The sequence below is a fragment of the Luteimonas pelagia genome (genome assembly GCF_054776035.1).
Genome location: NZ_BAAHCG010000003.1, coordinates 500,008 through 614,830, shown reverse-complemented (window position 1 = coordinate 614,830; position 114,823 = coordinate 500,008). Strand labels below are relative to the sequence as shown.

Here is a 114,823-nt window from a genome sequence, read left to right as displayed (position 1 = left end):
TGTTCTGGCTGCTGCTGGCCCTGGTGGGCGCCCTGCTCGCCCAGGTCCTGCTGCAGGATCCGGGCAGCGTCGTCGTCGATTTCCGTGGCTGGCGCTACTCGACGACCGTCGCCTTCGCGCTTGTCGCCCTGCTGGCCGGCCTGGCCGCGCTCTGGCTGGTCTGGACGGTGCTGCGGCTGCCGTTCCGCGCCTGGCACGGGCATCGCGACCGGCAGACCCGCGCCCGCCTGGTCGAGGGCCTGTCGCTGTACCGGCAGGGCCACTGGGCGCGCGCGGAGAAGCAGCTCGCGCTGGCGGCCGCGGACGATCCGGATGCCGAGCCCATCGCCCGCGCCGCGGCGGTCCGCGCGGCCGATGCACGCGGCGACGCGAACGCGGCGCGCCAGCACCTGGACGGCTACGGCGACCGCCACCCGACGTTGCGCGCGCTGGTCGCCGCCGAGCGCGCCCTGGCGCAGGGCCGGCCCACCGACGCACTGGTCGCGCTCGACGCGCCCGCCGCGCAGCCGCTGCCGCCGCGCGGCCTGGCCCTGCGCGCCGAGGCGCTGGCGAGCTCGGGCCTGGCCGGCCAGGCCTATGGCCTGCTCGGTCCGATGCGCCAGGCGCAGGCGTTGCCGCCCGAGCGGCTCGACGAACTCGAGGAACGCTGGGCCGCCGCCACCCTGCGCGAAGCCGCCGACGCGAACGTGTTGGCCGACCGCTGGGAAAGCCTGTCCAAGCCGATGCGCAGCGAAGCGGAGGTGGTCGCCGCGTACGCCGAGCGTGCCGCCGCGCTGCGCTGGGACGAAGCCGCCCTCAAGAGCATCGAACAGGCGCTCGACACCCGATGGGACGAGTCGCTGGCCGCGTTGTACGGCCGGCTGCCGGTCGAGCGCTTCGACGCGCGTCGCGCGCACGCCGAGCGCTGGCTCGCCGCGCACCCCGCCAGCCCCGCGCTGCTGCTGACGCTGGCGCGCCTGTCGCAGGCGCAGGGCCAGCACCGGCAGGCGGGCGACTACCTGCACCGGGCGATCGCACAGGGTGGCGGCGCCGAAGCCTGGGAGTCGTTGGGCGACAGCTTCGCGCAGGCGGGCGACGAAACGCATGCGCGCCTGAGCTACGTCAATGCGCTGCGCGCGCACCGGGGCGAGGCCCCGGTGGAACTGCCGGGCCGCGACCTGCGGCAGAAGATCCAGGATGCCGCCGTGCGCGAGGAACGCGACGCGCACGGGATGCCGCGCCTGAGCGAGTGAGCGGGGCCCGGCTGGGACGCCCGCGTCCCCGCCGGTCGCATCCGGTGCGACGCCCCTGCGGCAAGATGCGCGCATGCCGGCCGCGTCCGACTTCCGCCTCCACCACTCCAACGCACTCGAGGTCCTCGCCGGCCTGCTGGCGGCGGAACTGCGCACGCCCGCGCCCGGCCAGCCGCTGCTTGCGCCCGACGTCGTCCTGATCCCGCAGGCGGCGATGCGCCGCTGGCTGCAGGCGCACCTGGCGGAAGCGCACGGCATCGCGGCGAACCTCGAGTTCCTGGCGCCGGGGGAGTTCGTCACCCGGGCGCTGGATGCCAACCTCGGCAAGGTCGAGGACGACCTCGACGCCGGAAGCCTCCACTGGCGGCTGTACGGGGCGTTGACCGATCCTGATGTCCTGGCCAAGCCGCCGCTCGCACAGGTCGCGGCGTACCTGGGTGGCGGCGATCCGCTCAAGCCCTGGTCGCTGGCCGGCGAACTCGCCGAGGTGTTCGGCAAGTACCAGGCCTGGCGCCGCGACTGGCTGCTGCGCTGGGAAGCGGGCGCCGACCCCGGCGACCCGCAGGCGATCCTCTGGCGCGAAGTCGCCGGCGGCCGCGCGCATCGCGCGCGACGCATCCAGGCCTACCTCGACCGCTTCGAGGGCGAGGGCAAGCCCCTGCCGCAGGGCCTCCCGTCGCGCCTGTTCGCCTTCGCCACCGTCAACGTCTCGCCCGACGTGCTGCGCGTGATCGCCACCCAGTCGCGCGTCGGCACGCTGCACTTCCACCTGCCCGCGCCCAGCCGCAAGTACTGGGGCGACCTGCCCACCTACGCCGAACGCCTTCGGGCCGGCGAGGACCACGAGGACAACGCGCTGCTGCAGGCCTGGGGCGCGGCGGGCCGTGATTTCATGGCCGTGCTCGGCGGGTACGAGGTGGTGCACCCCGACAGCGAGCACGCGCACTACGCCGACCCCGAGGCACACGACGGCGACGACCCCGCGCGGGACGACCTGCTCGGCCGGCTGCAGCGCAACCTGCTGCACCGCCGTCCGGACACGCCGTTCCGGCAGGCGCTCGACCGCACGGACAACAGCCTCCAGCTGCACGCCTGCCACACGCCGCTGCGCGAACTGCAGGTCCTCCACGACCAGCTGCGCGGCCTGCTGGAGGACGACCGCTTCGATCCGCCGCTGCAGCCGCGCGACATCGCGGTGCTGGCGCCGGACATCGACGTGTACGCGCCTTACCTCGATGCGGTCTTCGGCGGCGTCGACCCCGCCGAGCGCATTCCCTACGCGCTCGCCGACACCAGCCCGCTGGCCAGCGAACCGCTGGCCGAGGTGTTCCTCCGCCTGCTCGCGCTGCCGATCTCGCGGTTCGGGCTGAACGAGATCCTCGACCTGCTGGCCAGCGCGCCGGTCGCGGAAGCCACCGGCCTCGACGCGCCCGCCTTCGAGCGCCTGCATGGGTGGCTGCGGGAAGCCGGCGCGCGATGGGGCCTGGACGCCGCGCACCGCGGGTCGCTCGACGCGCCCGCGGACGACGCCGGCACCTGGCAGTTCGCGCTCGACCGCCTGCTGCTCGGGCACGCAAGTGGCGCGGACGGGACGATCGAAGGCGTCGCGCCATGGCCGGGGCTGGAAGGCGGCGCGCTCGACGCGCTCGACACGCTGCTGCGCCTGCTGCGCGTGCTGGCCCGCCAGCGGGTGCTGCTGGGCGAAGCGATGCCGCCCGCGCAGTGGCGCGAACGCCTGCTCGCGCTGCTGGAGGCGCTGCTGCCGGCTGAACCCGCGGATCCGGCGAGCCGCCGCGCGCTGGACCGACTGCGTTCCCACGTCGACGACTTCGCGAAGCACGCGGCCACGGCCGGGTTCGGTTCGCCGGTTCCGGGCGACGTCGTGCGCGCCCACTTCGCCGCCGTGCTGGGCGAAGCCGACACGCGGGCGCCGCTGCTCACGGGCGGCGTCAGCTTCGGGCGCATGGTGCCGATGCGGTTGCTGCCGTTCCGGGTGATCTGCGTACTCGGGATGAACGATGGCGACTACCCGCGGCGCGATCCCGCGGCAGGCCTGAGCCGGCTGACCGCGGAGCTGGGCACCGATCGCCGGCGTCCGGGCGACCGCTCGTTGCGCGACGACGACCGCTACCTGTTCCTGCAACTGCTGACCGCCGCGCGGGACGTGTTCTACGTCAGTTACCTGGGCGCCGACCCGCGTGACAACAGCGTGCGCGAGCCGTCGGCCCTGGTCGGCGAACTGGTCGATTCGATCGCCGCCTTGCATGCAGACGGGTCGTCGGTGCGGCGCGACCTCGTGGTGCGCCACTCACTGCAACCGTTCTCCGCCGCCGCATTCGGCGCCCACGGCGACCCGCGCCGCTTCAGCTACCGCGCGCGGTGGCGGGCGGCCGCGGCGCAGGCCGGCGGGATGCGCACGCCGCTGCCGCCGTGGTCCGGCGCGGCGCTGCCGCCCATGCCGGTCGTCGCGCCGGACCTGTCGCTCGACGCCCTGCGCCGGTTCCTGGTCGATCCGTCCGGGCAGTTCCTGCGGCATCGCCTCGACCTGCGCCTGGCGGAGATCGAGGAGGTCGAAGACGACACCGAGCCGTTGCAGGCGCCGCGCCGGGGCCTGCTGCGCAACCGGCTGCAACGCGCCGTGTTCGACGCCGTGCTGCGCGGTGACGACGACGCGGCCACCCACGCCGACCTGCGCGCGCGCGGGCTGCTGCCGTCGGGACCACTCGGCACGCGCACCCTGGCGGAATTGAGGGAAGAGGTCGCGCCCTATGCCGAGGCGTTCGGGGCATGGCGTGGCGACACGCTCGCCGATGCCCCGCGGCTCACGGTCGACATCGATGGCACGCGAGTGCATGGGCGCATCGCCGACGCCTATCCGCAGGGCATCGCGCGCCTGCGCTTCGGCGAACCCAATGGGCCGTCGGTGATCCGCAACGGACTGGACTGGCTGTTCGCCAGCGCCGCGGGGCTGGCGCTGCCGCTCGTGTCGTTCGAGGCCGTGAAGGACGTCGGGGTCGGCCCGCATGCGCGTGCCCCCCTGGACCGCGCAACGGCGCACGCCGTCCTGCGGCACCTGCTGGACCTGCGGGCGCGGGGCCTTCGCGAACCGCTCCCCTTCGCGCCCTACAGCGGCTGGTCGCTGCACAGCGCGGCCACGCTCGAGCGGGGGCTGCGCGCGGCGGCGGCGCGCTGGCACGGCGGCCCGAACCAGTGGGCGGAGGGGCAAGGGGATGCCGTGCGCATCGCGCTGCGTGGCAGGGATCCGTTCGTCGACGAGGCCACGCGACTCGCCTTCGTCGACCTGTCGATGTCGATCTTCGGCGCGCTGACGTGCGGGCAGGTGCATGGCGGCACCGACGCGGCCGCGTTGAAGGCGATCGTGCTGGACTTCGATGCCGAGGACGCGGCATGAGCGGCGCAGGACACCGCGACGATCCCTACCTGACGCTCCCGCTCACCGGCATCCATGCCATCGAGGCGTCGGCGGGGACGGGCAAGACCTTCACCCTCGCCACGCTGGTGCTGCGGCTGCTGGTGGAGCGGCGCCTGGGGATCGGCGACGTGCTGGCGGTCACCTTCACCGAAGCCGCCACCCAGGAGCTGCGCGCCCGCACCCGCGCGCGCCTGCTGCTGGCGGTGTCGCTGGCCGGCACCGATCCGGTGGACGGCGAAGCGCCGGAGGCCGCCATCACGCGCGCGGTGCTCGATGCGCATCTCGCCGGTTCCGGGGAAGCGCCCGATGCCCTGCGCCGTCGCCTGCGCCAAGCCGCCGACGGCATCGACCTCGCCGCGATCTTCACGATCCACGGGTTCTGCGCGCGCGTGCTGCGCGAGCACGCCTTCGCCAGCGGCCAGGGCTTCGACGCGCTGGAGGTGCTGGCCGACGACGGCGAGCTGCGCGAACGGCTGGCCGAGGACCTGTGGCGCAGCCACGGCGACACGCCCGAAGGCGCGGACGACCTGCTCGCGCTCTGGAGGGGCGGTCCGGAGGCGCTGGCGGGAGACCTGCGTGCGTTGCTGGGCCGGGAACCCCTGCGCCCCGCTCCGGCCGCGTTGGCCGGTGACCCGGCGCCCGCGCTGCGCGCGGCGGGCGCGGCGCTGGCGGACGCGTTCCGCGCGCACGGAGACGACTTCAGGGCCGCGCTGGCCCGCGCCGTCGACGGCAAGGTGCTGCACGGCGGCAGCTACAAGGTGGACTGGATCGACGAACTGTTCGACACCGCCCGCGCGTGGTGCGAGTCCGGGGAACACGACCGCCCGCTGGCGCACGGAAAGCTCCATTACCTGCGCCGCGAGACCCTGCGCGACAAGACGAGCGTCAAGGCTGCGGGGCGCACGCCCGATTCCCCGGTCTGCGACGCACTGCAGGCCTACCTCGACGCGCTTGCCGCGGTCGACGGCCACCGGGAGGCGCGCCGCGTGGTGCGCCTGCACCGCGTGCGCGACGACGCCCGCGCCCGCCTCGCGCGCCTCAAGCAGCAGCGCCGCGTGCAGACCTACGACGACATGATCGACGGCGTCGCCGACGCGCTCGCCGGCCCGCACGGCGACGACCTCGCCGACGCCCTGCGCCGGCAGTACGCGGTGGCCCTGGTCGACGAGTTCCAGGACACCGATCCGCGCCAGTGGCGCATCTTCGACCGCGTCTTCGGGAGCGCCAGCGCGGACCCGGCGCTGTTCGTCATCGGCGACCCCAAGCAGGCGATCTACGGCTTCCGCGGCGGCGACGTCGAGACCTACCTGCGCGCGAAGCACGCCGCGGACGAAGCCCCGCCGCTCGCCCACAACTTCCGCTCGCGCCCGTCCGTGCTGCGCGCCATCCAGGCGCTGTACGACAGCGCGCAGGCCGCGTTCGAGGACGCGGCGCGCACGTCGGTGGCCGAACCCCCCTTCGTGGATCCGCGCATCGGATTCCACGGCATCGCCCCGGGCGGCGTCCGGCAGGACGGGCATTACCTGCGCGATGGCCAGCCCGCGCCCGCGCTGACGCTGTGGCGGGCACCTGAGCCGGTCGAGTTCGACAGGAAGGGCGACCCGAAGCCCTGGAGCGCGCCGCGCTCGCGCGAGATGGCCACCCAGGCCTGCGTGGCCGCGATCCACCGCGTGCTCGCGGACGCGCACCAGGGCAAGGCCGCGCTGCAGCACAAGGACGGCCGCGTCGAACCGGTGCAGCCGGGTGACATCGCGGTGCTGGTGCGCAGCCACCACCAGGCCACGCTGGTGCGCGACGGCCTGGCGCGCGCGGGCATTCCCTCCGTCGCCGCGGGCCGGCAGAGCCTGTTCGCCACCGGCGAGGCGCGCGAACTGCACGTCCTGCTGCTGGCGCTGCTGCATGGCGCGGACGACGCGCGCCTGCGCACCGCGTTGTCCACGGTGCTGCTCGGCCAGGACGCCGGCGCGATCGCCGCGCTCGCCGAGGACGGTGAGGCCCTGCGCGGGTGGCAGCGCCGGGCCCTGGCGTGGCGCGAGCGCCTGCGGCACGGCGGCCCCCTGGCGCTGGTCGGCGACCTGTGCGCGGACAACGCCACGCGCCTGGTCGGCCTGCTCGACGGCGAGCGCCGGCTCACCAACTACCTGCAGCTGGGCGAGCGCCTGCAGGAGGCGAGCACGCGCACGCTCGGCCTGCACGGACTGGTGGACTGGCTGGCCCGCGCCATCGGCGACGCCAGCGCCGACGACGAGACGCAGCTGCTGCGGCTCGAGTCCGACGCGCGCTGCGTGCAGATCGTCACCCTGCACAAGAGCAAGGGCCTCGAGTACCCGCTGGTGTTCCTGCCGTTCGCCGGGATCGGCGGCAAGCCGCCGTCGCCCGGACGGCACCTCACCGCCAGCGGCGACGACGGTCGCATCCTGCACTGGAAGCTGCAGGCCGGCGCGTCCGGCTGGGATGACGCGGAGGCCAGCTGGAAAACCGCGCAGCGCGCGGAGGACGCCCGCCTGCTCTACGTCGGCCTGACCCGCGCCCAGCACGCGCTGTGGCTCGCGACGGGCGACTTCTACAACGGCAGCGGTTCGCCGCTCGCGGCGATGGTCGGCGACATCCCGGCGCTGTCCGCGGCGCTCGGCGACGCGTTGCGCATCGACGACGCCCCGCCACCGGACGTGTTGCCGTGGCTGCAGGCCGGACCGGATCCCGCCGTGCCCCCCGCCCGCACCGCAAGGCGCAGGCTCGACGCCGACTGGTGGGTCTACAGCTTCAGCCAGCTCGCGCGTGCCGACGCCGCGCACGACGACGGGCGCGCGCACGAGACCGACGCGTCGGCCACCGAAGCCATGGGCTCGGCGTCGGACGAGCCCGCGCAACCCCTCGACGATGCGATCGAGGGCGCCGCGACCTTCGATGGCCGCTTTTCCGGCAGCCGCTTCGGCAACGTGCTTCACGCCGCGCTCGAGAACGCCCGCTTCGAACGCTGGGCCGGTTGGCGGGATGGCGACGCCGCGCCCGCGGGGGAGGACAGGGTGCTGCGCGACGCGCTCGGGGCGGAAGGCTACGGCGCGGCCGACCTCGAGGACGGCCTCGCCCTGCTCACGTCGCTGGTCGGCCGCACGCTCAACGTGCCGCTGCCCGAAGGCGGCCCGTTGCATGCATTGCCTCAGGCCGAGCGCCGCGCCGAGATCGAATTCCACTTCGCAATGCGGCCCACGCGGGTGCCGGCCCTCCTGGACCTGCTGCACGCGCATGGCATCGTCGCCACGCGCCGCGGCTTCGGCGTGCGCCGGAGGCTCGAGGGCCTGATGACCGGAAAGATCGACCTCACCTACCGCCGCGACGGGCGCTGGTACGTCCTCGACTACAAGTCCAACCGCCTGCCCGGCTACGACGCCGCGCACCTCTCCGCGGCGATGGCCCACGGCGAATACGACCTGCAGGCCCTCATCTACACCCTGGCCCTGCACCGCTGGCTGCGCTTCCGTCTGGGCGACGCCTACGACTACGGGCGCGACTTCGGCGGCATCCGCTACCTGTTCTGCCGCGGCCTCGATCCCGCGGACGCCGCCGGCGCCGGTGTCCACGCGCGGACCCATGCACCGGAACTCGTGCACGCGCTCGACGCCCTGTTCTGCGGCACCATGGAGGCGGCCGCATGAGCCTCCTGCGCGCCCTTCGCGAAGCCGATGCCCTGCGGCCCATCGACGACGCGCTCGCCCGCACGCTGCAGCGGCTCGCGCCCGACACGCCCGACGCAGTCCTCGCCGCCGCCGCGCTCGCCTCGCTGGCGGTGTCCAAGGGCCATGCCGGCCTCGCCCTCGATGCACCGGAGGAACTGCTCGAGTCCGACGCCGTGGTCGCATGGCCCGATCCCGCGCAATGGCATGGCGAGCTCGCCGGGTCGCGGTGGATCGCCACGCCTGGCGACAGCACTGAAGCCAGCGACCCTGGCCAGCCGCTGGTCCTCGAGCCGGCCTTCGGCAAGCACGGCCTGCTCTACCTGCGCCGCTACCGGGAATACGAACGTCGGCTCGCTGCCGGCCTGCATCGCATCGGTGCGCATCGACCAAACGCCACCGGCATCGAAGCGCTCGGACCGCTGTTCGGCCGCCTCTTCCCTGATGCGCGCGCCGGCCACGACCGCCAGGCGCGCGCCGCGGCCCTCGCCCTGCGCCACGCGCTGCTGCTGGTCACCGGCGGCCCCGGCACCGGAAAGACCACCACCATCGCGCGCCTGCTGGTGCTGCTTGCCGCGCAGGCCGCCGGCACGGGCGCGACGCCGCCGCGCATCGCGTTGGCCGCGCCCACCGGCCGGGCCGCCGAACGCATGGCCGAAAGCGTGCGCGGCGCCCTCGCCGGGATGCGCGACGCGGGCATCGGCGCCGGCCTCGTCGACGCCCTGCCCGCGACGGGCACCACCTTGCACCGCCTGCTCGGCACCATTCCCGATTCGCCCGGCTTCCGGCACGACGCCGACAACCCGCTGCCGCTGGACGTGGTGGTCGTGGACGAAGCCTCCATGGTCGACCTGCCGCTGATGGCCAAGCTCGTGGAAGCGGTCCCCGACGGTGCGCGCCTGGTCCTGCTCGGCGACCCGGACCAGCTGCCCTCGGTGGAAGCCGGCGACGTGCTCGCCGCCATCCTGCAGGCCGCAGGCCCCGGCGACGCCCTGGCCCGCGACGACGCCGAAGTCCTCTCACCGCTGCTGGGCGCCCCGCCGGGTCGCACCGGCGACGCTTCCGCCAGGCAAGCCGGCGAGTCGTCCGAACGTCACCCCCGCGAAGACGGGGGTCCAGTTGGCGGACCGGTCACGGCAATGGATTCCCGCCTGCGCGGGAATGACGGGACAGGCGGCGCGGCAGGCGTGGCCGACGACCCGGGCGGCACCGTGTCGGACGGTCACACCGGCGACGCTTCCGCCGGTCACCCCGGCGATGCTTTCGCCGGTGACCCCGGCGAATTTTCCGGACGTCACCCCCGCCGAGGCGGGGGTCGAGGGGGCGGACCGGACACGGCAATGGATTCCCGCCTGCGCGGGAATGACGGGACGGGCGACGCGGCAGGCGTCACCGACGACCCCGGCGGCGCCGTATCGGACCGTCACCCCCGCGACGCTTCCGCCATTCACCCGAGCGACGCTTCCGCCGGTGACCCCGGCGAATTTTCCGGACGTCACCCCCGCCGAGGCGGGGGTCGAGGGGGCGGACCGGCCACGGCAATGGATTCCCGCCTGCGCGGGAATGACGGGACGGGCGACGCGGCAGGCGTCACCGACGACCCCGGCGGCGCCGTATCGGACCGTCACCCCCGCGACGCTTCCGCCATTCACCCGAGCGATGCTTTCGCCGGTGACCCCGGCGAATTTTCCGGACGTCACCCCCGCGAAGGCGGGGGTCCAGTTGGCGGACCGGCCACGGCAATGGATTCCCGCCTGCGCGGGAATGACGGAACGGGCGTCGGGGGAGAGGGGGGCCGATTTCCCGGCCGTCGCGTGCACCTGGTGCATGGCCACCGCCAGCACGGCGGACTCCAGCTCGCCCCGTTGGCCGACGCGGTGCGGGCCGGCGATGCCGACGCCGCCCTCGCCCTGCTCCGGAACGACACGCTCGCCAACGTCCACTTCCACGACGGACCCGCCGATCCCCTCGCCACCCATCGCGACGAACTGCTCGACCACTGGCGTGCCGTGGCGGACGCGGCGTCGCCCGCGGCGGCGCTGGCGCAGGCCGGCCGCCTGCGCCTGCTCACCGCCCTGCGCGAAGGCCCGCAGGGTGCCAACGGGATCAACGCCCGCATCGAGGACCTCCTGGCCGGCACGCAACGCCCCGGCGGCCGGGACGCCGGCCCGCACTTCCACGGCCGCCTGCTGCTCGTCACCGAGAACAGCTACGCGCACCGCCTGTTCAACGGTGACATCGGCATCTGCTTCCGCGATGCCCAAGGGGCGCTCATGGCGTGGTTCCCCGGCGAGACGCCCGATGCCCCGCGTCCCTTCCACCCCGCCGCCCTGCCCGCGCACCGCGGTGCCTTCGCCATGACCGTGCACAAGGCGCAGGGCTCGGAGTTCGACACCGTGTGGCTGGTGCTGCCCTCGCGTCCCAATCGCGTGCTCAGCCGCGAGCTGGTCTACACCGGTCTCACGCGGGCAAGGCGCGTGCTGCACGTGGCGGGCAACGCGCAGGTGCTGCAGGCCGCGCTGTCGCGGCATGCAGGCCGGTGGTCGGGCCTGGGATGGCGGCTCGGATAGGCGCGATGCGACGCGGCGTGGGATGGCGCGGTGGTTCGTCGGTCGCGATCATCGGTCGCGTGCATCGAACCGCCACATGCCGCACGCAGGACACCGCCATCGCGACGCCGTGCCGACGCGGCTGAACGCATTCAGAAAAAGACGTCGTTCCGCACGTGTTTTTTCACCGGGTTTGAACCGGCGCGCGCCCAGCATCGATGGACCGTCGCGACATGCGCACGGCAACCCCACAGAAGGAGCAAGACCCATGAGCGACGTCAAGAAGGATCACAGCATCGGTGCAGGCACGGGCGCGGTCGCGGGCGCGGTCACCGGCGCGGCGGTCGGTTCCGCCGCCGGTCCGGTGGGCACGGTCGTCGGCGCGGTCGCCGGTGGCGTGGTCGGCGCGAAGGCCGGCGACTCGATCGCCGAGGCCGTCAACCCGACCGAGTACCAGGCGCACTTCAAGAACACGTACCGCGAGCGTCCGTACGTGACCAGCGAGCGCGAGTGGAGCGATTACGAGCCGGCCTACAAGTACGGCTACGACACCTACGGCCAGTACCGCGGCCAGCGCTTCGACGACGTCGAGTCCGACCTCGAGCGCAACTGGGACCAGGCCCGCGCCAAGTCCCGCCTGGAGTGGAACGAGGCCAAGGGTGCGGTGCGCGACGGCTGGCACCACATCGAGCGCAAGATGCCGGGCGACTTCGACCGCGACGGCCGCTGATCCACCCCGTCCCCGCGGCGCGCGACGGCGCCGCGACCCGAAGGGCCGCCTCGCGCGGCCCTTCGTTTTCGGGTGACTTCCAGCGGGCGCCGCGGTGCGCAGTTCACCAAGGCTGAACACGGCGCTGGCTAGCGTCCGGTCACGCCCGTCCGGAGCACACGGCATGAGCACGCTGAAGAAGGACCACCCCCTCGGCGCGGGCATCGCGGCCCTGGCCGGCGCCGCGATCGGCGCGGCGATCGGTGCCTTGCTGGCGAGCCTGCTCGGATTCGCGCTTCCCCTCGGCATCGCGATCGGCGCGGCCGCCGGCGGCGCGCTCGGGGCGGTGCTGGGCGACCGCACCGCCGAGGCCCGCGACCCGCGCGACGACCTCGGCCGCTTCGAGCAGATCTGGCACACCATGCCCTACTACGAGGACGGCATGGAATGGGACGACTACCGGCCCGCGTACCGGTACGGCATCGAGCAGTACCACCGCGGCGGCGACGTCCACAGTTTCCAGGCGGCCGAGCCCGGCCTCGAGCGTGGCTGGCCGGTGGCGCGCGGCACGTCGCGGCTGGCGTGGGGGCAGGCGCGGGAGGCCGTGGCGCACGTCTGGCGCTGGTACGACGAGGAACTGCACAAGACCGTGCACGTCCCGCCACCGCGATAGCGGCGCCATCCGCGACGCGCCCGCCGGTTACCATGGCGCGCCCGCACCCCGACCGCATGCCCATGTCCGATTCACGCAACGACGTCAGTCGCGCGCAGGCCGAGGAGGCCGTGCGCACCCTGCTGCGCTGGTCCGGCGAGGATCCCGCGCGCGAGGGCCTGCTGGACACCCCCGCGCGCGTGGCCCGTGCCTACGAGGACTGGTTCAGCGGCTACGGAATGGACCCGGAGGCGTACCTCGCACGCACCTTCGAGGAGGTCGAAGGCTACGACGAGTTGATCGTGCTGCGCGACATCGAGTTCGAATCGCACTGCGAGCACCACATGGCGCCGATCATCGGCAAGGCGCACGTGGGCTACCTGCCGGACGGCAAGGTGGTCGGCATCAGCAAGCTGGCGCGGGTGGTCGACGCGTTCGCGCGCCGCTTCCAGGTACAGGAGAAGCTCACCGCCCAGATCGCCGACTGCATCCAGCGCACGCTGCAGCCGCGCGGCGTCGGCGTCGTCGTGGAGGCGGCGCACGAGTGCATGACCACCCGCGGCGTGCACAAGCGCGGCGTGAGCATGATCACGTCGAAGATGCTGGGTGGCTTCCGCGACGACGCGCGCACCCGCGCCGAATTCCTCCGGTTCATCGACGTGGGCCCGGGTCGATAGACACGGCCGATCGTCCCGCGCGGGGCGCCGTCACGTCGCCGTAACCGCGCGACGACGGCGGCTGGGTATCCTGACGCGATGCCCGCCCTGCACGCCGTGCGCACCCCAGGACCCGACCCCGTGGCGACATCGTCGCTCGCCGGGCGATTCCGCCACGTGCGCGCCCGCAGCCTGGCGCTCGCGGCACCGCTGTCGCCCGAGGACGCGATGCTGCAGTCGATGCCGGACGCCAGCCCGGCGAAGTGGCACCTCGCGCACACCACCTGGTTCTTCGAGCAGTTCCTGCTGGTCGACGGCCGCGGGCAGGCGCCTCGCGATCCGCGCTGGATGGTGCTGTTCAACAGCTACTACCAGAGCGTCGGGCCGCAGTATTCGCGGCCCGACCGCGGCCTGCTGTCACGGCCCACGCTGCGCGAGGTGCTCGACTACCGGCACGACGTGGATGCGCGCGTGCGGCGGCTGCTGGACGACGACGCGCTGGACGCCACCGAGCGGCAACTGGTGCTGCTCGGCCTCCACCACGAGCAGCAGCACCAGGAGCTGCTGCTCACCGACATCAAGCACGGGCTGTGGTGCAACCCGATGCAGCCCGCCTACCGGGAGGACCTGCCGGCGCCCGAAGCCGCGAAGGCCACGCCCCAGCGCTGGGTGACGGGCAGCGACGGCGTGGTCGGGATCGGCGCGCCGCCCTGGCCGGCGAACGACGCGTTCGCCTACGACAACGAGTCGCCGCGCCACCGCACCTGCCTGTCGCCGCACGCGCTCGCCGACCGGCCGGTGAGCAACGCGGAATACCGCGCCTTCATCGACGACGGCGGCTACCGAAATCCCGCGCTGTGGATGAGCGAAGGCTGGGCGCGCGTGCAAGCCGAAGGCTGGGACCGCCCCCTCTACTGGGCCGAGGACCTGGCGCAGGCGTTCACCCTGTCCGGACCCCGGCCGATCGACCCGCACGCACCGGTCGTCCACGTGTCCTGGTTCGAGGCCGACGCGTTCGCGCGCTGGGCCGGCGCACGCCTGCCCACCGAGGCCGAATGGGAGCACGCGGCCGCCGCGCAGCCGTTCGCGGGCAACTTCGCCGACGACGACGCGCCGCTGCATCCGGGCGGGACGCCGGCCGACGGCGGGCTCCGGCAGTTGTTCGGCGACGTCTGGGAGTGGACGTCGAGCGCCTACGCGCCCTACCCGGGCTTCCGGCCCATGCCCGGGAGTCTTGGCGAATACAACGGCAAGTTCATGTGCGGGCAGTGGGTCCTTCGCGGGGGCAGTTGCGCCACGCCGGCCGGGCACGCGCGCGCCAGCTACCGCAATTTCTTCCATCCGCCCGACCGCTGGCAGTTCTCGGGCCTGCGCCTGGCGCGCGACCTGCCCTGACGCACCGACGGAAAGGACGACCCATGAGTGCCGTACCCGCAGCGATCCGGCTGACCGACCGCCGACCCACCCCGGCAGACATCCGCGCCGACGCGCTGGCGGGCCTTGCGCGCCGCCCGAAGCGGCTGCCGTCGAAGTACTTCTACGACGCGCGCGGCTCGGAGCTGTTCGAGCAGATCACCCGGCAGCCCGAGTACTACCCCACGCGCGTCGAGATCGCCCTGATGCAGGCGCACGCCCCGCACGTCGCGGCCGCGGTCGGCCCGCGGGCGCACGTGGTCGAGTACGGCAGCGGCAGCGGCCGCAAGACGAAGCTGCTGCTGCGCGCGCTGCGGGACGTGGTGGCGTACACCCCGATCGAGATCTCGCGCACCGCGCTGCTGGCCAGCGTGGAGCGGCTGGCCGACGAGTTCCCGGACGTGGAGATGCTGCCGGTCTGCGCCGACTTCACCCGTGCGGTGAAGCTGCCGCGCCCGGAGCGCGACGCGCGGCGCCGGGTGGCGTTCTTCCCAGGGTCGACGCTGGGCAACTTCACCAACGACGAGGCCGTGGCGCTGCTGCGGGCGATGCGCGACACCGTCGGTCCGGATGGCGCCGCGCTCGTGGGCATCGACCTGGAAAAGGACCCGGCCGTGATCGAGGCCGCGTACAACGACGCGGCCGGCGTCACCGCCGCGTTCACCCTCAACCTGCTGGCGCGCCTCAACCGCGAGATCGGCAGCGACTTCGATCTGGCGGGCTTCGCCCATCGCGCGGTGTACAGCCGGGAGCGCGGGCGCATCGAGACCTACCTGGTCAGCCTGCGCAACCAGGACGTGACCGTCGGCGACAAGCGCTTCCACTTCGAGGCGGACGAGGCGATGCAGGTGGAGTACAGCCACAAGTACACCGACGCCGGGTTCGCCGCGCTCGCCGCGCAGGCGGGCATGAAGGTGGTCGAGTCCTGGAACGACGAGGCCGGCTGGTTCGGGCAGCGACTCCTGGAACCGGCGTGAACCCCACCGGGAAGGCCGGAAAGGGCAAGACCGCCGGACGCCGGGCGAAGGACCCGGCGAAGGACCCCGCGCCGCCCTTCCGATACGACGACCTGCGCGCGCTGTTCCTGAACTGCACGCTCAAGCGCTCGGGCGAGGATTCGCACACCGAACGGCTCATCCACGTGCCGGCCACCATCATGCGCCGGCAGGGCGTCAGGGTCGGCGTGCTGCGCCCGGTCGACCTCGACCTCGCGCCCGGCGTGCAGCCGGACATGACGAAGCACGGCTTCGAGCGGGACGAGTGGCCGAAGCTCCGCCGCAGGGTCATGGCCGCCGACATCCTGGTGCTGTGCACGCCGATCTGGTTGGGCGAGGAGAGTTCGGTGTGCCGGCGGGTGATCGAGCGCCTGTACTCGGAATCGGGGAAGCTCAACGACGCCGGCCAGTACGTCTATTACGGCCGGGTCGGCGGCGCGCTGGTCACCGGCAACGAGGACGGGATCAAGCACTGTTCCATGTCCCTGCTCTACGCGCTTCAGCACCTGGGTTACGCGATCCCGCCGCAGGCCGACGCCGGCTGGATCGGCGAGGCCGGCCCCGGCCCGTCCTACGGCGACGACGGGGCCGGCTACGACAACGACTTCACCCAGCGCAACGCGACCTTCCTGGCCTGGAACCTGATGCACCTCGCGCGCCTGCTGAAGGACGCGGGCGGCTTCCCCGCGCACGGCAACCAGCGCAGCGCGTGGGAGGCCGGCGCCCGCTTCGACCATCCGGATACCCAGTCCCGCTGAGCGCGCCGGTTTGGCGTCTCCTTGACGCGCGGCGGCCGACGCTGCGCGCATGCCCCCCGATGCCGGCCCCGAGCGCGCGGAGCGCACCGAACCCTCCCGCGCGGCCGCCAGCGGCGCGGGGCTGCGCTACGTCAGCGACGGCCAGCCCGGATTGCGCCGGCGCCGCGCGGGGAAGGGCTTCGCGTACGCCGATGCCGACGGCGCGCCGGTACGCGACGACGACGTGCTGGCCCGCGTCCGCGCGCTGGCGATCCCGCCGGCGTGGACCGACGTGTGGATCTGCCCGCATCCCCGCGGCCACATCCAGGCCACCGGGCGCGACGCCCGGGGCCGCAAGCAGTACCGCTACCACGCGCGATGGTCCGAGCAGCGCGGCCACGGCAAGTTCGGCCGCATCGTCGCCTTCGGCGACGCCCTGCCGCGGCTGCGGCGCCGGCTGCGGCGCGACCTCGCCCTGCCCGGCTACCCGCAACGCAAGGTGCTCGCGGTCGTGGTCGCGGTGATGGCCGACACGCTGGTGCGCGTGGGCAACCGCGACTACGCGCGCAGCAACCGTTCGTACGGGCTGACGACGCTGCGCAACCACCACGTGAAATTCGTGCGCGGTGGCCGCGCCCGGCTGAAGTTCCGCGGCAAGGGCGGACAGGCACACGACATCGCGATCGACGACGCGCGCCTGGTGAAGCTGGTCCGGCACTGCCAGCAGCTGCCCGGCCAGTCGCTGTTCCAGTACCGCGGTGACGACGGCGCTGTGCGGCCCGTCGACTCGGGGCAGGTCAACGACTACCTGCGCGAAGCGATGGGCGAGGACTTCACGGCCAAGGATTTCCGCACCTGGGGCGCGACGCTGGAGGCGTTCCGCCGGCTCGCCGCGACCACGCTGCCGTACCGGTCCGCGGGCGACCACGCGCCCAGCGAACGCGCGCTCAAGGGCCTGGAGAACGCCGTCGTGAAGGAGGTCGCGCACGCACTGGGCAACACGCCGGCGGTCTGCCGCCGCGCCTACATCGACCCGCGCGTGTTCGAGGGCTGGCGCGACGGCCGCCTGCAGCGCGCGGCCGCCGCCGCGGCGGGGAACGGCAGCGGACCGCGGGGCCCGCGCCAGTGGGAGCAGGCCGCGCTGAAGTTCCTGCGCGCGGCGCACCGCGCCGACCGGCGCCGCTGACCCGCCGTCTTCACCGGTCGTGACCGCGGCCGCGGCGAGACTGGCCGCCCACCGGACACGGAGCTCCCCCATGGCCCGCTGCGACGTCTGCCACAACGACTACGACAAGGCCTTCACCATCCAGGGCCCGAACGGGAGCGGCACGTTCGACTCGTTCGAGTGCGCGATCCACGCGCTCGCGCCCACGTGCGCGCGCTGCAGCTGCCGGATCATCGGCCACGGCAGCGAGCACGCCGGGACCTTCTATTGCTGCGCGCACTGCGCCCGCGAGGCGGGCGTGGTGGGCATCGACGACCGCATCTGACGTGTCCGGACGGGCCACGCCGGCGCACGGTCGCCGGGTGGCCCCGTCCTGCGCCGGCACCCGCCTTCCCGGCCGGCCTCCGGCGGCGCGGTAGAATGGCAGGTTCTTTTCCCGGCCCCGCGCAGTCCGCGCGCGGCCGCGCCATCGGGCCGCCAGCATGACCAGCACCGCCGAACTGTCCTCGCCCGCCTCCGCGGGCGCCGCGCTCACGAACGGGCTGCACGACCCGGATTACGGGCTCGACCACAAGTACACCCGCGAGCGCGGCCGGATCTACCTGTCCGGCGTGCAGGCGCTGGTCCGCCTGCCGCTGATGCAGCGGCTCCGCGACCAGGCGGCCGGCCTGGACACCGCAGGCTTCGTCTCCGGCTACCGCGGCAGCCCGCTGGGCGGCTTCGACCTGGAGCTGTGGCGCGCGAAGAAGCACCTGGAGGCGGCGGGCGTGAAGTTCACTCCGGGCCTCAACGAGGACCTCGGCGCGACGATGGTCTGGGGCACCCAGCAGACCGGCCTGTTCCCCGGCGCGAAACACGATGGCGTGTTCGGCATGTGGTACGGCAAGGGCCCGGGCGTGGACCGCTGCGGCGACGTGTTCAAGCACGCCAACGCGGCCGGTACGGCAAAGCACGGCGGCGTGCTGGCGCTGGCCGCCGACGACCACGCCTGCCGCAGCTCGACCCTGCCGCACGGCTCCGAGCACGAGTTCGTGTCCGCGATGATGCCGGTGCTCAACCCGGCCGGGGTCCAGGACATCCTCGACATGGGCGTGGTGGGCTGGGCGATGAGCCGCTTCACCGGGCGCTGGGTCGGCTTCAAGACGATCGCCGAGACGGTGGAGTCGTCGGCATCGGTGGACGTCGACCCGCACGCGATCGAAATCGTGCTGCCGGGCGACGACGCATTCGAGCTGCCACCGGGCGGCCTCAACATCCGCTGGCCGGACCCCCCGCTCGACCAGGAGATGCGGCTGCACCAGTTCGCGGTCAAGGCAGCGCAGGCGTTCGCGCGTGCCAACCGCATCGACCGGGTGGCGATCGAGGCACCGGACGCGCGCCTGGGCATCGTCACCACCGGCAAGAGCTACCTCGACGTGCTGCAGGCGCTCGAGTACCTGGGCCTGGACGCCGCGGCGTGCCGCGACCTGGGCATCCGGGTCTACAAGGTCGGCATGACCTGGCCGCTGGAGCCGGTGGGCATCCGCGCGTTCGCCGCGGGGCTGGAGGACATCGTCGTCGTCGAGGAGAAGCATGCCTTCATCGAGAGCCAGATGAAGGAGCTGTTCTTCAACTACGAGGGCCGCCGCCCGAGCATCGTCGGCAAGTACGACGAGTCCGGCGAGTGGATCCTGCCCTCGACCGGCGAACTGACGCCGGCGCGCATCGCGCGCGTCATCGCGCGCCGCCTGCAGAAGTTCCATGACAGCGAGCACATCCGGCAGCAGCTCGCCTTCCTTGCCTCGAAGGAAGCCGAGCTCGCCCTGCCCCGCGCGAACTTCCCGCGCGTGCCGCACTACTGCTCGGGTTGCCCGCACAACACGTCCACGAAGGTGCCGGACGGCTCGCGCGCGATGGCGGGCATCGGCTGCCACTACATGGTCACGTGGATGGACCGCGCCACCGACACCTTCACCCACATGGGCGGCGAAGGCGTCACCTGGGCCGGGCAGGCCGCGTTCACGGACACGCCGCACGTGTTCCAGAACCTGGGCGACGGCACCTACTTCCACTCCGGCTCGCTGGCGGTGCGCCAGGCCGTCGCCGCCGGCGTGAACATCACCTACAAGATCCTCTACAACGACGCGGTGGCGATGACCGGCGGCCAGCCGGTCGACGGCACGCTGACCGTGCCGCAGATCGCGCACCAGATGCGCGCCGAGGGCGTGCAGGAGATCGCGCTGCTGAGCGACGACATCGGCAAGTGGTCCGATCCGTCGATCTTTCCAGCCGGCACGACATTCCACGACCGCCGCGAACTGGACGATGTGCAGAAGCGCCTGCGCGAAGTGAAGGGCGTCTCGATCCTGATCTTCGACCAGACCTGCGCCACCGAGAAGCGCCGCCGCCGCAAGCGCGGCAAGCTGCCCGACCCGGCCAAGCGCGTGGTGATCAACTCGCTGGTGTGCGAGGGCTGCGGCGACTGCGGCAGGAAGAGCTTCTGCGTGTCGGTGCTGCCGAAGGAGACCGAGTTCGGCCGCAAGCGCGAGATCGACCAGTCCAACTGCAACAAGGACTACTCCTGCGTCGAGGGCTTCTGCCCGAGCTTCGTGACCGTGCACGGCGGCAAGCCGCGCAAGGGCAGGAAGGTGTCGGCGGCCGAGCGCCTGGCCGACCTGCCGGCGCCGACGCCGACGCCGGCCGGCGACCTGTCACGCCCCTGGAACATCCTGATCACCGGCGTGGGCGGCACCGGCGTGGTGACGATCGGCGCGCTGCTCGGGATGGCCGGCCATCTCGAAGGCCGCGGCGCGACCGTGCTCGACCAGACGGGCCTTGCACAGAAGGGCGGCGCGGTGACCACCCACATCCGCATCGCGAAGGCGCCGTCGGACATCCACGCCGTGCGCATCGCCGCCGGCGAGGCGGACCTGGTGCTCGGCTGCGACATGGTCGTGGTCAACGACTACTGGGCGCTGTCGAAGATCCGCGCCGGCCGCACGCGCGTGGTGCTCAACACCTACGAAGCGATGCCCGGCACCTTCACCACCCGCCCGGACATGCAGTTCCCGGCGGCGGGCATCGTCCAGGCGGTGCGCACGGCGCTGGAGGGCAGCGAGCCGATCCAGGTCGATGCCACGCGCCTGGCGACCGCGCTGATGGGCGACGCGATCGCCGCCAACCTGTTCATGCTCGGCCACGCCTGGCAGCAGGGGCTGGTGCCGCTGTCGCTGGAGGCCTTGATGCGCGCGGTCGAGCTCAACGGCGCGGCGGTCGAGATGAACAAGACCGCGTTCGCCTGGGGCCGCCTGGCGGCGATCGACCCGGCCGCGGTGTTCGAGGCCGCGGGGATCGTCGCCAACGCGCCGACCGCCGCCGAGCGCACGGTGCGCGAACTGCCGATGCTGGCGCCGCGCCCGTCAGAGGGCCACGAGTCCGGCCTCAACGACGCACTGGCCGCGACCGCCGAGGCCGACGAGCTGCGCCACGTGCCGGCGCACGGCGGCGGCGCGGAGGTCGCGTTCCTGCCGCTCGACGACGCGCGCCTGTCGCGCTCGCTTGACGAGCTGGTCGCGCGCCGCACGGCGTTCCTCACCGACTACCAGAACGCCCGCTACGCCAGGCGCTACACGGACCTGGTGGCGCGCGTGCGCAAGGCGGAAGCCGAGCGCGCGCCCGGCAGCACGGACCTGGCCGAGGCCGTCGCCCGCTACGCGTTCAAGCTGATGGCCTACAAGGACGAGTACGAGGTCGCGCGCCTGTACACCTCCGGCGAGTTCAAGCGCCGGCTGGAACAGCAGTTCGAGGGTGACTACACGCTGCGCTTCCACCTTGCGCCGCCGCTGCTGGCGAAGAAGGACGCCGAGGGACGGCTGGTCAAGCGCGAGTTCGGCCCGTGGGTGTTCAAGGCCTTCGGCGTCCTGGCGAAGCTGCGGTTCCTGCGCGGCACGCCGCTGGATGTGTTCGGCTACACGGACGAGCGCCGTGGCGAGCGCGCGCTGGTCGAGCGCTACTTCGCGACGGTGGAGCGCCTGCTGGCGGAGCTGTCGCCGGCGAATGCGACGCTGGCGGTGGAGATCGCGAGCGTGCCGGAACACATCCGCGGCTACGGGCACGTCAAGGAGGCGCACCTGCACGACGCGATGCAGCGCGAGGCGGCGCTGCTGGCGAAGTGGCCGGAGGGGGCCGCGACCGGGACCGCGCGCGCGGCGTAGCGTCAGTGCGTGGAGGATCCCGCGATGCGCGCGATCCGGTCCGACGCAACGCCCCGCGAAAGCGGGGCGTTCGCGTTCATGGCATCCGCTGCGTTCATGGCATCCGCTGCGTTCTTGCCATCCGACGCGGTCGTGCAGTCCGACGCGGTCGTGCAGTCCAACGCTGCCGTTCGACCCCACGCTGTCGCTTGAACCCACACTGTCGTTCCGAACGGAGTGAGGAACCTGCTTCCACCGCTTTGGCGGCCGGGGAAAGCAGGTCCCTCGCTACGCTCGGGACGACAGTTGTGAGCTCGGGAGGACAGGTCAGTACTGGATGCGCGGATCGCCGCCGCCGGCCTGCGCGACGACCGTGGGCGCGATCATCTCGCGACGCTCCGACCAGGCCAGGCCGGTCGCGGGATCGACCGGGGAGATGTCGCCGGGCATCACGATGTCCTGGCCGTGCGAGGCATGGTCGGCCACCACCACGATCGTGCCGTGGCCGGTGGCGCCGAACAGCTTCCGCGCGAATTCCTTCGGCAGCCGCACGCAGCCGTGCGAGGCGGGATGGCCCGGGATGCGCCCCGCGTGCAGTGCCACGCCGTCCCAGGTGAGGCGCTGCATGAAGGGCATCGGCGCATTGTCGTACAGGTTGGAGTAGTGCTCCTCGCGCTTCTGCAGGATCGGGAACACGCCGGTCGGCGTCTCGTGGCCCGGCTTGCCGGTGCTCACCGTCGACACGCCGATCCGGACGTTGTTCCGGTACACGTGCGCGAGCTGCTGGGGCAGGCTCACGACGACCACGGTGTCGTCGCCCACCGGCGCCAGTTCCGGCGTCCAGATGAACTCGCCGGGCTCGAGCATGGCGATGGGGTCGACCTCGGGCACCGGCGCCGGCACCGGCGCGACCGCCTCCTGGACGGGCGGCATCGCCTGCAAGGCGGTCGTCGCGTGCGCCGCGTCGGACGGCACGCGGACTTCGACCGAGCGCGTGGGCATCGGTTGCGAGGGCGTCGCATGCGCGGCCGGCGCGGTGTCGGCCGGCAGCACGGCCTGCGCGTTCGCGGTGAGCATCGCCGCGCCGCAGGCCAGCGCCATGCCGAGCGCGGTCAGGCGCAGGCCACGTGACCTGAGCGCGCTGCGCGGCGTGCGCGGCATCGTGGCGATGGCTTCGAAGGCGTGGCGGGTCGGGGGGGTCAAAGCGTCCATGAGTCGGGGTCCTTTCGTCTCTCTCGCGTTGCGAAGAGACGTTAGGACACGCGTGATGACGCGCCGTTTGACCAAGTCATCCGGCGCATGAACAAAACGGGGTTCGAGGGTGGCGAAACAGGCGTTTTCTTCGCGGGGCGTGCATCTGGTTCGCCGCTCGATGAACGCGTTTCCGGGTTGGCGAAACTTTCGCCACGCGTCGCGCGCTCCCGGGACGCCGTCGCGAAGCACGCGGGGAGTGGCGACCGGGCTTCGCCACCGCGGCCCGGGACGCATCGATGCCGGCCGGCTTGCGCGCGCGGCGCCTCTGCCCGCTCCCGGCCGGCTTGGGCGCGACGTCCGGCCGGCTGACTCGTGTCGCGGCCACGCCGGCCTGCCCCTGGCCACCCTGCATCCCGATGCGAACCCCAGCACCCCCTGCCTTCGGTGGGGTGACTTCCGGCCCATTTACGTGTCGTCCCGGTGTTGTAGTCTACCAACACACCAATTCACACCGGCGACCGCCGGTCACACCAAGAGGCCCGCCATGTATTCCGCCCTGTCCACCGCCCCGTCCCGACCGATCCTGCAGAGCGCCGATCGCCGCGCCCAGGCCGCGTCGAGCCGCCGCGTCCATCGCGAGCGCGACTTCGGCGTCGGCTACGGCAACTCGAGTGGCTACGCCAGCGAGCGCCGCTACTCCCCGAACGGCCCGCAGCCGCGGTTCCGATTCGGCTGACCGCCCCGCCCCCGGCCTCGCCGGGGGCCGACCCGGCCCTCTCCACCGGGTCGTCGCCACCCGGCCACCGCGCCGCCCCTCCCCCGGCGGCGGTGGCCGGGCCGGGCCATGGCGGACGTTTACCGCATCACCCGCACCGCGCCCTGCGATCGAGGCTGGCATCGCCACGCGCACGCGGCAGAATGACCCTCCCATCCGCGCCGCGTGGACCCGCCATGACGATCTCGCTCAACTTCGAACTCAGCGACAACGACCTGAAGCACTTCCACGACGCCATGGACGCGGCGCGCAAGGCCGCCGAGGGCAAGTCCGACGAGGAGGTCGTTGCCTGCGCGGCCAGGCTGCTGGAGGAGGCGCGGTCGACGCAGGTGCCCGACTTCATCCGCGAACGCCTGCTGCACCTGGACGACATGATCGCCATGATCCGCGACGAGGGCTGGGCCTTGGGGGCGGACGACCGGCAGCGGGTGCTCTCCGCGCTGGTCTACTTCTGCGACCCGCAGGACGTGATCCCGGACCACGTGCAGGTGCTCGGCTTCCTCGACGACGCGGTGATGATCGAGCTGTGCGTGCGCGACCTGAAGCACGAGCTCGACGCCTACGACGACTTCTGCGACTACCGCCAGCGCGAGGCGGACAGCCGCGGCATCGCCCCGGAGAAGGTGGGCCGCGCCGACTGGCTCGGCGGGCGCCGCGATGAACTGGTCGACCGCATGCACCGCCGCCGGGAGCGCGATTTCGGCTCCGGCTACGGCGGCAGCAGCGGCTACGCGAACAAGCGCCCGGCCTATACCCGTGCGTGGCGCCCGGGCCTGTTCGGGATGGGCGGCTGACCGTTCGCGCCCGCCATGGCGTCGGCTAGCATCGACGCCATGCCCGCCCACGACGACACCCCCTTCCGCCGCCGCCCCGGCCTCGACGCGCTGAACGCGCAGGCCGAGGGCACGGCGATCGCGCACCTCGGGATCCGCTTCACCGAGCAGGGCGACGACTTCCTGCGCGGGACGATGCCGGTCGACGCGCGCACCATCCAGCCCTATGGCCTGCTGCACGGCGGAAGCTCCGTGCTGCTGGCCGAGACGCTCGGGTCGACGGCCGGCAACCTGTGCGCCGCCGAGGGCCGGCGCTGCGTCGGCATCGAGATCAATGCCAACCACGTCCGCGCGATGACCGGCGGCGTGGTCACCGGCACCGCCCGCCCCGTCCACGTGGGCGGGAGCACGCAGGTCTGGGAGATCCGCATCGAAGATGCGGCGGGACGCCTTGCCTGCGTGTCGCGACTGACGCTGGCGGTGGTCCCGGCGCGCGACTGACGCCGACGCGCCGGGTGCGCGCCACGCACTTCCGTTAAATTGCGCGCATGACTGCTGCCCTGACCGCCCGCGCCGGACGCGGCTCGCCGCTGGCCCGTGCCGGGCGCTACCTCGTGCGCGTGCCGATGCTGCTCTGGCACCTGCTGGTGCACCTGCCGCTGGCGATGCTGGCGATCACCCCGCTGACCGCGACGCTGGACGTCGGTGGCGAGCGGCTCGACCACCGCGTGATCCGCATGTGGTCGGCGGGCCTGATGCGCGTGTTCGGGTTCCGCCCGCGCCGCGTGGGGACCCCGGCCTCCGGCGCGGTGCTGTTCGTGGCCAACCACGTCAGCTGGGTCGACATCGTGGCGCTGCACAGCCAGCGGATGATGGGCTTCGTCGCCAAGCGCGAGATCGCCGGCTGGCCGCTGGTCGGCTGGATGGCGACGCGCGGCGAGACCATCTTCCACCAGCGGGGCAGCACCGAGTCGCTGGGCGGCGTGCTGCACGAGATGCTCGCGCGGCTGCGGGTGGGGCGCTCGGTCGGGGTGTTCCCGGAGGGCCGCACGCGCGACGGCCGCGAGGTCGGCCCGTTCCACGCGCGCATCTTCCTGGCCGCGGTCGAGGCGGGCGCGCGGGTGCAGCCGGTCGCGCTGCGCTACGGCCACGGCGGCGACGCGCAGACCCTGGTCGCGTTCGCGCCGGGCGAAAGCTTCCTGGGCAATTTCCTGCGGTTGCTGGGCGAACCGGCCCGGCTGGCGGAACTGCATTTCCTCGAGCCGATCGACCCGGGCGACGCCGGTGGCCGCCGCCGCATCGCCGAGACCGCGCGCGAGCGGATCATCGCCGCGATCGACACCCGGGCGTGATGGCGACGGGCGACACGACCGGCTACCACCCGCCGCGCTGGTTGCGCGATCCGCACCTGCAGACCGTGCTCGGCTCCAGCCCGCTGCGCCGGCAGCGCGGGCGGCGGGCGCTCGACGCGCTGGACGCGATCCACGCCGCGCACCTGGTCGACGGTGGCGACGGCGTGCGGCTGCAGGGCGTCCACAGCGCGATCCGCGGACGTGCGCCGCGCGCGCTCGCGGTCCTGCTGCACGGCTGGGAGGGCAGCGCGGAATCCGGCTACATGCGGCTGACGGCGGCGACGCTGCTCGCGGCCGGCTTCGACGTGTTCCGGCTCAACTTCCGCGACCACGGCGATACCCACCACCTCAACGAAGACCTGTTCCACTCCAACCGGATCGACGAGGTCGTGCACGCGGTGGGCGACGTGGCGCGGCGCATCCTGCCGGCCACCGGCCCGGCGCGCCCGCTGTGCCTGGCGGGCTATTCGCTGGGCGGCAACTTCGCGCTGCGCATCGGCCTGCGCGCGCCCGCCGCGGGCCTGGAGGTGGCGGGCATCGCGTCGGTCTGCCCCGTGCTCGATCCGGCAGCGACCATGGACGCGATGGAGGCGGGCCTGCCGCTCTACCACTGGTACTTCGCGCGCAAGTGGCGGCGCTCGCTGGTGCGCAAGCGGGCCCTGTTCCCGGACCGGTTCGATGTCGATGACGCCACGCTCGGGCTGCCGTTGCGGCCGCTGACGCGCTGGCTGGTCGAACGCCACACCGACTTCGGCGACCTGGACCGCTACTTCGACGGCTACGCGATCGCCGGAGACCGCCTCGCGACGCTGGCGCCCCCGGCCTGGATCCTGACCGCCGCCGACGACCCGGTGATCCCGATCGCGCACTTCCACGCGCTCGCGCTCCCGCCGACGACCCGGCTGGAGATCGCCTCGCACGGCGGGCACTGCGGGTTCATCCGCGACCTCCGCCTCCGCGGGCATGCCGAGCACTGGGTCGCCGACCGGCTCGGGGCCGCCTTGGCCTGACGGGGGGACGGCCGGAGGGAGCCGGCGGCCCCCAGCGGATAGACTGTGCGGCTCCCGACAGCCGGACGTTTCCATGTACGACGCGATCCTCGAGGCCCTGCGCAGCGGCGCCCATGACGACGCCCTCGCCCGCGCCCGCGCGCTCGCCGACGCGCATCCCGGCGATCCGCAGGCGCTGCGCTGGCTGGCGATCGCCCAGGCCCAGTCGGGTCAGCCCAGGGCGGCCCTGGAGACGATCGCCAACGCGATCGAGCGCGCGCCCGAGGACGCCGAACTGCACCTGGTGCGCGGCAGCCTGCTGCTCGCCGCCCAGGACCGCCAGGCCGCCCGCGACGCCCTGGCGCGCGCCACCGAACTCGATCCCAACCAGGCTTCGGCGTACTTCCTGCAGGCCCAGCTGGCGCTCGCCCGCGGCGACGCCGACGAGGCCGAGCGCCAGGCGAAGCTGGCCGCGCGCCTGGCCGAGGGGCACCCCCAGCTCGACGTCATCGAGGGCATGGTGGAACTGCGCCGCGGCCACGCCGAAACGGCGCTCAAGCGCCTGAGCGCGGCGGCGGCCGCCGGCCACGAGGATCCCCAGCTGCTCTACGCGCTCGGCCACGCGCACCTGCAGCAGGGCCACGCCGCCTTCGCCGAGCAGGCGTTCACCCGCCTCCTCGAGCAGGACGCCGCGGCCCCCGGCCTGCGCCTGCTGGTCGCCGACCTGCGCATGCAGCAGGGCCGGCCCGACGAGGCGATCGACGTGCTGCAGCCGCTGCTGTCGCGGCCCGACCCCGGCTTCGCGCTGCAACGCCTGGCCGGCGTCCTCGAGCTGGCCGCGGGCCGGCCGCGCCGCGCGCTGCCGTGGCTGCGTGCGGCGTTCGAACGCCAGCCGGGCGACCAGCGCCTGCTGTTCGCCCTGGTCCAGACCTGGCAGCGCCTGGGCGCCCGCGAAGAGGCGGTCGAGGCGCTGGAGGCCGCGCTGGCGAAGCAGCCCGACGCCTCGGTGCTCTGGCAGTCGCGCATGACCTTCGTGGCGCCGGGCCAGGGTGGGGAAGTGCTCGACCGCTGGCTCGCCGCGATGCCGGACGACCCGGACGCGCTGGAGATGCTCGCCACCGCGCACGACCTCGCGGGACGGCGTGACGAGGCGATCGAGGTGACCCGACGGGTCGTCGACCTCGCCCCGGGCCGCCAGTTCACCTCGGAACTCAAGCTTGCCGGGCTGGAACTCGAATCCGATCCGCCGTCAGCCGTCGGCCGGCTGCAGGCGCTGCTCGCCCACCATCCGCAGCCCGAGCGGCAGGGCCTCGTGCGCGCCCGCCTCATCGAAGCGCGCGACCGTGCCGGCGAGCAGGCGACGCTGGTGACCGAATGGTCCGCCGCCCGCGCCGCGGAAGCGACCTCGACGCCCGTCCCGCCCTCGCCCGCGCCGTCCGAGTGGCCCGCGCGCGCCGCGGAGGACCCGTCGGCCCCGGCGGTCGCGCTGCTCTGGGGCCCGCCGGGCTCGGGTGCCGGCGTGCTGGCGGAGGTCGCCGCGACGGCCGGGCTGCCGATCCTGCGCGACCGTTTCTCGCCGCGCGCACCGCAGGATCCCCTGCAGGACATCGCGACCGCCACGCAACTCGCCTCGGGCGAGGCGGACGCGGCGCAGGTGGTCGACCGGTGGACCGCGGCGTTGCCGGCGCGCGGCGTGGCCGGTGGCGGTCCGGTCATCGACTGGCTGCCGTGGTGGGACAACGCACTGCTGCACGCGCTGCGCCCGCACTTGCCGGGCGCCCGGCTGCTGGTGGTGCTGCGCGATCCGCGCGACCTGCTGCTCAACTGGCTCGCGTTCGGCGCGCCCGGCCAAGGGGCCATGCCCTCGCCGGTCGAGGGTGCGCGCTGGCTTGCCGCGGTGCTGGCGCAGGTCGCCGACCTGCACGAACAGGACCTGCAGCCGCACCGGCTGCTGCGCGTGGACGACGCACTCGGCCGCGCCGACCGGATGATGGACGCGCTCAACGTCGCCCTGGACACCGACCTGCCGACGCCGAACCGGCCGATGTACGCCGGCCCGCGCCTGCCGGCCGGCCGCTGGCGCGCGTACGCCACGCAGCTGGGCGATGCGTTCGCCGAGCTCCACGCCGTGTCGGCGCGCCTCGGCTACCCTGAGGCCTGACCCGACGCACAGAGGCCGCCATGCAGATCCGCAGTGACAGCTTCGAGTTCCGGAAGGCCATCCCCGCCCGGTTCGCGATGGGGGCCGCGGACGGCTTCGGCGGCAACCGCAATCCGCACCTCGCCTGGGACGGGGTCCCCGACGGCACGAAGTCCTTCGCCCTGCTGTGCATCGACACCGACGCGCCGACCGACCCGTCGCTGGCCGGCAAGGCCGGCGTGGAGATCCCGGTCGCGCATCCCCGCGGCGACTTCGTCCACTGGGCGATGGTCGACCTCCCCGCCGACGTCCGGGAGATCGCGGAAGGCAGTTGCAGCGACGGCGTCACGCTCGGTGGCAAGCAGGCGCCGGACGGTCCCCCGGGCGCGCGCCAGGGCCTGAACGACTACACGGGCTGGTTCGCGGGCGATGCGGAGAAGCGCGGCGACTACTTCGGCTACGACGGCCCGTATCCGCCGCCGAACGACCTGCGCGTGCACCGGTACTTCTTCCGCGTGTTCGCGCTGGACACCGCGACGCTCGACCTGCCGGCGAAGTTCACCGCCGCCGATGTCTTCGAGGCGATGCACGGCCACGTACTGGCCGAAGCCGCCACGCACGGCACCTATTCGCTGAACGCCGTCGCAGGCGGCTGACCGATCGTGCGCACCCTTTCGCGCCCGTAGGGGCGCTCCTACGGGGTGGGGTTCGCTCGTTCCCCTTGGGCGCGGGCCTGCGCCCGCGACGGATTGCCGGGCGAACCCACCAGCATCCCCGCCCGTGACGGCGCGCCACAGGCGCGGGTTCACTGCCTCCCCGTAGGAGCGGGCCTACGCCCGCGATGGGCTGCCGGGCGAGTCCAACGATCACGGCTTCGCGCCCGCAGGGGCGCTCCTACGGGGTGCGGTGCGGGTTGGGTGTCACTGGCCCGGCAGGAACAGCAGGATGGCGATGCCAAGGGCGATGCGGTAGACCGCGAACGGGGTGTAGCGATGCCGGCCGATGTAGGCCAGCAGCCAGCGCACCGCGGCGAAGCCGGTGACCGTGGCCGCGGCGAACGCGACCCAGAGCCCGGTCCAGTCCTCGACCGGCGTCGACGAATCGGTCCAGTACTCCAGGAACGCGTAACCGCTGGCCGCGAACATCGTCGGGATGCCCACCAGGAACACGAACTCCGCCGCCGACGTCCGCCGGCTCAGGCCGGCGAGCATCGCCATGAAGATGGCCGCGGCCGAACGCGACGTCCCGGGGAACACGCCCGCCACCACCTGCGCCAGTCCGACCAGCAGGGCGACCGTCCAGGTGACCGTCGTGCCGTCCGGCCGCCGCTCGGCCAGGCGCTCGGCGAACAGCATCCAGACCCCGCCCAGCACCAGCGCGATCGCGATCGGCGTGACCGTCTCCGGCAGCTCCCAGCCCATCAGGCGCACGGGCAGGCCGACCACCGCCGTGACGCCGAACGCCAGCGCGATCTTCATCAGGTAGTCGCGGTTGGACCTGTCGCGCAGCCCGGTCGCGAGCGACCAGATGCGCTGCCGGTACACCAGCGTGATCGCCAGGATCGCGCCGGCCTGGATGACGATGTTGAACAGGTCCGAGCGCTGGCCCAGCCAGTGCTGCGCGATCAGCAGGTGCCCGGTGCTGGAGATCGGCAGGAACTCGGTCAGCCCCTCGATGATGCCGAGCAGCAGGGCGGCGAGCAGGCTGGTGTCGTCGGCGGGGGTCAACGCGCGGGCCGTCCGGAAGGCGGGCCAGCATACCGAACCGCCCGCCGCGCACTGCAATCGTATGCAGGCGCGGGCGCGTGCCGGCGCGGTTTAGGCTTGCCGGATGACCGCGCGCCCCGCCTCGCTGCTGACCGTGTTCGGCGCCACGGGCGACCTCGCCCGGCGGATGCTGCTGCCCTCGCTGTACCGGCTGCACGCCGACGGGCTGCTGCCCGAGGGGCTGCGCGTCCTCGGCACCGCGCGCAGCGACCTGGACGACGCCGGCTTCCGCGCGCACGTCGCCGCGGCGGTCACCGAGCACGTGCCCGAGGCCGACCGCGATGCCGCCGCGCTCGACGGCCTGCTCGCGCGCATCGCCTACCGGCCCGCCGCGCTCGACGACGCCGCCTCGTTCGAGGGCCTCGCGAAGGCGATCGCCGCGCAGCGCCGCGACGGCGACGTCGTCTACCACCTGAGCACCGCGCCGCGCTGGTACGCGCCGACCTGCCGCGCCCTGGCCGCCCACGACCTCACCGGACCCGGCACGCGCGTGCTGCTCGAGAAGCCGATCGGCCACGACCTCGCCAGCGCCACCGCGATCAACGACGGCGTGGCGGCGGTGTTCGACGAGGACCGCGTGTTCCGCGTCGACCACTACCTCGGCAAGGAGGGCGTGCAGAACCTGCTGGCCCTGCGCTTCGGCAACGCGCTGTTCGAACCGCTGTGGAACACGCGGCACGTCGAGCAGGTGCAGGTCACCGTCGCCGAGACGGTCGGCGTCGAGGGCCGCGGCGAGTACTACGACGCCAGCGGCGCGCTGCGCGACATGGTGCAGAACCACCTGCTGCAGCTGCTGTGCCTGGTGGCGATGGAACCGCCCTCGCGCTTCGACCCGACGGCGGTGCGCAACGAGAAGATCAAGGTGCTGCGTTCGCTGCGGCCGATCGGCCGGGAGACCGTCGGCGCGGAGACGGCCATCGGCCAGTACACCGCCGGTGCGATCGACGGGCGCGCGGTGCCGGGCTATCTCGACGAACTCGGCCAGCCCAGCGGCACCGAGACCTTCGTCGCGCTGCGCGCGCACGTGGACAACTGGCGCTGGTCCGGCGTGCCGTTCTACCTGCGCACAGGCAAGCGCCTGCCACGCCGCAGCAGCGAGATCTACATCCAGTTCCGCGCGGTGCCGCACTCCATCTTCGGCGAGGGCAAGGTGGCGCCGAACGCGCTGCTGATCCGGTTGCAGCCGGAGGAACACATCGAGCTGGCGCTCATGCACAAGCAGCCCGGGCTCGACCGCGCCGGCCCGCAGCTCGCACCGGTCGCGCTGGACCTGGACGTGCAGGAGGAGTTCGCCGCGCACCGCCGCCGCCTCGCCTACGAGCGCCTTTACCTGGATGCGATCGAGGGCAACGGGACGCTGTTCGTGCGCCGCGACGAGACCGAGGCGGCCTGGGAGTGGGTCGACGCGATCCACGACGGCTGGCGCGCGACCGGGATGGCCCCTCGTGGCTACCCGGCCGGCAGCGGGGGCCCGGCCTCGGCGGTCATGCTCGCCGAACGCCACGGACACGCCTGGCGGGAGTAGGGTCGCGCGATGCCCTGGGTCATCCACGAACATCCCGACGCGGATGCCGCCGCCGAGGCGCTGGCCTCGTCCCTGGTGGCGTGCTGCCGCGAGGCCCTGCATGCGCGCGGGAGCGCCTGGCTGGCGCTGGCCGGCGGGCGCACCCCGTGGCCGGCGTACCGGCGCCTTGCGACGGCCAACCTGGACTGGTCGCGCATCGCGCTGGTGCCGACCGACGAACGCTGCGTGCCGCTGGACCATCCCGCCAGCAACCTGCGCGCGCTGGCGGAAGCCTTCGCGCCGGCCACGCCGTTGCCCGTGCTGGTGCCGCTGGCCCCCGACGACGGGGATTGCGTCTCCGCGGCGGCGCTCGCGGACGCCGCCCTGTCCGCACGCTCCGAACCCTTCGACGCGGTGGTCCTGGGCATGGGGACCGACGGCCACACGGCCTCCCTCTTCCCCGGCGCCGAAGCGCTCGACGCCGCGCTCGATCCCGCCGCCGGCGTGGACGCGATGCGCATCGACCCCGTGCCGATGCCGCCGGACGCGCCCTACGTGCGCGTCACCCTCACCGTCGCGCGCCTGCTGCGCGCACGCAGCTGGCACCTGCTGCTGTCGGGCGAGGCGAAGCGGCGCGTGCTCGACGAGGCGCTCGCCGCGGCCGACCCGCGCCGCCATCCGGTCGCCGCGATCCTGCACGCGCCGGGCGTCAGCGCGCACGTACACTGGAGCCCGTGATGGCGCTGCACCCCACGGTCGAACGCGTCACCCGGAAGATCGCCGAACGCAGCCGCGACACGCGCGCCGCCTACCTGGCGCGGATGGATGCCGCGCACGCCGCGCAGCGCGAGGCCGGGCCGGCGCGGGCGCGCCTGTCCTGCGGCAACCTCGCGCACGGCTTCGCCGCCGCCGGCGCCGACAAGCCGATGCTGCGCGACGGCCGCGGGGGCAACCTCGGCATCGTCACCGCCTTCAACGACATGCTCTCGGCGCACCAGCCGTTCGAGACCTACCCGGCGCTCATCCGGGCCGCGGCGCGCAACGCCGGCGGCAGCGCGCAGGTCGCCGGCGGGGTGCCCGCCATGTGCGACGGCGTGACCCAGGGCCGCGCCGGCATGGAGCTGAGCCTGTTCTCGCGCGACACCATCGCGCTGGCCACCGCGGTGGCGCTCTCGCACGAGATGTTCGACGGCGCGCTGATGCTGGGTGTCTGCGACAAGATCGTGCCCGGCATGCTCATCGGCGCGCTGTCGTTCGGGCACCTGCCGGTCGCCTTCGTGCCCGCCGGGCCGATGCCGTCGGGCCTGCCCAACCGGGAGAAGGCGGCCGTCCGCCAGCGCTTCGCCATCGGCGAGGCGGGCCGCGACGAACTGCTCGCCGCCGAGGCCGCCAGCTACCACGCCCCGGGCACCTGCACGTTCTACGGCACCGCCAACAGCAACCAGATGCTGATGGAGGTCATGGGACTGCACGTGCCGGGCAGCGCGTTCGTCAACCCCGGCACGGCGCTGCGCGACGCGCTCACGGTCGCGGCGACCGAACAGGTGCTGCAGGCGACCGCGTTGGGCGGCGACTACCGTCCGCTCGGCCGGACGGTGGACGAGAAGGCCATCGTCAATGCGATGGTCGGCCTGGCGGCGACCGGCGGCTCGACCAACCACGCCATCCACCTCGTCGCCATCGCGCGCGCGGCCGGGCTCCTCATCGACTGGGACGACCTGGATGCGCTCTCGCGCGTGACGCCGCTGCTGGCGCGCGTGTACCCGAACGGCAGCGCCGACGTGAACCACTTCCACGCCGCCGGCGGCATGGGCTTCGCGATCCGCGAGCTGCTCGATGCCGGGCTGCTGCACGCGGACATCGCCTGCGTGCACGGCGGCGACCTGCGCCGGCAGGCACTGGAGCCCTACCTGGACGACCTGGCGCTGCGCTGGCGGGACCCCCCGGCCGCGTCGCGCGACCCGTCGGTGCTCCGGCCCGCCGCCGATCCGTTCGATGCGGAGGGGGGACTGCGCCGGCTGCAGGGCAACCTCGGCCGCGCGGTGGTCAAGGTCTCGGCGGTCGCGCCGGAACAACGCGTGATCGAAGCGCCGGCGAAGCTGTTCGACTCGCAGGACGACCTGCTCGCCGCGTTCAAGCGCGACGTACTCGAAGGCGATTTCGTGGCGGTCGTCCGTGGCCAGGGCCCGCGCGCAAACGGCATGCCCGAACTGCACAAGCTCACCCCCACGCTGTCGGCGCTGCTCGACCGGGGGCAGCGCGTGGCGCTGCTCACCGACGGTCGCATGTCCGGCGCGTCGGGCAAGGTGCTGGCCGCGATCCATCTCACGCCCGAAGCGGTGGATGGCGGCCCGATCGCGCGGCTCCGCGAAGGCGACGTCATCCGGATCGACGCGGTCGCCGGGAGCATCGATGTCCGGCTGGACGACGCCACGCTGCAGTCGCGCACGCCCGCACGACCGTCCCTTGAGGCGAACGGCTTCGGCACCGGGCGCGAGCTGTTCGGGCTGATGCGTGCCGTCGCCGGTGGCGCGGAGGAAGGCGGCTGCAGCCTCTTCGTCGAGCCGGCCGGCGTCGCCGCGGTCCACGCGCCGGAAGAGGCCGGCCGGTGAGCGGGCTGGCCCTGATCGCCGACATCGGCGGCACCAACGCGCGCTTCGCGCTCACCGATCCGTCGGCCGCGCGGCCCGCGTGCCTGCATTCGAAGTCGCTGCGCAACGCGGACTTCGCCAGCCTGCAGCACGCCGCCGAGCACTACCTCTCGCTGGTCGGATCGCGCCCCGCGCGCGCGGCGATCGCGCTCGCGTGCCCGGTGACCGGCGACGAGATCCGCCTGACCAACCGCGCCTGGTCCTTCTCCCGCACCGAACTGCGGCAGGCGCTCGGGCTGGACGAGCTGCAGCTGATCAACGACTTCGGCGCCGTGGCGCACGCCGTCCCCGCGCTGGCGCCCGACGAGCGCGTCTTCCTCCATGGGCGGCAACGCGAGCCGCTCGAGGGCCCGGTGAGCATGCTCGGGCCGGGCACCGGGCTGGGCGTCGCGCTGCTGGTCGGCGCGCAGGACCGCGGATGGGAGGTGGTCGAGACCGAGGGCGGCCACGTCAGCTTCGCGCCGCAGGGCGACGAGGAGCAGGCGATCGCCCGCTGGCTCGCGTCGCGGCACGGCCGGGTCTCGAACGAACGCGTGCTGTGCGGCCGCGGCCTGTCGCAGATCGACGCGGTGCTGCGCGATGCCATCCACGGGCAGGAACCCGAGCTGCGCGACCCCGCGGACATCGTCCGCGCCGCGCTCCAGGGCCACGACGCCGCCGCCCGCCGGGCACTGGCGCGCTTCTGCGCCGTACTGGGCAGCGTGGCCGGCGACATGGCGCTGGTGCACGGCGCCCGCACGGTGGTGATCGCCGGCGGCATGGTGCCGCGGTTCATTCCCTTCCTGCGCGCCTCCGCGTTCCGCGAACGCTTCCTGGCGAAGGGACGGTTCGCGGCCTACCTGGAGTCGGTCGCCATCCACGTGATCACCCATCCGCACCCGGGCCTGCTCGGCGCCGCGGTCGCGTTGCGCGGGGGAACGCCGTGATGCATGCCGACGCGATCGACACGATCCTCGCAAGGGCGCCCGTGGTGCCGGTCATCTCGATCGCGCGCCCGTCCGATGCCGTGCCGCTGGCGCGCGCGCTGGTGGCCGGCGGCCTGCCGGTCCTGGAAGTCACGCTGCGCACGCCGGTGGCCCTGGAGGCGATCCGCGTGATCCGCGCCGAGGTGCCCGGGGCGATCGTCGGCGCGGGGACCGTGTTCGATGGCGCGGCGCTGGCCGCGGTGCGCAAGGCGGGCGCGGCGTTCGCCATCGCACCCGGCTGCACGGACCGCCTGTTCGATGCGGCGCGCGATGTCGACCTGCCGTTCCTGCCCGCCATCGCCACCGCGAGCGAACTGATGCGGGGCCTGGAGCGTGGCCACGCGCGCTTCAAGTTCTTCCCGGCCGAGGCGGCGGGGGGCACGGCCGCGTTGAAGGCGTTCGCCGGGCCGTTCGCGCACGTGCGGTTCTGCCCCACCGGCGGCATCGACGCCGCCAGCGCGCCGCGCTACCTGGCGCTGTCGAACGTGGCCACCGTGGGCGGCTCGTGGATGCTGCCCGGCGACGCGATCGCGGCGGGCGACTGGCCGCGCATCACCGCCCTCGCGCGCAAAGCCGCGGCCCTGCGTTCCGTGACGACGTCTCCGTAGGAGCGGGCCTACGCCCGCGATCAGTGGCGGATCCGCTTCCGGGGGATCGCGCCTGTAGAGGCGCTCCTGCGGTGGGCTGGTCCGGTCCTACGCGCGCGACGGCGCCGGCAGGGCGCGCGGCCCCATCAGCCGGCTCAGCACCCACATCAGCAGCACGCTCGAGAGCAGCGTGATGAACATCAGGTGGATGTAGTGCAGCGGCGTCCACGCGAAGGTGAACACGGCGTACAGCGCCGCGCCGAACACCACCCCGATGCGCACCGCGCGCGGATCGATGCGCGTGAAGGCGATCGCGACGACGAAGGCCGCCAGCACCGGCATCGAGTACAGCCCGTTGAGCTGCTGCAGGGTGGCGATGATGCTGGTCGCGTTCTGGTACAGCGGCACCATCGCCAGCGACACCACGGTGAACACGATGGCGACCCATTGCCCGACGCGCTTCGCATCGGCACCCGGGTCGACCTTGGCCAGGTGGATGTCGCAGGTGTACAGCGCCGCCGCGGAGTTCAGGCAGGAGTTGAAGCTCGACAGCACCGCGCCGGCGATGACCGCCGCGAACGCGCCCGACAGCCATGCCGGCAGCACGTCGCCGACCAGCCGGCCGAAGGCGACGTCGCCCACGTCGCCGTAGAGCTTGAACGCGATGATCCCGGGGAACACGACGATCAGCGGCGTGAGCATCTTGAACGCGGCGGCCGCGTAGATGCCCTTCTGCGCCTCGCGCACGGAACCGGCGGCCAGCGCGCGCTGCGCGATGACCATGTTCGTGCCCCAGTAGAAGACGTGGATGAAGAGCATGCCCGTCAGCAGCGTCGTCCACGGGATGTCCGAGCCGGCGTCGCCGACCAGCGTCCAGCGCTCCGCGGGGATGCCCGTCAGGTCCCAGTCCACCGCCATCAGCGCGAATACGGTCACCGCGATGCCCATCACCAGCAGGCCCAGGCCGTTGTAGGTGTCGGAGATGGCGATGGCGCGCAGGCCGCCGAAGGCAGCGTACGCAAGCCCGCCGATCGCGAACAGCGCCGCGATCCCGATGATCGGCAGCTCGAGCCCGAACATCGACTTCATGAACACCGAGCCGGTGTACAGCACCACCGGCAGCAGGATGAACATGTAGCCGAGCATGAAGAGCACCGACACCGCGCGACGCAGGGCCGGGTCGCCCAGCCGGTGTTCGAGCAGTTCGGTGGTGGTCGTGCAGCCGTAGCGGTAGTACATCGGCACCAGCACGTGCGCGAGCACCAGCAGGCCCGCCGCGGCCCCGAACTCCCACCAGGCCACCAGCATCATCTGCGCGCCGTTCATGCCGACGATCTGCTCGGCGCTGAGGTTGGTGAGCAGCAGGCTGCCGGCGATGAACGGCCAGGCGAGCGTGCCGCCGGCCAGGAAGTAGTCGCGCGAGCGGTCCGTGCTGTGCACCGCCCGGCGGCAGCGCCACCACGTGGCCAGGGCCACCAGCGCGGTCAGCGCGGCGAACACCAGGAACTGGATCGTGCCGTGGTTCATTCCTTCCTCCGTCTGGCGCGCCGCGGTCCGGCGCGCACAAAAAACCCCTGCCGGCGGGGGCTGCCGGCAGGGGTCGAAGCCTACGCGTCCGGTCGCGGACGCGGCGCCGGCGGACCGGGCACCGTCGTCAGAACCGGTAGTTCACGCCGAACAGGTACGTGCGGCCGAACTCCTGGTACTCGCGGGGCCAGTCGCTGCGTCCCTCGTAGGTGGAGCGGAACGGCTCGTTCTCGATGTTGTTCACCTGCAGCAGCAGCGACAGGCCCTCGAGCGCGCCGCCGGCCGGGAAGCTGTAGCCCAGCTGCACGTCGGTGACCGTCTCGCCCTCGAAGATGCGCCGCGTGCGGTCGCCGCCGAAGCCCTGCACCTCGCCCAGGAACGCGGAGCGATGGCGCTGCGCCACGCGGGCCGAGAAGCCGAAGCGCTCGTAGTAGACCGTCGCGTTCGACACGTACTTCGACAGGCCCGGCAGCGGGGTGCTGGTGCCCGGGCCGTCAGGCTGGATGGAACTCTCCGTGTCGGAGTAGTTCGCCTGCAGGCCGAAGCCCTCGAGCGGTGCCCAGAACGCGCCGAACGGGATCGACACCGCCAGCTCCAGGCCGCGGATCGTGCCGCCCTCGCCGTTCACCGGCGCGGTGTACGGGCCGAACGGGATGGCCGGCAGCTGGTCCGGCGGCACCGTGTCGGGGATCGGCAGCTTGGTGTAGTCGAGCGCGATCGTCTGCGAATAGATGTAGGTGCTCAGGTCCTTGTAAAAGTAGGCCGCCGAGACGTAGCCCTGGCCGTCGGCGAAGTACTTCTCCCACGACAGGTCGAGGGCGGTCGCCAGCCAGGGCTTGAGCTCGGGGTTGCCGCCGCCGCCGGTCCAGCACGGGGGCGGGAGCCCTTCGCAGGCGCTTGCCCGGTTGATGCTGTAACCGGCGTTCGCGCGCAGTTCGTCCATGCGCGGCCGCGCCATCTGCCGCGACAGGCCGACGCGGAACAGCTGCTCCGGGAAGAACTCGAACGCCATGTTCATGCTGGGCAGCACGTGCCGGTAATCGGCGCCGCGCGTGGCCGGCTCGCTGAGCGCGACGCCGTCGAAGGTCGCCACGCCGGTGGACTCCTGGTCGGTGTCCACGACCTGCACGCCGAAGTTGCCGCGGGTCGGGATGCCGCCCCAGTCGGTGTCGACGTCGAACTGGATGTAGCCGGTGGTGACGCGCTCGTCGACTTCCCAGTTCTTGTTCGAGATGTCGGGGTGGGTCTTGGGCAGCAGGAAGTAGAAGCTGTCCACCATGCCCAGCGTGTCCAGCCCCATCAGGCCGTCCAGTCCGGCGAAGCCGAACTCGTCGCCGCCCACGACGAACTGCGACGGCACGGGCACCGGCGTGTTGTCGGTGCACCCGGTCGTGGTGCAGAGCGTTGTCTCGAACGAGGAGCGGCTCTTGGTGCGGTCGGTGACGTTGACGCCGAACTGCACGCCGGTGATGCCCTCCTCGAGGAATTGCTTCTCGAAGTCCAGGCGCAGCGCGTTCAGTTCGTCCTCGACCACGAAGTCCTTCAGGTAGCCGGCCTGCGCGCGGTCGCCGCCCCAGCCGCCCGGATCCATCAGCACGAAGTTCGACGGGTCGCTGTAGTCGAGCCCGAAGTCGAAGTCGTAGTAGCCGTCGGGGTTGAAGTTCACCGTGACGGTGTCGGTCAGGCCCGGGCGGAGCGTTGCGTAGGTCTCGAGGATCCGCTCGTTGCGCTCGGCGCTGGAGTGGCTGGCGTCAAGGGCCATCGTCCAGCCGTTGCCGAGGTTGAACTCGTTGTTCCAGCCGATCGAGATCAGCTCGTCGAAGCTGGCGAGGTAGTCGTTGCGGACGATCGGCTGGAAGTTCTCGAACGTCGCCTGCACCGCGGTGCCCTGCGCGTTGTCGGTGCGGCTGACCGGCGGACCGGCGGCGCCCCAGGCGAAGCCGAACTCCATGCCGCGCTTGTCCTCCTCGCGGTCGAACTCGGAGTAGAACAGGTCGAGCGTGCTGTTCCAGAACTCGTTCGGCCGGAACTGCAGCGCGCCCATGAAGCCGTCGCGCACGTACTCGGACTCGAAGTCGTACAGCTGGCCGCCGCCGATGGCGCCGTCCGGGTAGCCCCACGACTCGAAGCGGTAGGACTGGCCCGGGTTGTTCAGGCGGGCGTAGCCCAGCGCGATGCCGACGGTGTCGTCGGCGAACTGGTCGATGTACGAGATGCTGAAGCGGTTGCCGTATTCCTTCTCGTCGTGCAGCTCGTTCATGTCGCCGCGCACGTTGACCGCGATCGCCTGCTCGCCGTAGTCGAGCGGGCGCACGGTGCGCAGGTCCACGGTGCCCGACAGGCCCTGGCCGACGAGGGACGCGTCGGTGGTCTTGTAGACGACCACCTGGTTGGTGAGCTCGGACGGGTACTGGTCGAATTCCACGCCGCGGTTGTTGCCGAGGCTCACCTGCTCGCGGCCGTTGAGCAGCGCGGTGGAGAAGTCGCCGGCGAAGCCGCGGATGTTGATCTCCTGCGGACGGCCGCCGAAGCGCTGCGCGGTCAGGCCGGGCAGGCGCGCGATCGAGTCGGCGATCGAGGTGTCGGGCAGCTTGCCGATGTCCTCGGCCGAGATCGCCTCGACGATCGAGGTCTCCTCGCGCTTGGTGTCGATGGATTCCTCGATGGCGGCGCGGATGCCGGTGACGACAACGCGGTCGAGTTCTGTGGCGTCCTCGTCTTCATCCCGCTCGGGGGCCTGCTCGGCCTCCTGTTCCGACTGCGCCTGGGCCTGCGCCTGGGCGGCGAGCATCATCGTGGCCGTGGCGAGCGCCACGCTGAGCAGCTTGCGTTCGAATTTCACCTGCATCCCCCGGAAATGAATGACTGCGAAGGTCGTCCCTTTGCATGCCGGCGGCGTGGCCGTCCGGCGTCCCCTTGCTCGTGGCGGGTCCACGATGCGGCCGATGGTAGACGCGGGTCGCACCGCACAAGTCATCCTGCAAACGTATTCATGCCGGCGTGTGCCGCGGGCGGCGGCGGCCGTCATGCCGGCATGGAATAGTCCGGCGGCGCCCCGCGTCCCGAGGACCCGCCATGCCCGTGCCCCGCCGAACCGCCCCTGCCCGCCTCGCGGCCAGCCTGGGGCTGGCGCTGGCCGCGTCCGCCGTGGCCGCGCAGGACGGCCCGCTGCACGTGCCCTCGCCGGATTGGCGGGACCAGGTCGTCTACTTCCTGATGATCGACCGCTTTGATGACGGCGACGCCGGCAACAACGACCAGGGCGCGGGCGAGTACGACCCCGCCGATGGCCGCAAGTACAGCGGGGGCGACCTCGCCGGCGTGGCCCGGCGCCTGGACTACCTCCGCGACCTCGGGGCCACCGCGGTCTGGATCACCCCGCCGGTGGCCAACCAGTGGTGGAACCCGGGGGGTAGCTATGGCGGCTACCACGGCTACTGGGCCAGCGACTTCTCCGCGGTCGATGCCCACTACGGGACGCTGGACGATTACCGCGCGCTGTCCCGCGCCCTGCACGGCCGCGGCATGTACCTGGTCCAGGACGTGGTGGTGAACCACGTGGCGGACTGGATCCGCTGCGACGACGGCGTGGACCCCGCCGACGCGGCCTCGATCGCGGCGCATTGCATGGTGCGCACCGACGCGCAGGGCCGCAGCGCGCCGGTGCAGGCGCCCTTCGACCGGAACGACCCGGACGATCCCGCCGACCGCGCCGCCGGGCTCTACCACTTCACGCCGTCGATCTCGGACTTCGAGGACCGCCGGCAGGAGCTGGAGTTCGCCCTGGCCGGGCTGGACGACCTCGACACGGAGAACCCCGAGGTGCGCCGCGCGCTGCGCGACGCCTATGGCATGTGGATCCGCGAGGTGGGCGTGGACGCCTTCCGCGTGGACACCGCCTTCCACGTGCCCGCGGACTTCTTCCCCGACTTCCTGCAGGCGCCGGATGCCGGCGCCCCGGGGGTGGCGCGCGTGGCCGCGGACACCGGCCGCGCGGACTTCCTGTCCTTCGGGGAGGGCTTCGGCGCCGACCGCGCGTTCGACGACCGCCAGGCCCGCAAGCTCGACGCCTACATGCGCGTCGACGGCGGCCTGCCGTCGATGATCAACTTCCCGCTGTACGGGACGCTCGGCGACGTGTTCGCGCGCGGGCGGCCGACGGCGGAGCTGCGGCACCGCATCGATTCGATGATGGCCGTGCACGCCGATCCCTGGCGCATGCCGACGTTCGTCGACAACCACGACGTCGACCGGTTCCTCGCCGGCGGCAGCGAGGCCGCGTTGAAGCAGGCGCTGCTCGCGATGCTGTCGCTGCCGGGCATCCCGGTCATCTGGCAGGGCACCGAGCAGGGCTTCACCGAACGGCGCCGGGCGATGTTCGCCGGCGGCCACCAATCCGGCGGCCGGGACCACTTCGAGCCGGACGCGCCGCTCTACCGATACCTGCAGCGCGCGATCGCGCTGCGCCGCGACCACCCGGTGCTGTCGCGTGGCACGCCGACGGTGCTGGCGGCGAACGCGGCGCGCGCGGGGGCGATCGCCTGGCGCATGGACCACGCGGGCGAGGCGATGCTCGTGGTGTTCAACACCGCCGACGGCGAGGTGCTGCTCGACGGGCTGGCCGCGGGCTTGCCGGCGGGCGCCGGGCTGTCGCCCGCGTTCGCGATCGAGGGCGAGGCGCCGGTGCCGCGGGTCGCGACGGATGGCACGCTCACGCTCCGCCTGCCGGCGCGCAGCGGCTATGCATGGACCGTGGTGGATGCGGAGGCCGCGCGCGGGGCAGCCGCGCCGGCGAGCCCGATGGCGGACGCACCCGCGATCGATCCCCTGCCTGCGGCAACGCTGACCGGCGACATCGTCCTGCGCGGCGATGCCCCCGGAGGCCGCCCGCTGCACCTGGTGGTGGACGGCGACCTCTCGCGTGCGACGCCGGTCGAGGTGGCACCCGACGGCCGCTGGCGCGCCACGCTGCGCACCGATGCCATGGTCGACCCGGCGATCGTGCACCGCGTCGTCGCCTTCGATCCCGCGACCGGGACGACCAGCCCCGCGCGCACGTTCCGCGTCGCCCTGGACTGGGCGCCGGCGGCGGATGTCGCCGACCCCATCGGTGACGACACCGGGCCATCCGGCACCTACACCTATCCGACCGACCCGGGCTGGCGGGACGTGCATCCCGCCGACATCGAGCGCGTGCGCGCGTGGACCGCCGGCGGCGCACTGCGTTTCGAGGTCACCCTGCGCACGATCGGCAGCGCCTGGAATCCCGCCAACGGATTCGACCACGTGGCGGTGACCGCCTTCCTCGAGATTCCGGGCCGGGGCGGTGGCATCGACGCCATGCCGCAACAACACGCGACGCTGCCGGACGGGATGCGCTGGCACCGCCGCCTGCGCGCGCACGGCTGGTCGAACTCGCTGTTCGCCTCCGACGGCGCCGATGCCGACTCGGAGGGCACGCCGGTCGCGCCCGCGCCCGGCCTCGCGGTCGACGCCCATGCGCGCACGCTCACCTTCACCCTGCCCGCCGACGCCCTGGGCGACCCGGCCACGCTGGACGGCGCGCGCCTGCATGTGGCCACCTGGGACTACGACGAGGGCTTCCGGCGACTTGCCCCGGAGGCCGGCGCGAACACGTTCGGCGGCGGCCCCGCGGACGGCCCGCGGGTGATGGACGCGGCCACGCTCACCCTCGGCGGCCGATAGCGCTACCGTGTCCCTCCCGCCCGGGAGGATCGATGCATGGCCGCCGGACCCGCGTACCCGATCGCCGCCCCGCCCGGGCGCTGAGCCAATGCCGTTGTCGTCGTTCCTGGTGCTCGCCCTGACCCTCGCCGGCGCCGCGTCGACCGCGGCGGACGCGCCCCCGGGCGGCGTGTTCCGGGATTGCTCGGACTGTCCGTGGATGGTCGTGCTGCCCGCGGGCCGATTCATGATGGGATCGCCCCTCGGCGAGCCGGGTCGCTTCGAGGACGAAGGCCCGCGGCACCCGGTCGAGATTCCTGGCGCCTTCGCGCTGTCGCATGCGCCGGTGACACGCGACCAGTACGCGGCCTTCGTGCGCGCGACCGGACACCCCGTCGCGGACGCGTGCGCGGTCATGCGGGACGAAGGTTGGACGTCGACGCCGGGCGCGGGCTGGCGCGACCCCGGTTTCGAACAACGTGGCGACCATCCCGTCGTGTGCGTCGACTGGCACGACGCGGTCGCCTACGCGGCATGGCTCACGGCGCGCACCGGTCACCACTACCGGCTCCCGACGGAAGCGGAGTTCGAGTACGCCGCGCGCGCCGGCCGCGACGCGACGTTTCCCTGGGGCGACGCCGCGGGGGACATCTGCCGGCACGCGAACGTCTTCGACCTCGCCGCGCGGCGCCTGCACCCCGGCTGGGCGGGCGAGGACTGCGACGATGGCCATGCGTTCACCGCACCGGTCGCCGCGTTCCCGACCAACGCCTTCGGCCTGCTCGGCATGACGGGCAACGTCTACCAGTGGACGGCCGACTGCTTCGTGGAGGGCGGTTACGCCGGCGCGCCGAACGACGGCTCGGCGCGCGACGCCGGGCCATGCGAGGCACGCGCCATCCGGGGCGGCTCCTGGCTCAACAGTGCGCGTGGCCAGCGTGCGGCGATGCGCGACCGCGACCGCCCGGGAGACCGTTACACGAACGTCGGCCTGCGGGTCGTGCGCGAACTCCCGGACACGGCCGCCGGACCGCCCGCCGACGTTCCCCGCGCCTCGCCCGGCGCCTGACCTGCCTGGAGGATCCCATGGACCTCGACACGCTCTCCGGACTCCTGCTCTGGTCGCTCGCGATCAACTACGCGGTGCTGGTGCTCTGGTTCGTCGCCTATCTCTCCGGGAGGGACTGGATGCACCGGATCCACGGCCGCCTGCTGCGGATGGACGACGCGACGCTCGACCGGATCCACGTCGCCGGGATGGCCGGGTACAAGCTCGCGATCCTGTTCTTCAACTTGGTGCCGCTGCTCGCCGTCGCGCTGGTGCGGGGCTGAGCCCCGCCGACGGGGCACTTCGTCCCCGCTTCACGCGCGGCGCATCCGGGCCACACGCGGCCGCGGCACGCTTGCCGCGAACCCCGGAACGGAGCGACACGATGGCCATCGATCCGCAGGTCCGCGCCCACTGGCGCACCAGCCCGCTGCGGGCGCTGATGTGGGGCGGCGCGGCGGCGCTGCTCACGGTGCCCTGGTTCGCGATGCGCGCCGGCGTGGCCGGTGTCGACTGGACCGGCGCCGACTTCCTGGCGATGGGCGTGCTGCTGGGCCTGGCATGCCTGGCATTCGAGGCCCTGGCGCGCGCTTCCGGCGTGCTGGCCTATCGACTCGCCGCGGTCCTCACGGTCGGGACCGCGCTGGTGCTGGCGTGGGCGAACCTCGCGGTCGGCCTGATCGGCGACGAAGGGCACCCCGCGAACCTGCTGTACGTGGCGGTGCTCGCGCTGGTCGCCGGCGGCGCGCTGGGTGGACGGCTGCGGGCCGCCGCGATGGCACGGACGCTCGCTGCGGCGGCCACCGCGCAGGTCGCGATCGGTGCACTGGCGATGGTCGCGGGTTGGGGCGTGCCGGACAGCAGCGCGCTCGAAGTGCTCGCGGTGACCGCGTTCTTCACCCTGCCATGGCTGGCGGCAGCGGGCCTGTTCGCGCTCGCCGCGCGCGCGGAGGCGCGCCGTCCCGGCTAGCGCGCCATCGAGGCGATGTCGATCACGAAGCGGTACTTCACGTCGCTGCGCACCATGCGGTCGTAGGCGGCGTCGATGGCGTCGGCGTCGATCATCTCGATGTCGGCCACGATGCCGTGTTCGGCGCAGAAGTCGAGCATCTCCTGCGTCTCGGTCAGGCCGCCGATCAACGAGCCCGTGATCGCGCGGCGGCCGAAGATGAGGTTGCCGACGTTCGGCGACGGGTGCGGAACCTCCGGCACGCCGACCAGGCACAGCGTGCCGTCGCGCTTGAGCAGCCGCGCATAGGCGTCCAGGTCGTGGCTCGCGGCCACCGTGTCCAGGATGAAGTCGAAACGGGCGGCCTGCGCCTTCATCTGGTCCAAGTCGCGCGAGACGACCACCTCGTGCGCGCCGAGGCCGAGCGCGTCCTGGCGCTTGGACGGCGACGTGGTGAAGGCGACCACCTCCGCGCCCATCGCGGCGGCGAGCTTGATGCCCATGTGGCCCAGCCCGCCGATGCCGACGATCCCGACGCGATGCCCCGGCCCCACGCCCCAGTGCCGCAGCGGCGAGTACGTCGTGATGCCGGCGCACAGCAGCGGCGCCACGGCGGCCAGCCGGTCCTCCGGGTGGCGGATGCGCAGCACGAAGTCGCGATCGACCACGATCCGCTGCGCGTAGCCACCCAGCGTGTGCCCGGGTGCATCCTTGGTCGGCCCGTTGTAGGTGCCGACGAACCCGTTCTCGCAGTACTGCTCGAGCCCTTCGTCGCAGGCCGCGCAGCGCTTGCAGCTGCCGACGAGGCAGCCCACGCCGACGATGTCGCCGACCTTGAAGCCGCCCGCGTCGTCGCCGACCGCGGTCACCCGCCCGACGATCTCGTGCCCCGGCACGCACGGGTACTTCGTGCCCGGCCATTCGGAGCGGACGGTGTGCAGGTCGGAGTGGCAGACGCCGCAATAGGCGATGTCGATCCGGACGTCGCGCGGCCCGGGCGCGCGGCGCTCGATCGACATGGCTTTGATCGGCGCGTCGGCGGACGTGGCGCCGTAGGCGGTCGTGGTCATGGCGGGTCACCGGTCGGAAGGCCGCCCAGTGTCCCAGCCGGGGAGTGACGTCGTTGCGTGTGCCGCGCAGTCACCGGGCCGCACTACACCGGCGTCAAGCGGTCTCCCATGCGCAAGACACGGCCGAGCCCGCGAGTCGTCGTCACGTGGTCCCGCGTTGCCACAACGCCCAGGTAGCCATCCGGCCGGACACAGTAGGCGGCGTCGCGCAGCAGGCCCGCCTTCGCACAGGCGGGCGTCCAGGCGAATTCGTGCAGCGGCAGTGCCCGTTCGCGACACGCGGCCTTCAGCGCGGGGGATGCCACCCCGTACACGTGCACCTGCCATGCCCGGTCGCGCAGCGGCGCGTGGTTGTCTGGCGCTCCATCCACGCCCGGCACCCAGGGGAGCCGGTCCCCGCCCTGCAGCCGGCCGGCGCGTCCGTGGCTCAACGGGCTCTCGCGGTAGTGGATCCCGATCTGCGACACGCGCCGGAACATGGCGTCGCGGATGCGGGGCGTGCCGAAGGCCAGTCGCGCGATGCGGGGGGCCAGGCGCGTGCGCACGAACCGGGCGATCGGGCCGTCCGCGACGGCCAGGCGGAACGCCTGGTCGGTGGTCGCGACGAGCGTCCTGGCGAACGCCCGCCGTTCGATCCCGTACGTGTCGAGAAGCGCGTCGCCACCGCTGCCGCGCAGCGCCGCCTCCAGCTTCCAGGCGAGGTTGACCGCATCGCCGATGCCGGTGTTCATGCCCTGCCCGCCCGCGGGGCTGTGCACGTGCGCCGCGTCGCCGAGCAGGAAGGCGCGGCCCACGCGGAACCGGTCGGCCACGCGGTGGTGCACGCGGTACGTGGAGAACCAGTTCACCCGTTCGGCCACCAGCTGCAGCCGGTCGATGGCGTGGTGCGCGACGTCGTCGAAGCCGAGGGTGTCCTCCGCATCCGGGTCGTCGTCCCTGAGCGTGCCGATCAGGCGCACCGCGCCGGGCCGGCCGTACGGCAGGACGAACACGAAGTCGGCATCGTCCAGCGACAGGTGTCCTTCGCCGTCGATGGCGCGGCCGCCGCCTTCCACGTCCGCCACGTAGAACAGCTGCCCGGACGTGCCGCCCGTGAACGGAACGCCCAGGCGCGTGCGCACGGCGGAGCGCGCGCCATCGCAGCCGGCGAGGTAGCGCGCGGTGCAGGTCGACGTGCCGCCGCCCGCGTGGCGCAGCGTCGCCGCGACGTGGTCGCCGTGGTCGACCAGGTCGTCGAGCGTGGTCCTGCGCTCGATCTCGACGCCCATCGCCCGCAGGCGCCGGGCGAGCAGCGTCTCGTGCCGGTCCTGCGGGTAGGTCAGCAGGAAGGGGAACGGCGTCAGCCCCCGTCCCGCATCGCCGAGCGCGAGCCGGGCACGGTGCCGCCCGCGCACCCAGAGGTTGAGCCGGACGTTGCGGTTGCCTTCGGCGACGACCTCGTCGGCGAGTTCCAGCTGCCGGTACAGCTCGAGCGTGCGCGCGTGCACGACCATCGCCCGCGACTGGGCCACGGTGCTGTCGGCCTTGTCGATGATCCGCACCTTCACGCCCTGCGCGGTGAGCCAGAGCGCGAGCACCAGGCCGGTGGGACCGGCGCCGGCGACCAGGACCTCGGTGTCGGTCTGCATGGGAACCCCCTGCGACGCGGCGCCACTGTGCGCCGGCACGGGGGCTTGCGCCAGCCCGTCCCTCAGTCCGCCAGCAGGAACAGGAGGATGTCGTCCATCCGCGCGCGCCAGGCCCGCTCGTTGTGCCCGGCGCCCTCGTACACGCGCGTGGTCCAGTTGACGCCATCCACGTAGCCGGCCGCGCGCATCGCCGCGTCCATGCGCTGCTGGTACGGCGCGTAGCCGGCGTCGAGCGTGGCGGTGCCGTGGTCGAACCAGATGCGGTGGGTGGCGGGGTCCGGAAGGTGGCGGGCGAACCAGTCGACCACCAGACCCTCGCCGAGCGGCAGGTGCGTCGAGACCGCGCCGACGCGGCCGAAGACGTCCGGATATTCGGCCGCCGCGTACAGCGAGATCAGTGCACCCATGCTGGAGCCGGCGATGAGCGTGTCGTCGCGCCCGGGCCGGGTGCGGAACGCCGCGTCCACGCGCGGCTTCAGTTCCTCGACCAGGAACCGCAGGTACGCATCCGAGACCACGCGTTCGGTGGAAATCGGCGGACGCCCCTCGACGCCGGTCGCAATGCTGCCGCCGGTCGCGACCTTCTGCGGCATGTACTCCTCGAAGCGTGCCGGCGTGTTCCACACGCCGACCACGATCGCCGGTTCGATCCGGCCCGCGACCGCCAGCCGCGTCATCGACTCGTCCACGCCCCAGTCGACGCCGGTGTAGCTGAGCGACGGGTCGAACAGGTTCTGCCCGTCGTGCATGTACAGCACCGGATAGCGCGCGTCCGGATTCTCCGCATAGCCGGGCGGCAGCCAGATGTCGACGTCGCGCGCCGGCACGTGCGCGGACGGCACCTGCCGCCAGCTGACCGTGGTGCCGGTGGCATCGAGCGATGGCGCGGTCGGGCCGTAGGCCCAGCGCAGGAAGTGCGGGAGCAGCCGCGCCCACGACGGCTGGTCGTGCCTGCCGTCCGGCAACACGTGCAGGACGACGTCGGCGCGGTCGGGATCGATGGCGTGGTCCGCGTCGACCTTGTAGCCGAGCTGCGCCAGCCCGCGCAGGCCCTCGCCCGCCTCGATGCCGTCCGGGTTCCAGCCCAGGGCGAAGTCGCGCACGTCGTCGAGCGCATCGTTGATGCCGTCGCCATCGCGGTCGTCGGCTTCCTCCCGGTCGCCGATGCCGAGGAACAACTTGAGGCCCACGCGGGGCGGGCCGGCATGGAGCTGCCGTTGCGCGTGGCGCGTGCGCTGCACCGCGTCCGCGTCGTCGCCGCCTTCGGACAGCCACAGCGACGGCGAGAACATGCCCACGCGGCCGAACAGCTCCGGGTACTGCCAGCCGAGGTTGAACGCGGCCAGGCCGCCGAGCGACCAGCCGAGGCTGGCGCGTGCATCCGGCATGGCGCGCGTGTTGTAGCGCGCGTCGAGCGCGGGCACGAGGTCGTCGGCCACCCATTGCGCGTAGTCGTGCGCGCGGCGGCCGACCGGGCCGTACTTCGTTTCGGTCACCACGGGCGTACCTGCCGCGCGGTCGGACAGCGCGTAGGTGCCCATCCGGTCGGGCAGCATGTGGATCGCCGCCACGACAACCGGGCGGATCGCGTCGCGTGCGTACAGCGCCGCGAGCGTTTCGCGCAGCCGCACGCCGGGCGTGTCCTGGCCGTCGTGCATGTACAGCACCGGGTAGCCCGGCGCGGCGGCGGGGTCGTAGCCCGGCGGCAGGTGCACGTCGACGCGCACGCGGTCGGGCGCGAACGCCGGCGGGGTGAAGTGGTGCGTCTCGACCCGCGCCGGGGTGGCGGCGAAGGCTGCGGGCACGAACAGGCACAGCAGGACGCCGAGGCGCGCGGACATCATCGGTTGGACGTTCCAGTCGGGGCCGCGTCGCCCGGGGCGAGGCTGCGGCGGCAGAGGAAGAAGCCGTTGAGGGTCAGCCGGCCGCGACGTGGATCCGGGTCGAGCCGGTCCGGCGCGCGGATCTCGCCGGCATGGAACAGCGTGCCGTCGTAGAAGACCAGGCGGTTGAAGCGCGCCGGCACGGTCGCGACCTTCGCGAACCAGTCGCTGTCGTCGGGATAGCCGCGCGGGATGCCGTGGCGCGCGCTGAACGCGTCCGCGTCGAGCGCCGCCGAGTCCTGCACCAGGGCGGCGATCTCCGGCAGCGGCCGACGCGGCCGGTAGAAGCTGGTGCCGCCCAGCGCCGCGTCCCGGAACAGGTACAGCACCGACGCGGCGATCGACTGGCCGTGCCCGGCCTCCAGCCGGTCGACGTGCGGGATCCACTGGCGCGGCGCGAGTTCGCCCGGGGGCCGCGTGGTGATCGACAGCCGGCAGTGGCTGCGCAGCACGCGGCGCGCACCGAGATGCACGCGCGCGTGCTCGGAGAAGAAGCGGTCGAACTGCGTGGCCACCACCTCCGGCAGCGGCAGTTCCGGGCCCGGGTAGGCGTTGCCGGGTTCACCCCGGAACGCCGCCGCGTGCGCGGCGGCGCGCTCGACCCACGCGTCCGGATCGGCCAGCGCATCGTCGACCACGACGCAGGCATGCCGCGGCGTGACCGGGACGACCTCGATGCGTGGCCGCGGGTTGAACACGGCCGGGGTCAGCGCGCGACGAAACGGATCGCCTGTCCGCCGCCCGCGGCCAGCCGCAGCGGCAGCACGTCCGCGCTGGTCACCTCGACCGTCTCGCGCGCGAAGGCGAAGGGCCTGTCCTGCCAGTGCGCGCCCTCGCCGTCGCGGTAGACCTGCGCGGTATAGCGGCGGCCGGGCTCGAGGAACGACAGCGGCACCTGCAGCGCCCTGCCCTGCTCGTCGGTGACCGCGCCGAGGTACCAGTCCGCGCTGTCGCGGTCCTGCCGGGCGACGACCGCGTAGTCGCCGATCTCGCCCGCGAGCACGCGCGTCCTGGCCCAGTCGGCCGGCACGTCCTTGATGAACCGGAACGCGTCCATGCGTTCGGCGTAGTGCTCCGGCAGGTCGGCGGCCATCTGCACCGGGCTGTACAGCACCACGTACAGCGCCAGCTGCTTGGCGAGCGTGGTCTGGATGGCCTGGCCGCGGCCCTGCAGGCTGAGGATGCCCGGGGTGAAGTCCATCGGGCCGGACAGCATGCGGGTGAACAGCAGCTCGGCCTCGTGCTCGGGCGGGTTGGTCGGCTGGCCCCAGGCGCCGTACTCCATGCCGCGCGCGCCCTCGCGGCTGACCCAGTTGGGATACGTGCGGCGCAGGCCGGTGTCCTTGACCGGCTCGTGCGCGTTGATCGCGACCCGGTGACGTGCCGCGGCCTCCAGCGCGCGCAGGTGGTGGTTCACGTTCCACTGGCCGTCGTGCCATTCGCGCACGACGGTGCCGTCGGGCAGCCGGCGCTCGATCTGGCCGGCGTCGCAGACGTAGCCGGTCTTGACCACGTCGATGCCGAGGCGGGCGTTCATCGCGAACGCGGCGTCCATCTGGTCCTCGTAGTGGCTGACCGCGCAGCCGGTCTCGTGGTGGCCGATCAGGTGCACGCCGCGGGCCTTCGCGTAGGCCGAGAGCGCCTCGATGTCGAAGTCGGCGGTCGCCTTCGTGAAGTCGAAGTCGTAGCCGTTGCCGAACCACTGGCCATCCCAGCCCGGGTTCCAACCCTCGACCAGCACGCCGCGGAAGCCGTGCTCGGCCGCGAAGTCGATGTAGCGCTTCGTGTTGGCCGTGGTCGCGCCGTGCTTCGGGCCGCGGGCCCAGCTCTCCTCCTCCAGGTGCAGCGACCACCAGATGCCGACGTACTTGGCCGGCTCGAACCAGCTCACGTCACCCAGCCTGTTGGGTTCGTTGAGGTTGAGGACCAGGTCCGACGACGCATACAGCGCCGGTGCCGTGTCCGCGACCTGGACGGTGCGCCACGGGGTTTCGAACGGCAGCGTCCGCTTGACCTTCCAGCCTTCCGACGCGGGCGACAGCTGGGCGCGGAACCGGCGGCCCTCGGCGCGCCGCAGCCACATCGCCGAATAGTCGACCAGCGCGGCCTCGTGGATGGCGACGTGCAGGCCGTCGTCGGTGCGCACGGTCATCGGCGTGTGCGCGCTGGTGACCTCCTCGACCGGGGTGGTGTCGTACAGGTACTCGTAGCGGTTCCACTCGCCGGCCGGGATCCACCAGGCGGTGGCCGGTTCGGCGAGCACGAACTCGGTGAGCTCGTCGTCGATGATGGCCTCGGCCATCGCCGGCTGTTCCGGGAACACGTAGCGGAAGCCGACGCCGTCGTCGAACACCCGGAACACCACGTCGAAGGTGCGATGCGGCGCGATCGTCTCCCGGATGGTGGCGCGCAGTTCCTCGTGGTGGTCGCGCACGAAGCGGTTCTCGCCCCACGGCTGCTCCCAGGTCTCGTCATGGCTCGCGGTCGCGCTGCCGGCGAGCGCGAGGTTGCGCTCGATCGTGCCGCTGTTGCGCAGCCGGAAGCCCAGGCGCGAGTCGGCGATCACCGGCTCGCCGAAGCGCAGCACGCGATAGGCGAGCCGGCCGTCGTCGATGTCGAGCTCGACGGTCAGCACGTCGTTCGGCGACGACACCGAGGCGACGGTGGCGGCGTGGGCGGCCGGCGCGAGCAGGGCGGCGGCGAGCAGTGCGGCAGCTGGCGGGCGAGGGGCGAGGCGCATCGGGTCGTCCTGTGGCTGGGATCGGTGGTGGCGTCTGGATCGCGAGGTGTCGCCTGTCGTAGGAGCGGGCCTACGCCCGCGATGCCTTCGCGCGGATCCAGCCGGCGCGGGATCGCGCCTGTAGAGGCGCTCCTACGGGAGGATTGGGGTTCATTGCATGGGCTCGACGACGACGATGGCGGTGCGGGGGGGAAGGTCGATCAGGCCGGTGTCGCTGTCGTACCGCGCGTCGTAGGGCCAAGGGTCGCCGGCCTCCGGCGCGCGGTGGACCGGATGCAGGTCCCAGTCGCGTCCGGGCGGCGTCTGCACGGTCTGCGCCTCCGGCGATACGTTCACCAGGTACATCAGCGCGCCGAAGTTCGCGCCCGGGTACCCGCGCCCGTCGATCTCGCCCACGACCACGTGCGGGTTCTGGTCCGGTCCCGTGTTGTGGAAGCGCAGGCGCCGGCGCACGTCGTCGGCCGTGCGCAGCCGCAGCAGCGTGGTGCTCGCGCGGATCCGAAGCAGGTCGAGGAAGGCGTCGCGGGTGAAGGCGATGTCCGCCGGCGACGGCGCGATGCCCGCGTTCCGCAGCAGCGGCCGCATCAGGGCCCAGTCCTCCCGGTTGTCCTGCGCCGCCGGCAGGCCCGTGCCGAAGTGGTTGCCCCGCCCGGTCCAGTCGACCCGGTTGAACCAGTCGCCCGAGTCGTAGCTGTTGCGGTCGAGCGACTTGCTGCGCAACAGCTCGCCGCCGGCATGGAAGTAGGCGATGCCCTGGCTGAAGGCGTTGAGCGCCAGCGCCAGCACCTGCACGCGCGCGCGCTCCGCCGTCGTCGTGTCGGGCGGCAGCTTGAACACGTTGATGTCGAACAGTGTCTGGTTGTCGTGGTTCTCGACGTAGTTCACGACCTCGCCAGGCTGCGCCACGTAGCCCGCCGGCTGGCCCTTGTAGTCGAGCGCGGACAGCGGGCGCTCGACGCCGTCGGCCATCGCCATCCGGTAGTCGGCGAGCGTTCCGGCTAGGCCGGCGCGCACCAGGTCGGCGGCATGCAGCAGGTCGGCGCGCGTCGCGCCGGTGCCGCGGCCGTTGTCGTCGTAATGCAGGCCGTTGGCGTAGCCCTGTACCCACAGCGCGTCGCCCCGGTCGGCGGGCCCACCGCCGCGGATCGCGTCGCGCGCGCGGTCGCTGAAAGTGCCGATGCCCGAGCCCTGCAGCGATCCCTGCGAGGCCTGCACGAAACGCCTGCCGTCGGCGACCTCGCCGAAGTTCCAGCCCTCGCCGATCAGCTCGACCCGTCGGCCCGCGGCGGCATCGACACGCGCCTGCAGCCGCGCCATCGCCTCGCGCGGCTGGTGGCCCATGAGGTCGAAGCGGAACGAGTCGATGCCGTAGTGGCGCACCCACAGTCCGGCCGAGTCGACCATCAGCCGCGCCATCATCGCGTGCTCGGTCGCGGTGTTGTCGCAGCAGGTCGAGCGTTCGACCATGCCGTTGGCGTCGAGGCGGTGGTAGTAGCCGGGCACGATGCGGTCGAGCACCGAGCGCGGCGACTGGCCCGACGCGGTGGTGTGGTTGTAGACGACGTCCATGCCCACCCGCAGGCCGGCGGCGTGCAGCGCCTGCACCATGGCCCGGAACTCGCGGATGCGCGCCGCAGGGTCGCGCGCGTCGGTGGCGAAGCTGCCCTCCGGCACGTTGAAGTGCCACGGGTCGTAGCCCCAGTTGAAGCAATCCGCCGCGGCCGTCGCCATCACCGCGGCCTGCTGGGCGTCGCTGTCGGGCGCGGCGTCCGGAACGTCCGGGACCACGCAGCCGACCTCGGGCACCGAGGCCAGGTCGAACACTGGCAGCAGGTGCACGTCGGTGATGCCCGCGGCGCGCAGCGCGCGCAGGTGGCGCATGCCGTCGCCGTCCTCGCCGAACGCCAGGTAGGTTCCGCGATGCCCGGCCGGCACGCGGGCGTCGTCGCGCGAGAAATCGCGCACGTGCAGTTCGTAGATCGCCATGTCGACCTGGGCACCGAGCGGCGCCGGGCGCGGCGCGGCGTCCCAGCCGTCCGGCTTCAGCGCCGCGTCGTCGAGGTCGAGGAACACGCTGCGCGCGCTGTCCGCCGTCAGCGCGACCGCGTACGGGTCCGTCACCCGGTTGCGCACCATGCCGACGCCCGGCACGTGCACGTCGACCAGGAAGGTGTACGCACGACCCGAGAGGTCGTCGTCCAGGCGGGCCGACCACGCCCCCGTCGCGTCCTCGCGGACCATCGCGAGGTGGCCGGTGGCCGGCCCGTCGGGCGCGTCGTGCAGGCACGCCGAGACGGTGCGCGCGGTCGGCGCCCAGACGCGCAGGGAGGACGCATGGGCATCGCGCACCGGGCCCAGCGCCGGATCGGTGTCCTCGGCCGCCGCGGCGTAGATCACGTCGAGCGCGCCCGGCGACTGGACGTGGGTGGCGTCGAGCACGGTGCCGTCGTCGGCCTCGTGCACCACCAGCACCTGGCCGCGCAGCAGCGTCGCCAGCGCGGCGCGATCCTCCCGGTCGAGCGAGAGCGCGACGCCTTCCCCCGTGAACGCGAAGCGCCGCGTCACGGGATCGGACAGCAGATCCGCCGGCGCGAGCCCGAGTTCGATGTCCGTCCCGGACACGCGGCCGCCCACGGGGGCGACGAGCGCGGCGGTGGCCGAATGCACGAGCCGGAACCGCCCGGGCTTCTGGCGCTTGCCGGGCCAGCGCAGGGTGCCCGCGTCCAGCCAGTACGCCCGGGCATCCGCGGCGGGGTGGCGGGCCGCCGACAGGACCGTCGCGTGCGTGGGTGCATCGCATTCCGGGGGGATGTCCGCCGGCGGCGCGACGGCCACCGGACCGCCGCGTGCCGCGCACGCGGCCAGCACCGCCACGGCGCCCGCGGCGATGAATGCGCGCATGAATACGTTTCCACGCCGGCCGGCGACGGGGCCGGGCGGCGCAGAATGACCGGCCGGGCCGGTCGCCCTAGACTCGGCCCGGGCCAGTCCGCGTGGACGCAAGGGGATCGGGGAAAAAGGCATGTCAGTCGATCGCATCACGCAGCTCGTCATCGTCGGGGGCGGTACCGCGGGCTGGATGGCCGCCGCGGCGCTGTCCAAGGTCCTGTCGCGGGAGTACACGATCCGGCTGGTCGAGTCCGAGGAGATCGGCACGGTCGGCGTCGGCGAGGGCACGATCCCCCTCATCAAGACCTTCAACAAGGCCCTCGGGCTGGACGAGGCGGACTTCATCCGCCGCACGAAGGGCACGTTCAAGCTCGGCATCGATTTCGTCGACTGGCACCGGAAAGGCGAGCGCTACGTGCACGGGTTCGGCCGGATCGGCCAGGACCTCGGGCTCGTGCCCTTCCACCATTACTGGCTGAAGCTCCGTGCCGCCGGCCAGGCCGCGCCGCTGGACGAGTACTCGATCAACACCATGGCGGCGCGCAACAACAGGTTCATGCGCGCGCAGCTCGACCGGCCCAACTCCCCGCTGGCCGACATCGCCTACGCCTACCACTTCGACGCCGCGCTGTACGCGCGCTACCTGCGCGAGTACGCCGAAGCGCGCGGGGTGCAGCGCATCGAGGGCAAGGTCGCCGACGTGGTGCTGCGCGCGGAGGACGGTTTCGTCGAGGCCGTGGTCATGGAAGGCGGCCGGCGCATCGACGGCGAGCTGTTCATCGACTGCTCCGGCTTCCGCGGCCTGCTGATCGAGCAGGCGCTCGAGACCGGCTACGAGGACTGGACCCACTGGCTGCCGTGCGACCGCGCGGTCGCGGTGCCGTGCGCCCACGGCGACGGCCCGCTCACGCCTTACACCCGCTCGACCGCGCGCGACGCCGGCTGGCAGTGGCGCATTCCGCTGCAGCACCGCATCGGCAACGGCTACGTGTTCAGCAGCGCGCACGTCAGCGAGGACGAGGCGACCGCGACGCTGATGGCCAACCTCGACGGCGAGGCCCTGGCCGAACCGCGCACGCTGCGCTTCGTGACCGGCAAGCGCAGGAAGACCTGGAACCGGAACGTGGTCGCCATGGGCCTGGCGTCCGGCTTCATGGAACCGCTCGAGTCCACCAGCATCCACCTGATCCAGTCGGCGATCGCCAAGCTCACCGCGTTCTTCCCGCACGGCGGCATCGATCCGGCCGACGTGGACGAGTTCAACGCCCACGTCGACTTCGAGGTGGAGCGCATCCGCGACTTCCTGGTGCTGCACTACACCGCCACCGCGCGCGACGACACGCCGTTCTGGGACCACTGCCGGACGATGGCCGTGCCCGGCACGCTGCGGCGCAAGACCGAGGTGTTCGCCGCCAACGGCCGCGTGTTCCGCGAGCACGACGAACTGTTCGCCGAGCCCAGCTGGGTGCAGGTCATGCTCGGACAGGGCATGGCGCCGCGCGGCTACCACGGCCTGGTCGACGCGCAGCCCGAGCAGAAGGTGGTCGACTACATGGCGCAGGTGCGCGGGGTGATCGCCAACTGCGTCGGCGCGATGCCCACGCACTCGGCCTACATCGAGCGCCTGGTGGCCGCCGCGGAGCGCGCGGCCGCCGGACGTGCCGACGCCGAGCACGCGGCGGCCTGAGCCTGGCCGCCGGGCCGCCGCGCCCGGCATCTCAGCCAAGCGCGGCGTACAGCACGCCGTGCGCGGGCAGCCGGACCGCGTCGCCATCGATCGCGCCGGCGTGCTGGCCGTGGTCGTCGAGCGCCGTTGCGCGCATTCCCTCGGGTAGCGGCCAGCGCACCGCCTCGCGCCCGAGGTTGAAGACCACCAGCAGCCGTTCGCCCTCGCCCTCGCGCACGAACGCGAGCACCGGTTCGGCCGCGTCGAGGAAGCGGATCGACCCGGTGACCAGCGCCGGGTGCGCGCGGCGCCAGGCCAGGAACGCGCGTGCGCGGTTGAGCACCGACGACGGTTCGCCGTCCTGCACCGCGACGCTCGCGTCCCGGTGGTCGTCCGGGATGGGCAGCCAGGGCGTCCCGGTGGTGAAACCCGCTTGCGCGCCCGTGTCCCACGGCATCGGCGTGCGGCACCCGTCGCGGCCCCTGAAGGTCGGCCAGAACGCGATGCCGTACGGGTCCTGCAGCGACTCGAAGGGCACCTCGGCTTCGCGCAGGCCCAACTCCTCGCCCTGGTACAGGCACACGGAGCCGCGCAGCGAGCAGACCAGCGCGACGAGCTGCGCGGCCAGCGCCGGGTGCGGGTCGCCGCCGCCCCAGCGCGTCACCGCGCGCTGCACGTCGTGGTTGGAGATCGCCCAGCACGGCCAGCCGTGCGGCATGCGCTCCTCGAGCGTCTCGACGGTGCCGCGGATGTGGCCGGCGCTGCGGTCGTCGGTCAGCAGTTCGAAGCTGTAGCCCATGTGCAGGCGTCCGTCGCCCACGTATTCGGCCATGGTCGCCAGCGAGTCCTCGGAGGAGATCTCGCCGAGCGCGGCCACGTCCGGGTAGCGGTCCATCAGCGCGCGCAGGTCCTCGAGGAAGCCGAGGTTCTCGGGCTGGGTGTTGTTGTGGTGGTGGTACTGGAACGCGTACGGGTTGTCGGGCGAGAACCCGCGCCCGGTGCGCAGCGCCGGCGGCTTGGGCGGGTTGTCGCGCAGCAACGCGTCGTGGAAGCAGAAATTGATCGCGTCCAGCCGCATCCCGTCCACGCCGCGATCGAGCCAGAAGCGCACGTTGTCGAGCATGGCTTCACGAACCGCTGGGTTGTGGAAGTTCAGGTCCGGCTGCGAGGCCAGGAAGTTGTGCAGGAAGTACTGGCCGCGGCGCGGCTCCCACGTCCACGCCACGCCGCCGAAGATCGACAGCCAGTTGTTCGGCGGCGTGCCGTCGTCGCGGGCGTCGGCCCAGACGTACCAGTCGGCCTTGGGGTTGGTGCGGTCCTCGCGGCTCTCGCGGAACCAGGCGTGCTCGACCGAGGTGTGGCTGAGCACCTGGTCGATCACCACCTTCAGCCCGAGCGCGTGGGCCTTCTCCAACAGCCGGTCGAAGTCGTCGAGCGTGCCGAACATCGGGTCGACGTCGCGGTAGTCGGCGATGTCGTAGCCGAAGTCGGCCATCGGCGAACGGAAGAACGGCGAGATCCAGATCGCGTCCACGCCCAGCGAGGCGACATGGTCCAGCCGCTCGATGATGCCGGGCAGGTCGCCGATGCCGTCGCCATCCGTGTCCTGGTAGCTGCGCGGGTAGATCTGGTAGATCACCGCGCCGCGCCACCACTGTCCCTGCTTCGCCATCGCGCCCCCGAAGTCCCCTCGCCCGACCACGGCGCGGCCACCGGCCGTTCCGGACGGCGACTATTCCATGGCCCCGGGCGCGCGGCGCGGGACGGTGGTCATGGGGCGCGGTGAATACGTTTGCATCGCCGATGGTGCAGTGCGATGCCCGCCTAGCATGCGGCGACGCAACACGACGGCGACCCCGCCGCCCGCCTCGCCGGGCGCCCGCCATGCGTGCACACTCCGCCCGGGCCGCCCGACGCCAGGACCATCGAATGCACCCTGCGACTCCCGCCAAGCCGACGCTCACGTTCTGGCAGATCTGGAACATGTGCTTCGGATTCCTCGGCATCCAGTTCGGCTTCGCGCTGCAGAACGCCAACGTCAGCCGCATCTTCCAGACGCTCGGCGCGGACATGGACCAGATCCCGCTGCTGTGGATCGCCGCGCCGCTGACCGGGCTGATCGTTCAGCCGATCGTGGGCTACCTGTCCGACCGCACGTGGACCGGGCTGGGCCGGCGCCGCCCCTACTTCCTGGTCGGCGCGGTGCTGGCGACGCTGGCCCTGTTCTTCATGCCGAACTCGCCGGCGCTGTGGATCGCGGCCGGAACGCTGTGGATCCTGGACGCGTCGATCAACATCGCGATGGAACCGTTCCGCGCGTTCGTCGGCGACCAGATGCCGGCGCGCCAACGGCCCGCGGGCTACGCGATGCAGAGCTTCTTCATCGGCGTCGGCGCGGTCGTCGCGAGCATGCTGCCGTGGCTGCTGGCGCAGGCCGGCGTGGCCAATACCGCGGGGCCGGGCGAGGTGCCGGACACCGTGCGCTACGCCTTCTACGCCGGTGGCGTGGTGCTGCTGGGCGCGGTCGGCTGGACGGTCCTGCGCACGCGCGAATACCCGCCGGACCGGCTCAAGGCCTGGGACGAGGCACCACCCATCCCTCGCCGGCCGATGGACCCGGTGCGCGCGCGCCGCAACGGGTTGGCCTGGCTTGCCGGCGGCCTGGCGGGAGCCGCGCTGGTGTTCGGCTTCGGGCTCGACCGGCAGCTCTACGTCCTCGCCGGCGGCATCGCCGCGTATGGCCTCGCGCTGCTGGTGCTCGCCCTCGGCCGCAGGCAGGGCGCGTTCGCCACCATCATGGGCGACCTGTACGACATGCCGCCGGCGATGCGCAAGCTCGCCGTGGTGCAGTTCTTCAGCTGGTTCGCGCTGTTCGCGATGTGGATCTACACCACCGGCGCGGTGACCGAGGTGCATTACGGCAGCACGGACCCGGCGTCGCCGGCCTACAACGAGGGCGCGAACTGGGTCGGCGTGCTGTTCGCCGCGTACAACGGCTTCGCGGCGCTCGCGGCGATCGTGATCCCGTGGATGGTGCGGCGCATGGGCCTGCGCATCAGCCACCTGGTCAACGTGTCGCTGGGCGGGCTCGGCCTGCTGTCCTTCCTGTGGATCCGCGACCCGCAGTGGCTGCTGCTGTCGATGGTGGGCGTGGGCTTCGCGTGGGCGTCGATCCTCTCGCTGCCCTACGCCCTGCTGTCGGACAGCCTTCCCGCGGAAAAGATGGGCGTGTACATGGGCATCTTCAACTTCTTCATCGTCATCCCGCAGCTGGTGGCGGCGAGCCTGCTGGGCTTCCTGCTGCGCACGTTCCTGGACGGCGCGCCGATCAACGCGCTGGCGATCGGCGGCGTCAGCCTGCTGGTCGCGGGGCTGTGCACGCTGCGGGTGAGCGAGCCGACGGTGGCGACGCGGCCCGTGCCGGCGGTGCAGCCGTGAGCGCGCGCGGCCTGAAGCCCGGCGTGGTGGCACTGTCGGTGGCGCTGGCACTGGCCGGGTGCGCGACGGCACCGGAGTCGCCCTACTCCGACCGCACGTGGCGCGGGACCGATGAGCCGTTCGCGGCGAACGCGGTCTACTTCGTGGTCACCGACCGCTTCGTCAACGGCGATCCGTCCAACGACCAGCGCGACCAGGGCGGCGAACTGAAGACGTTCGACCGGCCGCTCGCGCCCTGCGACGGCGTGGCCGGCAACATCGGCTACCTCGGCGGCGACTTCCGCGGGATCGTCGACAACCTGGACTACATCCGCTCGATGGGCTTCGGCGCCCTCTGGATCACGCCGGTCGTCGACAACCCGGACGAGGCGTTCACCGGCGGCACCGAACCGGGCTGCGGCACGATCCTCAGCGACCGCGGCAAGACCGGCTACCACGGCTACTGGGGCGTCAACTTCTTCGAGCTCGACGAGCACCTGCCCAGCGACGGCCTGGACTTCCGCGACCTCGCCGACGCGGTGCACGCGCGCGACATGAAGCTGGTGCTCGACATCGTCGGCAACCACGGCTCGCCGGCGTGGACGATGACCCATGACCAGCCGCTGTTCGGCGAGCTGTACGGTCGCGACGGCACCCTGCTCGCCGACCACCAGAACCTGCCGCCCACCGAACTGGATCCGGACGGCAACCCGCTGCACGCGTTCTTCAACGACACCGGCCCGATCGAATGGGGCACCGGGTCGATCTACGACGGCAACCTGGCGCAGCTGGGCGACTTCGACGCCGCGAACCCGGCGGTGCTCGACTACCTGTCGGCGGCCTACCTGCACTGGATCGACCAGGGCGCCGACGCGTTCCGCATCGACACGATCGCGTGGATGCCGACATCCTTCTGGCAGGCCTTCACCGAGCGGGTGCGCGCGAAGCACCCGGGCTTCTACATGTTCGGCGAGGCCTTCGATTACGAGGCGGCGAACATCGCGAAGCACACGCTGCCGGGGCAGGGCGAGGTCAGCGTGCTCGACTTCCCGATGAAGCAGGCGATGGACGAGGTGTTCGGTCGGAAGGACGCGGGCTTCGAGCGCCTCGCGCCGACGCTGCAGCTCGTCGACGGCCCGTACGCGAACCCGTACGACCTGGCGACCTTCTACGACAACCACGACATGCCGCGGATGGACGCCAGCGACGAAGGCTTCATCGACGCGCACCACTGGCTGTTCACCGCGCGCGGGATCCCGGTGGTGTACTACGGCTCGGAGACCGGGTTCATGCGCGGGCGCGCGGAGCACGCGGGCAACCGCAGTTACTTCGGCCAGGACCGCGTGGACGCGGCCGCCGCGAACCCGATCCAGCAGGCGCTGAAGCGCATCGGCAACGTGCGACGGGCGACGCCGGCGCTGCAGCGCGGCGTGCAGCTGAACCTGGAACTGCACGGCGACCGGGCGGCGTTCTACCGCGTGCTGCAGGACGGCGACGTGCGGCAGCTCGCGCTGGTGCTGTTGAACAAGGGCGACGCGCCGGCGGCGTTCGAGGTGTCGGAGCTGCTCGAAGCCGGCACGTGGCGCGACGCGGTGGGCGGCGGGACGACGACGATTGTCACCGGCGGAACGCTGGCCTCGACCGTGCCGGCGCACGGCGCGCAGGTCTGGATCCTGGACGGCCCGGTGACCCGCCCCGACCTCGCCGCCGCCCTCGACGCCGCCACCGGCACCGCGCCCAGCCCCTGATCCCGCGCGTGCGAGGCCCCTGCGCGATCGTTGGCCTGCGCGTTTGATGCGCCTGGGGGTTCGGCGCCCCGGGGCCTTCGTTGCCCCTGTAGGAGCGCACCTCGGGGCGCGACCCGCGCGCCTGTCGGACGCGCGGCGCAAGCGGTCGGGGTGCAAGCTCCGCGCCTACAGGATGCGATGAACCCCCTGTAGGAGCGCGCCTACGCGCGCGATGGTCGGACAGCCCGGACGCGGCGGGCGTGCCATCCGCGAGGCATGCCGCGCAGGCGCCCGACGAACGTCGTCTCCGGATGCATCGCGCGCGTTGGCGCGCTCCTACGGAGGGGTGCCGCAGGAGCGGCGGACGACGAGGGTCGCGGGCAGCGTGATGCTCTGGGCGGGCTCGTCGCGCACCAGGCCGATGAGGGTCTCGACCAGCAACTCGCCCGCGCGCGTGGTGTCCTGCGCCACGGTCGTCAGCGGCGGACGGGTGAAGCGCGCCATCGGGATGTCGTCGAAGCCCACCACCGACACATCCTCGGGGACCCGGAGGCCATGGTCGGCCAGCGCGCGCATCGCGCCGACCGCGATCAGGTCGCTGGCCGCGAACACGGCGTCGAACGGGGTCCCGCGCTCGATGAGCGCGCGCGCCGCCGCGAAGCCCGCGTCCTCGGAACTCTCCGCGTCCACCTGCAGCACCGGGTCCATGCGCGCCCCGACCGCCTGCAGCGCCGCGTCGCAGCCGCGATAGCGATCGTGGAACTCGGGGTAGTGGCTGGACGCGTCCCCCAGGAACGCGATCCGTCGCCGGCCAAGCGCGGCCAGGTGCGCACCGACCTGCCGGCCGCCCTCGAGGTTGTCGCAGCCGATCGACACCCCGGGCTGGTCCGGCAGCACCGCGCCCCAGCGCACGAAATGGGTGCCCTGCCCGACCAGCTGCTCGAGCTTGCCGCGGTAGGCCAGGTAGTCGCCGTAGCCGAGCAGGATCAGCCCGTCGGCCTTCATGCTGTCCTCGTAATCGGCGTGCCAGTCGTCGGACAGCTGCTGGAACGACACCAGCAGGTCGTGTCCGTGCCGCGCGCAGGCGCGCGTGATCGACCCGAGCATCGACAGGAAGAACGGGTTGATGTGCGACTCGTCCGGGGTCGGGTCCTCGAACAGCAGCAGCGCCAGGGTGCCCGCCCGCTGGGTGCGCAGGCTCGACGCGTGGCGGTCGACCTTGTAGCCGAGCTCGCGCACCGCGGCCTCGACCCGCTGGCGGGTCTCGGCGTTCACCAGCGGGCTGTCGCGCAGCACGCGCGAGACCGTGGCCTGCGAGACCCCGGCGTGGTGGGCGATGTCGATGGAGGTGACGCGGGCTTTCCTGGCCATGCGGCGACTGACTTGGCTTCCCGGGCGCACGTGGCCCGCTGGAGTGTAGACGTCCCTACGCGATCCGCCGACCGGCGGATGTGCGCCGAAATGGTGCAATTACCCGACCAAGGGCGTCCAAACTGGTGCGGTTGACGGCGCTGGCTCGGCATCACCCGTTGCGAATCAGGCACTTGCTGGCTGGCACGGACCTTGCTGACTACGGGGATCCCCAACGCACGCCGGAGTGCCGCATGTCGTTCGAACACGTCGAGAAGATGATCAAGGATCACAAGGTCGAGTGGATCGACCTGCGCTTCGCGGACATGCGGGGCGTCCAGCACCACGTCACCTACCCGCGCTCGATCGCCGACGAGTCGCTGTTCGAGGACGGCAAGATGTTCGACGGCAGCTCGATCGCCGGCTGGAAGGGCATCAACGAGTCCGACATGGTGCTGATGCCCGACGCGGAAACGGCCTACATCGATCCGTTCACCGCCGACCCGACCCTGGTGCTGACCTGCGACGTGCTCGACCCGGCCACCATGCAGGCCTACGAGCGCGACCCGCGCGGCGTCGCCCGCCGCGCCGAGGCGTACCTGAAGTCCAGCGGCGTCGCCGAGCAGGCGTTCTTCGGCCCGGAGCCGGAATACTTCATCTTCGACTCGGTCCGGTTCGGCAACGAGATGGGCCACACCTTCTTCGAGATCGACTCGGAGGAGGCGCACTGGAACTCCGCGCGCGACTACGCGGGCGGCAACACCGGCTACCGGCCGATGGTGAAGGGCGGCTACTTCCCGCTGCCGCCGGTCGACTCGCTGCACGACATCCGCGCCGAGATGTGCAAGACGCTCGAGCAGGTCGGCATCGAGGTCGAGGTGCACCACCACGAGGTCGCGAACGCCGGCCAGTGCGAGATCGGCACCAAGTTCAGCTCGCTGGTCCGCAAGGCCGACGAGCTGATGATGATGAAGTACGTCATCAAGAACGTCGCCTTCCGCAACGGCAAGACCGCCACCTTCATGCCCAAGCCGCTGGTCGGCGACAACGGCAGCGGCATGCACGTGCACCAGTCGCTGGCCAAGGGCGGCAAGAACCTGTTCTCCGGCGACGGCTACGGCGGCCTGTCGCAGATGGCGCTGTGGTACATCGGCGGCGTGTTCAAGCACGCGCGCGCGATCAACGCGTTCACCAACTCGACCACCAACAGCTACAAGCGTCTGGTCCCGGGCTTCGAGGCGCCGGTGATGCTGGCCTACTCCGCGCGCAACCGCTCGGCGAGCTGCCGCATCCCGTACGTGTCGAACCCGAAGGCGCGCCGGATCGAGTTCCGCTTCCCGGACCCGATGCAGTCGGGCTACCTGACCTTCACCGCGCTGATGATGGCCGGCCTGGACGGCATCAAGAACCAGATCGACCCGGGCGAGGCGATGGACAAGGACCTGTACGACCTGCCGCCCGAGGAGGCCAAGGACATCCCGACCGTGTGCCACTCGCTCGACCAGGCGCTCGAGGCGCTGGACCAGGACCGCGAGTTCCTGAAGGCCGGCGGCGTGATGAGCGACGACTTCATCGACGCCTACATCGCGCTGAAGATGCAGGAGGTCACCAAGTTCCGCGCGGCGACCCATCCGCTCGAGTACCAGCTGTACTACACCCTCTGATCCGCCGGGCGTCATCACGCCTGCGACCGACGAAGGCCCGGAGCGATCCGGGCCTTCGTCGTTCGGGGGTCCTGCAAGGAGGCTCGCTCCGACGGGCAAACCCCTCCAACCCCGTAGGTGCGCCTCTACAGGCGCGAAAGGCGTGCCGCGCCTGGGGCCATGTCCTCGGCGTCATTTCGCGCGGTGCCTCGATGCCATCACTCCGCCGGATTCGCGCGCGCAGGCGCGCTCCTATGGACGCTCGCCCTCTCCGTTGGCGGTTGCAATCGCGGGCGGCGGTGGCTGCAATGCGGCGCATGACGCCGACCCCACGCCTCGTCCCCGGCATGCTGGCCGTGGTCTTTGCCATCGCGGGCTGCGCGCACGTGCCATCCGCGCCACAGCCAGGGGCACCCCCCGTGCCAACGACCGGGCGCAGCCCGCTGGCGCAGTGGGTGCCGTCGGACAATTTCGACGCACGTCGACCCGTGATCGTGGTGCTGCACGCCACCGAGCAGGGCTCGGTCGACGAAAGCCTGCGCACGCTGCGCTCGCGCAACGTCCACGGCCGGGTCAGCGCGCATTACTTAGTCGGCCGGGACGGCGCGGTCTACCAGCTCGTCGACGAGGGCGAGCGCGCCTGGCACGCGGGCGGCGGGCACTGGGGCACGATCGACGACCTCAACTCGACCTCGATCGGCATCGAGCTCGACAACGACGGCCGCAGCCCGTTTCCCGACGCGCAGGTCGATGCGCTGGTCCGGCTCATGGCGGACGTCATGGACCGCCAGCGCATCGAGCGCCACGCGGTGATCGCGCACGCGGACATGGCCCCGGCGCGCAAGCGCGACCCGGGGCACCTGTTCCCCTGGCAGCGGCTGGCGGCGGCCGGCTTCGGCGTCTGGCCGCAAGGACCGCTGGAGGATCCACCGGAAGGATTCGATCCGGTACGCGCGCTGTACGCGATGGGTTATCCCACCGGCGACCTGCCGGCCGCGGTGCGCGCGTTCCACCGCCGCTTCCGCGGGATCGACGACGGCGACGATCCGACGGCGACGCTCGACACCACCGACGCCCGCATCCTGCACGCCCTCACCCGGCCGGGCGCCGCGGCGCCGACCGACTCACTGTAAGAGCGCGCCTACGCGCGAGATGCATCCGGAGGCGGCAGGCATCAGGTGCGTGCGAAGGATGCCGAAACGGCGACTCCATCGGTGCGTCCAGACCGTCCGGCCATCGCGCGCGCAGGCGCGCTCCTACCGACGGGCAGGGTGGCTACGGGACAGGCTTCTTGAACCGGTAGTGCCCGACCATCCACTCGCGGCCGCCGGCGTAGCCGAACAGTTCCGCGCAGGCCATCCAGAACATGCGCCAGCGCTGGTGCCACAGGCGCGCGCCGTCTGTCCCGTACGCGTCGGCCAGGACCGGCAGCACGGCGTCGCGCCGTGCATCCTGGTTGGCCAGCCAGTGGTTGGCGGTGCGCGCGTAGTGCGTGCCGTCCACCAGCCAGCGCCGTTCCAGGCGCAGGTCGCGCTGGAAGAACGCGAGCATGTCCGCCGACGGCATGATCCCGCCGGTGAAGAAGTGCCGCCCCATCCAGTTGTCGTCGCCCCCGGTCTCGTAGGGATAGAGCAGGGTGCGGTGGCAGAAGATGTGCACGAACAGCGCCCCACCCGGACGCAGCCAGCGGGCGATGTTGCCGAGCAGGCGCGCGTGGTTGCGCACGTGCTCGAACATCTCCACCGACACGACGCGGTCGTAGGCGTCGGCGGCGAGCTCCAGCCGGTTCACGTCCTCGGTGATCACCCGTACGTTCGCGAGCCCGCGAGACCGGCAGGCCGCCTCGATGTGCGTGCGCTGCAGCCGCGAGTTCGACACCGCGGTGATGCGCGCGGCCGGATATCGCTCGGCCATCCACAACGTGAGCGAGCCCCAGCCGCAGCCCAGTTCGAGGATCGACTGGCCGTCCGCCAGGTCTGCCCGCTCGCACGTCAGCGCGAGCATCGCGTCCTCCGCCTCCGCCAGCGTCTCGCCGCCGGTCGGGTAGTAGCAGGACGAGTACTTGAACCGCGGGCCGAGGCACTGGGCGAAGAACGCCGGGGGCAGCGCGTAGTGCTGGCGGTTGGCCGCGTCCGTCTCGATCGCCAGCGGGGATGCCTGCAGCGCAGCGAGCTGTTCTGCGAAGCGCGCGGCCTGCGCATCCGGGCCGCCCGCGGACTCCTCCGCCAGGCGCTGCGCGCACAGGCGGCGCATCCCGAGCCGCAGCAGCGCGTCCGGCAGCAGGCCGCGCTCGGCCAGCCCGATCAGGCCGGGCCCCGGCGCGTCGGTGGGCAGTTCGTCGGCGGTGGTGGCGTTCATCGATCCTCCTTGCGGGCGTCGTCCTTCGGGAACCAGGGGAAGAACATGGTCGTACGGCGCTGGTAGTCGCGATAGGCATCGCCGCGCGAGCGCAGCGACTGGCGCTCGGTCCAGGGGATGCCGCTGATCCAGCGCAGGAACACGTACATCACCGCCGGACCCGCCCATGCCATCCATGCGATCGGCGAGCCGATGGCCAGGCACACGTAGGCGAACCAGTGCAGCCATTCGAAGAAGTAGTTCGGATGGCGCGAGTAGCGCCACAGGCCGACGTCGCAGACCTTGCCCTTGTTGGACGGGTCGGCCCTGAAGCGGGCGAGCTGGCGGTCGGCGAGCGCTTCGCCGCCGACGCTGCCGAGCCAGACGGCGATGCCCAGGGCCGTCCAGACGGTGAAGTCGCCGACGGGATTGCGCGCGACCGCGAGGAACGGCAGCGAGAACAGCAGCACCAGCAGCGCCTGGAACTGGAAGAACGCGTAGAACTTCCACTGGCTGCCGTTCCAGGCCTGCCGCTGCTGCCGGTAACGGCCGTCCTCGTCCTCGCCGCGGACGCGCACCCACAGGTGCGCCGCGAGCCGCAGGCCCCAGATGCCGCCAAGCAGCGCCACCAGCAGCCGCGGCAACAAGGCCCCGTCGCCGAGCAGCGCGTACATGATCGCGGCGGCGCCCACGCCCGCCGCCCAGATGACGTCGACGATCCCCGCGTTGTCGCGCCGCCGCTGCCACGTCCAGCCGAGCGACTGCGCGACCACCATCCCGGCGGCGACCACGCCGACCCAGGCCCAGGCGCTCATGCCATCACCGCCGCGGGCGCCTTGTCCGCCAGGGGCACGGTCCCGCGCCAGCCGGGTTTCGCGAACAGCAGGTGCGAGACGCCAATCGACCGCTCGCGGAAGCCGCCCTCGCAGTAGGCCAGGTAGAAGGTCCAAAGGCGGATGAAGCGGTCGTCGAAGCCGAGTGCGCGGACCTCGGGCAGGCGCGCCATGAACCGCTCCCGCCAGGCCGCGAGCGTGCGCGCGTACGACGGGCCGAAGTCCTCCTGCCGCACCAGCGCCAGGTCGCTCGTGCGCGCCATCGCGCCGAGCATGGCCGAGACCGACGGGATGAAGCTGCCCGGGAACACGTGGCGCTTGATGAAGTCCACCTCCGCCAGCGCCCGCGCGTAGCGGTGGTCCTCGATGGTGATCGCCTGCAGCAGGCCGAGTCCGTGCGGGTGCAGCAGTGCGCCGAGCTTGGCGAAGTAGGTGTCGAGGTACTTCGCGCCGATCGCCTCGACCATCTCGATCGACACCAGCTTGTCGTAGCGTCCCTGGAGGTCGCGGTAGTCCTGCAGCAACACGGTGACGCGGTCGCCCAGCCCGGCCGCCTGCACGCGGCGCGCCGCCTCGTCGTGCTGCTCGCGCGAGAGGGTGGTCGTCGTGACGTGGCAGCCATGGTGGCGCGCGGCGTGCAGCGCGAACCCGCCCCAGCCGGTGCCGATCTCGACCACGCGGTCGCCGGGCGTCAGGTCGAGCTGCGCGCAGATGCGTTCGAGCTTGCGGGTGGAGGCGGCCTCGAGCGTGTCGTCCTCGCCGGCCCAGTACGCGGACGAGTACATCAGGTCCGGCGACAGGAACAGCCGGAAGAAGTCGTTCCCCAGGTCGTAGTGCGCGGCGATGTTGCGGCGGCTGCCCGCGCGGGTGTTGCGGTTGCGCGCGTGCCAGGCGCGCAGCAGCGAGCCGGCGAAGCGCGCGGGGCCCGCCTCCAGTGCGTCCAGCCGGTCGCGGTTGCGCACCAGCAGCCGGACCAGGTCGACGAGGCCCCGGCCATCGCCGCGGTCCTCGCACGCCCACTGCCCGTCGATGTACGCGGCACCGGCGCCGACGCTGCCGCCGGCCGCGACCGCACGGTAGAACGCGCGGTCCTCGACGCGCACGCGCACGTCGATCTCGTGCGGTCCTGGCGGCCAGCCCAGCGAGACGTGGCCATCGGGATCGTCCAGCCTGACGCGGCCGCCGCGCAGTCCGTGGAGCTGGGCCAGCAGGCGCCGGCGCAGCAGGCGGTCGAGGCCGCCCGCGGGTGGCGCGGCCGGTCGCATCCGGGGGGGCGCGTGGATCGCGCCGGGATCGCGGTTGCCGTCGCTCATGCGGTGGCTCCGGGGCTGGGGGGATGGTCGTGCACGGGATTGCGCTTCAGCCAGAGCCGCAGGGCGTGCCAGTGGATGGCACCCAGGACCTGCACGGTCATCAGCGGGTAACGCCACAGCACGCGCGCGAGCGAGGCGCCGTCGAGCGGTCGCCGGTCGAGCGCGAGGGTCGCGTCGAATTCGCGCCGCGCGCCGTCGAACACGTCCATGTGCACGAACAGGTCGTCGCCCGGCGGCGTGAAGCGCCATGCGTAGCGGCGGTCCATCGCCATGAACGGCGACACGTGGAAACACTTGTCGAAGCGCCATTCGAGCGCGCGACCCCGGCGCGTGGCGCCGTCCACCGGCAGCACGTAGGCGTGGCGCTCGCGCCACGGCGTGTTGGTGATCTCCGCGACCACGGCCGACAGCGTGCCGTCCGCATCTTGGCAGTAGTAGAACGCGACCGGATTGAAGGCGTGCCCGAAATAGCGCAGGTGCGCGAGGAGGCGCACCGCTCCATCGGGCCGGTTGCCCGTCTCCGCTTCGACGCGGTCGCGCACCACCTCGGCGAGGGGGCGGTCATGCGGGACCATGAAGTCGTCGCGCCGGAAGCGCGCCGGCGCGGCGTGGCGTGCCGACCAGAGCCAGCGCCCGTCGAAAACGCGGTCGACCTCGTCGAGGTCCAGGTAGAGCTGGGCCATGCGATGCGTGAACGCATGCGGATGCGGGGCGTACCTGCGATGGCGCACCCGCCCCTCGTACACGGCGCTGTGCAACTTGGCCGTCATGCCGCCACCGCGTCGGTGGCCACGGCGGGACGGGTGCCATCTGCGGTGACCTGCGCGAGGATCCCGTCGGCCGCGTCGTAGCCGCTCCGGATCCCGTCCTCGTGGAAGCCCCAACCCCAGTACGCACCGGCGAACCACGTTCGGCGCCGGCCCTGGATCTCGTGGCGACGCGCGCGCGCCGCGACCGAGGCGGCGTCATACACCGGATGCGCGTAGTCCATCGTCGCCAGCACCCGGTCGGGAGCGATCGCCGCGCCGCGGTTCAGGGTGACGACCAACGGGTCCGGCGCGTCCAGGCCCTGCAGCAGGTTCATGCAGTAGCTCACCGTGCAGGGCGCGTCCCGATCGCGCGGCACGAACGCATTCCAGGCCGCCCACGCGCGTGGGTGGCGCGGCAGCAATCGCTTGTCGGTGTGCAGGACAGCCTCGTTCCGCTGGTAGCCGATCGCACCCAGGACCGCGTGTTCGCGTTCGTCGCCATCCACCAGAAGCGCCAGCGCCTGGTCGCTGTGGCACGCCAGCACGACGTGGTCGAAGCGCGCGCTGCCGGCGTCGGTGAAGACCTCGACGTCGTCGTCGCCGCGGCGGACACCCCGCACGGGCGTCCCCGCGTGGACGTCGACATCCCACCCGGCGCGCAGCGCGTCGACGTAGCGGCGCGAACCGCCCGTGACCACGCGCCACTCCGGCCGGCCGTCCACCTGCAGCATCCGGTGGTTCGCCAGGAACCGCACGAGGTAGCGCGCGGGGAAGTCGAGGATCCAGCGCGGCGGCGCGGACCACAGCGCCGAGGCCATCGGCACCAGGTGGTCGTCGCGGAACGGCGCGCCGTATCCGTGCGCCTCGAGGTACGCCCCCAGTGTCGGGCCGGCATGCGCGTCCGCGCTGGCGAGCAGCGCGGGGGCCTCGCGGTAGAAGCGGCGCAGGTCGCGCAGCATCGACCAGAAGCGGGGCGACGCGAGGTTGCGGCGTTGGCAGAACAGCCGGTCGAGCGTGGTCGCGTTGTACTCCAGGCCGGTGTCCTCGCGCTGGACCGAGAACCCCATGGTCGTCGGCCGCGAGCCGATTCCCAGTTCGTCGAACAGGGCGGACAGCAGCGGGTAGTTCGCGTGGTTGAAGACGATGAAGCCGCTGTCGACCGCGAACGACCTGCCGCCCAGTCGCACGTCGTGCGTGTGCACGTGGCCGCCCAGCCGACCCTCGGCCTCGAACAGCACCACCTCCCGGCCCGCGCGCGAGAGCCGCCACGCCGCGGACAGCCCGGCGATCCCGGAGCCGACGACCGCGACCCTCACCGGCGCGGCCTCGCCTTCGACGCGACCCAGGCCGGCACCGGCTTCAGGTCGCGCACGAGGCCCACTGCAGCCATCGCGCGCAGCACGTAGAACGTGGCGTCCAGCTCCCACCAGCGGAAGCCCTGGCGCGCGCTGCCCGGATAGAAATGGTGGTTGTTGTGCCAGCCCTCGCCGAAGGTGAGCAGCGCCAGCCACGCGTTGTTGCGGCTGTCGTCGCCGGTGTCGAAGCGCTGCGTGCCGAACCGGTGCGCGAGCGAGTTGATCGTCACCGTGCAATGGAACAGCACCGTCGTCGACACGAAGAAGCCCCACACCAGCAGTTGCGGCCCGTTGGTGTCCAGCGACGGCGCCGCGCCTTCGAGCCATGCGCCCAGCAGGTACAGCGCGACCGCCAGCACGACCGGCACGACCAGGTCGAAGCGGTCCAGCCAGCGCAGTTCCGGGAACTTCGCGAGGTCCGGGATCCGCGACCAGTCGGTACGGAATCCGCGCGGCGTCAGGAACCAGCCGACATGGCTGCGCCAGAACCCGTGCACGCGCGGCGAGTGCGGGTCGCTGTCGGTGTCGGTGTGGCGGTGGTGCGTGCGGTGGTGCGCCGCCCACCACAACGGCCCGCGCTGCACGCTCGCCGCGCCCAGCAGCGCGAACGCGAACTGCACCGGGCGTGGGGCGCGAAACGCCCTGTGCGAGAAATACCGGTGGTAGAACGCCGTGAGCGCGAACATGCGCACCGCGTACAGCACCGCGGCGGCCGCGACCGCGAACCACGACACGCCGACCACGACCACGCCCAGGCAGGCCAGGTGCATCGCGACGAACGGGGCCGCGCGCAGCCAGTCGATCCGGTCGGCGTCCGGACCGTCGAGCGGCACGCCCTCCCCCGTGTCCCACCACAGGCGGAGCCGGCGCCGCCATCCGCGTGCGGCCGGCGCACCGGACATCGGCAGGGCGCCCATGGAAGGGCTGTCGCAGTCGGGCGGCATCGGGGCTCCGGGACGGGGCGGGACCTTGGGTACGGGTCCCGCGCGGTTCCGGATGCAGCGCTCGGCCGGGGACGGTGCCCGCCTGCGCGGCGTGCGCCGGCCGGACGGTCAGATCGCGTCGATGCGTCCGGCCGCGACCACCGGGCCCGTGGGCGCGGCGTGCGGCATCCCGGCCTCGGGCTCCAGGGTCACGGCGAGTGTCGCGCCCACGGCGAGCGCATCCTGCATCGCGTCCGGGACATCGATCGTGTGCGACATTTCGTGCGAGACGAAGCCCAGGGACATCGGCGCGGCCCCTTCCGGGATCAGCCAGAGTTCGCCGACCAGGCCGCCCCGGTCGGTGGCATCGGGGACCGGCGTCATGGTCACCGCGCCGTCGGCCGCGTCGACGGCCGCCAGCCATGCGGTGGCGCCGTCCTCGCGAGCGAGCACGACGACGGGCTTGGGCACCTCGGCCTCCGGCGGCGGGACGGTCGGCACCTCGACCACCGGCGGCGGCACGGCATCCGGCGCGGTGGGCACCGCGTCCGGCCGCAGGATCGCGACGACGGCCAGGGCCGCGGCGATCGCCAGCGCGCCCGCGGTCGCGCCGCGCCAGAAGCGGACCTGCCGCGTCGCGCGCGCATCGTCGAACGCGGCCCAGCCCAGGCGTCGGCGCAGGCGCGGCCAGAGGTCGGCCGGCGGGTCGACCGGCGCGATGAAGGCGAACAGGGTCGCGAAGCGCGCTTCCCAGGTCGCGACCCGCGAGGCGAACCCGGCGTCGGCCGCGACGCGCGCCTCGACCTCGCGGCGCTGCCGGGCGTCATGCAGGCCAAGGACGTGCTCGGCCGCGAGCAGGTCGTCGTCCGGCGGATCGTGGGCGAGGGCGTCGTGTTCGCTCATGCGACCCGCTCCAGGCAGTCGCGCAACTGCAGCAGGCCGCGGCGGATCCAGCTCTTGACCGTGCCCAGTGGCGCGTCGATGCGACGCGCCAGTTCCTCGTAGGTCGCGCCTTCGAAGAACGCGGTGCGGATCAGCCCGCGCCGGCGTTCCTCGAGCTCCTCCATGCAGCCGAGCAGGCGCGCGCGCTCGCCGGCAGCCGATGCCTGTTGGGCGGGCGTGGGTCCCTCGTCGGGGAGCGATTCGACCAGCTCGACCGGCGCCGGTCGCGCCGTCGGCGCCGCGCGCAGGCGGTCGATGCACCGGTTGCGCGCCACGGTGGACAGCCAGGTCGTGGCCCGGGCCTTGCCGGCGTCGTACCGCGCCGCCTTGTCCCAGACGGTGGTGAAGACCTCCTGCAGCACGTCCTCGGCCTCGCCGCGGTCGCGCAGCAGGCGCAGGCAGATGCCGAACAGCCGGGGCGCACTGGCGCGGTAGAGCGCCTCGAACGCCGTGCGGTCACCTCCGGCCACCCGCGCGAGCAGGGGCTCGAGCGCGGGACCGGCGTCGATCGGGACGTCGTGGGCAGCGGCCATGGTTCCCCGTCGGTGGTTGGCCCGGGTGCCGTCGCGCGAAATCGCCGGCGCGGCCCGGGGGGCCGGCCGGTTATGCCATGCGCTCGCGCCCGGCCACAAGACGCGGCGCGTGGCGGGCCGTGCCCGACGCCGCGCCGTGCCCGGGCCGGTGTCGCGGTGGAATCGGGTGTCGCCGGTCATGCCGACCCGTTACGCAACGTGCGCACGGGAAGATGCGAAGCGGCCGCGGGGCTGCCCCATAATGGTGCAATGTCGACGTCGCCCGCCCCGGAAGCCGCCTTCGAGGCCCTGTCCACGCCCGTGGCCTGGACCGATGCCGAGTCGCGGATCGCCGGCTGCAACACGGCGTTCGCGCGCTGGCTGGGGGTCGGGGCGCGCCGGCTCCTGGCCCTGCCGATGGCCGCCCTCGAAGTGGACGGGGACGGCCTGGCCACGCTGCTGGCCGGGGCGCCGGCCCATGCGGGCGGCGCGCTCCACCAGTTGCGCCGCGTCGCGCTGGCGTTCCCCGGTGCCGGCGCCCGCTTCGCCGACCTCGCGCTGTCACCGTGCGGCGACGGCTGGCTGCTCGAGGCGCATCCGGTCGCGGAGTTCCCGGGCGAGGACCCCGCGCTGCTGCTGCCGGCCGCGCTGTCGGCCGCGCTCAAGGGACTGGCGCACGAACTGCGCAATCCACTGGCCGGGCTGAAGGGCGCGGCCCAGCTCCTGGCGCGGCACGCCGAGCAACGTGGCGACGCCCCCGACCAGCGCGAACTCGTCGCACTGGTGGAAAGCGAGGTCGGCCGCCTCGCGGGCCTGATCGACCAGCTGCTGTCCCCCGCGCCGGCCCGCGCACCTGCGTCGTTCAACATCCACGCGGTACTCGAGCGCGTGCTGCGCCTGGCCGAGGCGGACGCCGGCTGGGCGGTCCGCCTCGTCCGCGACTACGACCCGAGCCTGCCGGAGCCCATGGGCGACGAGGACCGCCTCGTGCAGGCGACCTGGAACCTGGTGCGCAACGCCTTCGAGGCCGGCGCCAGCACCGTGACGCTGCGCACCCGCGCCGAGCACGGCGTGCGCATCGGCGACGCGCAGCACGCGCTCGCGCTGCGCCTGGACATCGTGGACGACGGCCGGGGCGTGCCCGACGAACTCGCCGAGCGCCTGTTCCTGCCGCTGGTGTCCGGGCGCGCGGAAGGCACCGGGCTGGGCCTGGCCCTGGCACAGCAGGTGGCGCGGGAACACCGCGGTTCGCTGGCGTACCGTTCGCGGCCCGGGCACACGGTCTTCAGCCTGCTGCTGCCCGTGCACGCGACCGTGCCGACGGAGGCGACGGCATGAGCGCGCGGATCTGGATCGTGGACGACGACCGCGCCGTGCGCTTCGTGCTCGCGACCGCACTGCGCGAAGCCGGCCACCAGGTCGATGCATTCGAAAGCGCCTCCGACGTCCTGGAGGCGCTGCGGGTCCGCACGGGCGACGCGCGCCCGGACCTGCTGTTCACCGACGTGCGCATGCCGGGCATGGACGGCCTGCGCCTGCTCGACACGCTGAAGTCCGCGCATCCGCGCCTGCCGGTCGTGGTGATGAGCGCGTACACCGATGTCGCGAGCACCGCGGGCGCGTTCCGCGGCGGCGCGCGGGAGTTCCTGTCCAAGCCCTTCGACCTGGACGACGCGGTCGCGCTGGTCGAGCGCGTGCTCGGCGCGCGACCCACGGGCGAGGACGATGCCGCGCCGGCACCGGAACGGACCGGCGATCCCGTGCTGGTCGGCGAGTCGCCGGTGATGCGCGACCTGTTCCGGGCGATCGGCCGGCTCGCGCAGCTGCCGCTCTCGGTGCTCGTCACCGGCGAGACCGGCACCGGCAAGGAACTCGTCGCGCGCGCGCTCCACCGCGAGTCGCCCAGGGCCCGCGGGCCGTTCGTCGCCCTCAACACCGCGGCGATCCCCGCCGAGTTGCTGGAGTCGGAACTGTTCGGCCACGAGGCCGGCGCGTTCACCGGCGCGCACAAGCGGCGCGTCGGCCGCTTCGAACAGGCCGACGGGGGCACGCTGTTCCTCGACGAGATCGGCGACATGCCGCTGCCGCTGCAGACGCGGCTGCTGCGCGTGCTCGCCGAAGGGGAGTTCTTCCGCGTGGGCGGGCGCGAGCTTATCCGCGTGGACGTGCGCGTGGTGGCCGCCACCCACCAGGCGCTGGAAGCGCTGGTCGACGCGGGCCGGTTCCGCGCCGACCTCCTGCACCGGCTGGACGTCGTGCGCCTGCGGTTGCCGCCCCTGCGCGAGCGCGGCGACGACGCGCTGCTGCTCGCCGACCACTTCCTCGGTGTCGCCGCGGACGAGCTCGGCGGTGCGCGCAAGCGGCTCTCGCGTGACGCACGCGCGCTGCTGCGCCGCCACGACTGGCCCGGCAACGTGCGCGAGCTCGAAAACGTGTGCTGGCGGCTCGCCGCGCTCGCGGCCGGGGACACCGCCTCCGCGCACGACGTGGCCGCCGCGCTCGGTCGCGCGGGCGCGGATCCCGCCGGCGCGGGGCCCGCTTGGGAGCGCGAGCTCGCCGACTGGACGCGCGCGCGGCTGTGCGAGGGCGCGTCCGACATCCACGCCGACGCACGCGCCCGCTTCGACCGCGTGCTGCTGGACACGGCGCTCGAGGACAGCGGCGGACGCCGTGCGGAGGCGGCGCGGCGCCTGGGCGTGGGACGGAACACGCTGACGCGGAAACTGGGCGCGCGCCGGGAACGCAGCGGGGACGGCGACTGATTCACCCGCCGGCCACCCCGTCCGGCCTAGGCTGCGCGCCAGCGCCGGCGGAGCCGGTCGATACCCCGAAAGGAGCCCCCATGCGACTCGTCCTCCCCTTCGCCGCCGCTTCGCTGCTCGCCGCCTGCGCGACCGCGCCGTCCCCGCCGAACATGTCCGATCCGCTGCCGCCCGCGACTTCGGTCGACGCGGCCCGCGTGGTGCTCGCGCCCGCATCGGGCAGCCTGGTCAGCGGCACCGTCCAGCTGCGCCCGATGGCCGACGGCGTGCACCTGCAGGGCGAACTGGGCGGCTTCACCCCCGGCAGCAGCCATGGCTTCCACGTCCACGAGCGCGGCGACTGCAGCGCAGCGGACGCGTCCAGCGCGGGCGCCCATTTCAACCCGACCGGTGCCGCGCACGGGCGGGCCGGCGCCGGCGCGCACCACCTGGGCGACATGGACAACCTGGTCGCGAACGTCGACGGCGTCGCCAGGGTCGACGTGCACGTGCGCGGCGTGTCGCTCGGCACCCGCCGCCCGGACGACATCCTCAACCGCGCGCTGGTGGTCCACGCCCAGGCCGACGACTACCGCAGCCAGCCCTCCGGCAACGCCGGCGCGCGGGTCGCCTGCGGCGTGATCCTGCCCCGCTGACCCCCATGGCCGCGCACGTCCGCGATGCCATCGCCGCCGACGTGCCGCTGCTGGCGCGCTGGGCGGTGGCGATGGCGGACGAAAGCGAGGGCCGCGCGCTGGATCCCGCGACCGTGTCGGCCGGCATCGCGGCGGCCGTGGCCGATCCCGTGCGCGGCCGCGTCCTGGTGGCCATGCGGGAGGCACCGGCCGCCGGCCGCGAGCTGGTGGCGCTTCCGGCGGGCACGTTGATGGTCACGCGCGAGTGGAGCGACTGGCGCAACGGCTGGTGGTGGTGGATCCAGAGCGTGTACGTGCCGCCCGAGCACCGTCGCCACGGCGTGTTCGCGACTCTGTACCGGCACGTCGAGGCCGAGGCGCGCGCGACGCCGGGCGTTGCCGGGCTGCGGCTCTACGTGGAACGCGACAACGCCGCCGCGCTGTCGACCTACGGCGCGCTCGGCATGGAGGACGCGGGCTACGCGCTGCTCGAGCGCACGTTCGGGGCCCAGGGCAGCTCGCCGGCCGATTCGCAGTAGTCGAACGTCACCGGGATGCCGTGCGCCTCAAGCACGGCCGCGAACTGCCGCTGGCGCGCCTCGAACCGCTGCCAGGCACGGTCCAGCCGCGCGCGCGCGGCATCGTCCTCGACCGGCCCCGTCCCGCCATCGTGGCGCGCGCGCCACGCGTGCGGGGGCATCAGCGCGATGTGCGCCTCCCCGCCCGACAGGTGCAGCAACGGCTCGTGCGACACGTCGATGCGCGCGTCAGCGCGCGGCGACAGCAGCGCCGACTCGATCACCGGCCAGAGCGGACCCAGGCCCGCATGGTCGTACTGCATCGCCATCATGGCGACGAGGTCGTGCAGCGTCAGGTAGCGCGCATGCTCCACCCGAAGCCCGAACAGGTCCTGCGCGAGCAGGGCGGTCGCGGCGCCCGCCATGCCGCGTTCGAGCAGGTCGCGCTCGAAGGCGTCGCCGACACGGGCGACGCGCGGCCCCTCGCCCGAAAGCACGAAGGGCACCAGCCGCAATGGGCCGCCGGCGAAGGCCGGCGACGGCGCGAGCGTGCCGGGCAGGCGGCCGTCGTGCATGCCGAAGGCGAGCAAGCGGCCGGCGCCGGCCTGGCGCGGCGCGCGCGCCGCGAGCTGGTCGAGGGCGTCGTGGACCGGCCAGCCGGGACGCAGGAGTTCGACAGGGTCGTAGTGCGCACCGACGGTGGTGAGGTCGCATCGCGCCGCGTCCTCGTGGAAACCGGCGAGGTCCTCGCCGATGCGGTCGGCGAGCGCGCCCGCGTCGGCCTGCGCCAGCGCGGGGCGACCGGCGCCGCCGGTCGGCGCGAGTTCGAGCGCCAGCGCGCCGAGCACGCGCGCGTCGTCCTGGGAATGCGGTGCGTCGTGGGCCATGGCACTCGGAGGCGGGCGCGACGTGCCATCGCGCGTGGGACGTTGGCGTGCAGGCGGTGACTGGACCTGCACCGGCCCGGCGCTACACTCCGGCGCATTATGCCCGCGCCGCGTCGCGCGGGCGGTCCGGAACGAGGTGCCCATGCGTGCTACCCGCCCCGTCGCCGTGCTCGGCGGCGTCCGCATCCCCTTCTGCCGCCAGAACACCGCGTACGCGGACGTCGGCAACCTCGGCATGTCCGTGCGCACGCTCGGCGCGCTGGTCGAGAAGTTCGGGCTGCACGGCCAGCAGCTGGGCGAGGTCGCGCTGGGCGCGGTCATCAAGCACGCGTCGGACTGGAACCTGGGCCGCGAGGCCGCGCTGTCCTCCGGCCTGTCGCCGCTGACGCCGGGCATCACGATGCAGCGCGCCTGCGGCACGTCGCTGGACACCATCGTCCACGTGGCCAACAAGATCGCCGCCGGACAGATCGAGGCCGGCATCGGCGGCGGCTCGGACAGCACCTCCGACGTGCCGATCGTGTATGGCAAGGCGCTGCGCCGGCGGCTGCTCGAGGCCAACCGCGCGCGCGACTGGAAGGCGCGCGCCGGGTCGTTCCGCGGGTTCTCGTTCCGCGAACTGGTGCCGGAGTTCCCCGGCGTCACCGAGCCGCGCACCGGCAAGTCGATGGGCGAGCATTGCGAGGAGATGGCGCGCCAGTGGTCGATCGCGCGCGATTCGCAGGACGAATGGGCACTGGCCTCGCACCGGAAGCTCGCCGCCGCGTACGACCGCGGCTTCCTGGACGACCTGGTGGTGAGTTTCCGCGGCGTGTCGCGCGACAACGTGCTGCGCGCCGACACGAGCCTGGAGAAGCTCGCCTCGCTCAAGCCCGCGTTCGACCGCACTTCGGGGCAGGGCACGCTCACCGCGGGCAATTCGACGCCGCTGACCGACGGCGCCGCGGCCTGCCTGCTCGCTTCCGAGTCCTGGGCGGAGAAGCACGGGCACGAGGTGCTGTGCCACCTGCGCGACGCGCACGTGGCGGCGGTCGACTTCGTGCATGGCGAGGGCCTGTTGATGGCGCCCACGATCGCGGTGCCGGAGATGCTGGCGCGCAACGGCCTGTCGCTGCAGGACTTCGACTTCTACGAGATCCACGAGGCGTTCGCCGCGCAGGTGCTGTGCACGCTCCGCGCATGGGAAAGCGAGGAGTACTGCCGGCAGCGGCTCGGCCTCGATGCGCCGCTCGGGCGCATCGACCCGGCCAGGATCAACCCGAACGGCTCGTCGCTGGCGACCGGGCATCCGTTCGCCGCGACCGGCGCGCGCATCGTGGCTGCCGCGGCGAAGGAGCTGGCCGCGCGTGGCGGGGGCCGCTGCCTGGTATCGATCTGCACCGCGGGCGGCATGGGCGTGGTGGCGATCCTCGAGCGCTGAGGCGCACCCGGGGCGTCAGCCGCGCCGCCACGCCAGCAGCAGGTTGTTCGCCGGCATCGCCGTCCGCGCGAGGCGGCGGAAACCCGCCCGTTCCGCGAGCGCGTCCACGGCTTCGCGGTCGCGGATCCCCGACGCCGGGTCGCGCGCGCGCAGCCAGGCGTCGAACGCGCGATTGCTTTCGGCGGTGTAGTCGCCCCCTTCGTTGAAGGGGCCGTAGACCACGACGACCGCGTCCCCGGCCAGCAGGCGCCCGAGGCCTTCGAACAGGGACGCGACCAGCGGCCAGGCGACGATGTGCAGCACGTTCGCGCAGAACGCCGCGTCGCATGGACCCTCGAGCGACGCCCGTGCGTCCGCGTCCCACGCCGGATCGGCCAGGTCCAGGGCGAACGGCGGCGGCGTGTTCGGCAGCGCGGCTTCGGCGCGCCATCCCGCGATGCCGGGCAGGTTGGCGAGGACGTCGGTCGCGTGCCATTCGAGCCACGGCATCGCCGCGGCGAAGTGGACGGCGTGTTCCCCGGTGCCGCTGCCGACCTCGAGCACGCGCCGGCGCCCGGCGAAGTGCACGCGCAGCCCGTCGAGGATGGGGCCGCGGTTGCGTTCGCAGGCCGGCGCGCGGGGCAGGGCGTCCATCCGGGCAGGATGCCAGCAGACGCGTTGACGCGGGCCACACGTGCGCATCCCCAACGTGTCGGACCCCGCCACAGGAGCCGAGCACATGACCGTTCGCCTGATGCTGCCGATCGCCCTCACCCTGGCCATCTCCGCCTGCGCGCCGACGCCGCCGGCCGGCGGGACCCCGCCGCCGCCGCACGCCGGCACCTGCGACGCGGAGGCCGCGCGCTGGGCCATCGGCCAGGCCGCCACGCCCGACGTCGTGGAGCGCATCCGCGTCGACACCGGCAGCCGCACGGCCCGCGTCATCGGTCCCGACGACATGGTCACGATGGACTACCGGCCCGACCGGGTGAACGTGAAGACCAACGAGCGTGGCGCCATCACCGAGGTCACCTGCGGCTGAGCGTCCGCGCGGCGGTGCGCGCATGCCTGCATGCGCGCCCGTGGCGCGCGCGCTAGGCTGGCGGCCCGCCCCGCACCGGAGTGCCGCCATGCCCCGCAACGCCTTCCATCGCACGCTCTCCGCCGCCCTGGCCGCCGCGCTTGTCCTCGCCGGCTGCGACCGCGAGGACGCGGCCTCGATGCAAGCGGCGCCGGCCGACGCACCTTCGTCCGCGGAGGCACCCGCCGACGGGGCTGCCGCGACGACCACGGACGCGGCCCTGGCCTCCGCTGTCGCCGGCGCGTGGCGCACGCCGGAGTTCGTGGCGCGCGACGCCCATCGCCACCCCGCCGAAACGCTCGCGTTCTTCGGCATCCGTCCGGACATGACGGTGGTGGAGATCAAGCCCGGTGGCGGCTGGTACACGGAGATCCTCGCGCCCTACCTGCGCGACGGCGGGCGGTACGTCGGCGCGGTCGTCTCGCCCGACAGCGCGGACGACGCGGACGCGCGCGACTACTACGCGCGCTGGCGCGACGGCCTGCGCACGCGCCTGGCAAGCGACGCCGCGGTCTACGGGGAGGGCGCGATCGTGGAGTTCGACCCGGCCGCACCCGACTTCGGCGCCCCGGGGTCGGCGGACGCGGTGCTGACGTTCCGCAACGTGCACAACTGGCTCGGCAACGGGTCCGCGCCGGCGATGTTCAAGGGCTTCTTCGACGTGCTCGCCCCCGGCGGCGTGCTGGGGGTGGTCGAGCATCGCGCCGCCGCGGGCACGCCGGCCGACGACGACTCCGGCTACGTGGCCGAGCAGGTCGTCATCGACCTCGCCCAGGGCGCCGGCTTCGTCCTGGAGGAGCGCAGCGAGGTCAACGCGAACCCCGCCGACACGAAGGACCACCCCAATGGGGTCTGGACCCTGCCGCCGACGAATCGGCACGAGGACGCGGACGCGGCCCGCTACCGCGACATCGGCGAAAGCGACCGCATGACCCTGCGCTTCCGCAAGCCGGCCACCTGACCCGCGGGCGCCCTCGCCGTCGTCGCGCCGGCGGAAAAGATGGGGCCGGTCCGTCGCCGGACCGGCCCCGACCCCCTGATCGAGGGGCTGTTGCGCCTCGGCCGCGCCGCGGAACCGGCGGGCCTTGGTGTGATGTCCCGGGTCGGCTGCGACCCGGGCGGTCGTGGACGCGTCAGTGCGCCGCCTTCATTTCCCACTTGCGGTCGCGCATCGCGTCGTGGTGCTGCTTCACCGCGGGGAGGTAGTTGCGCACGGCGTCCTTGACGCCGGTCGGGGTGTCGCCGTCCTGCAGCACGTCGTTGAAGGCGTGGAGCATGCGGTCCTCGCTCTCCTCGAGTTCGGACACGTACGCGTAGTCCTTGTCGCCGAGCTTGGCGCGGACATCGCCGTACATCTGGTGCAGGGAGCCGCGGAACGTACCGTCGGACTCCGGCGTCGCGCCCTCGCTGCGGACGTCGCGGGCCATGGCGCCGACCAGGCCGTTCTTGGAGCTGGCCATGTCGGCGAACAGCCGCTGCAGGTTGGGGTTGTCGACGCGCTTGGCGGCGTCGGCGTAGAACTCGGCGCTGTCGCGGGTGACCGAGATCAGCTCGTTCAGGGTCTCGATCTTCTGGGTCCGGAGTGTCATTGGGGCCTCCTGGCTGTCGGGTGGGACGTCCCGTCTTCCGCGGGAACGGTCACCATGATGCCGAGGGAGGCGTGGAGGTGGCGTGTATGTTGTTGTTTTTACAAGAATTTAATTCGATCTTCGCTTCCCGTGGCCGGGGCAGCGCGTGCTGATTGCGCTCAACAAGCCGTTCGGCGTGCTGTGCCAGTTCACCGATCGCGGCACGCCGCCGCGCGCGACGCTGGCCGGCTTCGGCCTGCCGCCGGGCGTGTACCCGGCCGGTCGGCTGGACCACGACAGCGAGGGCCTGCTGCTGCTCACCGACGATGGCGGCCTCGCCCACCGGTTGACCGATCCGCGGCACAAGCAGCCGAAGACGTACTGGGTCCAGGTCGAGGGCACGCCAGGCGACGACCAGCTCCGGTCGCTGCGCGCGGGCGTGGCGCTTCGCGACGGACGCACGCGGCCCGCGGCGGCACGGGCCATCTCGGCGCCGGCGCTCTGGCCGCGGGATCCGCCGGTCCGGTTCCGCAAGACGGTGCCCGATGCGTGGCTGGAGATCGTCCTGCGCGAGGGCCGGAACCGGCAGGTACGGCGCATGACCGCGGCGGTCGGGCTGCCGACGCTGCGCCTGGTGCGCGTGGCGATCGGGGCGCACAGCATCGCGGGCCTGTCGCCCGGGGAATGGCGTATCGAGGATTGAGCGCCGGTCCGTCCCCTTCAGGAACCTGCCCGGGCGGCGTGCGCGGCGCCCGCGCGCGGTGCTAACTTAGCCGGCGGGGGCGATCGCTGGACCGGGCCGGAGGGTTCGACCCCTGGACCGCACAGGGCTTGCAAGGGGCGCATGGAGAGCGATGGGAAGTACCGGCAGCGCATCGGGTCGGATCCTGGTCGTCGACGACCAGCAGGCGAACCTGCGCGTCGTCGGGGCCCTGCTGTCCCGCCACGGCTATGACGTGGAGGCCGCGGACCAGGGCGCGAAGGCACTGGAACTCGCCGCCGCCCAGACGCCCGACCTGCTCCTGCTGGACATGATGATGCCGGGCATGGACGGGTTCGCGCTGCTGTCGAAGCTGCGCGAACTGCCGCAGCTCCAGCGCACGCCGGTCGTGTTCCTCACCGCCGCGCAGGACCGGGACCTGTTGCTGCGCGCCTTCGAGGCCGGCGCGGTCGACTACGTCACCAAGCCCTTCATGCCCGAGGAACTGCTGGCGCGCGTGGATGCGCACGTCGGCCTGAAGCTCACGCGGGACCGGCTCGAGCGCGTCGCGCGCGAGCGCCAGGAACTGGTCAACCTGGTCGCGCACGACCTGAAGAACCCGTTGTCGAGCGTGCTGTTCGCCAGCGACATGCTGCTGCAGGAGGCGTGCAGGCCGGAACGCGTCCCGCGCTACCTGCAGATGATCCAGGACAGCACGCGCGACGCACTGGGATACATCCGGCGTTACCTCGAGACGCAGCAGCGGCGGACCGCCGACGGCGACGGTGACGCGGCGCGCGCGAAGGTCGCGCTCGGGGAGGTGGTCGCGTGGCTTCGCGACCGCTACGAACTGCAGGCCGAGGCGCGGGGCGTGGAACTGCGCACGCGGGTGCCGGGCCAGCCGGTGATGGTCGCGATGGACGAACAGGTGCTGCGACAGGTCGCGGAGAACCTGGTGACGAATGCGCTCAAGTACGCCACCGAGGGCAGGGTGCTCGACCTGCAGGTGCGTGCGGGAGGCGCCGGCTACTGGCAGTTGCAGGTCGCCGACCGCGGCCCGGGCATTCCCCCGCGGCAGCAGCGGGAACTCTTCAAGCCCTTCACCCGGTTGACCGAGGAGGATCCCGCGGCCGGCCTGTCCAGTGGCCTGGGACTGTCCCTCGCCCGGCAGATCGTCGAGGACGCGGGCGGCAGCCTGTCGTACGAGGACCGCCAGGGCGGCGGCGCCTGCTTCATCATCGAACTGCCCGTCGCCGGTTGAGGCGCGCGGGCCCGGCAGGTCGCCAGCCGCGGCATTCGACCGAACGGTCCATCCCCGGAATTGAAACGGCGCGGGCCATCGGGGTGGCCCGCGCCGCCCGCTCGTGCGTCAGCGCTTGGCGGCGGCGCGGCGGGTGCGCGTGCTGCCCGTGCCGCGCTTGGCGTCGACGCGCTTGGTGCGCGAGCTGCCATTGCCCTCGTTGCCGGCCTCGGCCTTCTTCGCGCGGTGCCGCGCGGCCAGCAACAGGAGTCCGGCGCCCGCCGCCGCGGCGGCGAACGCCGCGGGATTGCGGCGCACGAACTTGCCGGCCAGGCGCGCGCCGGTCTTGACCGCACCCAGCTTGACGCCGGCATCGAGCCACTTGCCGGCACCGTCGGGCACGGCGTGGCGAAGGTTGTCGCCGACCTGGCTGACGAGTTCGAGCGCACGCTCGGGCAGCGAATCGAGTCTGCTCATTGGGACCTTCCGGTGGCACGGGGAGAGGGCCACGAGTGTCCGCACGCGTTCGTTGAAGCTGCGTGAGCGGGCGTGCGGCGGGCGTGCGGCGTTCAGCCGCCGCGCGGTTTCGCCCGGTGGGTGGCGCGGGCCGTCCACGGATCTTCCGGCCAGGGGTGCTTCGGGTAGCGCCCCTTCATTTCCTTCCTGACTTCGGGCCATGTGCGGTCCCAGAAGCCGCGCAGGTCGCGCGTCACCTGCAGCGGACGGCCGGCCGGCGACAGCAGGTGGAGCAGAAGCGGGACCCGCCCCTCGCAGACGCGCGGCGTTTCCGCCAGCCCGAACAGCTCCTGCAGCTTGACCGCCAGCACGGGCTCGCGCGGCGCATCGGCGCCGTCGTCCCACGCGTACTCGATGGCGCGCGCCTGGCCGGATGGCACGTCGATGCGCGGCGGGGCGAGCCGGTCGACCATGTCCCGCGCGGGCCAGTCGAGCAGCGCATGCAGCGCGTTCGCCAGCGCGGTGGCGTCGAGTGCGTCCCAGCGGGTCTTCCCGGCGAAGGCGGGCTGCAGCCAGTCCGCGCGCGCCTGCAGCAACGCCGCGTCGGACAGGTCGGGCAGGCCCGCGTCGGGACGCCACGCCCGCACGCAGCGCACGCGCGCGCGCCACTGCTCGAGCGCCCGCGTCCAGGGCAGGGCGGCGATGCCCAGCTCCGGCAGGGCATCGGTGAGTGCGCGCGCGGCCATGCCGGCATCGATGCGGCCGCCGGGACGGGCGTCCAGCACGATCGCGTCGAACCGGGATTCGCGACGCGCCACCAGGGCGCGCTGCGTCGCGTCCCAGCGCACGACGTCGCCTTCGTTGAAGCGGTCCGGGAAGTCGCGGCGCAGTCGCGCCTCGTCGACCGGCGCGCCGCGCAGGATCCGGCCGTCGCGCACCTCCAGGCGCAGCTCGGTCGCGACGAGCCAGGGCTCGCCGAACAGCGCGCTGTCGTCGGCCAGCCGCGCGGTCCGTCCGTTCGCCAGCTGGTATCGGTGCGGATCCGCCGGGTGCTGGCGCGCCACGCGGTCCGGCCAGCCGTGCGCGAGCAGGTCGCCGAGGGCGTGCGCGGGCACGCCGGACGGCGGCCGTGCATCGACCCGCACGCGCCGGCGCCACTGCGCGGCGGCCGCGTCGATCGCGGCGAGGGCGCCGCGGTGCGCGTCGGCCGGCGGGCGCCCGGCGCGGAAGGCGGCGAGCGCCTGCCACCGGGTGGCGAGGGCGTCGTCGCGGGCGCGCATCGGATCGCGTGCTTCGACCAGCGCGGCGAGATCGCACGCGAGTGCCCGTGCCGCAACCTCATCGGGCGCGAGCAGCATCGCCGCCAGGCGCGGGTGGGTGCCGAGCGCGAGCATCCGCCGCCCCAGGGGCGTGATCTGTCCGGACGCCAGCGCACCCAGCGAACCGAGCAGGTCGCGGGCGGCGGCGAGCGCACCGGGTGGCGGCGGATCCGGGAAACGCAGGTCGTCCGAGCCCCACGCGGCCAGTTCGAGCGCGAGGCCGGCCAGGTCGACCTGGGCGATCTCGGGGCGGCGCTGCGGTTCCAGTCGCTGGGACTGCGGCCAGAGACGGTAGGCCCAGCCGGGCGCGACGCGGCCCGCGCGGCCGGCACGCTGGTCGGCCGAGGCCTGCGACACCGGGACGACATCCAGCCGCGAGAACCCGGAGTTCGGATCGAAACGCGGCTCGCGCGCCAGTCCGGTGTCCACGACGACGCGCACGCCCGGCAGCGTGACGCTGGACTCGGCCACGTTGGTGGCGAGCACCACGCGGCGGTGGCCGTCCGCATGCGGCGCGAGCACGCGCGACTGGCGTTCGACCGGCAGCTCGCCATGCAGGTCGAGCACCTCGACGCCGTCGCCGGCCCCGGGTCCGAGCGTCGCATGCGCGCGATCGATCTCCCGGCGTCCGGGCAGGAACACGAGCACGTCGCCCGGATGGGCCTCCAGCGCATGCCGCACGGCACGCCGCACCTGGTGCTCGGCGGCCTCCTCGCGGCGCGCGGCGACGTGGGCCACGTCCACGGGGAAGGCGCGGCCTTCGCTCGAGATGCGCGGTGCGTCGAGGAACGCGGCCAGCCGTTCGCCGTCGAGCGTGGCCGACATCACGACGATCCGCAGGTCCGGACGGACCTGGGCCTGCACGTCGAGCGCCAGCGCCAGGCCGAGGTCGGCCGGCAGGTGGCGCTCGTGGAATTCGTCGAAGAGCAGGGCGCCGATTCCGTCGAGCATCGGATCGTCCTGCAGCATGCGGGTGAGGATGCCCTCGGTCACCACCTCGATGCGGGTGGCCGCGGACACCCGGCGCTCGAAGCGGATCCGGTAGCCGACCGTCGCGCCGACGTCCTCGCCCAGCTGCCGCGCCATGAACCCGGCCGCCGCGCGCGCCGCCACCCGGCGCGGTTCGAGCATCACGATGCGCCGCCCTTCGAGCCACGCCGCATCCAGCAGCGCGGGCGGCACGCGGGTGGTCTTCCCCGCGCCCGGCGGCGCCTCGAGCACCAGGCGCGGGTGGGCCGCAAGGCTGTCTCGGATCCCCGGCAGCAGCGGATCGATCGGGAAGGTCGGCCGGCTCATCGCGCAAAGGATAGGGGCCGACGGGCGGGATCCGGGCCTGTCGCGCCGACGCGGCCGGAACCCGCACCCTTAGAATCCGCGCCATGCAACTGATCGACATCGGCGCCAACCTCACCCACGACAGCTTCGACCACGACCGCGACGCGGTCATGCAGCGCGCCCGCGACGCGGGCGTGGTGCAGATGGTCGTCACCGGCGCCAGCCGCGCGCACTCGCCCATGGCACTGGACCTGGCGCGCGCCCACCCGGGCGAACTGTTCGCGACCGCCGGCGTGCACCCGCACCACGCGGTCGAATACACCGCCGAGTGCGACGCCGACATGCGCGCGCTGCACGCGCACCCGGAAGTGGTGGCGGTGGGCGAGTGCGGGCTGGACTATTTCCGCGACTTCTCGCCGCGCCCGGCGCAGCGCAGGGCGTTCGAGCGCCAGCTGGAGATCGCCGCGGACACCGGCAAGCCGGTGTTCCTGCACCAGCGCGACGCGCACGACGACTTCTTGGCGATCATGCGCGCCTTCGAGGGGCGGATCGGGCCGTCGGTGGTGCACTGCTTCACCGGCACGCGCGAGGAGCTGTTCGATTACCTGGACAACGACTGGCACGTCGGCATCACCGGCTGGCTGTGCGACGAGCGTCGTGGCCTGCACCTGCGCGAACTGGTCAAGTCGATCCCCGCCGGCCGGCTGATGGTCGAGACCGACGCGCCCTACCTGCTGCCGCGCACGGTGCGCCCGGCGCCGTCGCACCGCCGCAACGAGCCGATGTTCCTGGCGCACATCGTCGAGGAACTGGCCCGCGACCGCGGCGAGCCGGTGGACACCACGGCCGCGAACGCCACCGCCACGACACGCGCGTTCTTCCGCCTGCCAACGCCCTGAACACCTGTCGTCCCGAGCGAAGCGAGGGACCTGCTTCTTGCTTCGATCCAGGAGACGTGAAGCAGGTCCCTCGCTGCGCTCGGGACGACAGGGTCGCAGTTCGCGCGCGTCAGCTGCGCAGGCCGACGCCGCGGTGCAGGAGGGTCAGGCCGACCGCGGCCAGCACGACGACGAAGCCGATCATCAGCGCGAACGCCATGCCCAGCGGCACGTCGCTCACGCCAAGCAGGCCGTAGCGGAACGCGTTGACCATGTAGAAGATCGGGTTGGCGTGCGTCGCGGCCTCGGCCCACGGGGGCAGCAGCGAGACCGAATAGAACACGCCGCCCAGGTAGGTCAGCGGCGTGAGGATGAAGGTCGGCACGATCGCGATGTCGTCGAACTTCTTGGCGTACACGGCGTTGACGAAGCCCGCCAGCGCGAAGATCGTCGCGCCCAGCAGCACCGTCGCAAGCGTGACCAGCGGATGCGGGATGCGCACGGTGGTGAACAGCATCGCGATCAGCAGCACGATCACGCCGACCGCCAGGCCGCGCAGCACCGCGCCGGTCACGTAGCCGGCGAGGATCACCCAGCTCGGCATCGGGCTGACCAGCAGCTCCTCGACGTGGCGGCCGAACTTCGCGCCGAAGAAGCTCGAGGAAATGTTGCCGTAGCTGTTCTGGATGATGCTCATCATCACCAGGCCCGGCACGATGAAGTCCATGTAGCCGATGCCGTCCATGGTCCCGATGCGCGAGCCGATCAGGCCGCCGAAGATCAGGAAGTACAGCGTCATGGTGATCGCCGGCGGCACCAGGGTCTGGCCCCAGATGCGCAGGATGCGGGTGACCTCGCGGCGCACGATGGTGCCGAGCGCGACGAGGTGGCGGTGCGCGATGCGCTCGGGCGTGGCGGGCTGGGTGCTGGTGTCCATGCGGGTCATCGTGTCGTGGCGTCGGCGGCGGTCAGGCGGCCGGTTCCGGCGCGACCTGCGCGGTGCCGTCCTGCGCGCCCTCGCCGGTCAGGCGGACGAACAGCTCCTCGAGCCGGTTCGACTTGGTGCGCATCGAGCGCACGCGGATGCCGGCGGCGTCGAGCGCGGCGAACACGCGGTTGAGCTCCATCGCGCGCGGCATTTCCAGGTCGAGCGTGTGCGCGTCCAACGCGTGCAGCGCCGCGCCCTCGATCGCCGGCAGCGTCCCGGGCAGCGCGCCCTCGATGTCGAGCAGGAAGCCTTCGACGTCGAGCTTGGCCAGCAGCGACTTGATCGGCCCACGCTCGACGATCCGGCCCTGGTCGATGATCGCGAGGTTGCGGCACAGCTGCTCCGCTTCCTCCAGGTAGTGCGTGGTCAGGATGATCGTGGTGCCGGCGGCATTGATGTCGCGCAGCGTCTTCCACATGCCGCGGCGGATCTCGATGTCCACGCCGGCGGTCGGCTCGTCGAGGATCAGCAGGCGCGGGCGGGTCATCATGGCGCGCGCGATCATCAGCCGGCGCTTCATGCCGCCCGAGAGCGTGCGCGACATCCTGCGCGCCTTGTCCCACAGGTGCGCGGCGCGCAGTTCCTGCTCGGCGCGGCGCAGCGCCTCGTCGCGCGGGATGCCGTGGAAGCCCGCGTAGTTGACCAGGATGTCGAGCGGCTGCTCGAACATGTTGAAGTTGATCTCCTGCGGCACCAGCCCGACCATCCGCATCGCCGCGCCGCGCTCGCGCGCGATGTCGGTGCCGAAGATCCGCACCTCGCCCGAGCTCTTGTTCACCAGCGAGCTGGCCACGCCGATCAGGGTCGACTTGCCGGCGCCGTTCGGGCCGAGCAGGGCGTAGAAGTCGCCGGGCGCCACGTCGAGCGAGACGCCGCGCAGCGCGACAACGCCGTTGTCGTAGGTCTTGCGCAGGTCGCGGATCGACAGCGCCGCGGCGTCGTCGGCCGGGTCGGACGCCGGGGCGGGATGGTGCCGGGCCGCGGCGGCGGCCGGGCCCTTCGCGGGGTCGGGATGCATGCGGGGGGCGGTATGTGGCGGGAGGCGGGGCCAGGGGGCCGCGGCCGAGCCGTTAGTATAGGCGCCCCCCGGCCACCGCCCCGCCAGCGCCCTCCGACGTGCCCGTCCATTTCCCGCTCAAGCTGGTCGACCGACGCATGCTCGCGCCGACCGTCGCCCACCTGTCGTTCGTCCGCGACGACGGCCAGCCGCTCGACTACATCCCCGGGCAGTTCGTGCAGGTGCATTTCAGCTACGCGGACGGCACGCCGACCAAGCGCTCCTACTCGCTGGCCACCATCCACGACCACGCGATGGGCCCCGGCGAGGCGGTCGAGATCGCGGTGAGCTACGTCCCGGGGGGCGCGGCGACGGCCCTGTTCGAGGGCCTGGAAGCGGGCGACCGGGTCGACGCGAGCGGCCCGTACGGCCGCTTCTGCCTGATGCCGGCCGACGCCAACGCCCGCTACCTGCTGATCGGCACGGGCACGGGCGTGACGCCGTACCGCGCGATGCTGCCGCAGATCGAGGCGCTGATCGCCGAGCGCGGCCTGAGGGTCGTGTTGCTGTTCGGCGCGCGCACGCCTGAGGAGCTGCTGTACGGCGACGAGTTCCGCGCGTTCGCCGACCGGCATCCGGAGCACTTCCGGTTCGTGCCGTGCTTCTCGCGCGAGCTCCCGGCCGAAGGCTCGCCGCAGGCGCACGCGGACGTGCGGCGCGGTTACGTGCAGCAGTTCCTGGCCGAGTTCGCGCCCGACGCGGCCGGGGACATCGCGTACCTGTGCGGCAACCCGAACATGGTCGATGCCTGCTTCGAGGCGCTGAAGGGCGCGGGGCTCGAGGTGAAGCAGATCCGCCGCGAGAAGTACGTCAGCAGCAAGTAGCCGGCGAACGGGCCATGGATTCCCGCCTTCGCGGGGAATGACGGCGGCCGGGTGTAAAGGACGCTTGACATCACGGGGCCGGCCGCCCAGACTCCGTGTCAAGTTCACTTGACACCGGGGTCGCCCATGCGCGCCGTCGAGAAGCGCTACGTCCGCGAATTCATCCCCGCCATGGCGCTCTACGCGGTGATCGTCTTCGCCTGCGGCTGGGCCCTGAAGGGCCCCCTGGCCGGGGCCGAGCCACTGGTCAGGGGCCTCGTCAGCGTGCTGCCGCTGGCGCCCATCGCGCTGGTCCTGCGGGCGATCGTCCGGGTCATCCGCGACAGCGACGAGTTGCAGCGCCGGATCGACCTGGAGGCCATCGCCGTGGCCACGCTCGTGGTCGGCACCGGCTACTTCACGCTCGGGCTGATGGACGCCGCCGGCGTGATCGAGGTGCCGGGCGAGGTGGCGCTGCTCTGGGCGCTGCCGTTGCTGAGCCTGACTTACGGCATCTCGAAGCTGGTCGCCACGCGGCGCTATCGTTGATGGACAGCCGCGTGCGCGCGTTGCGGGAGGCGCGGGGATGGTCGCAGGCCCAGCTGGCCGACCGGCTGGACGTGTCCCGCCAGACGGTCAACGCCATCGAGACCGGCAAGTACGACCCGAGCCTGCCGCTGGCCTTCCGGCTGGCGCGCCTGTTCGGCGAACGCATCGAATCGATCTTCATCTACGGGGAAGAGGCATGAGAGCACGCAGGAAGCAGGGGCTGCCGGTCCTGGCGGTCCTTTCACTGGCGCTCGCCGGCTGCGGCGCCGGCGCGACGCCGGAGGCGGCGCCCGACGTCGAGCGCATCAACGGCGCGCTCCGCTACGGAGGGGTCGGGTTCGAGTCCTGCGCGCTGAGCGTGCCGCTCGGCGACGCGGTCGAGGCGCAGTGCGCCACCGTGCCGGTGCCGGAGGACCACGACGCGCCCGGGGGCCGGAAGATCGACCTGGCCGTCGCCTGGATCCCCGCCAGCGGCGAAGCCGAGGCGGATCCGGTGGTCTTCATCGCCGGCGGCCCGGGCCAGTCGGCGCTCGAGTCGTATCCGCTGGTGCACGCCGCCTTCAAGGACGTGCGCCGCAGTCGCCACGTCCTGCTGGTCGACGCGCGCGGCACGGGCGGGTCGCACCCGCTCGCCTGCACGGACGAACGCGGCGAGAACGCGTTCACCGATCCGGACCAGCAGACCGCGGAAGCCGCCCGCGCGTTCGCGGTGCGCTGCCGGGACCAGTTGTCCGCCACGGCGGACCTGCGCTTCTACGGCACCGCGGACCACGTGCGCGACCTCGACCACGTCCGTGCCCTGGTCGGCGCCCCGCGCATCAACCTGGTCGGGGTGTCCTACGGCACGCGGGTCGCGCAGCAGTACGCGGCGCACCACCCGGACCACGTCCGCACGGTGGTGCTCGACTCGGTCGTGCCGAACACGCTGGTCCTCGGCGCCGCCCACGCGCGCAACCTGCAGGACGCGCTCGACCGGTTGTTCGAGCGCTGCCGCGACGCATCGGCCTGCGTGGGCCAGCTCGGCGATCCGTCCGCCCACCTCGCGGCGCTGACCACGCGCCTGAAGGCGGGCAACCTCGTCCCGGTCGGTTACCGTGATCCGCTGACGGGCGAGTGGCGCGAGGAGGCGCCGCAGTACGGCCACCTGGTCGGGCTCCTGCGCATGTACGCGTACCAGCCCGCGGCGATGGCGACCCTGCCGCTGCTCCTGCACGAGGCTGCGGAGGGCAGATACCAGGCGATGCTCGCGCAGTCGCGCATGCTCACCGCGGACATCGGCGACATGATCATGCACGGCATGCAGCTGTCGGTGATGTGCACCGAGGACTTCCCGGAACTCGAAGCCCGGCCAGAAGACGCGGAGACCGTCCTGGGCAACGAGCTGGTCGATTACACGCGCGCGCAATGCGAGGTGTGGCCGGCCGGGCAGCGGGGCGACGACTTCCGCGAGCCGCTATCCACCGACGTGCCACTGTTGGCGATCAGCGGGCAGTTCGACCCGGTGACCCCGCCGCGCTATGGCGACGAGGTCGTCGAGACGCTCCCCAACGGCAGGCACCTCGTGCTGCCGGGCCAGGGCCACAGCGTGCTCGGCGCGGGCTGCATGCCGACGCTGTTCGCGCAGTTCGTGGAGAGCGCCGACGCCGCATCGCTCGACGCCGGCTGCCTGTCGCGCCTGCAACCGACACCGCCGTTCGCCGGCACCTACGGCTGGGAGCCCTGAGATGATCGAAGTCGAGAACCTGCACAAGACCTTCAAGGCGCGGACCGGCCCGGTGCACGCGGTGCGCGGCGTGGGCTTCACCGCGCGCGACGGCGAGATCACCGGACTGCTCGGGCCGAACGGCGCCGGCAAGACGACCACCCTGCGCATGCTCTACACGCTGATGTCGCCCGACCAGGGCAGCGTGCGCGTGGACGGGCTCGACCTGCGCACCCAGGCCACGCAGGCGCGCGGACGCCTCGGCGTGCTGCCGGACGCGCGCGGCGTCTACAAGCGGCTGACCGCGCGCGAGAACGTGGCCTACTTCGGGCGGCTGCACGGCCTGGACGACGCCACGATCGCCGAGCGCACGCGCACGCTCTCGGGTGCGTTGCAGATGGACGATTTCCTGGACCGCCGCACCGAGGGGTTCTCCCAGGGCCAGCGGACCAAGACCGCCATCGCCCGCGCGTTGGTGCACGCGCCGCGCAACGTCATCCTGGACGAGCCGACCAACGGGCTGGACGTGATGACCACCCGTGGCCTGCGCGAGTTCCTTCGCCGCCTGCGCGGCGAGGGTCGCTGCGTCATCTTTTCCAGCCACATCATGCAGGAGGTCGCCGCGCTGTGTGACCGCATCGTGGTGATCGCCGACGGCGAAGTGCGCGCGGAAGGCACGCCGGACGAGCTGCGCGCGCGCAGCGGCCACGACAACCTCGAGGACGCCTTCGTCCAGCTGATCGGCTCGGAGGAGGGCCTGCACGCATGAGCCGCAACGCCATCAACACCATCCTGACCGTCGCGCGGAAGGAGCTGCTCGACCTGTTCCGTGACCGCCGCACCGTGATGCTCGGCCTGCTGATGGGCCCGATCCTGCTGCCGGCGCTGATCCTCGGCATGGGCGCCATGGTGGAGAAGCGCATGCGCACGCAGCTGGAGACCACGCTGGAGCTCCCGATCGTCGGCGCGGACCTTGCGCCGAACCTCGTCGCCCACCTCTCGTCGCGGAACATCGAACCGATGGGTGCGCCGGACGACATCGACGGGCGCGTTCGCGACCAGACCCACGAGGTCGTGCTCGTCATCCCCGAGGCGTTCCCGGAACAGTGGCGCGGGAGCCGCAGCGCGGAAGTGGAACTCGTGCATGACAGTTCGCGGCGCGACTCCGACATCCCGGTCACCCGCGTGCGGTCGGCGCTCGAGGAGTACGGCCGGACCGTCGGCGCGCTGCGGGTGGTCACGCGCGGGATGAGCCCGGAGGCGATCGCCGCGGTTCGCATCGCGCAGCGCGACGTCGCCACCCCCGAGGCCAAGCGCGGCATGCTGCTGGCGTTCCTGCCCTACCTGCTGATCCTGTCGGCATTCCTCGGTGGTGCCTACCTGGTGATCGACGTCACCGCGGGCGAACGGGAGCGCCAGTCGCTCGAGCCGTTGCTGGCCACGCCGGCCGCGCGCGGCGCGATCATGAGCGGCAAGATCCTCGCCGCCTGCGCGTTCGGCATGCTGAGCCTGCTGCTGATCCTGCTGGCCTTCAAGATCAGCTTCATGTTCGCCCCGGGTGCGCTCGCCCGCGTGGACGTCTCGTGGCCGGTGATGGCGCAGCTGCTGCTGGTGCTGCTGGTGATGGTGCTCGTCGGCACCACGCTGCTCACGCTGATCGCCGCCAGCGTGAAATCGGTGAAGGAGGCGCAGAGCTACATGAGCGTGCTGATGCTGCTGCCGATCGTGCCCACGCTCATCCTGCTCGTGAACCCGCTGAAGAACGAGCCCTGGCAGTTCGCGGTGCCGTTCCTGGCGCAGAACCAGATGATCATGCAGCTGGTGCGCGGCGAGGCGATCGGCGCCCAGACGTGGGGGATCTACCTCGGTGCCGGATTCGGGCTCGGGCTGCTGCTGTGGCTGGCCGCGGCGCGCCTGTACCACCGAGAGAAGCTCGCGATCTCCGCCTGACGGCATGCCTCGGCGAAAAAAAGGAACGGCCCGGTTCGCACCGGGCCGTTCCGTTTCCGCGACGGTGCGCCGGATCAGTTCTGCGGCGCGAACTCGATCGTGCGGCGCGAGGTGATCGGCTCGGCCACCGGCTGGAAGCGCCAGCTGTTCACCGCGTCCAGCGCGGCGCGATCGAACACGCGGCGCGGGTTCGACCGCACGACGCGCGACGAGGTCACCGACCCGTTGGTGCCGACGGTGAACTCCACCTGCACCTCGCCGGACTGCCGGTTGCGATAGGCCTCCACGGGGAAGCTCGGCGCCGGCGTGCTCACGGCCACCAGTTCGGTGTTGGCCGGGCGCGACGGCGCGGCTTGGGTGGGCGCCGGCGGCGGCTGCGCCGCGGCCTGCTGCTGCGCCCGGGCCGCCGCGGCCGCCTCGGCCTGGCGACGCTCCTCGGCTTCGCGCGCGGCCTGCTGCTGCGCGGCCAGTTCCGCGGCGGCCCGCTGCTGCGCGGCCTCCTGCTCCCGCTGGCGTTCGGCCTGGACCTCGGCCTGGCGACGGTCCTCCTCCTCGCTCCGGGCCTCCTCGGCTTCGGCGCGCTGCGCGACCTCGGCCTGCGCGTCGGCGATCGACTGGCGCAGGCGCGGCAGCGCGGGCGCGTCGGCGTCGGCCTTCTCCATCAGCGCGTACAGGCGCTGGGCCTCGGCGAAATCCTCGCGGCCGATGCTCTGCTCGGTGGCGATGAGCGTGTAGGGCATCAGGTCGGTCAGGGCGCTGGCGACGGCGGGATCCTCGGGCTGCTTGTCGCGCAGCGCCAGGTAGTACTCGACCGCGTTGTCGCCCGCGGGGGCGTACAGGCGCTGTTCGCGCAGGGCGACGCTGGCCGCTTCGCGCAGTTCCTCGGGCGACATCGCGGCGACGGTGTCGGACACCGCTTGGGGCGGCGCCTCGCTGGCGGCCTGGTCGGCGGTGGCCGCCTGGCCATCCTGCGCGGCCTGGCCGTCCTCGTCCTTGCCGCAGGCTGCGATGGCCAGCGCGAGCACGGCGACCGCGCACAGGCGCCCCGTGGCGCGGGCGCGCGATTCAGGTTTCACAACGGACATCTGGTTCTTCTCCCCTGGTGTCGTGCGCCCCCGGCACACGGACGCCTAGTTGAGGCGCCAGCGTCGGCCGTTGTCAACCGCCGGCCCCGTTGTGGGCCGCGGCCGCGTCACTTGCCGATGCAGAAACGGGAGAACACCTCGCCGAGCAGGGCATCGGGAAGCATGCGCCCGGTGAGCTCGCCGAGCGCGTCGTGGGCGTCGCGCAGGGCCTCGGCCGCGAGTTCGAGCGCGTCGTCGTCGAGATGGGCGCGCGCGGCGCCTGCGGCGGCGGCCGCACGTCGCAGTGCATCCACGTGGCGGGCGCGGGCGCTGAAGCCGCCGTCCTGCCCCTCGCCCACGGATCCGCCGGCCAGCGCATGCAGCGCCTCGCGCACCGCGGGCAGGCCGAGGCCGGTGCGCGCGGACACGAACAGCGCCCCCGGACCGGCGTCCGCACCGTCCGGCACGTCGAGCAGGTCCGCCTTGTTGTGCAGCCACAGCGTGGCCGGCACGTCGTGGATGGCATCGCCGACCGCGGCGCGCGCGGCGGCGGGCTCGCGTGCGTCCAGCACCACGATCGCCAGGTCCGCGCGGGCGAGTTCCAGCCGGGCGCGCCGCATGCCCTCCCGCTCGATCGCGTCGCCGCCCGCGCGCAGTCCCGCGGTATCGACGAGCGTCAGTTCGACGCCTTCGATGCGCACCGACTCGACGAGCAGGTCCCGGGTGGTCCCCGCGATGTCGGTGACGATCGCGCGCTCGTCGCCGGCGAGCGCGTTGAGCAGTGAACTCTTGCCCGCGTTGGGCGGGCCGACGATCACCGCGTGCAGGCCGTCGCGCAGGCGGCGGCCCTGCCGTGCCTCCGCCTCGAGGGAATCCAGTCCGGTGAGCACGTCGTCGAGGCGCGCGCGCAGGGCATCGCCGCCCAGTGTCTCGAGCGGCTCGTCGGCGAAATCGATGGCGGCCTCGGCGTGCACGCGGATGCCGACGAGCGCCTCGGCCAACGCGCCGGCGCGGTGGGAGAACACGCCGTCCAGCGATCGCCGCGCGGCGCGCGCGGCGCGCACGTCGGTCGCCGCGACCAGGTCGGCGATCGCCTCCGCCTGCAGCAGGTCGAGCTTGCCGTTGAGGTAGGCGCGTTCGCTGAACTCGCCGGGTCGCGCGTGCCGCGCGCCGAGCGCGCAGCATTCGGCGACGATCTGCTGCAGCAGGACCGGACTGCCGTGCGCCTGCAGTTCCACCACGTCCTCGCCGGTGAAACTCGCCGGCGCGTCGAAGGCGATCGCGATGCCGTCGTCGAGCACCGCGCCGTCCCCGTCGCGAAGACGCACGTGGTGGGCATGGCGCGTGCGCAGCGCCCGGCCGCACAGCCGCTCGGCGATCGCGCGGCTGCCCGGACCGGACAGCCTCACCACGCCCACGCCGCCCGCGCCCGGGGGCGTGGCGATCGCGGCGATGGTGTCGCTTGCGGGCTGGGGTGTGTCCATGGCTGATGGGTCGATGGCGTGCCGGGCCTCCCGTCCGGGACGCCCGCCCGCCGCGTCCCGCCCGGACGGCGGGATCAGGCCTTGCGGGCCGCCGGCGCGTCGCCGAACCGGCGGATGTTCCACCACTGCTGCAGCAGGCCGAGCGCGCCGTTGGTCACCCAGTAGAGCACCAGGCCCGCCGGGAAGAAGACCATCAGCACGCCGAACACCAGCGGCATCATCTGCATCATCTTCTTCTGCATCGGGTCCATGCCCGGCGTCGGGGTCAGCTTCTGGGTGAACCACATCACCGCGATGTTGACCACCGGAAGGATGAAGAACGGATCCGGCGCGGTGAGGTCGTCGACCCAGCCCGGGATCCACACGGCCTGGCGCAGCTCGACGGACTCGAGCAGCACCCAGTACAGCGCCAGGAACACCGGGATCTGCAGGAGGATCGGCAGGCAGCCGCCGACCGGGTTGATCTTCTCCTTCTTGTACAGCTCCATCAGCGCCATCTGGAACTTCTGGCGGTCGTCGCCATAGCGCTCCTTGAGCTGCTCGACGCGCGGCTGGAACTTGCGCATGCGCGCGGCCGACTTGTACTGGGCCGCCGACAGCGGATACAGCAGCAGCTTGATGATCACCACGAGCAGGACGATCGCCCAGCCCCAGTTCTTGGTGATCTCGTGCAATTGCGCGAGCAGCCAGGCGATCGGCTTGGCGAGGAATGTGAACACGCCATAGTCGAGGGTCAGGCCCAGCCCCGGCGCGACGTCGTCCAGCCGGTCCTGCAGCTTGGGGCCCACCCACAGGCGGGCCGTGGTCTGGGCCGTCTGCCCGGGCGCGACGGCGACCGACGGGCCGACGGCGCGCACCAGGTACCGCGGATCGCCCTGGCCCTGCACGGTCGCCAGCGAATACGTGGCGGTGGAGGACGGATCCGGGATCCACGCCGCGAAGAAGTAGTGCTGCAGCAGGCCGAGCCAGCCACCCTGGACCGTCCGGTCGAGCGGGCCGTCGTCGGCGAAGTCGCCGTAGTCGCGCTTCTCGTACTTCTCCTCGGGGCTGTACCACGCCGCGCCGGTGAAGCTGAAGGACTCGGGATTGGTGAAGCCGCGTTCCTTCGGCGGCGGGTCGCGCAGCAACTGGCGGTAGACGTGGCCGTTCCAGGCCGCGGTGCCACCGTTGGCGATCTCGTCGCGGACGGTGATCGCGTAGTCGTTGCGCGACAGCGTGTACGTGCGTCGGATCGTCACCCCGTCCGGGCCCGTCCACACGAAGGGCACCTCGACCTGCATGCCACCGCGCGGCAGGGCGTACGCACGCTGCGTTCCCTCCGGCACGAAGCCCTCGAGATGGTTGGGCGCGGGACCGTCGGCGCGCACCCAGCCGCTCTGCGCGACGAAGTAGCCGTCGGCCTCGGGGGTGAACAGCTGGACGGGCGGGCTGCCGTCGTCGGTGGTTCGCGGGTAGCGCCGCAGCTCGGCGCTGCGGACCGTGCCCCCGTCGAGGACCACGCGCAGCACGTCGGTGGTGACGGTGATCGCGTCGGTCGACGGCGACGCACCGACCGAGGGCGCCGCGGGCGTGGCCGACGGCACGGTGCCGGCGGGCGCGGCGGGGACCGGTGCGGAGGGCAGGGTCGCGGCATCCGGCACCGTGCCGTCGGCCGGGGACGCCGGCGTGCCGGTCGTCGCGGCGGTGTCGGGCGTGGCGGCCGGCGCCTCGCGTTCGCCCTGCCACTCCATCCACAGGAGCATGGCCACCATCAGCCAGGCGAAGATCAGGAAGGCGCGGGTCTGGTTCATCGGCGTGCGGGATCCGGGGGCAGGCGCGACCGGCCGGCGCGCGCATCGGGCGGCGCGGCGGGGTCGTTCGGGGAGCCGGGCATTGTGCCGGCAGCGTCCGGTGGGGGCAACGCGCCGAGCCGGCGCAGCGCGGAATCGAAGGCCTCGCGGAGGACGCCGGCCTCGGCGCGGGCGGCCGCGGCGCGCGCGACCACCACGTAGCTGCCGGGTGCGAGTTGCGCGCGCGCGCGCCGGAAGGCGTCGCGCACGATGCGCTTGATGCGGTTGCGGCCCACAGCCCGGGGATCCACCTTGCGCGAGACGGCCAATCCCAGCTTCGGCGGGACCTCCCCGCGCAACCAGTGCACCGCGAGCAGCGGCGTGGCGCCGCGGCGTCCTCCGGAAAAGACGCGATCGAACTCCGCGCGCGCGAGCACGCGGGCCGACCGCGGGAAGCGCTCATCCACGGTGTCGGTCACGGGCGTCGGGTTGCTGGGCGCGGGTCCGCAGGCGTCGGGACCCTGCGCGGGCACCCGGGTGGCCGGGTGCGGAGGCGTCGCGTTGGCCGGTGCGGGCGCGTGGCGCTGACCGGTCACGACATGTCGCGAACGCTCAGGCGCTCAGGCGCTTGCGGCCCTTGGCGCGGCGGCGGGCCAGCACCTTGCGGCCGTCGGCGGTCTTCATGCGCGCACGGAAGCCGTGGTCGCGCTTGCGCTTGAGGTTGCTGGGCTGGTAGGTGCGCTTGGTGGCCATGGTCAGGCTCGTGCGGTCTGGCGACGGAAAAGACTTTCAATTCTAGCTGTCCGTCGGCAAACGGGTCAAGCCGCGCCGGCTCGGCCGGCCTGGGCCGGGCCGGGCGGCCTGCGGTCCCGCGGGGGCTGCATGCTAGTCTGGCCGGCCTCCGCACCCCCGCCCTCCCCGCGCGCCAGCCATGGTGCGCGGCACGGGCACGCCACCCCGAGATCCCCCCGCCGATGGACGCCTGGCCCCGCTGCCTCGAACGCCTCGAAGCCGAGCTGCCGGCCGAGGACGTCCACACCTGGCTCAAGCCGTTGCAGGCCGCGAACCGCGACGACCGGCTCGTCCTCTACGCCCCGAACGCGTTTGTGATGCAGGAGGTGCGCGACCGGTACCTGGCGCGGATCCGGGAGCTGCTCGCGCATTTCGCGGGCGCGGGCGACGTGAGCCTGGAGATCGGGTCATTGCCGCGCGCGGTGGCACCGGCCGGCGCGTCCCCGGCCACGGGAAGCGAGCCGGCGGGTGCGGCCCTTCCAGCCGAACCGTTCCAGGGCAACCTGGACAGCCACTACACCTTCGAGAACTTCGTCGAGGGCCGGAGCAACCAGCTCGGCCGCGCGGCGGCGTGGCAGGCGGCGCAGCACCCGGGCGACCGGGCGCACAATCCACTGCTTCTGTACGGCGGCACCGGCCTGGGCAAGACCCACCTGATGTTCGCGGCCGGCAACGCGATGCGCGCCGCCAATCCGGCGATGCGCATCCTGTACCTGCGCAGCGAACAGTTCCTGGCCGCGCTCATGAAGGCGCTGCAGGACAAGGCGAACGGCATGGCCGCGTTCAAGCGGCAGTTCCAGCAGGTCGATGCCCTGCTGATCGACGACATCCAGTTCTTCGCCGGCAAGGACCGCACGCAGGAGGAGTTCTTCCATACCTTCAATGCGCTGATCGACGGGCGCCAGCAGATCATCCTGACCTGCGACCGGTTCCCGCGCGAGGTCGAGGGCCTCGAGCCGAGGCTCAAGTCGCGGCTGGGGTGGGGCCTGTCGGTGGCGATCGACCCACCGGACTTCGAGACGCGCGCCCAGATCGTGCTGTCGAAGGCCGCCGAGCGCGGCGCGGCGATCCCGGAGGAAGTGGCCTTCCTGCTGGCCAAGAAGATGCGCTCCAACGTGCGTGAGCTCGAGGGCGCGCTGAACACCCTGGCGGCCCGGGCGAACTTCACCGGACGCACCATCACCACCGAGTTCGCGCAGGAGACGCTGCGCGACCTGCTGCGCGCGCAGCAGCAGGCCATCGGCATCCCCAACATCCAGAAGACCGTGGCAGACTACTACGGCCTCCAGATCAAGGACCTGCTGTCCAAGCGGCGCACGCGCTCGCTCGCGCGCCCGCGGCAGGTGGCGATGGCCCTTGCGAAGGAGCTGACCGAGCACAGCCTGCCGGAGATCGGCGACGCGTTCGCCGGCCGTGACCACACCACGGTGCTGCACGCCTGTCGCCAGGTGCGCCACCTGATGGAAACCGACGGCAAGCTGCGCGAGGACTGGGAGAAACTGATCCGCAAGCTGAGCGAATGAGCCTGCCGGATCGATGGGGACAGGTTGTGGACAACCCGGGCGCGGTGGTTCGAGGCGGCAAACGATCCACAGGCTGTCCAGAGCCGGGATGCGGTTTTTCCACCCGGTTGAACGGCAGATAAACGTTTCAGTTTCAATGTGTTGCGACTGTTTTCACCAGATTCCGGCGACACCATCACCACCCAGCTTTTGATTTATCCATCTTCCAAGAGCCTGGGGCCACGCGTCCCGCGAGCCCGGGCCGACACGGGGACAGCACGGTCCAACAAGGGGTCCGCATGCGCTTCAGCCTGCAACGCGAAGTCTTCCTGAAACCGCTGGCCCAGGTGGTCAATGTCGTCGAACGGCGACAGACCCTGCCGGTGCTCGCGAACCTCCTGGTGCAGGTGGCCGATGGCCAGCTGTCGTTGACGGGTACCGACCTCGAGGTCGAGATGGTGTCGCGGCAGGCGGTCGACGACGCGAAGGACGGCGAGACCACCATCCCGGCCCGCAAGCTGTTCGACATCGTCCGGGCCCTGCCCGACGGCAGCAAGGTCACGGTGAGCCAGTCGGGAGACAAGGTCACCGTCCAGGCGGGCCGCAGCCGGTTCACCCTTGCCAGCCTGCCGGCGAACGACTTCCCGTCGATCGACGAGGTGGAGGCGACCGAGCGGGTCGCGGTGTCCGAGGCGGCGCTGAAGGAGCTGATCGAACGCACCGCGTTCGCGATGGCGCAGCAGGACGTCCGCTACTACCTCAACGGCCTGCTGCTGGACCTGCGCGGCGAGACCCTGCGCTGCGTGGCCACCGATGGCCACCGCCTGGCGCTGTGCGAGGCGGCGCTGGAGGGCGACGGCGGCAAGCGCCAGATCATCGTGCCGCGCAAGGGCGTCACCGAACTGCAGCGCCTGCTCGAGGGGGGCGACCGCACGCTGGACCTGGAGATGGGCCGCAACCACATCCGGATCCGTCGCGACGATGTCACCTTCACCAGCAAGCTGATCGACGGCCGGTTCCCGGACTACGAGGCGGTGATCCCCATCGGCGCCGACCGCGAGGTCAAGGTCGACCGGGAGGTCCTGCGCGCGGCCCTGCAGCGTGCGGCGATCCTCTCGAACGAGAAGTACCGGGGCGTCCGCGTCGAGGTGTCGCCCGGGCAACTGAAGATCAGCGCGCACAACCCGGAGCAGGAAGAGGCGCAGGAGGAGATCGAGGCCGACACCCGGGTCGACGACCTGGCGGTCGGCTTCAACGTGAACTACCTGCTGGAGGCGCTGACGGCACTGCGCGACGAGCATGTGGTGATGCAGCTTCGGGATGCCAACTCCTCCGCCCTCGTCCGCGAGTCCGGCAGCGAGCGGTGCCGGCACGTGGTGATGCCGCTGCGCCTGTGACACCTCGGGCGCCCGTTCCACGTGGAACCTCGAACGCCCGGCCCCGGCCGGGCGTTCTGCCATCCGGGGCCTGCACGTGCGACTGAGCCGGGTCCGGGTCGATGGCCTGAGGCAGCTGCGCGACGTGGAATGGCTGCCGGCGCCGGGGATCAACGTCCTCACCGGCGACAACGGCGCGGGCAAGACCAGCCTGGTCGAGGCGGTCCACCTGATGGCGTACGGACGGAGCTTCCGGGGCCGGGTCCGGGACGGCCTGGTGGGGCGGGAGCGCGAGGCGGTGGAGGTTTTCGTCGAGTGGACCGACGAATCCGTCGCGCCGGCACGCCAGCACCGGGCCGGGATGCGCCATACGGGACAGGCGTGGGAGGGGCGTGTTGATGGTGAGCGCGTGGATTCGCTCGGCGACCTCTGTTCCGCGCTGTCGGTGGTGACGTTCGAACCCGGAAGCCACGTCCTGGTCTCGGGCGGAGGCGAACCACGCCGGCGCCAGCTCGACTGGGGGCTGTTCCACGTGGAACCCGGCTTCCTGGACCTGTGGCGCCGCTATGCGCGCGCCCTGCGACAGCGGAACAGCGTGCTCAAGCTCGGTCGGCGCGATGGCCAGCTCGACGCGTGGGACCATGAGCTCGCGATGGCCGGGGAACCGCTGGCCGCGGCGCGGGCCCGCTACCTGGAGGCCCTTTCACCCCATCTGGAAGCCCTGGTCCGCGACTTCATGCCCGAAGCGGGTGCCGCCAGCCTGGAGGCGAATTCCGGCTGGCGGGACGGCGAGATGCCCCTGGCCGACGCCCTCCTGCTCGCACGGGAGCGCGACCTGGCTTCCGGGCACACCTCGGCCGGGCCACACCGCGGGGACTGGAGGATCCACCACGAGTGCCTTCCCGGTCGCGACACGCTGTCGCGCGGCCAGGCCAAGCTGACGGCCCTTGCATTCCTCCTTGCACAGGCGAGGCACCAGGCCGCGCTCACGGGAGGCTGGCCGGTGGTGGCCTTGGACGACCTCGCATCCGAGTTGGACAGGACGCACCAGGCGCACGTGCTCGACATGCTCACCCGAAGCGGCGCCCAGGTGCTGGTCACCGGGACGGAGCCGCCCGCGCCCTTGCGCGGCGGCGCATCGGGCGTTTCGTGGTTCCACGTGGAACAGGCGCGGCTGACCGGTCCCCTGGCGGATGCACCGCCGCCCACCGATCGGACGCGCTGACCCGACCAACGCCGGTGGGGTTGGTATACTGGCGGGTATCCATAGCTAATGAGTCTCGACCGCCGACCCGGTGGTCGCGGGAGCCTGTAGCCGAATGTCGCAGCACGAAACCGGCGTGAGCGCCGACCAGCCCACCGTCGCGGGCCAGCCCCCGGGACAGTACGACTCCAGCAAGATCACCGTCCTGCGCGGCCTCGAGGCCGTCCGCAAGCGCCCGGGCATGTACATAGGCGACGTGCACGACGGCACGGGCCTGCACCACATGGTGTTCGAGGTCGTCGACAACTCGATCGACGAGGCGCTTGCCGGGCATGCCGACGACATCATCGTGACCATCCACGAGGATGGCTCGGTGTCCGTGTCCGACAACGGGCGCGGCATCCCGGTCGACATCCACAAGGAAGAGCAGCGCTCCGCGGCCGAGGTCATCATGACCGTGCTGCACGCCGGCGGTAAGTTCGACGACAACAGCTACAAGGTGTCCGGCGGCCTGCACGGCGTCGGCGTCTCGGTCGTCAACGCGCTCAGCGAGAAGCTCACGCTCGACATCTGGCGCGACGGCCACCACCACCGCCAGTCGTATTCGCTCGGCGAGCCGGATGCGCCGCTGGCGCGCGTGGCGCCCTCCGAGCGCCGCGGCACGCTGCTGCGCTTCTGGCCGGCGGCGAACATCTTCACCGACACGGAGTTCCACTACGACATCCTCGCGCGCCGCCTGCGCGAGCTCTCGTTCCTCAATTCGGGCGTGCGCATCACGCTGGTGGACGAGCGGGGCGACGGCGAACGCGACGTGTTCCAGTACGAGGGCGGCATCCGCTCCTTCGTCGAGCACCTGGCGCAGCTGAAGACGCCGCTGCATCCGAACGTGATCTCGGTGTCCGGCGAGCAGAACGGCATCACCGTGGACGTGGCGCTGCAGTGGACCGACTCCTACCAGGAGACGATGTTCTGCTTCACCAACAACATCCCGCAGAAGGACGGCGGCACGCACCTGCAGGGCTTCCGCGCGGCGCTGACACGCACCCTGTCGAACTACATCGAGCAGAACGGGATCGCCAAGCAGGCCAAGATCGCGCTGTCGGGCGACGACATGCGCGAGGGCATGATCGCGGTGCTCTCGGTCAAGGTGCCGGACCCGAGCTTCTCCTCGCAGACCAAGGAAAAACTCGTCTCCTCCGAGGTGAGGCCGGTCGTTGAGAGCACGTTCGGTGCACGTTTGGAGGAGTTCCTGCAGGAACACCCCAACGAGGCCCGTGCGATCGCCGGCAAGATCGTCGATGCGGCCCGCGCCCGCGAAGCCGCGCGCAAGGCCCGCGACCTGACCCGCCGGAAGGGCGCGCTCGACATCGCCGGCCTGCCCGGCAAGCTCGCCGACTGCCAGGAGAAGGACCCGGCGCTGTCCGAACTGTTCATCGTCGAGGGCGACTCGGCGGGCGGCTCGGCCAAGCAGGGCCGCAACCGCAAGACCCAGGCGATCCTCCCGCTCAAGGGCAAGATCCTCAACGTCGAGCGGGCGCGCTTCGACCGCATGCTGTCCAGTGCCGAGGTCGGCACGCTGATCACCGCGCTCGGCACGGGCATCGGCAAGGACGAGTACAACCCGGACAAGCTGCGCTACCACCGCATCATCCTGATGACCGACGCGGACGTGGACGGCTCACACATCCGCACGCTGCTGCTGACGTTCTTCTACCGGCAGATGCCGGAGCTGATCGAGCGCGGCCACGTCTACATCGGCCTGCCGCCGCTGTACAAGATCAAGCAGGGAAAGAACGAGCTGTACCTCAAGGACGATGCCGCGCTCAACGCGTACTTGGCGGGCAATGCGGTGGAGGGTGCGCAGCTGGTGCCCGCGGAAGGCGAGCCGCCGATCGAGGGCGGGCAGCTGGAGAAGCTGCTGCTCGCGTTCGCCGGCGCGCGCGACGCGATCGCCCGCAACGCGCACCGCTACGACCCGGCGCTGCTCGAGGCCCTGATCGACTTCACCCCGCTCGATGCCACCTCGCTCTCGGAGAACACCGACGAGCGCCACGAACTCGATGCGCTCGAGCAGCGACTCAACCGCAGCGGCCTGGGTCGACCGCGGTTCGCGGTCGCGGTGCAGCCGGCGACCGAACAGCACCCGGCCGCGCTGCTGGTGACGCGCCGGCACATGGGCGAGGAAACGGTCCAGGTGCTGCCCGTGTCGCTGTTCGAGCAGGGCGAACTCAAGCCGCTGCGCGAAGCCGCCTCGATGCTCCACGGCCTGGTGCGCGAGGGCGCCCGGATCCTGCGCGGCAACCGCGAGCAGGCCATCGGCAGCTTCGCCCAGGCGCATGCCTGGCTGCTGGACGAGGCCAAGAAGGGCCGGCAGATCCAGCGCTTCAAGGGCCTGGGCGAGATGAACCCCGACCAGCTCTGGGAGACGACGGTCAACCCGGACACGCGGCGCCTGCTGCAGGTGCGGATCGAGGATGCGGTCGCCGCCGACCGGATCTTCTCGACCCTCATGGGCGACGTCGTCGAACCGCGCCGGGAGTTCATCGAGGACAACGCGCTCAAGGTCGCGAACCTCGACGTCTGACGCCATGGTCGCCCGGGCGTCGCTTCCGGCGGCGCGTGGGCACCGCTAGACTCCGCGCCGGGGGACACGCACCACGTCGAGGCGCATGAAGAAGACCCAGCTCTACCTGCTGGCGCTGGCGATCGCCGCCATCGCGCTCGCGGCCATCGGCTACAAGTGGCGCGTGCTGCAGTTCCCGCTGCAGCCGGATGCCGAGATCGAAGTCTGGACGTTGCAGGCGCGCATCGGCTTCATCCCGGAGCAGGGCGCGAACCGGGTCACGCTGCAGGTCCCCGGCGACACGCCCGGCTGGAGCGTGCTCGACGAACGCTTCGTCGCCCGCGGCTATTCGAAGCTGGAGGACGCCAGCCCGCAGGGCCGCCGGATCCAGTGGGCGATCCGCCAGGCCGATGGCGAGCAGGCGCTCTACTACCGTGCCCACGTGGTCCGCGCGCGCCCGGCGGCGCGGCCGCTGCTGCTCCTGCCCGAGGAGCAGGCGCTGATCCCCGAACTCGACGAGCCCTACGCCACGGCGTCCCGCGCCGTGCTCGACCGGGTCCGCGAGGAGTCCGCCGACACCGAGACCTTCGCGCGCGGCCTGGTGCGCCGTTTCCTCGAGGCCGAGGGCGAGGACCTGGCGCTGCTCGCGGACCTGTACGAAAGCGAGCACGAGCAGGTGGCGCTGATGGCGGGCATGCTGGCGGCGCGCAACATCATCGCCCGCCCCGTGCACGGCCTGCAGCTCGACGCGGACCAGGGTCCCGGGGAACTCCGCCCATGGCTGGCCGTGCTCGGCGACGACGCGCGCTGGTTCCTGGTCGACCCGCGCAGCGACGCTGCCGGCTGGCCGGAGGACTTCTTCCTCTGGAGCGTCGGCGCGGGTCCGGTCGCGGCGGTGGAAGGCAACGACAAGGCGAGCTTCGAGCTGCGCGCCAGCCACAACCTGGCCAACGCGGTCGCGGTCGCCGAACGGCGGCTGGAAGTGCGCGACGCGAAACTGGTCCAGTTCTCGCTGCTCGGGCTGCCGCTGCAGGCGCAGCAGACCTACGCGATCCTGCTCATGGTGCCGGTCGGCGCCTTCATCATGCTGCTGCTGCGCAACGTGGTCGGCGTCAAGACGTTCGGCACGTTCATGCCGGTGCTGGTGGCGCTGGCGTTCCGCGACACCGGCCTGGCCTCGGGCATCGGCCTGTTCGCGCTGGTCGTCGGCGCGGGCCTGCTGGCGCGGTTCTACCTGGAGCGGTTGCGCCTGCTGCTGGTTCCACGACTGACCGCGGTGCTGATCGTGGTGGTCCTGTTGATGGCCGGGACCAGCGTGCTGTTCCATCGACTCGACCTCGAGGTCGGCCTGTCGGTCGCGCTGTTCCCGATGGTGATCATGGCGATGACCATCGAGCGCATGTCCGTGGTGTGGGACGAGCGCGGCGGCGCGGTGGCCGTGCGCGAGGCGCTCGGCACGCTCGTCGTGTCCGCGGTGGTCTACATCGCCATGAGCTGGCCCTGGCTGGAGCGCTTCGTGTTCGTGTTCCCCGAGACGCTGCTCCTGCTGCTCGCCGCGTGCCTGCTGCTCGGGCGCTACGCGGGGTACCGGCTCACCGAGCTCTACCGGTTCCGCGCGCTCGCACGCGAGCGCGCCGCCGACCCCGACCCGATCGCCCCCGAACCGCCGGCGACGCCGGGATGAACCCGCTGCGCAACCCGTTCGAGATCGCGCGGCGGCTGCACGACGTCGGGCTGATGGGCATCAACCGCCGCAACGCGGACTTCGTGCTGCGCCACAATCCGCGCCGCTTCTATCCGCGCGTGGACGACAAGCTGCTGACCAAGAAGCTGGCGATCTCGGCCGGGTTGCCGGTGCCCGACCTGTATGCGGTCGTCCGTGCCGAACACGAGATCGGCGAGCTGCACGGGAAGCTCGCTCGCCGCGGCAGTTTCGTCGTGAAACCCGCGCACGGTTCCGGTGGCGACGGCATCCTGGTGATCGCCGGCCGCAAGGGCGATCGCTACCGGCGCGCCAGCGGGACGCTGATGTCTCGCGGGGACTTCGAGCACCACCTGTCGAACGGCCTGTCGGGACTGTTCTCCCTCGGTGGCCAGCCCGACCACCTGCTGGTCGAGTACTGCGTGCAGTTCGACCCGGTGTTCGAAAAGGTCAGCTACAAGGGGGTGCCGGACATCCGCATCATCGCGTTCCTGGGCGTGCCGGTGATGGCGATGATCCGCCTGCCCACGCGCGAATCCGACGGCAAGGCGAACCTGCACCAGGGCGCGATCGGCGTGGGCATCGACCTGCCGACCGGGGTGACCCGCCGGGGCGTGTTCGGCACCGAAGTGGTCCGCGAGCACCCCGACACCGAACACCCGCTCGTTGGACTGCAGATCCCGCACTGGAACGACCTGCTGCAGATGGCCGCCCGCTGCAACGGGCTGTCCGGCCTCGGTTACGTCGGCGTGGACTTCGTCCTGGACCGCGATCGCGGGCCGATGATCCTCGAGCTCAATGCCCGCCCCGGGCTGGCGATCCAGCTCGCCAACGGCAACGGGTTGCTGGCGCGCCTGCGCCAGGTCGAAGCGTGGCACGCCCGGGGCGAGATCCCCGACACGGCGGTCGAGCGCGCCGCCCGCGCCCGCGAGGCATTCCCGACCCTGGGCTGAGCGGACGCCGCGCGTTTGACGCCGCCTTGAACCGGGGCGCTGCCACGATCGCCGTCTCCCTCCCCACCCAAGGACCGGCCATGAATGCCCTCAAGCCCATCGTGCTGTCGCTGGCGATCGCCGCCGGCGTCGCCGCATGCGCCACCACCACGTCCCCGACCGGGCGCACCCAGTACGTCGGCGCGGTGCCGCAGGAGCAGCTCAACCAGCTCGGGGCGCAGGCCTTCGCGCAGCTCAAGACCCAGAAGCAGCAGAGCGGCGACGCCGGCCAGACGACCTATGTCCGCTGCGTGGTGAATTCGCTGGTGGCGCAATTGCCGGCGCAATGGCGGCAGCTGCAGTGGGAAACGGCGCTGTTCGTCGACGGCAGTCCGAACGCCTTCGCGCTGCCGGGCGGCAAGGTGGGCGCCTACACCGGCATCTTCAGCGTCGCCCGCAACCAGGACCAGCTGGCCGGCGTGCTCGCGCACGAGATCGCCCACGTGACCGCACGCCACCACGACGAGCGCATCACCCGCCAGGCCGGCGCCTCCGGTGCGCTGCAGGTGGTCTCTGCATTGCTGGGTTCGCAGTACGGGCAGGGCGCCGCGAGCGCCGCGGCCCAGGGCGGCAGCATCCTCGCGCAGACGGGGTTCCTGCTGCCGGGGTCACGCGCGCAGGAGGAGGAGGCCGACATCATCGGCCAGCGCCTCATGGCCCAGGCCGGCTTCGACCCGCGCGGCGCGGTCGCGCTGTGGGAGAACATGATCGCCGCCGGTGGCAACCGGCCGCCCGAATTCCTCAGCACCCACCCCGACCCGCAGGCGCGGATCGGTGAAATGCGCCAGCGCGCGCAGGCGCTGGTGCCGAACTACGAGCAGGCACGCGCGGCGGGACGGCGGCCGGACTGCCGCTGATCCGGGACCGCGGTGTTAGGAACCGGTGACACGGACGTTACCGGGGCGTTACTCCCGGGCGCGGACCGGGCCAGCATGAATGGCCGCCGCGTCCACGCTCGCGCTTTCGACGCACGTTCTGGTAGCGTGACGCCCCCCCGGCGGGACAGCGCCATGGCGCGCTTCCGGCCGTTCCGAATCCGCGACGGTGGTCGCGCAGCCTTGAAGAGGTGTCCCCCATGAACACGTCCCGCCACCACACGCTGCTCGCCGCCGCGATCGGCGCCCTGCTCGCCCTCGGCAGCATCGCCGACGCCAGCGCGCAGGTGACCCGCGAGCGCCACGACCGTCGCACCGCCGAACGCGAGGCGCGCGCCTCGGAGGCGGAGGAGGAGGTGCCGGCCAAGTATCCGCAGGCCACCCGCCAGTCCCCGGAAAAGGACGTCCCGTCGGATGCGCGCAAGCAGGTCAACGAGATGATCACGGCCTACAACGAGGACGACTTCGCGAAGGCACGCGAACTGTCCGCCGCGCTGATGGCCTCGGGTTCGTCCAGCACCTACATCCGCGCGCTGGCCGCGCAGATCGGCGCGCAGGCCGCCTACGACCTCGACGACGTGCCGGGCGCCGTCGCGCTGCTGAAGCAGGCCGTCGAGGCGAATGGCCTGGACAACAACGGGCACTACGACTCGATGTTCCTGCTGGCCCAGCTGCAGATCCAGCAGGGCGACGACGCGGCGGGCCTGGCCACGCTCGACCGGCTGATCTCGGAAACCAAGTCCGAGGACCCGCAGAAGCTCATCCTCAAGGGCAACACGCTCTACAACATGGAGCGCTACCCGGAGGCCGCCGAGGCGGTGAAGGCCGCGCTGGCGGCGAGCGAGTCGCCGGATCCCAGCTGGACCCAGCTGCTGGTCGGCATCTACTTCGAACTCGACCAGCCGGAAGAGGCCGCGCGCGTCGCCGAGGAGATCCTCGCCAAGGACCCGGGCAACAAGCGCATGCAGCTCAACCTCGCCTCGATCTACCTGCAGGCCGACCAGATGGACAAGGCCGCCGCGGTGCTCGAGCGCGTGCGCGCGTCGGGCGCCCTGGAGAGCGAGCAGGAGTACCGCCAGCTCTACGCGACCTACCTCAACATGGACGGCCGCGAGTCGCAGGCGATCGCGGTGATCGAGGAGGGCCTGTCGAAGGGCATCCTCAAGCCGAACCACGAGGTCTACCTCGCGCTGGCGCAGTCGTACTACTACACCGACAACGACGCCAAGGCGATCGAGTTCTACACCAAGGCCGCGCCGCTCGACGACGACGGCGACACCTACCTCAACCTCGCCCGCGTCCTCTGGCAGGCGGACCGGATCGCGGAGGCCAAGCGCGCCGCGCAGCAGGCCATCGACAAGGGCATCGGCAACCCCGAGGAGGCCCGCAAGATCCTCGCCCTTCCGAACTGAGAACCCGGTCTGTTCCACCCCCTTGCCGGGTTGGTACACGGCAAGGGGATTGGTATAAGCTTAGGGATTCCCGTGGCCGCCTAGGGGCGGCCGCCTGATTGCACCCCGCGGCGCCGAGGCGCCCGGCATTCACCGAGCCCCCCGCGCATGACGGATCAACTGCCGAACCACGTCAGGAAGAAGGACGACCGCGAAGGTCTGAACTGGGCCCGCATCATCGGCCTGGCGTTCGCCATCGCGATGCATGTCGCCGCCCTCCTGCTGCTGCTCGCTCCGGTCGCCCCGCCGGATGCGGAGGACGAGGAGGAGGAAGTCACCATGGTGAACTTCATCCGCCCGCCGCCCCCGCCCCCGCCGCCGCCGCCGCCGCCGCCGGAACCCCCGGAGCCGCGCCCGGTCCGCGAACTGTCCCCGCCGCGCCCGACCCCGACCCCGCCGCCGCCCGAAGCGCCGCCGGTCGTGTTCGACGAGCCGTCCCCGGTCGACACCCCGGCTCCGCCGCCGGCACCCCCGGCGCCGCCCGCGCCGCCGACCAACATCGGCTCGAGCGTCGACCCGTCCTCGCGCGCCAACAACCCGCCGGACTATCCGCGCGAGGCGCTGCGCCAGGGCATCGAGGGCACGGTGGTGCTGCTGATCAGCATCGACGCCAAGGGCAACGTGCTCGACATCAAGGTCGAACGTTCCAGCCGCAACCGCGACATGGACCGCGAGGCCGTGCGCGCCGCGCGCCGCTGGCGCTTCAACCCCGCGGTCGAGAACGGCCAGCCCGTCGCCAGCACCGTCCGCGTTCCCGTCGATTTCACGCTCAACTGATCAACCGACCGGCTGAGCCGTTTGCTGCGACACCCGTAACACCTCCTTTCCACGACTCTCAAAGGTAAGCGTCATGCTGCAGGAAACCACCACCGCCCCGGCCGGAGGCGACAACAACGCCGCTGCCCTCCAGCAGATGGGCTTCGCGGACATGATCCAGCACATGGACCTGCTGGGCTGGGTTGTGCTGATCACCCTGGTCCTGATGTCCGTGATGTCGATCTACTGGATCATCGTCAACTTCATCAAGAACATGCGCCTGCGCTCGCGCGCCGACCGCGTCGTCGCCACGTTCTGGGAAACCCCGAACGCCCAGGACGCGATCCGCTACATGGAAGAGCAGCCGCGCTCGGAGCCGTTCTCCAAGATCGCGCTCGACGCCGCCCAGGCCGCCGCCCACCACCAGCGCCATGAAGGTTCGCGCCTGGTCGAGACCCTCAACCGCTCCGAGTTCGTCGACCGCGCCCTGCGCCAGGCCGTCACCCGCGAGTCGATGAAGCTCGAGTCCGGCCTGACCGTGCTGGCCACCGTCGGTTCGACCGCGCCGTTCGTCGGCCTGCTCGGCACCGTGTGGGGCATCTACCGCGCCCTGATCCGCATCGGTGCCAGCGGCAACGCCTCCATCGGCGCCGTGGCCGGCCCGGTCGGCGAGGCGCTGATCATGACCGCGATCGGTCTGTTCGTCGCGATCCCGGCGGTGCTCGGCTACAACTTCTTCGTGCGCCTGAACCGCGTGACGAACAACAAGTTCGACACCTTCGCCCATGACCTGCACGACTTCTTCGCGACCGGTTCGCGCGTCGGCGAGGTCCAGGTCAAGCGCTGAGCCTGCACGGTCGGTCTGACGGAGTCCCCACATGGCCTTCAGTACGAATAGCGAAAGCGGCGGGCCCATGGCCACCATCAACGTCGTCCCCCTGGTCGACGTGATGCTGGTGCTGCTGATCATCTTCATGGTCACCACGCCGCTGATGTCGCACCAGGTGCAGGTCGAACTGCCCGAGGCGACCATCGAGGAACCGGATGACGAGGCGCCGCCCGTCCCGCCGATCACCCTCGCGGTCACCGACGACGGCAGCCTGTACTGGAACGACGAGCCGATCACCCGCGAACTGCTGGAGAGCCGGCTGTCGGTGGAGGCCCAGAAGACCCCACAGCCGACCATCCAGGTACGTGGCGACCGGACCACCAAGTACCGGGTCGTGGACGAGATCGTGAACATCGCCCAGCGTCAGGGCATGCGCAAGATCGGGTTCA

The 114,823-nt window shown here is 72.4% G+C and carries 92 protein-coding genes and 1 pseudogene (2 of these 93 running past the window's edge); 61 read left to right on the top strand and 32 right to left on the bottom strand.

Translation table 11 applies throughout. From position 1 onward, the window contains the following. From ACYU7H_RS11715 to ACYU7H_RS11655, 13 genes and pseudogenes are all read left to right on the top strand, one after another. On the top strand, positions 1-1,232 hold the 3' portion of the coding sequence (locus ACYU7H_RS11715) for a heme biosynthesis HemY N-terminal domain-containing protein (protein ID WP_460814919.1). The gene continues 22 nt to the left of window position 1, outside the view; the window shows 1,232 of its 1,254 coding nt (coding positions 23-1,254); its start codon lies off the left edge, out of view; it ends in the stop codon at positions 1,230-1,232. 73 nt (positions 1,233-1,305) lie between these two features. Beyond that, the gene (gene recC, locus ACYU7H_RS11710) at positions 1,306-4,644 is read left to right on the top strand and encodes an exodeoxyribonuclease V subunit gamma (RefSeq protein ID WP_460814918.1); all 3,339 of its coding nucleotides are present in this window, start codon (positions 1,306-1,308) and stop codon (positions 4,642-4,644) included. Next, entirely contained in the window at positions 4,641-8,321 is a 3,681-nt protein-coding gene (locus tag ACYU7H_RS11705; RefSeq protein ID WP_460814916.1) for a UvrD-helicase domain-containing protein, read from the top strand. The genes recC and ACYU7H_RS11705 overlap by 4 nt, the downstream gene beginning before the upstream one ends. After that, the gene (locus tag ACYU7H_RS11700; protein ID WP_460814914.1) at positions 8,318-10,909 is read left to right on the top strand and encodes an AAA family ATPase; all 2,592 of its coding nucleotides are present in this window, start codon (positions 8,318-8,320) and stop codon (positions 10,907-10,909) included. The genes ACYU7H_RS11705 and ACYU7H_RS11700 overlap by 4 nt, the downstream gene beginning before the upstream one ends. A gap of 247 nt (positions 10,910-11,156) precedes the next feature. Further along, on the top strand, positions 11,157-11,618 hold the full coding sequence (locus tag ACYU7H_RS11695; RefSeq protein ID WP_460814912.1) for a hypothetical protein: 462 nt from the start codon (positions 11,157-11,159) through the stop codon (positions 11,616-11,618). Positions 11,619-11,781: 163 nt separating this feature from the next. After that, positions 11,782-12,270 carry a hypothetical protein gene (locus ACYU7H_RS11690; protein WP_460814910.1) on the top strand — a complete coding sequence of 163 codons (489 nt, stop codon included), beginning with the start codon at positions 11,782-11,784 and terminating at the stop codon, positions 12,268-12,270. Between the two features lie 62 nt (positions 12,271-12,332). Beyond that, the gene (gene folE, locus ACYU7H_RS11685) at positions 12,333-12,926 is read left to right on the top strand and encodes a GTP cyclohydrolase I FolE (protein WP_460814908.1); all 594 of its coding nucleotides are present in this window, start codon (positions 12,333-12,335) and stop codon (positions 12,924-12,926) included. Positions 12,927-13,004: 78 nt separating this feature from the next. Further along, positions 13,005-14,300 carry an ergothioneine biosynthesis protein EgtB gene (egtB, locus tag ACYU7H_RS11680; RefSeq protein WP_460814906.1) on the top strand — a complete coding sequence of 432 codons (1,296 nt, stop codon included), beginning with the start codon at positions 13,005-13,007 and terminating at the stop codon, positions 14,298-14,300. A 23-nt stretch (positions 14,301-14,323) separates the two neighbouring features. After that, positions 14,324-15,295 (top strand): L-histidine N(alpha)-methyltransferase, encoded by a 972-nt coding sequence (egtD, locus tag ACYU7H_RS11675; RefSeq protein WP_460814905.1) that lies wholly within the window; start codon positions 14,324-14,326, stop codon positions 15,293-15,295. Next, positions 15,292-16,071: a flavodoxin family protein gene (locus ACYU7H_RS11670; RefSeq protein ID WP_460814903.1), complete on the top strand. Its 780-nt coding sequence runs from the start codon at positions 15,292-15,294 to the stop codon at positions 16,069-16,071. The genes egtD and ACYU7H_RS11670 overlap by 4 nt, the downstream gene beginning before the upstream one ends. Positions 16,072-16,120: 49 nt before the next feature. After that, complete coding sequence (locus ACYU7H_RS11665; protein ID WP_460814901.1) at positions 16,121-17,236, top strand: DNA topoisomerase IB; 1,116 nt, start codon at positions 16,121-16,123, stop codon at positions 17,234-17,236. A gap of 70 nt (positions 17,237-17,306) precedes the next feature. Beyond that, positions 17,307-17,540: a hypothetical protein gene (locus ACYU7H_RS11660; protein ID WP_460814899.1), complete on the top strand. Its 234-nt coding sequence runs from the start codon at positions 17,307-17,309 to the stop codon at positions 17,538-17,540. A gap of 229 nt (positions 17,541-17,769) precedes the next feature. Continuing rightward, a pseudogene (locus ACYU7H_RS11655) lies at positions 17,770-21,408 on the top strand (indolepyruvate ferredoxin oxidoreductase family protein); the annotation flags it as partial. Positions 21,409-21,714: 306 nt separating this feature from the next. Here the strand turns inward: ACYU7H_RS11655 and ACYU7H_RS11650 are convergent. Further along, entirely contained in the window at positions 21,715-22,599 is an 885-nt protein-coding gene (locus ACYU7H_RS11650; protein WP_460814897.1) for a L,D-transpeptidase family protein, read from the bottom strand. 526 nt (positions 22,600-23,125) lie between these two features. On the opposite strand from ACYU7H_RS11650, the gene ACYU7H_RS11645 reads away from it, so the two are divergent. The 7 genes from ACYU7H_RS11645 to ACYU7H_RS11615 all read left to right on the top strand — a co-directional run bounded on the left by ACYU7H_RS11645 (position 23,126) and on the right by ACYU7H_RS11615 (position 29,266). Further along, positions 23,126-23,317: a hypothetical protein gene (locus ACYU7H_RS11645; protein ID WP_460814895.1), complete on the top strand. Its 192-nt coding sequence runs from the start codon at positions 23,126-23,128 to the stop codon at positions 23,315-23,317. 215 nt (positions 23,318-23,532) lie between these two features. Continuing rightward, a complete protein-coding gene (locus ACYU7H_RS11640) occupies positions 23,533-24,150 on the top strand; it encodes a YkvA family protein (RefSeq protein WP_460814893.1) in 618 nt (205 codons plus the stop codon). A gap of 39 nt (positions 24,151-24,189) precedes the next feature. Continuing rightward, positions 24,190-24,630, top strand: coding sequence for a hotdog fold thioesterase (locus tag ACYU7H_RS11635; RefSeq protein WP_460814891.1), 441 nt, complete (start codon positions 24,190-24,192; stop codon positions 24,628-24,630). A 47-nt stretch (positions 24,631-24,677) separates the two neighbouring features. Further along, positions 24,678-25,481: a lysophospholipid acyltransferase family protein gene (locus ACYU7H_RS11630; RefSeq protein WP_460814890.1), complete on the top strand. Its 804-nt coding sequence runs from the start codon at positions 24,678-24,680 to the stop codon at positions 25,479-25,481. Continuing rightward, complete coding sequence (locus ACYU7H_RS11625; RefSeq protein ID WP_460814888.1) at positions 25,481-26,491, top strand: YheT family hydrolase; 1,011 nt, start codon at positions 25,481-25,483, stop codon at positions 26,489-26,491. Before ACYU7H_RS11630 ends, ACYU7H_RS11625 begins: the two co-directional genes overlap by 1 nt. A gap of 73 nt (positions 26,492-26,564) precedes the next feature. Then, positions 26,565-28,631, top strand: coding sequence for a tetratricopeptide repeat protein (locus tag ACYU7H_RS11620; RefSeq protein ID WP_460814886.1), 2,067 nt, complete (start codon positions 26,565-26,567; stop codon positions 28,629-28,631). A gap of 20 nt (positions 28,632-28,651) precedes the next feature. Then, positions 28,652-29,266: a YbhB/YbcL family Raf kinase inhibitor-like protein gene (locus ACYU7H_RS11615; RefSeq protein WP_460814885.1), complete on the top strand. Its 615-nt coding sequence runs from the start codon at positions 28,652-28,654 to the stop codon at positions 29,264-29,266. Between the two features lie 264 nt (positions 29,267-29,530). Here the strand turns inward: ACYU7H_RS11615 and ACYU7H_RS11610 are convergent, their stop codons facing one another. Further along, positions 29,531-30,337, bottom strand: coding sequence for an undecaprenyl-diphosphate phosphatase (locus ACYU7H_RS11610; protein WP_460814883.1), 807 nt, complete (start codon positions 30,335-30,337; stop codon positions 29,531-29,533). A gap of 103 nt (positions 30,338-30,440) precedes the next feature. Between ACYU7H_RS11610 and zwf the strand changes: the two genes are divergently transcribed. From zwf to eda, 5 genes are read left to right on the top strand one after another with little or no spacing between them, the layout of a single operon-like run. Further along, positions 30,441-31,901: a glucose-6-phosphate dehydrogenase gene (gene zwf, locus ACYU7H_RS11605; RefSeq protein WP_460814882.1), complete on the top strand. Its 1,461-nt coding sequence runs from the start codon at positions 30,441-30,443 to the stop codon at positions 31,899-31,901. Between the two features lie 9 nt (positions 31,902-31,910). Further along, positions 31,911-32,618 (top strand): 6-phosphogluconolactonase, encoded by a 708-nt coding sequence (gene pgl, locus ACYU7H_RS11600; protein ID WP_460814880.1) that lies wholly within the window; start codon positions 31,911-31,913, stop codon positions 32,616-32,618. Continuing rightward, on the top strand, positions 32,618-34,492 hold the full coding sequence (edd, locus tag ACYU7H_RS11595) for a phosphogluconate dehydratase (protein WP_460814878.1): 1,875 nt from the start codon (positions 32,618-32,620) through the stop codon (positions 34,490-34,492). The genes pgl and edd overlap by 1 nt, the downstream gene beginning before the upstream one ends. After that, the gene (glk, locus tag ACYU7H_RS11590; RefSeq protein ID WP_460814876.1) at positions 34,489-35,457 is read left to right on the top strand and encodes a glucokinase; all 969 of its coding nucleotides are present in this window, start codon (positions 34,489-34,491) and stop codon (positions 35,455-35,457) included. Before edd ends, glk begins: the two co-directional genes overlap by 4 nt. Next, positions 35,457-36,104: a bifunctional 4-hydroxy-2-oxoglutarate aldolase/2-dehydro-3-deoxy-phosphogluconate aldolase gene (gene eda, locus ACYU7H_RS11585; protein WP_460814874.1), complete on the top strand. Its 648-nt coding sequence runs from the start codon at positions 35,457-35,459 to the stop codon at positions 36,102-36,104. Before glk ends, eda begins: the two co-directional genes overlap by 1 nt. Positions 36,105-36,191: 87 nt before the next feature. On the opposite strand, the gene ACYU7H_RS11580 is transcribed toward eda, so the two are convergent. Beyond that, complete coding sequence (locus ACYU7H_RS11580; RefSeq protein ID WP_460814873.1) at positions 36,192-37,610, bottom strand: solute:sodium symporter family transporter; 1,419 nt, start codon at positions 37,608-37,610, stop codon at positions 36,192-36,194. Between the two features lie 127 nt (positions 37,611-37,737). Further along, on the bottom strand, positions 37,738-40,452 hold the full coding sequence (locus ACYU7H_RS11575) for a TonB-dependent receptor (protein ID WP_460814872.1): 2,715 nt from the start codon (positions 40,450-40,452) through the stop codon (positions 37,738-37,740). A gap of 233 nt (positions 40,453-40,685) precedes the next feature. Between ACYU7H_RS11575 and ACYU7H_RS11570 the strand changes: the two genes are divergently transcribed. From ACYU7H_RS11570 to ACYU7H_RS11555, 4 genes are all read left to right on the top strand, one after another. Further along, positions 40,686-43,316 (top strand): alpha-amylase family glycosyl hydrolase, encoded by a 2,631-nt coding sequence (locus ACYU7H_RS11570; RefSeq protein ID WP_460814870.1) that lies wholly within the window; start codon positions 40,686-40,688, stop codon positions 43,314-43,316. An 88-nt stretch (positions 43,317-43,404) separates the two neighbouring features. Then, a complete protein-coding gene (locus ACYU7H_RS11565) occupies positions 43,405-44,364 on the top strand; it encodes a formylglycine-generating enzyme family protein (protein WP_460814869.1) in 960 nt (319 codons plus the stop codon). A gap of 17 nt (positions 44,365-44,381) precedes the next feature. Next, a complete protein-coding gene (locus ACYU7H_RS11560; RefSeq protein ID WP_460814867.1) occupies positions 44,382-44,627 on the top strand; it encodes a DUF6868 family protein in 246 nt (81 codons plus the stop codon). A gap of 101 nt (positions 44,628-44,728) precedes the next feature. Then, positions 44,729-45,313, top strand: a complete 585-nt coding sequence (locus ACYU7H_RS11555) for a hypothetical protein (protein ID WP_460814865.1) — start codon at positions 44,729-44,731, stop codon at positions 45,311-45,313. Here the strand turns inward: ACYU7H_RS11555 and ACYU7H_RS11550 are convergent. From ACYU7H_RS11550 to pulA, 6 genes are all read right to left on the bottom strand, one after another. Next, entirely contained in the window at positions 45,310-46,362 is a 1,053-nt protein-coding gene (locus ACYU7H_RS11550; protein WP_460814863.1) for an NAD(P)-dependent alcohol dehydrogenase, read from the bottom strand. The genes ACYU7H_RS11555 and ACYU7H_RS11550 overlap by 4 nt on opposite strands. An 83-nt stretch (positions 46,363-46,445) precedes the next feature. Then, on the bottom strand, positions 46,446-47,990 hold the full coding sequence (locus tag ACYU7H_RS11545; protein WP_460814862.1) for an FAD-dependent monooxygenase: 1,545 nt from the start codon (positions 47,988-47,990) through the stop codon (positions 46,446-46,448). A gap of 62 nt (positions 47,991-48,052) precedes the next feature. Beyond that, the gene (locus tag ACYU7H_RS11540) at positions 48,053-49,831 is read right to left on the bottom strand and encodes an alpha/beta hydrolase-fold protein (protein WP_460814860.1); all 1,779 of its coding nucleotides are present in this window, start codon (positions 49,829-49,831) and stop codon (positions 48,053-48,055) included. After that, on the bottom strand, positions 49,831-50,571 hold the full coding sequence (locus ACYU7H_RS11535) for a DUF6445 family protein (RefSeq protein WP_460814858.1): 741 nt from the start codon (positions 50,569-50,571) through the stop codon (positions 49,831-49,833). The genes ACYU7H_RS11540 and ACYU7H_RS11535 overlap by 1 nt, the downstream gene beginning before the upstream one ends. A gap of 8 nt (positions 50,572-50,579) precedes the next feature. Beyond that, the gene (locus ACYU7H_RS11530; RefSeq protein WP_460814857.1) at positions 50,580-52,613 is read right to left on the bottom strand and encodes a glycoside hydrolase family 97 protein; all 2,034 of its coding nucleotides are present in this window, start codon (positions 52,611-52,613) and stop codon (positions 50,580-50,582) included. A gap of 150 nt (positions 52,614-52,763) precedes the next feature. After that, complete coding sequence (gene pulA / locus ACYU7H_RS11525) at positions 52,764-55,514, bottom strand: pullulanase-type alpha-1,6-glucosidase (protein ID WP_460814855.1); 2,751 nt, start codon at positions 55,512-55,514, stop codon at positions 52,764-52,766. A 121-nt stretch (positions 55,515-55,635) separates the two neighbouring features. Here pulA and ACYU7H_RS11520 point away from each other — a divergent pair, with 121 nt between their 5' ends. After that, positions 55,636-57,189: a tryptophan halogenase family protein gene (locus ACYU7H_RS11520; protein WP_460814853.1), complete on the top strand. Its 1,554-nt coding sequence runs from the start codon at positions 55,636-55,638 to the stop codon at positions 57,187-57,189. Positions 57,190-57,220: 31 nt separating this feature from the next. Here ACYU7H_RS11520 and ACYU7H_RS11515 read toward each other — a convergent pair whose 3' ends face one another. After that, positions 57,221-58,840, bottom strand: coding sequence for an alpha-glucosidase family protein (locus ACYU7H_RS11515; RefSeq protein ID WP_460814851.1), 1,620 nt, complete (start codon positions 58,838-58,840; stop codon positions 57,221-57,223). Between the two features lie 257 nt (positions 58,841-59,097). On the opposite strand from ACYU7H_RS11515, the gene ACYU7H_RS11510 reads away from it, so the two are divergent. Both ACYU7H_RS11510 and ACYU7H_RS11505 read left to right on the top strand, forming a co-directional pair. Further along, a complete protein-coding gene (locus tag ACYU7H_RS11510) occupies positions 59,098-60,606 on the top strand; it encodes an MFS transporter (protein ID WP_460814849.1) in 1,509 nt (502 codons plus the stop codon). Beyond that, positions 60,603-62,333 (top strand): alpha-amylase family glycosyl hydrolase, encoded by a 1,731-nt coding sequence (locus tag ACYU7H_RS11505; RefSeq protein WP_460814848.1) that lies wholly within the window; start codon positions 60,603-60,605, stop codon positions 62,331-62,333. Before ACYU7H_RS11510 ends, ACYU7H_RS11505 begins: the two co-directional genes overlap by 4 nt. 315 nt (positions 62,334-62,648) lie before the next feature. Here the strand turns inward: ACYU7H_RS11505 and ACYU7H_RS11500 are convergent, their stop codons facing one another. Beyond that, positions 62,649-63,683 carry a LacI family DNA-binding transcriptional regulator gene (locus ACYU7H_RS11500; protein WP_460814846.1) on the bottom strand — a complete coding sequence of 345 codons (1,035 nt, stop codon included), beginning with the start codon at positions 63,681-63,683 and terminating at the stop codon, positions 62,649-62,651. Positions 63,684-63,916: 233 nt separating this feature from the next. Here ACYU7H_RS11500 and glnA point away from each other — a divergent pair, with 233 nt between their 5' ends. Beyond that, entirely contained in the window at positions 63,917-65,326 is a 1,410-nt protein-coding gene (gene glnA, locus ACYU7H_RS11495) for a type I glutamate--ammonia ligase (RefSeq protein WP_460814844.1), read from the top strand. A 398-nt stretch (positions 65,327-65,724) separates the two neighbouring features. Next, a complete protein-coding gene (locus ACYU7H_RS11490) occupies positions 65,725-66,438 on the top strand; it encodes an N-acetylmuramoyl-L-alanine amidase (protein ID WP_460814842.1) in 714 nt (237 codons plus the stop codon). Between the two features lie 142 nt (positions 66,439-66,580). Here the strand turns inward: ACYU7H_RS11490 and ACYU7H_RS11485 are convergent, their stop codons facing one another. The 8 genes from ACYU7H_RS11485 to ACYU7H_RS11450 all read right to left on the bottom strand — a co-directional run bounded on the left by ACYU7H_RS11485 (position 66,581) and on the right by ACYU7H_RS11450 (position 74,290). Beyond that, positions 66,581-67,663, bottom strand: coding sequence for an SAM-dependent methyltransferase (locus ACYU7H_RS11485; RefSeq protein ID WP_460814840.1), 1,083 nt, complete (start codon positions 67,661-67,663; stop codon positions 66,581-66,583). Then, complete coding sequence (locus ACYU7H_RS11480) at positions 67,660-68,457, bottom strand: DUF1295 domain-containing protein (RefSeq protein WP_460814838.1); 798 nt, start codon at positions 68,455-68,457, stop codon at positions 67,660-67,662. Before ACYU7H_RS11480 ends, ACYU7H_RS11485 begins: the two co-directional genes overlap by 4 nt. Further along, on the bottom strand, positions 68,454-69,740 hold the full coding sequence (locus ACYU7H_RS11475) for a class I SAM-dependent methyltransferase (RefSeq protein ID WP_460815053.1): 1,287 nt from the start codon (positions 69,738-69,740) through the stop codon (positions 68,454-68,456). The genes ACYU7H_RS11480 and ACYU7H_RS11475 overlap by 4 nt, the downstream gene beginning before the upstream one ends. Positions 69,741-69,784: 44 nt before the next feature. Beyond that, positions 69,785-70,558: a DUF1365 domain-containing protein gene (locus tag ACYU7H_RS11470; RefSeq protein ID WP_460814836.1), complete on the bottom strand. Its 774-nt coding sequence runs from the start codon at positions 70,556-70,558 to the stop codon at positions 69,785-69,787. Next, positions 70,555-71,853 carry an NAD(P)/FAD-dependent oxidoreductase gene (locus tag ACYU7H_RS11465; protein ID WP_460814834.1) on the bottom strand — a complete coding sequence of 433 codons (1,299 nt, stop codon included), beginning with the start codon at positions 71,851-71,853 and terminating at the stop codon, positions 70,555-70,557. Before ACYU7H_RS11465 ends, ACYU7H_RS11470 begins: the two co-directional genes overlap by 4 nt. Then, complete coding sequence (locus ACYU7H_RS11460; protein ID WP_460814833.1) at positions 71,850-72,809, bottom strand: acyl-CoA desaturase; 960 nt, start codon at positions 72,807-72,809, stop codon at positions 71,850-71,852. The genes ACYU7H_RS11465 and ACYU7H_RS11460 overlap by 4 nt, the downstream gene beginning before the upstream one ends. A gap of 135 nt (positions 72,810-72,944) precedes the next feature. After that, the gene (locus ACYU7H_RS11455) at positions 72,945-73,718 is read right to left on the bottom strand and encodes an anti-sigma factor (protein WP_460814831.1); all 774 of its coding nucleotides are present in this window, start codon (positions 73,716-73,718) and stop codon (positions 72,945-72,947) included. Next, the gene (locus ACYU7H_RS11450; RefSeq protein WP_460814830.1) at positions 73,715-74,290 is read right to left on the bottom strand and encodes a sigma-70 family RNA polymerase sigma factor; all 576 of its coding nucleotides are present in this window, start codon (positions 74,288-74,290) and stop codon (positions 73,715-73,717) included. The genes ACYU7H_RS11455 and ACYU7H_RS11450 overlap by 4 nt, the downstream gene beginning before the upstream one ends. Positions 74,291-74,539: 249 nt before the next feature. On the opposite strand from ACYU7H_RS11450, the gene ACYU7H_RS11445 reads away from it, so the two are divergent. The 4 genes from ACYU7H_RS11445 (at position 74,540) to ACYU7H_RS11430 (ending at position 78,184) form a co-directional block, all read left to right on the top strand. Then, complete coding sequence (locus tag ACYU7H_RS11445) at positions 74,540-75,607, top strand: two-component system sensor histidine kinase NtrB (protein ID WP_460814828.1); 1,068 nt, start codon at positions 74,540-74,542, stop codon at positions 75,605-75,607. After that, positions 75,604-77,031: a nitrogen regulation protein NR(I) gene (gene ntrC / locus ACYU7H_RS11440; protein WP_460814827.1), complete on the top strand. Its 1,428-nt coding sequence runs from the start codon at positions 75,604-75,606 to the stop codon at positions 77,029-77,031. Before ACYU7H_RS11445 ends, ntrC begins: the two co-directional genes overlap by 4 nt. Before the next feature lie 80 nt (positions 77,032-77,111). Further along, on the top strand, positions 77,112-77,666 hold the full coding sequence (locus ACYU7H_RS11435; RefSeq protein ID WP_460814825.1) for a superoxide dismutase family protein: 555 nt from the start codon (positions 77,112-77,114) through the stop codon (positions 77,664-77,666). A 5-nt stretch (positions 77,667-77,671) separates the two neighbouring features. Beyond that, positions 77,672-78,184 (top strand): GNAT family N-acetyltransferase, encoded by a 513-nt coding sequence (locus ACYU7H_RS11430; protein ID WP_460814824.1) that lies wholly within the window; start codon positions 77,672-77,674, stop codon positions 78,182-78,184. Here the strand turns inward: ACYU7H_RS11430 and ACYU7H_RS11425 are convergent. Further along, positions 78,124-79,050, bottom strand: coding sequence for a hypothetical protein (locus ACYU7H_RS11425; RefSeq protein ID WP_460814822.1), 927 nt, complete (start codon positions 79,048-79,050; stop codon positions 78,124-78,126). The two genes, ACYU7H_RS11430 and ACYU7H_RS11425, sit on opposite strands and share 61 nt — an antisense overlap. Before the next feature lie 142 nt (positions 79,051-79,192). Between ACYU7H_RS11425 and ACYU7H_RS11420 the strand changes: the two genes are divergently transcribed. Next, entirely contained in the window at positions 79,193-80,470 is a 1,278-nt protein-coding gene (locus ACYU7H_RS11420; protein ID WP_460814820.1) for an acetyl-CoA C-acetyltransferase, read from the top strand. A 15-nt stretch (positions 80,471-80,485) separates the two neighbouring features. Here the strand turns inward: ACYU7H_RS11420 and ACYU7H_RS11415 are convergent, their stop codons facing one another. Continuing rightward, positions 80,486-81,103 (bottom strand): DUF938 domain-containing protein, encoded by a 618-nt coding sequence (locus tag ACYU7H_RS11415; RefSeq protein WP_460814818.1) that lies wholly within the window; start codon positions 81,101-81,103, stop codon positions 80,486-80,488. A gap of 85 nt (positions 81,104-81,188) precedes the next feature. Here ACYU7H_RS11415 and ACYU7H_RS11410 point away from each other — a divergent pair, with 85 nt between their 5' ends. Next, the gene (locus ACYU7H_RS11410) at positions 81,189-81,491 is read left to right on the top strand and encodes an I78 family peptidase inhibitor (RefSeq protein ID WP_460814816.1); all 303 of its coding nucleotides are present in this window, start codon (positions 81,189-81,191) and stop codon (positions 81,489-81,491) included. Positions 81,492-81,618: 127 nt separating this feature from the next. Beyond that, the gene (locus ACYU7H_RS11405; RefSeq protein WP_460815052.1) at positions 81,619-82,491 is read left to right on the top strand and encodes a class I SAM-dependent methyltransferase; all 873 of its coding nucleotides are present in this window, start codon (positions 81,619-81,621) and stop codon (positions 82,489-82,491) included. A gap of 172 nt (positions 82,492-82,663) precedes the next feature. On the opposite strand, the gene ACYU7H_RS11400 is transcribed toward ACYU7H_RS11405, so the two are convergent. Continuing rightward, entirely contained in the window at positions 82,664-83,119 is a 456-nt protein-coding gene (locus tag ACYU7H_RS11400; protein ID WP_460814814.1) for a PA2169 family four-helix-bundle protein, read from the bottom strand. A gap of 145 nt (positions 83,120-83,264) precedes the next feature. On the opposite strand from ACYU7H_RS11400, the gene ACYU7H_RS11395 reads away from it, so the two are divergent. After that, positions 83,265-83,801: a pseudouridine synthase gene (locus tag ACYU7H_RS11395; protein WP_460814812.1), complete on the top strand. Its 537-nt coding sequence runs from the start codon at positions 83,265-83,267 to the stop codon at positions 83,799-83,801. Positions 83,802-83,952: 151 nt separating this feature from the next. Continuing rightward, positions 83,953-85,059: a hybrid sensor histidine kinase/response regulator gene (locus tag ACYU7H_RS11390; protein WP_460814811.1), complete on the top strand. Its 1,107-nt coding sequence runs from the start codon at positions 83,953-83,955 to the stop codon at positions 85,057-85,059. A gap of 108 nt (positions 85,060-85,167) precedes the next feature. Here ACYU7H_RS11390 and ACYU7H_RS11385 read toward each other — a convergent pair whose 3' ends face one another. Together ACYU7H_RS11385 and hrpB are read right to left on the bottom strand one after the other, a co-directional pair. Further along, the gene (locus ACYU7H_RS11385) at positions 85,168-85,515 is read right to left on the bottom strand and encodes a hypothetical protein (RefSeq protein ID WP_460814809.1); all 348 of its coding nucleotides are present in this window, start codon (positions 85,513-85,515) and stop codon (positions 85,168-85,170) included. A gap of 92 nt (positions 85,516-85,607) precedes the next feature. Next, positions 85,608-88,109: an ATP-dependent helicase HrpB gene (gene hrpB / locus ACYU7H_RS11380; protein ID WP_460814807.1), complete on the bottom strand. Its 2,502-nt coding sequence runs from the start codon at positions 88,107-88,109 to the stop codon at positions 85,608-85,610. Positions 88,110-88,192: 83 nt separating this feature from the next. On the opposite strand from hrpB, the gene ACYU7H_RS11375 reads away from it, so the two are divergent. Further along, on the top strand, positions 88,193-88,987 hold the full coding sequence (locus ACYU7H_RS11375; protein WP_460814806.1) for a TatD family hydrolase: 795 nt from the start codon (positions 88,193-88,195) through the stop codon (positions 88,985-88,987). 109 nt (positions 88,988-89,096) lie between these two features. Here the strand turns inward: ACYU7H_RS11375 and ACYU7H_RS11370 are convergent, their stop codons facing one another. Further along, complete coding sequence (locus tag ACYU7H_RS11370; RefSeq protein ID WP_460814804.1) at positions 89,097-89,903, bottom strand: ABC transporter permease; 807 nt, start codon at positions 89,901-89,903, stop codon at positions 89,097-89,099. A 31-nt stretch (positions 89,904-89,934) separates the two neighbouring features. After that, positions 89,935-90,876, bottom strand: a complete 942-nt coding sequence (locus ACYU7H_RS11365; RefSeq protein WP_460815050.1) for an ABC transporter ATP-binding protein — start codon at positions 90,874-90,876, stop codon at positions 89,935-89,937. Between the two features lie 194 nt (positions 90,877-91,070). On the opposite strand from ACYU7H_RS11365, the gene ACYU7H_RS11360 reads away from it, so the two are divergent. From ACYU7H_RS11360 to ACYU7H_RS11335, 6 genes are all read left to right on the top strand, one after another. Next, positions 91,071-91,835, top strand: a complete 765-nt coding sequence (locus ACYU7H_RS11360) for a ferredoxin--NADP reductase (protein ID WP_460814803.1) — start codon at positions 91,071-91,073, stop codon at positions 91,833-91,835. Between the two features lie 126 nt (positions 91,836-91,961). Further along, a complete protein-coding gene (locus tag ACYU7H_RS11355; protein ID WP_460814801.1) occupies positions 91,962-92,363 on the top strand; it encodes a hypothetical protein in 402 nt (133 codons plus the stop codon). Beyond that, positions 92,363-92,563 (top strand): helix-turn-helix transcriptional regulator, encoded by a 201-nt coding sequence (locus ACYU7H_RS11350; protein WP_460814799.1) that lies wholly within the window; start codon positions 92,363-92,365, stop codon positions 92,561-92,563. The genes ACYU7H_RS11355 and ACYU7H_RS11350 overlap by 1 nt, the downstream gene beginning before the upstream one ends. Next, positions 92,560-94,086 (top strand): alpha/beta fold hydrolase, encoded by a 1,527-nt coding sequence (locus ACYU7H_RS11345; protein WP_460814797.1) that lies wholly within the window; start codon positions 92,560-92,562, stop codon positions 94,084-94,086. The genes ACYU7H_RS11350 and ACYU7H_RS11345 overlap by 4 nt, the downstream gene beginning before the upstream one ends. Before the next feature lies 1 nt (position 94,087). Beyond that, positions 94,088-94,834 (top strand): ABC transporter ATP-binding protein, encoded by a 747-nt coding sequence (locus tag ACYU7H_RS11340; RefSeq protein WP_460814795.1) that lies wholly within the window; start codon positions 94,088-94,090, stop codon positions 94,832-94,834. After that, entirely contained in the window at positions 94,831-96,015 is a 1,185-nt protein-coding gene (locus ACYU7H_RS11335; RefSeq protein ID WP_460814794.1) for an ABC transporter permease, read from the top strand. The genes ACYU7H_RS11340 and ACYU7H_RS11335 overlap by 4 nt, the downstream gene beginning before the upstream one ends. A 74-nt stretch (positions 96,016-96,089) precedes the next feature. On the opposite strand, the gene ACYU7H_RS11330 is transcribed toward ACYU7H_RS11335, so the two are convergent. From ACYU7H_RS11330 to rpmH, 5 genes are all read right to left on the bottom strand, one after another. Continuing rightward, entirely contained in the window at positions 96,090-97,100 is a 1,011-nt protein-coding gene (locus tag ACYU7H_RS11330) for an energy transducer TonB (RefSeq protein ID WP_460814792.1), read from the bottom strand. Between the two features lie 107 nt (positions 97,101-97,207). Further along, on the bottom strand, positions 97,208-98,563 hold the full coding sequence (gene mnmE, locus ACYU7H_RS11325; RefSeq protein WP_460814790.1) for a tRNA uridine-5-carboxymethylaminomethyl(34) synthesis GTPase MnmE: 1,356 nt from the start codon (positions 98,561-98,563) through the stop codon (positions 97,208-97,210). A 74-nt stretch (positions 98,564-98,637) separates the two neighbouring features. Beyond that, positions 98,638-100,353, bottom strand: coding sequence for a membrane protein insertase YidC (yidC, locus tag ACYU7H_RS11320; protein WP_460814789.1), 1,716 nt, complete (start codon positions 100,351-100,353; stop codon positions 98,638-98,640). After that, positions 100,350-100,811, bottom strand: a complete 462-nt coding sequence (gene rnpA / locus ACYU7H_RS11315) for a ribonuclease P protein component (protein ID WP_460814787.1) — start codon at positions 100,809-100,811, stop codon at positions 100,350-100,352. Before rnpA ends, yidC begins: the two co-directional genes overlap by 4 nt. A 133-nt stretch (positions 100,812-100,944) precedes the next feature. Beyond that, positions 100,945-101,085, bottom strand: coding sequence for a 50S ribosomal protein L34 (rpmH, locus tag ACYU7H_RS11310; protein ID WP_057649007.1), 141 nt, complete (start codon positions 101,083-101,085; stop codon positions 100,945-100,947). A 221-nt stretch (positions 101,086-101,306) separates the two neighbouring features. Between rpmH and dnaA the strand changes: the two genes are divergently transcribed. The 11 genes from dnaA to ACYU7H_RS11255 form a co-directional block, all read left to right on the top strand. After that, positions 101,307-102,647, top strand: coding sequence for a chromosomal replication initiator protein DnaA (gene dnaA / locus ACYU7H_RS11305; RefSeq protein WP_460814786.1), 1,341 nt, complete (start codon positions 101,307-101,309; stop codon positions 102,645-102,647). Between the two features lie 278 nt (positions 102,648-102,925). Further along, entirely contained in the window at positions 102,926-104,023 is a 1,098-nt protein-coding gene (gene dnaN / locus ACYU7H_RS11300; protein WP_460814784.1) for a DNA polymerase III subunit beta, read from the top strand. Between the two features lie 76 nt (positions 104,024-104,099). Beyond that, the gene (gene recF, locus ACYU7H_RS11295) at positions 104,100-105,227 is read left to right on the top strand and encodes a DNA replication/repair protein RecF (protein WP_460814783.1); all 1,128 of its coding nucleotides are present in this window, start codon (positions 104,100-104,102) and stop codon (positions 105,225-105,227) included. Positions 105,228-105,321: 94 nt separating this feature from the next. After that, entirely contained in the window at positions 105,322-107,790 is a 2,469-nt protein-coding gene (gene gyrB / locus ACYU7H_RS11290; RefSeq protein ID WP_460814781.1) for a DNA topoisomerase (ATP-hydrolyzing) subunit B, read from the top strand. 85 nt (positions 107,791-107,875) lie between these two features. Continuing rightward, complete coding sequence (locus tag ACYU7H_RS11285; RefSeq protein WP_460814779.1) at positions 107,876-109,453, top strand: UUP1 family membrane protein; 1,578 nt, start codon at positions 107,876-107,878, stop codon at positions 109,451-109,453. Next, complete coding sequence (locus ACYU7H_RS11280) at positions 109,450-110,424, top strand: alpha-L-glutamate ligase-like protein (RefSeq protein ID WP_460814777.1); 975 nt, start codon at positions 109,450-109,452, stop codon at positions 110,422-110,424. The genes ACYU7H_RS11285 and ACYU7H_RS11280 overlap by 4 nt, the downstream gene beginning before the upstream one ends. Before the next feature lie 80 nt (positions 110,425-110,504). Next, the gene (locus ACYU7H_RS11275) at positions 110,505-111,320 is read left to right on the top strand and encodes a M48 family metallopeptidase (protein ID WP_460814776.1); all 816 of its coding nucleotides are present in this window, start codon (positions 110,505-110,507) and stop codon (positions 111,318-111,320) included. Between the two features lie 218 nt (positions 111,321-111,538). After that, positions 111,539-112,750 (top strand): tetratricopeptide repeat protein, encoded by a 1,212-nt coding sequence (locus tag ACYU7H_RS11270; RefSeq protein ID WP_460814774.1) that lies wholly within the window; start codon positions 111,539-111,541, stop codon positions 112,748-112,750. Between the two features lie 147 nt (positions 112,751-112,897). Further along, the gene (locus tag ACYU7H_RS11265) at positions 112,898-113,566 is read left to right on the top strand and encodes an energy transducer TonB (protein ID WP_460814772.1); all 669 of its coding nucleotides are present in this window, start codon (positions 112,898-112,900) and stop codon (positions 113,564-113,566) included. Positions 113,567-113,639: 73 nt separating this feature from the next. After that, on the top strand, positions 113,640-114,392 hold the full coding sequence (locus ACYU7H_RS11260) for a MotA/TolQ/ExbB proton channel family protein (RefSeq protein ID WP_460814770.1): 753 nt from the start codon (positions 113,640-113,642) through the stop codon (positions 114,390-114,392). 31 nt (positions 114,393-114,423) lie between these two features. Continuing rightward, positions 114,424-114,823: the 5' portion of an ExbD/TolR family protein gene (locus tag ACYU7H_RS11255; protein WP_460814769.1), read on the top strand. It continues 20 nt past the right edge of the window; the window shows 400 of its 420 coding nt (coding positions 1-400); the start codon lies at positions 114,424-114,426; the stop codon falls past the right edge of the window.

What these genes read in the sequence shown, in the direction of transcription:
- ACYU7H_RS11390 (WP_460814811.1), top strand. Translation starts at nt 83,953, where the DNA reads ATGGGAAGTACCGGCAGCGCATCGGGTCGGATCCTGGTCGTCGACGAC.
- ACYU7H_RS11515 (WP_460814851.1), bottom strand. Translation starts at nt 58,840, where the DNA reads ATGGCGAAGCAGGGACAGTGGTGGCGCGGCGCGGTGATCTACCAGATC.
- ACYU7H_RS11500 (WP_460814846.1), bottom strand. Translation starts at nt 63,683, where the DNA reads ATGGCCAGGAAAGCCCGCGTCACCTCCATCGACATCGCCCACCACGCC.
- pgl (WP_460814880.1), top strand. Translation starts at nt 31,911, where the DNA reads ATGCCCTGGGTCATCCACGAACATCCCGACGCGGATGCCGCCGCCGAG.
- ACYU7H_RS11530 (WP_460814857.1), bottom strand. Translation starts at nt 52,613, where the DNA reads ATGCGCCTCGCCCCTCGCCCGCCAGCTGCCGCACTGCTCGCCGCCGCC.
- ACYU7H_RS11375 (WP_460814806.1), top strand. Translation starts at nt 88,193, where the DNA reads ATGCAACTGATCGACATCGGCGCCAACCTCACCCACGACAGCTTCGAC.
- ACYU7H_RS11480 (WP_460814838.1), bottom strand. Translation starts at nt 68,457, where the DNA reads ATGAGCGCCTGGGCCTGGGTCGGCGTGGTCGCCGCCGGGATGGTGGTC.
- ACYU7H_RS11260 (WP_460814770.1), top strand. Translation starts at nt 113,640, where the DNA reads ATGCTGCAGGAAACCACCACCGCCCCGGCCGGAGGCGACAACAACGCC.
- ACYU7H_RS11350 (WP_460814799.1), top strand. Translation starts at nt 92,363, where the DNA reads ATGGACAGCCGCGTGCGCGCGTTGCGGGAGGCGCGGGGATGGTCGCAG.
- ACYU7H_RS11370 (WP_460814804.1), bottom strand. Translation starts at nt 89,903, where the DNA reads ATGGACACCAGCACCCAGCCCGCCACGCCCGAGCGCATCGCGCACCGC.
- ACYU7H_RS11285 (WP_460814779.1), top strand. Translation starts at nt 107,876, where the DNA reads ATGAAGAAGACCCAGCTCTACCTGCTGGCGCTGGCGATCGCCGCCATC.
- ACYU7H_RS11470 (WP_460814836.1), bottom strand. Translation starts at nt 70,558, where the DNA reads ATGACGGCCAAGTTGCACAGCGCCGTGTACGAGGGGCGGGTGCGCCAT.
- ntrC (WP_460814827.1), top strand. Translation starts at nt 75,604, where the DNA reads ATGAGCGCGCGGATCTGGATCGTGGACGACGACCGCGCCGTGCGCTTC.
- rpmH (WP_057649007.1), bottom strand. Translation starts at nt 101,085, where the DNA reads ATGGCCACCAAGCGCACCTACCAGCCCAGCAACCTCAAGCGCAAGCGC.
- mnmE (WP_460814790.1), bottom strand. Translation starts at nt 98,563, where the DNA reads ATGGACACACCCCAGCCCGCAAGCGACACCATCGCCGCGATCGCCACG.
- gyrB (WP_460814781.1), top strand. Translation starts at nt 105,322, where the DNA reads ATGTCGCAGCACGAAACCGGCGTGAGCGCCGACCAGCCCACCGTCGCG.
- ACYU7H_RS11630 (WP_460814890.1), top strand. Translation starts at nt 24,678, where the DNA reads ATGACTGCTGCCCTGACCGCCCGCGCCGGACGCGGCTCGCCGCTGGCC.
- ACYU7H_RS11540 (WP_460814860.1), bottom strand. Translation starts at nt 49,831, where the DNA reads ATGTCCGCGCGCCTCGGCGTCCTGCTGTGCCTGTTCGTGCCCGCAGCC.
- ACYU7H_RS11475 (WP_460815053.1), bottom strand. Translation starts at nt 69,740, where the DNA reads ATGCGACCGGCCGCGCCACCCGCGGGCGGCCTCGACCGCCTGCTGCGC.
- ACYU7H_RS11510 (WP_460814849.1), top strand. Translation starts at nt 59,098, where the DNA reads ATGCACCCTGCGACTCCCGCCAAGCCGACGCTCACGTTCTGGCAGATC.
- ACYU7H_RS11570 (WP_460814870.1), top strand. Translation starts at nt 40,686, where the DNA reads ATGCCCGTGCCCCGCCGAACCGCCCCTGCCCGCCTCGCGGCCAGCCTG.
- ACYU7H_RS11665 (WP_460814901.1), top strand. Translation starts at nt 16,121, where the DNA reads ATGCCCCCCGATGCCGGCCCCGAGCGCGCGGAGCGCACCGAACCCTCC.
- ACYU7H_RS11580 (WP_460814873.1), bottom strand. Translation starts at nt 37,610, where the DNA reads ATGAACCACGGCACGATCCAGTTCCTGGTGTTCGCCGCGCTGACCGCG.
- ACYU7H_RS11345 (WP_460814797.1), top strand. Translation starts at nt 92,560, where the DNA reads ATGAGAGCACGCAGGAAGCAGGGGCTGCCGGTCCTGGCGGTCCTTTCA.
- ACYU7H_RS11450 (WP_460814830.1), bottom strand. Translation starts at nt 74,290, where the DNA reads ATGGCCGCTGCCCACGACGTCCCGATCGACGCCGGTCCCGCGCTCGAG.
- ACYU7H_RS11620 (WP_460814886.1), top strand. Translation starts at nt 26,565, where the DNA reads ATGTACGACGCGATCCTCGAGGCCCTGCGCAGCGGCGCCCATGACGAC.
- ACYU7H_RS11635 (WP_460814891.1), top strand. Translation starts at nt 24,190, where the DNA reads ATGCCCGCCCACGACGACACCCCCTTCCGCCGCCGCCCCGGCCTCGAC.
- ACYU7H_RS11560 (WP_460814867.1), top strand. Translation starts at nt 44,382, where the DNA reads ATGGACCTCGACACGCTCTCCGGACTCCTGCTCTGGTCGCTCGCGATC.
- ACYU7H_RS11430 (WP_460814824.1), top strand. Translation starts at nt 77,672, where the DNA reads ATGGCCGCGCACGTCCGCGATGCCATCGCCGCCGACGTGCCGCTGCTG.
- folE (WP_460814908.1), top strand. Translation starts at nt 12,333, where the DNA reads ATGTCCGATTCACGCAACGACGTCAGTCGCGCGCAGGCCGAGGAGGCC.
- ACYU7H_RS11265 (WP_460814772.1), top strand. Translation starts at nt 112,898, where the DNA reads ATGACGGATCAACTGCCGAACCACGTCAGGAAGAAGGACGACCGCGAA.
- ACYU7H_RS11330 (WP_460814792.1), bottom strand. Translation starts at nt 97,100, where the DNA reads ATGTCCGTTGTGAAACCTGAATCGCGCGCCCGCGCCACGGGGCGCCTG.
- pulA (WP_460814855.1), bottom strand. Translation starts at nt 55,514, where the DNA reads ATGCGCGCATTCATCGCCGCGGGCGCCGTGGCGGTGCTGGCCGCGTGC.
- dnaA (WP_460814786.1), top strand. Translation starts at nt 101,307, where the DNA reads ATGGACGCCTGGCCCCGCTGCCTCGAACGCCTCGAAGCCGAGCTGCCG.
- ACYU7H_RS11400 (WP_460814814.1), bottom strand. Translation starts at nt 83,119, where the DNA reads ATGACACTCCGGACCCAGAAGATCGAGACCCTGAACGAGCTGATCTCG.
- ACYU7H_RS11555 (WP_460814865.1), top strand. Translation starts at nt 44,729, where the DNA reads ATGGCCATCGATCCGCAGGTCCGCGCCCACTGGCGCACCAGCCCGCTG.
- ACYU7H_RS11645 (WP_460814895.1), top strand. Translation starts at nt 23,126, where the DNA reads ATGTATTCCGCCCTGTCCACCGCCCCGTCCCGACCGATCCTGCAGAGC.
- yidC (WP_460814789.1), bottom strand. Translation starts at nt 100,353, where the DNA reads ATGAACCAGACCCGCGCCTTCCTGATCTTCGCCTGGCTGATGGTGGCC.
- ACYU7H_RS11420 (WP_460814820.1), top strand. Translation starts at nt 79,193, where the DNA reads ATGCGTGCTACCCGCCCCGTCGCCGTGCTCGGCGGCGTCCGCATCCCC.
- hrpB (WP_460814807.1), bottom strand. Translation starts at nt 88,109, where the DNA reads ATGAGCCGGCCGACCTTCCCGATCGATCCGCTGCTGCCGGGGATCCGA.
- ACYU7H_RS11640 (WP_460814893.1), top strand. Translation starts at nt 23,533, where the DNA reads ATGACGATCTCGCTCAACTTCGAACTCAGCGACAACGACCTGAAGCAC.
- ACYU7H_RS11455 (WP_460814831.1), bottom strand. Translation starts at nt 73,718, where the DNA reads ATGAGCGAACACGACGCCCTCGCCCACGATCCGCCGGACGACGACCTG.
- egtB (WP_460814906.1), top strand. Translation starts at nt 13,005, where the DNA reads ATGCCCGCCCTGCACGCCGTGCGCACCCCAGGACCCGACCCCGTGGCG.
- ACYU7H_RS11355 (WP_460814801.1), top strand. Translation starts at nt 91,962, where the DNA reads ATGCGCGCCGTCGAGAAGCGCTACGTCCGCGAATTCATCCCCGCCATG.
- ACYU7H_RS11545 (WP_460814862.1), bottom strand. Translation starts at nt 47,990, where the DNA reads ATGCAGACCGACACCGAGGTCCTGGTCGCCGGCGCCGGTCCCACCGGC.
- ACYU7H_RS11275 (WP_460814776.1), top strand. Translation starts at nt 110,505, where the DNA reads ATGAATGCCCTCAAGCCCATCGTGCTGTCGCTGGCGATCGCCGCCGGC.
- dnaN (WP_460814784.1), top strand. Translation starts at nt 102,926, where the DNA reads ATGCGCTTCAGCCTGCAACGCGAAGTCTTCCTGAAACCGCTGGCCCAG.
- ACYU7H_RS11615 (WP_460814885.1), top strand. Translation starts at nt 28,652, where the DNA reads ATGCAGATCCGCAGTGACAGCTTCGAGTTCCGGAAGGCCATCCCCGCC.
- ACYU7H_RS11445 (WP_460814828.1), top strand. Translation starts at nt 74,540, where the DNA reads ATGTCGACGTCGCCCGCCCCGGAAGCCGCCTTCGAGGCCCTGTCCACG.
- ACYU7H_RS11625 (WP_460814888.1), top strand. Translation starts at nt 25,481, where the DNA reads ATGGCGACGGGCGACACGACCGGCTACCACCCGCCGCGCTGGTTGCGC.
- ACYU7H_RS11435 (WP_460814825.1), top strand. Translation starts at nt 77,112, where the DNA reads ATGCGACTCGTCCTCCCCTTCGCCGCCGCTTCGCTGCTCGCCGCCTGC.
- ACYU7H_RS11565 (WP_460814869.1), top strand. Translation starts at nt 43,405, where the DNA reads ATGCCGTTGTCGTCGTTCCTGGTGCTCGCCCTGACCCTCGCCGGCGCC.
- eda (WP_460814874.1), top strand. Translation starts at nt 35,457, where the DNA reads ATGCATGCCGACGCGATCGACACGATCCTCGCAAGGGCGCCCGTGGTG.
- ACYU7H_RS11460 (WP_460814833.1), bottom strand. Translation starts at nt 72,809, where the DNA reads ATGGGCGCCCTGCCGATGTCCGGTGCGCCGGCCGCACGCGGATGGCGG.
- ACYU7H_RS11425 (WP_460814822.1), bottom strand. Translation starts at nt 79,050, where the DNA reads ATGGCCCACGACGCACCGCATTCCCAGGACGACGCGCGCGTGCTCGGC.
- egtD (WP_460814905.1), top strand. Translation starts at nt 14,324, where the DNA reads ATGAGTGCCGTACCCGCAGCGATCCGGCTGACCGACCGCCGACCCACC.
- ACYU7H_RS11705 (WP_460814916.1), top strand. Translation starts at nt 4,641, where the DNA reads ATGAGCGGCGCAGGACACCGCGACGATCCCTACCTGACGCTCCCGCTC.
- ACYU7H_RS11695 (WP_460814912.1), top strand. Translation starts at nt 11,157, where the DNA reads ATGAGCGACGTCAAGAAGGATCACAGCATCGGTGCAGGCACGGGCGCG.
- zwf (WP_460814882.1), top strand. Translation starts at nt 30,441, where the DNA reads ATGACCGCGCGCCCCGCCTCGCTGCTGACCGTGTTCGGCGCCACGGGC.
- ACYU7H_RS11410 (WP_460814816.1), top strand. Translation starts at nt 81,189, where the DNA reads ATGACCGTTCGCCTGATGCTGCCGATCGCCCTCACCCTGGCCATCTCC.
- ACYU7H_RS11415 (WP_460814818.1), bottom strand. Translation starts at nt 81,103, where the DNA reads ATGGACGCCCTGCCCCGCGCGCCGGCCTGCGAACGCAACCGCGGCCCC.
- ACYU7H_RS11550 (WP_460814863.1), bottom strand. Translation starts at nt 46,362, where the DNA reads ATGACCACGACCGCCTACGGCGCCACGTCCGCCGACGCGCCGATCAAA.
- ACYU7H_RS11280 (WP_460814777.1), top strand. Translation starts at nt 109,450, where the DNA reads ATGAACCCGCTGCGCAACCCGTTCGAGATCGCGCGGCGGCTGCACGAC.
- ACYU7H_RS11335 (WP_460814794.1), top strand. Translation starts at nt 94,831, where the DNA reads ATGAGCCGCAACGCCATCAACACCATCCTGACCGTCGCGCGGAAGGAG.
- ACYU7H_RS11700 (WP_460814914.1), top strand. Translation starts at nt 8,318, where the DNA reads ATGAGCCTCCTGCGCGCCCTTCGCGAAGCCGATGCCCTGCGGCCCATC.
- ACYU7H_RS11650 (WP_460814897.1), bottom strand. Translation starts at nt 22,599, where the DNA reads ATGGACGCTTTGACCCCCCCGACCCGCCACGCCTTCGAAGCCATCGCC.
- recC (WP_460814918.1), top strand. Translation starts at nt 1,306, where the DNA reads ATGCCGGCCGCGTCCGACTTCCGCCTCCACCACTCCAACGCACTCGAG.
- ACYU7H_RS11690 (WP_460814910.1), top strand. Translation starts at nt 11,782, where the DNA reads ATGAGCACGCTGAAGAAGGACCACCCCCTCGGCGCGGGCATCGCGGCC.
- ACYU7H_RS11485 (WP_460814840.1), bottom strand. Translation starts at nt 67,663, where the DNA reads ATGAACGCCACCACCGCCGACGAACTGCCCACCGACGCGCCGGGGCCC.
- ACYU7H_RS11660 (WP_460814899.1), top strand. Translation starts at nt 17,307, where the DNA reads ATGGCCCGCTGCGACGTCTGCCACAACGACTACGACAAGGCCTTCACC.
- edd (WP_460814878.1), top strand. Translation starts at nt 32,618, where the DNA reads ATGGCGCTGCACCCCACGGTCGAACGCGTCACCCGGAAGATCGCCGAA.
- ACYU7H_RS11385 (WP_460814809.1), bottom strand. Translation starts at nt 85,515, where the DNA reads ATGAGCAGACTCGATTCGCTGCCCGAGCGTGCGCTCGAACTCGTCAGC.
- glnA (WP_460814844.1), top strand. Translation starts at nt 63,917, where the DNA reads ATGTCGTTCGAACACGTCGAGAAGATGATCAAGGATCACAAGGTCGAG.
- ACYU7H_RS11520 (WP_460814853.1), top strand. Translation starts at nt 55,636, where the DNA reads ATGTCAGTCGATCGCATCACGCAGCTCGTCATCGTCGGGGGCGGTACC.
- ACYU7H_RS11340 (WP_460814795.1), top strand. Translation starts at nt 94,088, where the DNA reads ATGATCGAAGTCGAGAACCTGCACAAGACCTTCAAGGCGCGGACCGGC.
- ACYU7H_RS11270 (WP_460814774.1), top strand. Translation starts at nt 111,539, where the DNA reads ATGAACACGTCCCGCCACCACACGCTGCTCGCCGCCGCGATCGGCGCC.